This window comes from Pantoea sp. VS1, assembly GCF_002207995.1.
In the GTDB taxonomy this organism is placed as follows: Bacteria; Pseudomonadota; Gammaproteobacteria; order Enterobacterales; family Enterobacteriaceae; genus Pantoea; species Pantoea dispersa.
The window spans coordinates 1-114,262 of the sequence record NZ_NHZE01000046.1 but is presented as its reverse complement, the minus strand read 5'-3'; the positions used below and the strand labels follow the sequence as shown (position 1 = coordinate 114,262).

Annotated in this window: 104 protein-coding genes (1 of these 104 cut by a window edge); 57 read left to right on the top strand and 47 right to left on the bottom strand. The window is 57.7% G+C overall.

From position 1 onward, the window contains the following. The 4 genes in view from CBW22_RS19820 to CBW22_RS19805 are tightly spaced (at most 38 nt apart) and all read right to left on the bottom strand, a layout consistent with a single transcriptional unit that may run on beyond the window. Positions 1-1,199: the 5' portion of an MFS transporter gene (locus CBW22_RS19820; RefSeq protein WP_088517655.1), read on the bottom strand. 169 nt of this gene lie to the left of the window's left edge; the window shows 1,199 of its 1,368 coding nt (coding positions 1-1,199); the start codon lies at positions 1,197-1,199; its stop codon lies off the left edge, out of view. A gap of 38 nt (positions 1,200-1,237) precedes the next feature. After that, on the bottom strand, positions 1,238-2,170 hold the full coding sequence (locus tag CBW22_RS19815; protein WP_088517654.1) for an SMP-30/gluconolactonase/LRE family protein: 933 nt from the start codon (positions 2,168-2,170) through the stop codon (positions 1,238-1,240). Continuing rightward, on the bottom strand, positions 2,167-3,105 hold the full coding sequence (locus CBW22_RS19810) for a hydroxyacid dehydrogenase (RefSeq protein ID WP_088517653.1): 939 nt from the start codon (positions 3,103-3,105) through the stop codon (positions 2,167-2,169). The genes CBW22_RS19815 and CBW22_RS19810 overlap by 4 nt, the downstream gene beginning before the upstream one ends. Next, positions 3,105-3,797 carry a methyltransferase gene (locus tag CBW22_RS19805; protein WP_088517652.1) on the bottom strand — a complete coding sequence of 231 codons (693 nt, stop codon included), beginning with the start codon at positions 3,795-3,797 and terminating at the stop codon, positions 3,105-3,107. The genes CBW22_RS19810 and CBW22_RS19805 overlap by 1 nt, the downstream gene beginning before the upstream one ends. 170 nt (positions 3,798-3,967) lie before the next feature. On the opposite strand from CBW22_RS19805, the gene CBW22_RS19800 reads away from it, so the two are divergent. From CBW22_RS19800 to CBW22_RS19760, 9 genes are all read left to right on the top strand, one after another. Next, positions 3,968-4,681: an IclR family transcriptional regulator gene (locus tag CBW22_RS19800; protein WP_088517651.1), complete on the top strand. Its 714-nt coding sequence runs from the start codon at positions 3,968-3,970 to the stop codon at positions 4,679-4,681. 147 nt (positions 4,682-4,828) lie between these two features. Then, complete coding sequence (locus CBW22_RS19795; protein WP_021509501.1) at positions 4,829-5,254, top strand: RidA family protein; 426 nt, start codon at positions 4,829-4,831, stop codon at positions 5,252-5,254. A 13-nt stretch (positions 5,255-5,267) separates the two neighbouring features. Further along, on the top strand, positions 5,268-5,942 hold the full coding sequence (locus tag CBW22_RS19790; RefSeq protein ID WP_058758805.1) for a DUF1028 domain-containing protein: 675 nt from the start codon (positions 5,268-5,270) through the stop codon (positions 5,940-5,942). A gap of 15 nt (positions 5,943-5,957) precedes the next feature. Further along, entirely contained in the window at positions 5,958-7,109 is a 1,152-nt protein-coding gene (gene argE / locus CBW22_RS19785) for an acetylornithine deacetylase (protein ID WP_088517650.1), read from the top strand. Between the two features lie 38 nt (positions 7,110-7,147). After that, positions 7,148-8,290 (top strand): ABC transporter ATP-binding protein, encoded by a 1,143-nt coding sequence (locus CBW22_RS19780; RefSeq protein WP_021509498.1) that lies wholly within the window; start codon positions 7,148-7,150, stop codon positions 8,288-8,290. Positions 8,291-8,293: 3 nt separating this feature from the next. Next, positions 8,294-9,301 (top strand): NAD(P)H-quinone oxidoreductase, encoded by a 1,008-nt coding sequence (locus CBW22_RS19775; RefSeq protein WP_088517649.1) that lies wholly within the window; start codon positions 8,294-8,296, stop codon positions 9,299-9,301. Beyond that, on the top strand, positions 9,298-9,912 hold the full coding sequence (locus CBW22_RS19770) for a glutathione S-transferase (protein WP_088517648.1): 615 nt from the start codon (positions 9,298-9,300) through the stop codon (positions 9,910-9,912). Before CBW22_RS19775 ends, CBW22_RS19770 begins: the two co-directional genes overlap by 4 nt. A gap of 10 nt (positions 9,913-9,922) precedes the next feature. After that, positions 9,923-10,369, top strand: coding sequence for a type II 3-dehydroquinate dehydratase (locus CBW22_RS19765; protein WP_088517647.1), 447 nt, complete (start codon positions 9,923-9,925; stop codon positions 10,367-10,369). After that, positions 10,366-11,295, top strand: a complete 930-nt coding sequence (locus CBW22_RS19760) for a 2-hydroxyacid dehydrogenase (RefSeq protein ID WP_176428155.1) — start codon at positions 10,366-10,368, stop codon at positions 11,293-11,295. Before CBW22_RS19765 ends, CBW22_RS19760 begins: the two co-directional genes overlap by 4 nt. Before the next feature lie 5 nt (positions 11,296-11,300). Here CBW22_RS19760 and CBW22_RS19755 read toward each other — a convergent pair whose 3' ends face one another. Next, positions 11,301-12,263: a LysR family transcriptional regulator gene (locus CBW22_RS19755; RefSeq protein ID WP_021509493.1), complete on the bottom strand. Its 963-nt coding sequence runs from the start codon at positions 12,261-12,263 to the stop codon at positions 11,301-11,303. A gap of 364 nt (positions 12,264-12,627) precedes the next feature. On the opposite strand from CBW22_RS19755, the gene CBW22_RS19750 reads away from it, so the two are divergent. From CBW22_RS19750 to CBW22_RS19735, 4 genes are all read left to right on the top strand, one after another. Continuing rightward, the gene (locus CBW22_RS19750; protein ID WP_088517646.1) at positions 12,628-13,659 is read left to right on the top strand and encodes an ABC transporter substrate-binding protein; all 1,032 of its coding nucleotides are present in this window, start codon (positions 12,628-12,630) and stop codon (positions 13,657-13,659) included. A gap of 69 nt (positions 13,660-13,728) precedes the next feature. Beyond that, positions 13,729-14,583, top strand: coding sequence for an ABC transporter permease (locus CBW22_RS19745; protein ID WP_021509491.1), 855 nt, complete (start codon positions 13,729-13,731; stop codon positions 14,581-14,583). Position 14,584: 1 nt separating this feature from the next. Next, a complete protein-coding gene (locus tag CBW22_RS19740; protein WP_058781434.1) occupies positions 14,585-15,403 on the top strand; it encodes an ABC transporter permease in 819 nt (272 codons plus the stop codon). Between the two features lie 108 nt (positions 15,404-15,511). Continuing rightward, positions 15,512-16,762 (top strand): flavin-containing monooxygenase, encoded by a 1,251-nt coding sequence (locus tag CBW22_RS19735; RefSeq protein WP_088517645.1) that lies wholly within the window; start codon positions 15,512-15,514, stop codon positions 16,760-16,762. Positions 16,763-17,960: 1,198 nt separating this feature from the next. On the opposite strand, the gene mqo is transcribed toward CBW22_RS19735, so the two are convergent. Continuing rightward, on the bottom strand, positions 17,961-19,607 hold the full coding sequence (mqo, locus tag CBW22_RS19730) for a malate dehydrogenase (quinone) (RefSeq protein WP_088517644.1): 1,647 nt from the start codon (positions 19,605-19,607) through the stop codon (positions 17,961-17,963). 367 nt (positions 19,608-19,974) lie between these two features. On the opposite strand from mqo, the gene leuC reads away from it, so the two are divergent. Genes leuC through CBW22_RS19710 form a run of 4 tightly spaced genes read left to right on the top strand, consistent with a single transcriptional unit; the run spans position 19,975 to position 23,925 of the window. Next, positions 19,975-21,396: a 3-isopropylmalate dehydratase large subunit gene (leuC, locus tag CBW22_RS19725; protein ID WP_058770123.1), complete on the top strand. Its 1,422-nt coding sequence runs from the start codon at positions 19,975-19,977 to the stop codon at positions 21,394-21,396. A gap of 1 nt (position 21,397) precedes the next feature. Further along, a complete protein-coding gene (gene leuD / locus CBW22_RS19720; RefSeq protein ID WP_088517643.1) occupies positions 21,398-22,021 on the top strand; it encodes a 3-isopropylmalate dehydratase small subunit in 624 nt (207 codons plus the stop codon). Next, positions 22,018-22,932: an alpha/beta fold hydrolase gene (locus CBW22_RS19715; protein ID WP_088517642.1), complete on the top strand. Its 915-nt coding sequence runs from the start codon at positions 22,018-22,020 to the stop codon at positions 22,930-22,932. The genes leuD and CBW22_RS19715 overlap by 4 nt, the downstream gene beginning before the upstream one ends. 30 nt (positions 22,933-22,962) lie before the next feature. Next, positions 22,963-23,925 (top strand): LysR family transcriptional regulator, encoded by a 963-nt coding sequence (locus CBW22_RS19710; protein ID WP_088517641.1) that lies wholly within the window; start codon positions 22,963-22,965, stop codon positions 23,923-23,925. A gap of 25 nt (positions 23,926-23,950) precedes the next feature. Here the strand turns inward: CBW22_RS19710 and CBW22_RS19705 are convergent, their stop codons facing one another. The 5 genes from CBW22_RS19705 to CBW22_RS19685 all read right to left on the bottom strand — a co-directional run bounded on the left by CBW22_RS19705 (position 23,951) and on the right by CBW22_RS19685 (position 29,235). Next, positions 23,951-24,256: a DUF1471 domain-containing protein gene (locus CBW22_RS19705; protein ID WP_088517640.1), complete on the bottom strand. Its 306-nt coding sequence runs from the start codon at positions 24,254-24,256 to the stop codon at positions 23,951-23,953. Positions 24,257-24,549: 293 nt separating this feature from the next. Continuing rightward, entirely contained in the window at positions 24,550-26,418 is a 1,869-nt protein-coding gene (kup, locus tag CBW22_RS19700) for a low affinity potassium transporter Kup (protein WP_058770127.1), read from the bottom strand. Between the two features lie 708 nt (positions 26,419-27,126). Next, positions 27,127-27,927, bottom strand: coding sequence for a MetQ/NlpA family ABC transporter substrate-binding protein (locus tag CBW22_RS19695; RefSeq protein WP_021509481.1), 801 nt, complete (start codon positions 27,925-27,927; stop codon positions 27,127-27,129). A 114-nt stretch (positions 27,928-28,041) separates the two neighbouring features. Next, positions 28,042-28,845 (bottom strand): MBL fold metallo-hydrolase, encoded by an 804-nt coding sequence (locus CBW22_RS19690; protein ID WP_088517639.1) that lies wholly within the window; start codon positions 28,843-28,845, stop codon positions 28,042-28,044. 48 nt (positions 28,846-28,893) lie between these two features. Beyond that, a complete protein-coding gene (locus CBW22_RS19685) occupies positions 28,894-29,235 on the bottom strand; it encodes a gamma-glutamylcyclotransferase family protein (RefSeq protein WP_058770129.1) in 342 nt (113 codons plus the stop codon). Between the two features lie 214 nt (positions 29,236-29,449). Here CBW22_RS19685 and CBW22_RS19680 point away from each other — a divergent pair, with 214 nt between their 5' ends. Next, positions 29,450-30,469, top strand: coding sequence for an MBL fold metallo-hydrolase (locus CBW22_RS19680; RefSeq protein WP_088517638.1), 1,020 nt, complete (start codon positions 29,450-29,452; stop codon positions 30,467-30,469). Positions 30,470-30,511: 42 nt separating this feature from the next. On the opposite strand, the gene CBW22_RS19675 is transcribed toward CBW22_RS19680, so the two are convergent. Together CBW22_RS19675 and CBW22_RS19670 are read right to left on the bottom strand one after the other, a co-directional pair. Further along, complete coding sequence (locus CBW22_RS19675) at positions 30,512-31,048, bottom strand: RNA polymerase sigma factor (protein WP_088517637.1); 537 nt, start codon at positions 31,046-31,048, stop codon at positions 30,512-30,514. 5 nt (positions 31,049-31,053) lie between these two features. Next, positions 31,054-31,500, bottom strand: a complete 447-nt coding sequence (locus tag CBW22_RS19670) for a hypothetical protein (protein ID WP_088517636.1) — start codon at positions 31,498-31,500, stop codon at positions 31,054-31,056. 173 nt (positions 31,501-31,673) lie between these two features. On the opposite strand from CBW22_RS19670, the gene CBW22_RS19665 reads away from it, so the two are divergent. Next, positions 31,674-32,258 carry a TetR/AcrR family transcriptional regulator gene (locus tag CBW22_RS19665; RefSeq protein ID WP_088517635.1) on the top strand — a complete coding sequence of 195 codons (585 nt, stop codon included), beginning with the start codon at positions 31,674-31,676 and terminating at the stop codon, positions 32,256-32,258. A gap of 9 nt (positions 32,259-32,267) precedes the next feature. Here CBW22_RS19665 and CBW22_RS19660 read toward each other — a convergent pair whose 3' ends face one another. Together CBW22_RS19660 and CBW22_RS19655 are read right to left on the bottom strand one after the other, a co-directional pair. Next, positions 32,268-35,774 carry a response regulator gene (locus CBW22_RS19660; RefSeq protein WP_088517634.1) on the bottom strand — a complete coding sequence of 1,169 codons (3,507 nt, stop codon included), beginning with the start codon at positions 35,772-35,774 and terminating at the stop codon, positions 32,268-32,270. Beyond that, positions 35,774-36,397, bottom strand: a complete 624-nt coding sequence (locus CBW22_RS19655; protein ID WP_058758781.1) for a response regulator — start codon at positions 36,395-36,397, stop codon at positions 35,774-35,776. Before CBW22_RS19655 ends, CBW22_RS19660 begins: the two co-directional genes overlap by 1 nt. An 818-nt stretch (positions 36,398-37,215) precedes the next feature. On the opposite strand from CBW22_RS19655, the gene CBW22_RS19650 reads away from it, so the two are divergent. From CBW22_RS19650 to CBW22_RS19640, 3 genes are all read left to right on the top strand, one after another. Beyond that, positions 37,216-40,755 (top strand): autotransporter outer membrane beta-barrel domain-containing protein, encoded by a 3,540-nt coding sequence (locus CBW22_RS19650; RefSeq protein WP_088517633.1) that lies wholly within the window; start codon positions 37,216-37,218, stop codon positions 40,753-40,755. 290 nt (positions 40,756-41,045) lie between these two features. Continuing rightward, on the top strand, positions 41,046-44,879 hold the full coding sequence (locus CBW22_RS19645; RefSeq protein WP_088517632.1) for an autotransporter outer membrane beta-barrel domain-containing protein: 3,834 nt from the start codon (positions 41,046-41,048) through the stop codon (positions 44,877-44,879). A 73-nt stretch (positions 44,880-44,952) separates the two neighbouring features. Then, the gene (locus CBW22_RS19640; RefSeq protein WP_141097338.1) at positions 44,953-45,378 is read left to right on the top strand and encodes a thiol-disulfide oxidoreductase DCC family protein; all 426 of its coding nucleotides are present in this window, start codon (positions 44,953-44,955) and stop codon (positions 45,376-45,378) included. Here the strand turns inward: CBW22_RS19640 and arsC are convergent. The 3 genes from arsC to CBW22_RS19625 all read right to left on the bottom strand — a co-directional run bounded on the left by arsC (position 45,375) and on the right by CBW22_RS19625 (position 47,527). Beyond that, positions 45,375-45,803, bottom strand: a complete 429-nt coding sequence (arsC, locus tag CBW22_RS19635) for an arsenate reductase (glutaredoxin) (RefSeq protein ID WP_088517631.1) — start codon at positions 45,801-45,803, stop codon at positions 45,375-45,377. The genes CBW22_RS19640 and arsC overlap by 4 nt on opposite strands. Positions 45,804-45,820: 17 nt before the next feature. Then, positions 45,821-47,104 (bottom strand): arsenic transporter, encoded by a 1,284-nt coding sequence (locus CBW22_RS19630; RefSeq protein WP_088517630.1) that lies wholly within the window; start codon positions 47,102-47,104, stop codon positions 45,821-45,823. Positions 47,105-47,173: 69 nt separating this feature from the next. After that, positions 47,174-47,527 (bottom strand): metalloregulator ArsR/SmtB family transcription factor, encoded by a 354-nt coding sequence (locus CBW22_RS19625; protein ID WP_088517629.1) that lies wholly within the window; start codon positions 47,525-47,527, stop codon positions 47,174-47,176. Between the two features lie 348 nt (positions 47,528-47,875). On the opposite strand from CBW22_RS19625, the gene CBW22_RS19620 reads away from it, so the two are divergent. Then, on the top strand, positions 47,876-49,171 hold the full coding sequence (locus CBW22_RS19620) for an MFS transporter (protein WP_088517679.1): 1,296 nt from the start codon (positions 47,876-47,878) through the stop codon (positions 49,169-49,171). On the opposite strand, the gene CBW22_RS19615 is transcribed toward CBW22_RS19620, so the two are convergent. From CBW22_RS19615 to CBW22_RS19585, 7 genes are all read right to left on the bottom strand, one after another. Continuing rightward, positions 49,168-50,067 (bottom strand): LysR family transcriptional regulator, encoded by a 900-nt coding sequence (locus CBW22_RS19615; RefSeq protein ID WP_058775038.1) that lies wholly within the window; start codon positions 50,065-50,067, stop codon positions 49,168-49,170. The genes CBW22_RS19620 and CBW22_RS19615 overlap by 4 nt on opposite strands. Positions 50,068-50,209: 142 nt before the next feature. Beyond that, positions 50,210-51,325, bottom strand: coding sequence for a M20 family metallopeptidase (locus tag CBW22_RS19610; protein ID WP_088517628.1), 1,116 nt, complete (start codon positions 51,323-51,325; stop codon positions 50,210-50,212). Continuing rightward, entirely contained in the window at positions 51,325-52,080 is a 756-nt protein-coding gene (locus CBW22_RS19605; RefSeq protein ID WP_088517627.1) for a glutamine amidotransferase, read from the bottom strand. Before CBW22_RS19605 ends, CBW22_RS19610 begins: the two co-directional genes overlap by 1 nt. 14 nt (positions 52,081-52,094) lie before the next feature. After that, positions 52,095-53,174 (bottom strand): phosphotriesterase family protein, encoded by a 1,080-nt coding sequence (locus tag CBW22_RS19600; RefSeq protein WP_088517626.1) that lies wholly within the window; start codon positions 53,172-53,174, stop codon positions 52,095-52,097. Between the two features lie 3 nt (positions 53,175-53,177). Next, positions 53,178-54,179, bottom strand: a complete 1,002-nt coding sequence (locus CBW22_RS19595) for an ABC transporter permease (RefSeq protein WP_166719223.1) — start codon at positions 54,177-54,179, stop codon at positions 53,178-53,180. 18 nt (positions 54,180-54,197) lie between these two features. Continuing rightward, entirely contained in the window at positions 54,198-54,944 is a 747-nt protein-coding gene (locus CBW22_RS19590; RefSeq protein ID WP_176428156.1) for an ATP-binding cassette domain-containing protein, read from the bottom strand. Positions 54,945-55,304: 360 nt separating this feature from the next. Further along, entirely contained in the window at positions 55,305-56,342 is a 1,038-nt protein-coding gene (locus CBW22_RS19585; RefSeq protein WP_058775032.1) for a LacI family DNA-binding transcriptional regulator, read from the bottom strand. A 340-nt stretch (positions 56,343-56,682) separates the two neighbouring features. Here CBW22_RS19585 and CBW22_RS19580 point away from each other — a divergent pair, with 340 nt between their 5' ends. Beyond that, positions 56,683-57,633, top strand: a complete 951-nt coding sequence (locus tag CBW22_RS19580; RefSeq protein ID WP_088517624.1) for an ABC transporter substrate-binding protein — start codon at positions 56,683-56,685, stop codon at positions 57,631-57,633. A 35-nt stretch (positions 57,634-57,668) separates the two neighbouring features. Here the strand turns inward: CBW22_RS19580 and CBW22_RS19575 are convergent, their stop codons facing one another. Next, complete coding sequence (locus CBW22_RS19575; RefSeq protein ID WP_088517623.1) at positions 57,669-58,532, bottom strand: PfkB family carbohydrate kinase; 864 nt, start codon at positions 58,530-58,532, stop codon at positions 57,669-57,671. Between the two features lie 27 nt (positions 58,533-58,559). Between CBW22_RS19575 and CBW22_RS19570 the strand changes: the two genes are divergently transcribed. From CBW22_RS19570 to CBW22_RS19540, 7 genes are read left to right on the top strand one after another with little or no spacing between them, the layout of a single operon-like run. Continuing rightward, a complete protein-coding gene (locus tag CBW22_RS19570; RefSeq protein WP_058758763.1) occupies positions 58,560-59,405 on the top strand; it encodes a BtpA/SgcQ family protein in 846 nt (281 codons plus the stop codon). Continuing rightward, on the top strand, positions 59,405-60,061 hold the full coding sequence (locus CBW22_RS19565) for a TenA family protein (protein WP_088517622.1): 657 nt from the start codon (positions 59,405-59,407) through the stop codon (positions 60,059-60,061). Before CBW22_RS19570 ends, CBW22_RS19565 begins: the two co-directional genes overlap by 1 nt. After that, the gene (locus CBW22_RS19560; RefSeq protein WP_058770147.1) at positions 60,054-60,821 is read left to right on the top strand and encodes an ATP-binding cassette domain-containing protein; all 768 of its coding nucleotides are present in this window, start codon (positions 60,054-60,056) and stop codon (positions 60,819-60,821) included. The genes CBW22_RS19565 and CBW22_RS19560 overlap by 8 nt, the downstream gene beginning before the upstream one ends. Positions 60,822-60,845: 24 nt before the next feature. Next, entirely contained in the window at positions 60,846-61,817 is a 972-nt protein-coding gene (locus CBW22_RS19555) for an autoinducer 2 ABC transporter substrate-binding protein (protein WP_058758760.1), read from the top strand. An 11-nt stretch (positions 61,818-61,828) separates the two neighbouring features. Then, positions 61,829-62,770, top strand: coding sequence for an ABC transporter permease (locus CBW22_RS19550; protein WP_088517621.1), 942 nt, complete (start codon positions 61,829-61,831; stop codon positions 62,768-62,770). Further along, a complete protein-coding gene (locus CBW22_RS19545; RefSeq protein ID WP_088517620.1) occupies positions 62,767-63,711 on the top strand; it encodes an ABC transporter permease in 945 nt (314 codons plus the stop codon). The genes CBW22_RS19550 and CBW22_RS19545 overlap by 4 nt, the downstream gene beginning before the upstream one ends. A 3-nt stretch (positions 63,712-63,714) precedes the next feature. Further along, positions 63,715-65,049, top strand: a complete 1,335-nt coding sequence (locus tag CBW22_RS19540; protein WP_058758757.1) for a M20 family metallopeptidase — start codon at positions 63,715-63,717, stop codon at positions 65,047-65,049. A gap of 50 nt (positions 65,050-65,099) precedes the next feature. Here the strand turns inward: CBW22_RS19540 and CBW22_RS19535 are convergent, their stop codons facing one another. The 5 genes from CBW22_RS19535 to paoA form a co-directional block, all read right to left on the bottom strand. After that, positions 65,100-65,387, bottom strand: a complete 288-nt coding sequence (locus tag CBW22_RS19535) for a type II toxin-antitoxin system RelE family toxin (RefSeq protein ID WP_058770149.1) — start codon at positions 65,385-65,387, stop codon at positions 65,100-65,102. Continuing rightward, positions 65,384-65,635: a type II toxin-antitoxin system Phd/YefM family antitoxin gene (locus tag CBW22_RS19530; RefSeq protein ID WP_088517619.1), complete on the bottom strand. Its 252-nt coding sequence runs from the start codon at positions 65,633-65,635 to the stop codon at positions 65,384-65,386. The genes CBW22_RS19535 and CBW22_RS19530 overlap by 4 nt, the downstream gene beginning before the upstream one ends. Before the next feature lie 131 nt (positions 65,636-65,766). Next, positions 65,767-67,956 carry an aldehyde oxidoreductase molybdenum-binding subunit PaoC gene (gene paoC, locus CBW22_RS19525; protein WP_088517618.1) on the bottom strand — a complete coding sequence of 730 codons (2,190 nt, stop codon included), beginning with the start codon at positions 67,954-67,956 and terminating at the stop codon, positions 65,767-65,769. Further along, positions 67,953-68,909: an FAD binding domain-containing protein gene (locus CBW22_RS19520; protein WP_088517617.1), complete on the bottom strand. Its 957-nt coding sequence runs from the start codon at positions 68,907-68,909 to the stop codon at positions 67,953-67,955. Before CBW22_RS19520 ends, paoC begins: the two co-directional genes overlap by 4 nt. Continuing rightward, positions 68,906-69,526, bottom strand: a complete 621-nt coding sequence (paoA, locus tag CBW22_RS19515; RefSeq protein ID WP_088517616.1) for an aldehyde dehydrogenase iron-sulfur subunit PaoA — start codon at positions 69,524-69,526, stop codon at positions 68,906-68,908. Before paoA ends, CBW22_RS19520 begins: the two co-directional genes overlap by 4 nt. Positions 69,527-69,762: 236 nt before the next feature. Here paoA and CBW22_RS19510 point away from each other — a divergent pair, with 236 nt between their 5' ends. From CBW22_RS19510 to CBW22_RS19490, 5 genes are all read left to right on the top strand, one after another. Then, complete coding sequence (locus CBW22_RS19510; RefSeq protein ID WP_088517615.1) at positions 69,763-70,689, top strand: aminoimidazole riboside kinase; 927 nt, start codon at positions 69,763-69,765, stop codon at positions 70,687-70,689. 129 nt (positions 70,690-70,818) lie between these two features. Continuing rightward, positions 70,819-72,375 carry a carbohydrate porin gene (locus tag CBW22_RS19505; protein ID WP_441339121.1) on the top strand — a complete coding sequence of 519 codons (1,557 nt, stop codon included), beginning with the start codon at positions 70,819-70,821 and terminating at the stop codon, positions 72,373-72,375. Positions 72,376-72,439: 64 nt separating this feature from the next. Continuing rightward, the gene (locus tag CBW22_RS19500; RefSeq protein WP_088517613.1) at positions 72,440-73,810 is read left to right on the top strand and encodes a sucrose-specific PTS transporter subunit IIBC; all 1,371 of its coding nucleotides are present in this window, start codon (positions 72,440-72,442) and stop codon (positions 73,808-73,810) included. After that, entirely contained in the window at positions 73,810-75,219 is a 1,410-nt protein-coding gene (locus tag CBW22_RS19495) for a sucrose-6-phosphate hydrolase (protein WP_088517612.1), read from the top strand. Before CBW22_RS19500 ends, CBW22_RS19495 begins: the two co-directional genes overlap by 1 nt. A 29-nt stretch (positions 75,220-75,248) precedes the next feature. Then, on the top strand, positions 75,249-76,259 hold the full coding sequence (locus CBW22_RS19490) for a substrate-binding domain-containing protein (RefSeq protein WP_058758751.1): 1,011 nt from the start codon (positions 75,249-75,251) through the stop codon (positions 76,257-76,259). Positions 76,260-76,283: 24 nt separating this feature from the next. Here CBW22_RS19490 and CBW22_RS19485 read toward each other — a convergent pair whose 3' ends face one another. After that, entirely contained in the window at positions 76,284-76,988 is a 705-nt protein-coding gene (locus CBW22_RS19485) for an MgtC/SapB family protein (RefSeq protein WP_088517611.1), read from the bottom strand. A 387-nt stretch (positions 76,989-77,375) separates the two neighbouring features. Here CBW22_RS19485 and CBW22_RS19480 point away from each other — a divergent pair, with 387 nt between their 5' ends. Then, a complete protein-coding gene (locus tag CBW22_RS19480) occupies positions 77,376-78,068 on the top strand; it encodes a hypothetical protein (RefSeq protein ID WP_088517610.1) in 693 nt (230 codons plus the stop codon). 425 nt (positions 78,069-78,493) lie between these two features. On the opposite strand, the gene CBW22_RS19475 is transcribed toward CBW22_RS19480, so the two are convergent. After that, entirely contained in the window at positions 78,494-78,745 is a 252-nt protein-coding gene (locus tag CBW22_RS19475; RefSeq protein WP_441339122.1) for a hypothetical protein, read from the bottom strand. A gap of 77 nt (positions 78,746-78,822) precedes the next feature. Here CBW22_RS19475 and CBW22_RS19470 point away from each other — a divergent pair, with 77 nt between their 5' ends. Continuing rightward, positions 78,823-78,975 carry a SymE family type I addiction module toxin gene (locus CBW22_RS19470; RefSeq protein ID WP_088517608.1) on the top strand — a complete coding sequence of 51 codons (153 nt, stop codon included), beginning with the start codon at positions 78,823-78,825 and terminating at the stop codon, positions 78,973-78,975. A gap of 39 nt (positions 78,976-79,014) precedes the next feature. Here the strand turns inward: CBW22_RS19470 and CBW22_RS19465 are convergent, their stop codons facing one another. From CBW22_RS19465 to CBW22_RS19455, 3 genes are all read right to left on the bottom strand, one after another. Next, positions 79,015-79,263, bottom strand: a complete 249-nt coding sequence (locus CBW22_RS19465; protein ID WP_088517607.1) for a hypothetical protein — start codon at positions 79,261-79,263, stop codon at positions 79,015-79,017. 2 nt (positions 79,264-79,265) lie between these two features. Next, positions 79,266-79,718: a hypothetical protein gene (locus CBW22_RS26820; RefSeq protein ID WP_254919546.1), complete on the bottom strand. Its 453-nt coding sequence runs from the start codon at positions 79,716-79,718 to the stop codon at positions 79,266-79,268. A 421-nt stretch (positions 79,719-80,139) separates the two neighbouring features. Then, positions 80,140-81,216, bottom strand: coding sequence for a LacI family DNA-binding transcriptional regulator (locus CBW22_RS19455; RefSeq protein WP_088517606.1), 1,077 nt, complete (start codon positions 81,214-81,216; stop codon positions 80,140-80,142). A gap of 195 nt (positions 81,217-81,411) precedes the next feature. Here CBW22_RS19455 and CBW22_RS19450 point away from each other — a divergent pair, with 195 nt between their 5' ends. The 7 genes from CBW22_RS19450 (at position 81,412) to CBW22_RS19420 (ending at position 89,177) form a co-directional block, all read left to right on the top strand. Beyond that, complete coding sequence (locus CBW22_RS19450) at positions 81,412-82,233, top strand: ABC transporter substrate-binding protein (RefSeq protein ID WP_058759175.1); 822 nt, start codon at positions 81,412-81,414, stop codon at positions 82,231-82,233. Positions 82,234-82,306: 73 nt separating this feature from the next. Next, positions 82,307-83,113, top strand: a complete 807-nt coding sequence (locus CBW22_RS19445; RefSeq protein WP_021509434.1) for an amino acid ABC transporter permease — start codon at positions 82,307-82,309, stop codon at positions 83,111-83,113. A gap of 1 nt (position 83,114) precedes the next feature. After that, entirely contained in the window at positions 83,115-83,861 is a 747-nt protein-coding gene (locus tag CBW22_RS19440) for an amino acid ABC transporter ATP-binding protein (protein ID WP_088517605.1), read from the top strand. After that, complete coding sequence (locus CBW22_RS19435; protein WP_088517604.1) at positions 83,861-84,934, top strand: Gfo/Idh/MocA family protein; 1,074 nt, start codon at positions 83,861-83,863, stop codon at positions 84,932-84,934. Before CBW22_RS19440 ends, CBW22_RS19435 begins: the two co-directional genes overlap by 1 nt. Positions 84,935-84,967: 33 nt before the next feature. Then, on the top strand, positions 84,968-86,086 hold the full coding sequence (locus CBW22_RS19430; RefSeq protein WP_088517603.1) for an NAD(P)/FAD-dependent oxidoreductase: 1,119 nt from the start codon (positions 84,968-84,970) through the stop codon (positions 86,084-86,086). 271 nt (positions 86,087-86,357) lie between these two features. Further along, positions 86,358-87,368, top strand: a complete 1,011-nt coding sequence (locus CBW22_RS19425; RefSeq protein ID WP_088517602.1) for a GlxA family transcriptional regulator — start codon at positions 86,358-86,360, stop codon at positions 87,366-87,368. Between the two features lie 159 nt (positions 87,369-87,527). Further along, positions 87,528-89,177, top strand: a complete 1,650-nt coding sequence (locus CBW22_RS19420) for a methyl-accepting chemotaxis protein (RefSeq protein WP_088517677.1) — start codon at positions 87,528-87,530, stop codon at positions 89,175-89,177. A gap of 79 nt (positions 89,178-89,256) precedes the next feature. Here CBW22_RS19420 and alsS read toward each other — a convergent pair whose 3' ends face one another. Then, entirely contained in the window at positions 89,257-90,936 is a 1,680-nt protein-coding gene (gene alsS / locus CBW22_RS19415; RefSeq protein WP_058759171.1) for an acetolactate synthase AlsS, read from the bottom strand. A gap of 14 nt (positions 90,937-90,950) precedes the next feature. Next, complete coding sequence (gene budA / locus CBW22_RS19410) at positions 90,951-91,733, bottom strand: acetolactate decarboxylase (RefSeq protein WP_031280091.1); 783 nt, start codon at positions 91,731-91,733, stop codon at positions 90,951-90,953. 104 nt (positions 91,734-91,837) lie between these two features. Between budA and CBW22_RS19405 the strand changes: the two genes are divergently transcribed. Together CBW22_RS19405 and CBW22_RS19400 are read left to right on the top strand one after the other, a co-directional pair. Then, a complete protein-coding gene (locus tag CBW22_RS19405) occupies positions 91,838-92,719 on the top strand; it encodes a LysR family transcriptional regulator (RefSeq protein ID WP_088517601.1) in 882 nt (293 codons plus the stop codon). Positions 92,720-93,216: 497 nt separating this feature from the next. Next, entirely contained in the window at positions 93,217-94,998 is a 1,782-nt protein-coding gene (locus tag CBW22_RS19400) for a bifunctional diguanylate cyclase/phosphodiesterase (RefSeq protein ID WP_088517600.1), read from the top strand. An 8-nt stretch (positions 94,999-95,006) separates the two neighbouring features. On the opposite strand, the gene CBW22_RS19395 is transcribed toward CBW22_RS19400, so the two are convergent. Further along, a complete protein-coding gene (locus tag CBW22_RS19395) occupies positions 95,007-95,894 on the bottom strand; it encodes a LysR family transcriptional regulator (RefSeq protein WP_088517599.1) in 888 nt (295 codons plus the stop codon). Between the two features lie 96 nt (positions 95,895-95,990). Here CBW22_RS19395 and CBW22_RS19390 point away from each other — a divergent pair, with 96 nt between their 5' ends. Continuing rightward, complete coding sequence (locus CBW22_RS19390; RefSeq protein WP_088517598.1) at positions 95,991-97,049, top strand: SDR family oxidoreductase; 1,059 nt, start codon at positions 95,991-95,993, stop codon at positions 97,047-97,049. A 64-nt stretch (positions 97,050-97,113) separates the two neighbouring features. On the opposite strand, the gene CBW22_RS19385 is transcribed toward CBW22_RS19390, so the two are convergent. After that, entirely contained in the window at positions 97,114-98,142 is a 1,029-nt protein-coding gene (locus CBW22_RS19385; protein ID WP_021509410.1) for a methionine synthase, read from the bottom strand. Positions 98,143-98,169: 27 nt separating this feature from the next. Next, positions 98,170-99,153, bottom strand: coding sequence for a DUF1852 domain-containing protein (locus tag CBW22_RS19380; RefSeq protein WP_021509409.1), 984 nt, complete (start codon positions 99,151-99,153; stop codon positions 98,170-98,172). Positions 99,154-99,737: 584 nt separating this feature from the next. On the opposite strand from CBW22_RS19380, the gene CBW22_RS19375 reads away from it, so the two are divergent. From CBW22_RS19375 to hxlB, 8 genes are all read left to right on the top strand, one after another. Next, the gene (locus CBW22_RS19375) at positions 99,738-100,760 is read left to right on the top strand and encodes a tyrosine-type recombinase/integrase (RefSeq protein ID WP_088517597.1); all 1,023 of its coding nucleotides are present in this window, start codon (positions 99,738-99,740) and stop codon (positions 100,758-100,760) included. 569 nt (positions 100,761-101,329) lie between these two features. Further along, the gene (locus tag CBW22_RS19370) at positions 101,330-102,298 is read left to right on the top strand and encodes a sugar-binding transcriptional regulator (RefSeq protein WP_088517596.1); all 969 of its coding nucleotides are present in this window, start codon (positions 101,330-101,332) and stop codon (positions 102,296-102,298) included. Between the two features lie 327 nt (positions 102,299-102,625). Then, positions 102,626-103,075: a PTS galactitol transporter subunit IIA gene (gene gatA / locus CBW22_RS19365; RefSeq protein ID WP_088517595.1), complete on the top strand. Its 450-nt coding sequence runs from the start codon at positions 102,626-102,628 to the stop codon at positions 103,073-103,075. 18 nt (positions 103,076-103,093) lie between these two features. Further along, positions 103,094-103,387 carry a PTS sugar transporter subunit IIB gene (locus CBW22_RS19360; RefSeq protein WP_088517594.1) on the top strand — a complete coding sequence of 98 codons (294 nt, stop codon included), beginning with the start codon at positions 103,094-103,096 and terminating at the stop codon, positions 103,385-103,387. 27 nt (positions 103,388-103,414) lie between these two features. Further along, the gene (locus tag CBW22_RS19355) at positions 103,415-104,668 is read left to right on the top strand and encodes a PTS transporter subunit IIC (protein ID WP_088517593.1); all 1,254 of its coding nucleotides are present in this window, start codon (positions 103,415-103,417) and stop codon (positions 104,666-104,668) included. Between the two features lie 24 nt (positions 104,669-104,692). Beyond that, on the top strand, positions 104,693-105,337 hold the full coding sequence (gene rpe, locus CBW22_RS19350) for a ribulose-phosphate 3-epimerase (RefSeq protein WP_088517592.1): 645 nt from the start codon (positions 104,693-104,695) through the stop codon (positions 105,335-105,337). Positions 105,338-105,450: 113 nt separating this feature from the next. Continuing rightward, positions 105,451-106,203 carry an SDR family NAD(P)-dependent oxidoreductase gene (locus tag CBW22_RS19345; protein WP_088517591.1) on the top strand — a complete coding sequence of 251 codons (753 nt, stop codon included), beginning with the start codon at positions 105,451-105,453 and terminating at the stop codon, positions 106,201-106,203. A 14-nt stretch (positions 106,204-106,217) separates the two neighbouring features. After that, positions 106,218-106,778 (top strand): 6-phospho-3-hexuloisomerase, encoded by a 561-nt coding sequence (gene hxlB, locus CBW22_RS19340; RefSeq protein ID WP_088517590.1) that lies wholly within the window; start codon positions 106,218-106,220, stop codon positions 106,776-106,778. A 194-nt stretch (positions 106,779-106,972) separates the two neighbouring features. On the opposite strand, the gene CBW22_RS19335 is transcribed toward hxlB, so the two are convergent. From CBW22_RS19335 to CBW22_RS19315, 5 genes are all read right to left on the bottom strand, one after another. After that, positions 106,973-108,481 (bottom strand): sugar ABC transporter ATP-binding protein, encoded by a 1,509-nt coding sequence (locus tag CBW22_RS19335; protein ID WP_088517589.1) that lies wholly within the window; start codon positions 108,479-108,481, stop codon positions 106,973-106,975. A gap of 20 nt (positions 108,482-108,501) precedes the next feature. Next, on the bottom strand, positions 108,502-109,482 hold the full coding sequence (locus CBW22_RS19330) for a substrate-binding domain-containing protein (protein WP_088517588.1): 981 nt from the start codon (positions 109,480-109,482) through the stop codon (positions 108,502-108,504). Between the two features lie 30 nt (positions 109,483-109,512). After that, positions 109,513-110,547, bottom strand: a complete 1,035-nt coding sequence (locus tag CBW22_RS19325; RefSeq protein ID WP_088517587.1) for an ABC transporter permease — start codon at positions 110,545-110,547, stop codon at positions 109,513-109,515. Beyond that, positions 110,544-111,992 carry a xylulokinase gene (gene xylB / locus CBW22_RS19320; RefSeq protein ID WP_088517586.1) on the bottom strand — a complete coding sequence of 483 codons (1,449 nt, stop codon included), beginning with the start codon at positions 111,990-111,992 and terminating at the stop codon, positions 110,544-110,546. Before xylB ends, CBW22_RS19325 begins: the two co-directional genes overlap by 4 nt. Before the next feature lie 267 nt (positions 111,993-112,259). Continuing rightward, positions 112,260-112,688, bottom strand: a complete 429-nt coding sequence (locus CBW22_RS19315; RefSeq protein WP_254919544.1) for a MarR family winged helix-turn-helix transcriptional regulator — start codon at positions 112,686-112,688, stop codon at positions 112,260-112,262. 92 nt (positions 112,689-112,780) lie between these two features. Here CBW22_RS19315 and surE point away from each other — a divergent pair, with 92 nt between their 5' ends. Beyond that, positions 112,781-113,530, top strand: coding sequence for a 5'/3'-nucleotidase SurE (surE, locus tag CBW22_RS19310; RefSeq protein ID WP_088517585.1), 750 nt, complete (start codon positions 112,781-112,783; stop codon positions 113,528-113,530). A gap of 83 nt (positions 113,531-113,613) precedes the next feature. Here surE and CBW22_RS19305 read toward each other — a convergent pair. Then, on the bottom strand, positions 113,614-114,262 hold a 649-nt coding region (locus CBW22_RS19305), incomplete at its 5' end, for a zinc ribbon domain-containing protein (RefSeq protein ID WP_176428154.1).

Sequence of the window (114,262 nt, the reverse complement as noted above, 5' to 3'; positions counted from 1 at the left end):
ATCGAGACAATCATGGCTAAGCCGCCTGCTGCGGCATTGCCGGTTAAAAAGCCGGAAGGCAGCGCCCAGAACGAGGCCTGAAACGCCAGAATACCGCTGACGGTGCAGCACAGCGCCAGCATTTTGATCACCGGCGCATCGCTCAGCGCGCTGCACATCAGGGCTAAGGCGGCGATCACCAGCGCGCCGCTGATCCAGCGAATGCGGTGCGCTGATGCATTAGCGCGGCGCGCCCACAACAGCATGCTCACGGCACCGCAGACATAGGGCAGCGCGGCAAGAAAGCCGGTTGCCGTATGGCTCACGCCGAGCTGTTTGATGATCTGCGGCATCCACAGTCCCACGCCGATCGAACCCACAATGCCGCAAAAGTTAATAAACGCCAGCAGATACAGCAGCGGATTGCGCAGCGCGTCGCGCATCTGGGAACCGTGCGTTGCCGCGATTTGCTGCTGCTCATCGGCCAGCCGGCGGCTCAGCAACTGCTGTTCACGCGGCGCCAGCCAGCGCGCTTTCTCCGGCCGGTCGCTCAGCACAAACAGGCACATGATGCCGAGGAACACCGCCGGTAGGCCTTCAATCAACAGCAGCCACTGCCAGTTACGGATATGCTCATGGCCGGTGATCTGCATCAGCGCGCCGGAAATCGGTGAGCCGATGATATTGGCCACCGGAATGCCGACCAGGAACGCGGCGGTGATTTTGGCGCGCCAGCTGCCGGGGAACCAGTAGGTAAAGAACAGATAGATGCCGGGCGTAAAGCCGGCCTCTGCTACGCCGAGGCAGAAGCGCGCAACGGCAAAGCTGACGGGGCCGCTGATGAACGCGGTCGCCATCGAAATCAATCCCCAGGAAATCATGATGCGCGCGATCCAGATGCGCGCGCCCACTTTTTGCATGATCAGGTTGCTGGGAATTTCAAACAGGAAATAGCCGATAAAAAACATGCCTGCGCCGAAGCCAAACTGTTCGGCGGTGATGCCGAGATCGGCGTTCATGCCCAGCGCGGCAAAGCTGACGTTGGTGCGGTCAAGGTAGCTGACCACATAACAGATAAAGATAAACGGCAGAATGCGACGAAAGGCTTTGGCGGCCGCGTGCTCACTGTCCTGGAAATCCTGTTCGCTGAGCGTTTCATGGCGGGGTGGCACCGCAGCCGGCTGAGCCGGCGCAGGGCTGGATGTTGAGTGCAGGGTCATAGTAATCTCCGGTGCGTTCGGATGACGCAGAGTTGTAGTCAGAGAAACGAGGTATCGATGGCCGGCAATGCGCGGCCTGGCGTGTTCTGAGTGCAGGTCAGGATGCCGCCGCTGACCGATTCGGTGATAAACAATTGGTTAAGGTCGGCCCCGCCGAAGCACAGGTTGGTGGTGGAGCGACCCAGTGGACTGAGCAGAATCTCTTCCGGTTCAGCCAGATCGTTAAGACGCCAGACGCGCCCCAGGCCGGGATTGGCGATCAGCAGTTCGCCGCGCTGATTGATGGTCAGCCCGTCCGGGCCGCTGGGTCCGTGCGAGGTAAAGAACAGTCCAACTTTGCTCACCGAACCATCCGCCAGCAACGGCACGCGCCACACGCAGTTGCCGCGCGTCATCGCCACGTAGAGGATTTTCTCATCCGGCGACAGAACCAGGCCGTTCGGGCTTGGGCAGTTATCCAGCAGCAGATCCAGCCGGCCATCCGGACTGAGCCGATAGACGCGTCCGCTGGCATCGTGCAGCCCGGTCTGGCCCTGATCGGTGAAATAGAGATTGCCGCAACTGTCAGGCGTTAAATCGTTGACGCCGCGAAAGCTTTCGCTGTTACGCCGCGTCAGCCACGGCGTGATAGTGGCGCTGCTGATTGACAGCTTCATCAGGCCGTTACGGTAATCGGTGATGATCAGCGTGTCCGGATCGGTCAGCTTCATGCCGTTGGGCTCACCGTCATACTGCACCACCAGCTCCCAGTTGCCGCTCATATCAACGCGAAAGATGCGGCCATAGGGAATGTCGGTGACATACAGACAGCCGGAGGGATGCCACACCGGGCCTTCGAGAAAGGAGTCGGTAAGCTGGCCGCCGCGATTGGAGGCAGCCCAGACATTGCCGGCGTCCGGCCGGCGAAACGCTTCAGGCAGGCGCGAAAACAGCGTTAACTCGCGCACCTCCGGTACGGTGGGCACGGTCATGATACCGCCTCCTGCTCCTGCAGAACCTGTAACGCGTTGCGCGCGGCACCGGTGCCCATGCGCACGTAAGCATTGTCGCTCACGCCGCCAATGTGCGGCGTAATAATCACGTTGTTGAGCGACTGCCACAGATGCGGTGCAGTCAGCGGCTCGCTGGTGAAGCTGTCCAGTCCGGCGGCACGCAGCGTGCCGGTTTGCAGCGCGGTCGCCACCGCCTGATCGTCAATCAGTCCGCCGCGCGCGGTATTGACCAGAATAGCGCCAGGCTTAAAACGGGCGAGGGCGGCCGCGTTGATCATCTGGTGATTGCTGTCCGTCAGCGGACAGTGCAGCGACACCACATCGGCACGGCTGTACAGTTCATCCAGTGATTCTACCGCTTCACAGCCAGCCGGCAAGGTTTGCGCATAAGGATCGTAGGCCAGCACCTGCATACCGAAGGCCTGACCGATGCGCGCCACGCGGCTGCCGATGGCACCCAGACCGACCAGGCCGAGCGTGCGTCCTTCCAGCTCCAGTGATTTATGCTGGGCTTTATCCCAGTGTCCGTCGCGCATCCGGCGGTCCAGCTGCGGCACGGATTTAGCACAGGCGAGGATCAGCGCCCACGCATGCTCCGACACGGCAGCGGCATTGGCGCCCACTGCCGCGCGGACCGCAATCTGGCGTTCCGCCGCTGCCTGCTGATCGATAACGTCGATACCGCTACCGTGCTTGGAGATCACGCGCAGCGCCGGCGCGGCGTCCATGATGCGCCCGTTAATTTTGCCGTAGCGCACAATGATCGCCTGAGGGTTATGGCGCTCACACAGCGCGATCAAATCGGCTTCCTGCGGCTGGCGTCCGGCATAAATCAGCTGATAGTCCTGCAGCAGCTCGACGGCTTCAGCAGCCAGGTCGCTGCCGGTGATGAGGATCGTTTTTACGTTGCTCATTACAGAGATTCTCCTTCTGCTAACATACCCGCCGCGCGCAGGGCACCTTCCAGCCAGCCCGGACGCAAATCGCCCTGCTTAATACCCGCGATGCGGTGCGTTTCGGCGTCCAGCTTCTTCGCCGCCAGGGCAATGATGCGTTCCACATCCTGTTTAGCGATCACCACCACGCCATCGGCATCGCCGACCACCAGGTCGCCCGGCTCAATCGACGCACCGGCCACCGACACCGGATGGTTCACGCGTCCGGGAATACTTTTGGTGGGGCCGCTCGGGTTGAGGCCGGCAGCAAACACCGGATAGCTGCCCTGCGCGAGGGCGTCAGCATCACGCACCGCGCCATCAATGATGATGCCGGCGATGCCGGACGCTTCGGCCTGGGTTGCCATGATTTCACCCAGCAGCGCGCAACTGATGTCGCCTTTGCCGTCTACCACCAGCACATCACCCGGCTGGGCGATAGCCAGCGCTGCGTGAATTGCCAGGTTATCGCCCGGACGCACTTCCACCGTGATGGCCGGCCCGGCGACTTTCATCTGCGGCGACAGCGGCTTAACGCGGCCATGCAGGGTGCCGCGACGACCGGCGACATCGGCCAGAATCGCGGCCTGAAATGCGGCGGCCTGGCTGACGGACAGGGCGCTGACGCGCTCGATGTTGCGGTTGATCAGGTTATTTGCAGACACAGACATAATTCACCTCGTGGTTTGTTTTACCTGGTACAACAATGTTGTACAATATAAAACAACTATATCGACGATCTGACGCCGCATGCCAGTGTTACGAAGGTGTTTGTGATGTAAACACGATGTGACTCACAGTTTTCAGGTACACTCAGGACGGCACAAATCAGGAGGAAAAAATGGGAAATGAAGGCGTTAATGCGGTGGAGAAGGCGTTGTCGCTGCTGGATTGTTTTAAGCCGGGCGAAGAGAGCCTGTCGCTGACTGCGCTGTCGCAGCTTTCCGGCTATCACAAAACCACTGTCTATCGTCTGATGAACTCGCTGGAAAGGATGGGCTATGTGGTGCGCAGTGACAGCGGTGTCTACACGCTCGGCCCGCGTCTGTTATACCTCGGCAAGCTTTATGAGCAATCATTCCATCTGGCCAGAGTGGTGCAGCCGGAATTGCAGGCGCTGGCAACGGCGACCAACGAGAGCGCCAGCTGGTACGTACTGGATAACGGCCAGCGTCTGTGCCTGTTTCGTGCTGAATCGTCTGATGGCCTGCGTCATACGCGCCTGCCGGGGACGATTTTTCCGCTCGATAACTCAGCCATCAGTAAGGTGCTGCGTTTCTGGGGCATGAATGAAAATCTCTTCGATGCGCTGCCGTCGCTGCCGATATTCAGTTCGGGCGCGCGCGATCCGCACATCGCGGCTTTTGCCGTACCGGTATTCGCCGAAAATGACCGGCTAACCGCTGCGCTGGCGCTGACCGGCCCGGTTTCGCGTCTGACGCTGAATCGCAAAGATGAAGAGTTAGGCGTGTTGATGCGCGAAGCGGCTGCACGCCTGTCAGCCAAACTGGGCGCGCGCAAAGCATTTTGTGATGCGGTTTATGCGGCTAAGTAAGGCTGCGCATTAATCACTCACCGGCGGGCCAGCAGGCCTGCCGCACTCCTTCGGATTTTTCAAAGCAACACCTCAGTTAATGCTGTTTTCCCTGCTGCGCTAAGCCCGGTATACCTTGCGGAAACCAATTAAACGCTGGCAGGCATCATGAGCACCCATACCCGCATCCGCAAATTCAACACCAAAGATACCTATCCTAATCAGTCGCTGGACAACGACCTGTGTCAGGCCGTGCGCGCTGGCAACACCGTTTACGTGCGTGGCCAGATTGGCACCGACTTCGAAGGCAACCTGGTGGGGCTGGGCGATCCGGCAGCGCAGGCCGAGCAGGCGATGAAAAACGTGAAGCAACTGCTCGAAGAAGCGGGCAGCGACCTGTCGCACATCGTGAAAACCACCACCTACATCATCGACCCGCGCTATCGCGAGCCGGTGTATCAGGTGGTGGGCAAGTGGCTGAAAGGCGTGTTTCCCATCTCCACCGGTCTGGTGATCTCGGGACTGGGCCAGCCGCAGTGGCTGATGGAGATCGACGTGATTGCGGTGATCCCCGACGACTGGCAGCCGCAATAAGGAGCGCCGCATCATGACGTTATCGATTGTTGGACGCTGTGCGAAAACCGGCCAGCTGGGCATTGCGGTCAGCTCGTCGAGTATTGCGGTCGGCGCACGCTGTCCGTGGCTGCGCGCCGGCGTCGGCGCGGTCTCCACACAGAACATCACGCTGCCGGCGCTGGGCCCGCGCATTCTTGATCGGCTGAGTCAGGGCGAGACGGCGCAGCAGGCGCTGCAGAGCGGCCTTGCCAGCGATGACTTTTTTGATTATCGCCAGCTTACGGTGCTGGCGGCCGACGGCAGCAGTGCCTGCTTCAGCGGAACGCACACGCTGGGGGTGAATCACGCGCTGTGCGGCAGCGACTGCGTAGCGGCCGGTAATTTGCTGGCGAATCCCGAGGTGATTGCGGCGATGGTCAGCGCGTTTACGCAGCAGCCGGGCGAACTGGCCGCACGGTTAATCGCGGCCATGCAGGCCGGGATGGCCGCCGGAGGCGAAGCCGGGCCGGTTCATTCGGCGGCGCTGGCAGTGGTGGGCGAACCGTCGTGGCCGCTGGTTGATCTGCGCGTTGACTGGACGGAGGGCGATCCCATCGCAGAACTTCATCAGCTGTGGCTGGCCTATCAGCCGCAGATGCAGGATTACCTGACGCGCGCGCTCAATCCCACGCTGGCACCCCGTTACGGCGTGCCGGGTGATGAATAAGCGTGAGGAGACGCGATGCTGACCAGCCGTAACCTGCTCGAACACCTGGTGGCTTTCGACACCACCAGCCGCGAATCCAATCTCGCGCTGATCGATTTCTGCTGGCGCTACCTCAGCGGGCTGGGCGTGACCTGTGAACTGATGCACAACGCAGAACGCAGCAAGGCCAATCTCTATGCGCGGCTCGGGCCAGCCGGCAGCGGCGGGGTGATGCTATCGGGCCACAGCGATGTGGTGCCGGTTGATGGCCAGACGTGGACGGTGCCGCCGTTTGCGCTCACCGAACGCGACGGCAAGCTGTACGGACGCGGCACGGCAGACATGAAAGGTTTCCTCGCCTGCATGCTGGCTGCGGTGCCGCATTTTCTCGCCCAGCCGCTGCGTCAGCCGCTGCATCTGGCTATCTCCTATGACGAAGAGGTGGGCTGCCTCGGCGTGCGCTCGCTGGTGGATTCGCTGGCGCAGCGCAGCGATCGACCGGCGATCTGCCTGATTGGCGAGCCGACAGAACTGCGTCCGGTGCTGGGCCACAAAGGCAAGCTGGCAATGCGCTGCGAAGTGCAGGGCGCGGCCTGCCACTCGGCGTACGCGCCGCAGGGCGTCAATGCGATTGAATACGCCGCGAAGCTGATCCAGCGCTTAACCGTCATCGGTGAACGTCTGGCGGCGCCGGAACGACAGGATGCGCGCTTCGATCCGCCATTTAGCACCGTGCAAACCGGGGTGATCCACGGCGGACGCGCGCTGAATATCGTGCCTGACGCCTGCAGTTTTGATTTCGAAGTGCGCACGCTGCCGCAGGAGGATGCGCAGCAGGTGGCAGAGGAGCTGGTGGCGTATGCGCAGCAGACGCTGGAACCGCAGATGCGCGCGGTGCAGCCCGCCAGCGCCATCCGCTTCTCGCCGCTTAGCGCCTATCCAGGGCTGGATACCGCCGCGCACAGTGCCGCGGCACAGCTGATTGCCCGGCTAAGCGGCAGCGACAGCTTCAGCACCGTGGCGTTTGGCACTGAAGGCGGACTGTTTGCCGCCGCCGGCATCCCCTGCGTGGTGTGCGGTCCCGGCAGTATGGAGCAGGGCCATAAGCCCGACGAATTTATCACCCTCGCACAGCTGGACGCCTGTGACAGCCTGTTACGCCGGCTGGCGACCTGGATGTGCGAATGAACCCGCGACGAGCCACCCCGTCCGAATCCGGAGATTGTATGGTCAGTGCAGAAGTAACCCCGTTTCCGCAGCCGCTGTCATCGGCGCCGCATAAGGCCAACGTGGCGGTGCAGCTGGATGGCGTCCTGAAGCGCTTTGGTGATGCCATCGCGCTGCATAAAATTTCTCTCACCATCCACGAAGGTGAGTTTATTACGCTGCTCGGCCCGTCCGGCTGCGGCAAAACCACGCTGCTGAACCTGATGGCCGGCTTTGCCGAAGCCGACGGCGGTGAGATTTTTATCGATGGCGAACTGGTGACAGAAATCCCGCCCTATCAGCGCGAGATCGGCATCGTGTTTCAGAACTACGCGCTGTTTCCGCACATGACGGTGGAGAAAAACGTCGGCTACGGCTTGCGTATGCGCGGCGTGCCGAAAGCGGAAATCGCCGAGCGGGTCGGGCAGGCGCTGGCGCTGGTGAAGCTGGCGGGGTACGGCCAGCGCAAGCCGCGTGAACTGTCCGGCGGGCAGCAGCAGCGCGTGGCGCTGGCACGCGCGCTGGTGATTCGCCCGAAAGTGTTGCTGCTGGATGAGCCGTTCTCCGCGCTGGACAAAAATTTGCGGTTATCCATGCAGGTCGAGCTGAAAGCGATTCAGCGCAAACTCGGCGTGACCACGGTCTTCGTCACCCACGATCAGGGCGAAGCGCTGAGCATGAGCGACCGCGTGGTAGTGATGTCGGCCGGTCACGTGCGCCAGATTGGGCCGCCGGATGAGATCTATCGCCGCCCGCAGGATCCGTTTGTCGCCAGCTTCGTTGGTGACGTGAACATTCTGCCGGGCCGCTACGCCGGACGTGACACCAGCGCGCTGCTGGAGCTGGGCGGTAACACGCTGCGCCTGCCGGCCAAACGGGTGCAGGCCAGCGTCGGCGACCGGCTCGATGTGTATGTGCGTCCGGAAAATGTGCAGCTGGCGCCGCTCGGTCCGCAGGCGCTGCTCAGCGCCACGGTGCTGACGCACGTGTTTCAGGGCGATCACGTTGACGTGCACCTCGACATTCCGGCGCTCGGCAGTGCCTCACTGTTTGCCCGGCAGTCCGGACTGGAGGCGCTGACGCGCTGGCCGGTCGGCAGCGTGGTGGGGCTGACTTTTGATGACGAGGGCGTTTGCGCCTTCGCCAGCGACGCACAGGGTTAACGCATGGCAACGGAAACCATGACGGCGATCATCGCCGCGCAGCCGGGTGGTGCAGAGGTGCTGACTGCGGTGCAGCGCCCGGTGCCGCAGCCGGGACCGGGCGAAGTGCTGCTGCGCGTGGTCAGCGCAGGGGTTAACCGGCCCGATATTCTGCAGCGCAACGGCATGCCACCGCCGCCAGGCTGCAGCGATATTCTCGGGCTGGAAGCAGCGGGCGTCATCATTGCGCTCGGCGCAGGCGTCAGCGAACTGCAGCCGGGCATGGCGGTGATGGCGCTGCTGAGCGGCGGCGGTTATGCACAATACTGCGTGGCGCGCGCCGACCTGTGCCTGCCGGTGCCGGATACGCTGCCGCTCAGCCACGCGGCGGGTTTTCCCGAAGCCGCGTTTACCGTCTGGCACAACCTGTTTGAGCTGGGGCGTCTGAGGCCGGGCGACTGCGTGCTGATTCACGGCGCGGCCAGTGGCGTGGGCACGCTGGCGATCCAGTGCGCCCAGGCTTGTGGCGCGCGGGTGATTGCCACCGCCGGCGGTGCGGAAAAAATTGCCGCGCTGCAGCAGCTGGGCGTGTGGCGCGCCATCGATCGCCATAGCGAAGATTTTGTGGCGGTGATCCAGACGCTGACCCGGGAACGCGGTGTGGATGTGGTGCTGGATAACGTCGGCGGCGACTACATTGCGCGCAACCTCAGCGTGCTGGCAGCGGGCGGGCGGCACGTCAGCCTCGCCTTTATGCAGCGGGCCACGGTGGAGATCGATTTACAATTAATCATGCGTAAAGGCTTAAGCCTGACCTCTTCCACGCTGCGACCGAAAAGCGCGGCGGAAAAAGCGCGTCTGGCGCAGTGCGTGCGCGCCCATCTGCTGCCTTTACTGGCCGCCGGGCGCATCACGCCGCAGGTGCACCAGCGATTGCCGCTGACGGCCGCCGCGCAGGCGCACCGCATCCTCGAAGCCAATGCCAATATCGGCAAAGTGCTGCTGCTGCCAGATGCGGAGGCTATGCCATGATGGAACTCTATTACGCCTCTACCTCGCCTTACGTGCGAAAAGTGATGGTGTGCGCCCAGCTGCTGGGTCTGGCACCGGAGATCACCCTGCTGGCGTCGGCGGCGCACCCCATCGAGCGCGATGCGCGCATTGCCGCGTTTAATCCGCTGGCCAAAGTGCCGGCGCTGCGCACCGAACAGGGACTATGTTTATACGACAGCCGGGTGATCTGCGAATACCTTAACCACCGCGCCGCGGGCCAGCTGCTGCCGGCAGACGGCGAGGCGCGCTGGCTGTGCCTCACGCGCCAGGCGCTGGGTGATGGACTGCTGGACGCCGCGCTGCTGGCGCGCTACGAAACCAGCGCCCGCCCGCTGGAAAAGCAGTGGTCAGCGTGGCGCGATGCGCAGCTGACCAAAGTGGCGGCTGCGCTGGCGGCCATTGAGCAGCAGGCGGAGGCGTTCAGCCGCACGCCCGACGATCTCGGGTTGATCGCCATCGGCTGCGGATTGGGCTACCTCGACTTCCGTTTTGCTGAACTCAACTGGCGCGCCACGCATCCGCAGAGCGCCGCCTGGTTTGCCCTCTTTGACGCGCATCCGGCGATGGCCGCGACGCGCCCGCACCTTTAATGGAGCCGCAATGTCTCAGATTTTCTTTCTCAATGGGCCCAATGCCAATCTGTACGGCATGGATCGCCACGGTACCTACGGCAGCGACAGTTTCGCCAGCATCGGCGAGCGCTGTCAGCGGCGCGCCGACGCGCACGGCCTCAGGCTACAGTTTCGTCAGAGCAACCATGAAGGCGTGCTGGTGGACTGGATTCAGGAAGCGCGCCAGCAGGCAAACGGGCTGATCATCAATGCCGCCGGGTTGTCGTATCGCTCGGTGCCGATTCTGGATGCGCTGCTGATGTTCGATGGCCCGATCATCGAAGCGCACATGAGCAATATCTGGCAGCGCGAGCCGTTTCGTCATCAGTCGCTGGTGTCGAAAGCCGCCACCGGCGTGATCGCCGGGCTGGGCGCGCTGGGTTATGAACTGGCTATCGATGCGCTGGCGACGCTGCTACAGGAGCCCAGCGCATGACGACGCTGGTGTTTTATAGTGAGTTCGACAGCTTCGAGGCGTGGTCGGCGCTGCTGGCACCGCAGTTACCGGATGTCGCTATCTGCCGTGCCGATCAGGTCGAGGATGCCGATAGCGTGCAGTTTGCGCTGGCGTGGAAGCCGCCGCGCGGTTTTTTTGCCCCGTATCGCCAGCTGAAACTGCTGGTGAATCTGGGCGCGGGCGTCGACTCGCTGGTAGGGCGCGACGACCTGCCTGACATTCCGATCGTCCGGCTATCGGACCCGGATATGGCGCGCATGATGGCCGGTTACGTGCTGTTTGCCGTGCTGCGTTACGCGCGTGACATACCGGCATTTGAGCGCGCGCAGCGTGAACATCGCTGGCACTATCTGCATCCGCGCGAGCCGGCGTCGATTCGCGTGGGCGTGTTGGGGCTGGGCGAACTGGGTGCGTATGCGGCGCGCGAACTGGCGCGTCAGGGCTTTGACGTGCGCGGCTGGTCGCGGTCGCCCAAAGCGCTGGACGGCATTCACTGCGTCAGCGGTATGCAGGCGCTGGATGCGTTTCTGGCCAGCAGCGACATTCTGGTGGTGATGCTGCCGCTCACGCCGGAAACCCACGGATTGCTGGATGCGCAGCGTCTGGCGCGGTTGCCGCCGGGCTGCGCGCTGATCAACGTGTCGCGCGGCGCGATTGTCGATCAGCCCGCGCTGACCGCGGCGCTGCAGAGCGGACAGATCGCCCACGCCACATTAGACGTGTTCGATCGTGAGCCGCTGCCGCCCGACGATGCGCTGTGGAGCATGGAAAATGTGCTGATCACCCCGCATCTGGCGTCGGTAGCGATCCCGGCCAGCGCCGCGCGTCAGGTCGCTGATAACATCCAGCGGGTGATGCGCGGCGAGCCGGTGCTCAACCAGGTGTTTCCCGCGCGGGGTTACTGAGCGCGTCAGGCGACGCGCACCACCTGCGGGTCGAAGTAGCTTGGCGCGGCCATGCCGGGAATGTATTGATCGGAGATGAACATGCGGCAGCGTTCGGCGAAGGCGTTGACCACCATCGACTGCTGCACGTGGGCCACCGTGGCGTATCCCAGCAACATCGGCCGGTTCACGCCGGCAAGGCGCACGCGGATCACCCGTTTGCCATCCTGCGACAGATTGGCTTTGGGCCGCACATTGGCGATGCCAAATCCCACGCCGTTGGCCACCATCGCGCGTACCACTTCCATATTGCCGGAGCGCATCACAATGTTGGGCGTGACGCCCGCTTCGCTAAACAGGCTGAGAAAATATTCGCGGCTCCACGGCATATCCAGCAGCACCATCGGCACCGTAGCGAGATCCTGGATGGTCACCGCAGACTGACTGGCAAACGGGTGATGTTCGCCGACCATCACATACGGCGGCAGCTGCGCCAGCGACTGAAACGCGATGTCGCTGGCCGGCACCAGATCGTAGGTCAGCGCGATATCGATATCGGCGGCGCGCAGCTGTTTCAGCAGCTGTTCATGATTGCCCTCCACCAGCGTGATGCGCACGCCGGGGAAGGCACGGCCAAAGCCAAACACCAGCTCCGGCGTCAGCATCGGGGCCAGCGTGTCGAGACAGCCGACGCGCAGCGGGCCGCGCACGTTATTCAGCGACTCTGAGGCGATGGTATACAGATTCGACATCTGTTCCAGAATCAGCTTCGCCTCTTTTAATACCTGATGGCCAATGGCGGTGAGCGACACGCCCTGCGCGTGGTGGCGCACAAACAGCTGCACCCCCAGCTCGGATTCGATGTGGGTAATGGCGGCCGAGATCGACGGTGACGACACGTGAATACGTTCGGATGCGCCAATAATGCTGCCGGCTTCGCCGGACGCGACGAAGTATTCCAGCTGGCGCTGGGTGATGCGACTGAGCATGCAGATTCTCCTGGTGTCGCCAGCGCGATCTTGTCGCGCCGGCTTTTCTATTTACCCCTGTTTCCATGCATTTATCATGCCGGACAGCGAATAGCAGCATAATCCCCTGCCTGACCCTTCACGCCCATTCGCTTCTGCCTCACTAAGGCTTAAGAAAATCCGTTGCAAAGCAGCGACTTTTTTAGCGTCAGAAATTCCGATGCAACGGCGAGGAAAAGGCTGTTTTACCGCAGCAGCGGCCAGCGGCAGAATCGCTGTGACACCTGCTTTTCACTTTCGCACTGTTTTGGCGCAGCGCGCCGTGGCGAATCAACGGTGGTTCAGAGCAGCGATAACAGCCTTTTCATTCACTGGGGACAAAAATATGTTGCGTAAGATGTGTGCCTTAACGTTGTTAACCACGGGAATTCTGAGCGCAGGGAATGCCATGGCCGCCGACAAGCTGATTGTCAGCACCTGGGGCGGCAGCTTTAAAGATCTGATCGATCAAACCATCGCTAAAGAGTTCACCAAAGAGACCGGCGTCGAAGTGCAGTTCGTCACCGGCGGCACCATCGATCGCCTCAACAAAGCCAAACTGGCGGGCGGTTCGCCGGAAACTGACGTGACCTTCACCACTGCGCACGTCGGCTATCTGTATGCCAACAGCGGATTGTTCGAGAAGCTCGACATGAGCAAAATCCCTAACGCGGTCAACCTGGTGCAGCAGGCCAAAGTCAGCCCGTATCATCTTGGCGTCTGGGGCTACGTCTACACCATTGGCTACCGTCCGGATCTGGTGCCGAAAGGGGAAACCTTCACCAGCTGGAACGACCTGTGGAAGCCGGAGCTGAAAGGCACGCTGGCGCTGCCCGACTGGGATCCGAGCCACATCATCGCCGTGGCCGCCAAACTCTCCGGCAGCGATGCGGCGCACTGGCAGCAGGGCCAGGTGAAGCTGAAAGCGCTGATTCCTAACATCAAATCGTTCTACACCGATGATGCCAACAGCCAGCAGCTGATCTCCACCGGAGAAACGCCGGTGCAGGTGATGCTGTCGATGAACGCCTACAGCATGATTGCGGAAGGGGTCAACATTAAGCTGGCGATACCGAAAGAGGGCGCGATCCTCGGCGTGGATACCGTCGGCATCAATAAAGGCAGCAAACATGCTGATCTGGCGTACAGGTTCATCAACATCGCGCTGAAACCGGAAATTCAGCAGCAGGTGGCGAAGATCTATCGCGGTAGCCCGACGGTGACCAACGCGCATATCGATCCGGAGCTGGCGAAGCTGCCAGGCATGCTGACTACGCCGGCGCAGTGGAATGCCACCATCAATACCGATCCCCAACTGCGTGCGGAGAAAACTGCCGAGTGGCGTCAGTGGTTCTCTGAAAACATCATGTCTCACTGATTGTCCTGGTGCTGCGGCGGGGCGGGTGCGTCGCCGTAGCCGGTAACACCTATGCAGGCAGTAACGTCCATGACGAAAAAACCGACATTTTTACCCTGGTTCATTCTTCCCGCCACGCTGACCGCGATGGGGCTGGTCGTCGCGATGTTTGCGGTGATGCAGTTCAGCGTGCGTGCGTACATTCCCGGCTCGCTGGATGTCGGCGGCTTTACGCTGGCCAATTTCAGTGGCCTGTTCAAACGCATCTACGGCGACGCGTTTCTCAATACTGTGCTGCTCAGCGCTAAAACGGCTTTATTTGGTTTGCTGATGAGTTACCCGCTGGCCTATGCGCTGGTGCGTACCCGCACTGCGTGGATCAAATCCACCATTCTGATTATCGCGATTACCCCGCTGTTTCTGGGGGAAGTGGTGCGCACCTATTCGTGGATTATCGTGCTGGGTAACAGCGGCTTTCTCAATAGCCTGCTGCTGGCGCTGGGGATCATCAGCCAGCCGATCCAGTTTATGTTTACCCAGACCGGTGTGGTGGTCGCGCTGGTGCATGTCACCATGCCGATCATGGTGCTGATGCTGGCGACGGCGCTGTCACACATCAATCCGGACTACGAAAAAGCCGCCACCAGCCTTGGTGCCGGGCCGGTACGCGCGCTGCTGACGGTGACCATTCCGCTGTCGATTCCCGGCATCATCGCCAGCCTGACCACCGCGTTTGCCTGGACCTTCAGCGCTTTCGCGACGCCCCAACTGATTGGCGGCGGACGCGTCAGTACCGTGGCTACGCTGGTGTATCAGTTGGGTTTCTCCTCGATGAACTTCCCGTTTGCCGCAGCGCTGAGCATTGCTGGCCTGCTGCTGACCATTCTGCTGCTGCTGGCGCTGAAGCGCATGACGCGCTTCCTGCACGCCATGGGAGGGCACTGATATGACCCGTTCTCACAACGACAAACTGATCGCGCTGCTGGGTAAACTGCTGGTGATCGCCATTCTGACGTTTGTCATGTTGCCCACCGTCGTGGTGTTTATCTCGTCGTTCAGCAGCACCTCCGTGCTGTTCTTCCCGCCGAAAGGCTGGTCGCTGCGCTGGTTTGAGCGGGCGCTGAGCTACGACGATTTTCGTCACGGCTTCTGGTCCGGACTGATTGTCACAGCATGGGCGTCGACGCTGGCGGTGATCATCGGTGCCACGCTGGCAATTGCCATTGAGCGCTATCGCTTTCCCTGCAAACAGGTGCTGGAGAGTATTCTGCTGTCGCCGCTGTTTATTCCGCATTTCACCATTGGCCTCGGCCTGCTGATGCTGGTGTCGCAGCTCAATCTGGGACGCGGCTACGCGCTGGTGATTTTCTGCCACGTGGTATTAGTGCTGCCGTTCGTGCTGCGCAGCGTCTATGTATCGCTGAAAAATCTCGAGCAGCGGATAGAACTGGCGGCGGCCAGCCTCGGCGCATCGCCGCTGCGCGTGGTATGGACCATTACCGTGCCGCTGATTCTGCCGGGCCTGTTTGGTGGCTGGCTGTTCGCCGCGATTCTCTCATTCAATGAATTTACCGCCTCGCTGTTTATTACCACCCAGGCGACGCAGACGCTGCCGGTGGCGATGTACAACTACGTGCGTGAATTTGCCGACCCGACGCTGGCGGCGCTGTCAGTTATTTATATTGTGGTGACCGCCGCGATGTTAATAATCGCCAATAAATTTTTCGGGCTGGGAAAAATATTAAACGTTGAGGCCGGGCATTAATTTCGCTGTGCCATTAAGCCACCGTTAAACATGACAACCTGGTGTTAATCGCCAGCGGCGCAATATTTGCGCCGCGCTGGTGGCATGCCAACTATTCGGGGATGACCTATGTCAGTAGAAAAAATCAATACCGTGATCGTCGGAGCGGGCCAGGCGGGTATCGCCATGAGCGAACATCTGGCGCAGATGCAGATCCCGCACGTGGTGCTGGAGCGCAGCCGCATTGCCGAGCGCTGGCGCTCCGAACGCTGGGACTCGCTGGTGGCTAACGGCCCGGCGTGGCACGACCGCTTTCCTTCGCTGAAGTTTGATAATATTTCACCGGAGGCGTTTCCGCCGAAAGAGCGTATGGCGCAATATTTCGAGGATTACGCAAAGATGCTCAACGCGCCAGTGCGTACCGGAGTTGAAGTACAGCAGGTGACGCGGCTGCCCGGACGCAGCGGCTTCCGGGTGGTGACGTCGGTGGGAGAATTCGACGCGGACAATGTGGTGGCTGCCACCGGCCCGTTTCAGAAGCCCGCGTTCCCGGCCATCGTGCCTGAAGGCGCGGTGCCGCAGCAGATCCACTCATCGGCTTACAAGAATCCGCAGCAGCTGGCGCCCGGTGCGGTGCTGGTGGTCGGTGCGGGTGCGTCCGGCACCCAGATTGCCGAGGAGCTGCGTCAGGCCGGCCGCGAGGTGTTTCTGTCGGTCGGTGAGCACTACCGCCCGCCACGCGCCTATCGCGACCGTGATTACTGCTGGTGGCTTGGCGCGCTGGGGCTGTGGGACGAAGTGAAAATCAAGCCGAAGAAACAGCACGTGGCCTTTGCCGTGAGCGGCTATGAAGGCGGTAAAACCGTGGATTTCCGCCGGCTGGCCCATATGGGCATTACGCTGGTCGGCATCACCGAGCGCTGGGATAACGGCGTGCTGCGCTTTGCGCCGGGGCTGGCAGAGAATATCGCCGAAGGTGACAGAGCCTATTTCGAGGTGCTGCGTGATGCGGATGCGTACATTGAGCGCAACGGGCTGGATTTACCGGCCGAGCCGCAGGCGTGGGAACTGTTGCCGGATCCGGACTGCCTGTTAAATCCGCTGATGCAGCTGGACGTGCAGGCGGCGGGCATCAGCACCATTATCTGGGCTACCGGGTTTAAATTTGATTTCAGCTGGCTGCAGGTGGAAGCGTTTGATGAACAGGGCCTGCCATTCCACAAGCGCGGTATTTCTGCCGAGCGCGGTATTTATTTCCTTGGCCTGCCCAATCTGGTCAACCGGGCGTCGTCGTTTATTTACGGCGTGTGGCACGATGCGAAATATATTGCCGACCACATCGCGCTGCAAAATGCCTATTCGGATTACGTGAAGTCGTAATTATTTTTCCAGGTGCGCATGAATGCGCACCCTACGGAAAATTCACAACGCCCGCGCGTACTGTTGTCTTGCAACCTTTGAATTAGCACGATAAATCGTGCCGCTACACCAGGTGCGGCTGGAAGGTGCAGTAATCATAGCGCGCACAAACCGTAGCGGCACAATTGATTGCGCATTGAGCAGCAGCGCAGCGGACAACTAGCACGATAAATCGTGCCGCTACACCAGGTGCGGCTGGAAGGTGCAGTAATCATAGCGCGCACAAACCGTAGCGGCGCAATTTATTGCGCATCGGGCAGCAGCATGGCGGACAACCAGCACGATAAATCGTGCCGCTACACCAGGTGCGGCTGGCAGGTGCAGTAATCACAGCGCGCACAAACCGTAGCGGCGCAATTCATTGCGCATCGGGTAGCAGCGCGGCGGACAACCAGCACGATAAATCGTGCCGCTACACCAGGTGCGGTTGGAAGACGCAGTAATCACAACGCGCACAAACCGTAGCGGCGCAATTTATTGCGCATCGGGCAGCAGCGTGGTGGGCAAATAGCACGATAAATCGTGCCGCTACACCAGGTGCGGTTGGAAGAAGCAGTAATCACAACGCGCACAAACCGTAGCGGCGCAATTTATTGCACATCGGGCAGCAGCGCGGCGGACAAATAGCACGATAAATCGTGCCGCTACACCAGGTGCGGCTGGAAGGTGCAGTAATCACAGCGCGCACAAACCGTAGCGGCGCAATTTATTGCGCATCGGGCAGCAGCGCAGCGGACAACCAGCACGATAAATCGTGCCGCTACACCAGGTGCGGCTGGAAGGTGCAGTAATCACAACGCGCACAAACCGTAGCGGCGCAATTTATTGCGCATCGGGCAGCAGCGCAGCGGACAACCAGCACGATAAATCGTGCCGCTACACCAGGTGCGGTTGCAAGATGTAGAAATCACAACGCGCACAAACCGTAGCGGCGCAATTTATTGCGCATCGGGCAGCAGCGCGGCGGACAAATAGCACGATAAATCGTGCCGCTACACCAGGTGCGGTTGGAAGGTGCAGTAATCACAGCGCGCACAAACCGTAGCGGCGCAATTTATTGCGCAACCTGACATAGCAATCAGCAGATTCCAGACAAAAAAATGCCGGTGGGCGATTACTCGCGCACCGGCATCGGTTCGATTGACTCAGCGATGGCGTATTACAGCGCCATATCCTGCTTCGCGGACTCTTCGCGCGGTTTGGCCTGCGCAGGTGCCGACTGCTGATCGTCCATGTTAATCACTGGCGGTTTGGTCAGCTGCAGCACGGATGCGGTGTTATCCCATACCTGCTGGGTCAGCGCGGTGTTGCCGTTCAGCTTCTGGCCGAAGCTTGGCACGATAGCGCGGATCTTCTGCTGCCACTCCGGTGACGCGAACTGCTGCGGGAACAGCTTCTGCATCACGTTCAGGGTGATCGGTGCCGCGGTAGATGCACCCGGTGAAGCACCCAGCAGGGCCGCCACGGTTTTCTGCTGATCGGTCACGATTTCGGTACCCAGCTTCAGCACGCCGCCTTTCTCAGCATCTTTCTTGATGATCTGCACACGCTGGCCGGCCTGAATCAGCTTCCAGTCCTCTTTACGCGCGTTCGGGTAGTACTCTTTCAGCGCGGCAAAACGGTCGTCATCGTTCAGCATCACCTGACCAATCAGGTATTTCACCAGGTCAAAGTTATCGATGCCCACGTGCGTCATCGGCATGAAGTTGCTGGTGGTGGTGGCGCTCAGCAGATCGAACAGCGAACCGTTCTTCAGGTATTTGGTCGAGAACGTGGCGAACGGTCCAAACAGTACCATTTTTTTACCGTCGAGGTTACGGGCATCGATGTGCGGTACTGACATTGGCGGTGCGCCTACGGAAGCCTGACCATACACTTTCTGCAGGTGACGGCTGGTGATTTCCGGGTTTTCGGTCATCAGGAACGAACCGCCCACCGGGAAACCGCCGTAGTTATCGGCTTCAGGAATACCGGTTTTCTGCAGCAGCTTGATCGCCGCACCGCCCGCGCCGATGAATACGTATTTCGCATCCACTTCACGGTTTGCGCCGCTCTTCACGTCTTTGATGGTGACGTGCCAGGAGTTGTCGCTGTTGCGTTTGAAATCGGTGACTTCAGAGGAGGTTTCCAGCTTGAAGTTCTGATCTTTCTGCAGGCTGCCGATCAGCTGACGGGTAATTTCACCGTAGTTCACATCGGTACCCACCGGCGTCCAGGTAGCGGCCACTTTCTGATTCGGATCGCGACCTTCCATCACCAGCGGTGCCCACTGCTCGATCTGCTTGTGATCGGTAGAGAACTTCATGCCCTGGAACAGGGTGGTTTTCTGCAGCGCCGCATAGCGTTTGGTCAGGTATTCGACATTTTTGTCGCCCCAGACAAAGCTCATGTGCGGGGTGGAGTTGATGAACGAACGCGGATCGTGCAGCACGCCGCGCTGTACCTGGCTGGTCAGGAACTGGCGGGTAATCATGAACGATTCATTGATTTCCAGCGCTTTGCTCACATCGATGGAACCGTCTGCACGCTCTGGCGTGTAGTTCAGCTCCATGTTGGCAGAGTGGCCAGTACCGGCGTTATTCCAGCCGTTAGAGGATTCCAGCGCGACGCCGTCGAGACGCTCAACCATCAGTTGTTTCCAGCCCGGTTGCAGCTCCTGCAGCCAGGTACCGAGCGAGGCGCTCATGATACCGCCGCCAATCAGCAGCACGTCGGTTTTTTCTGGTGCGTTCTCAGCGTGAACCGCTGATGAGACAAGCAGTGCCGTCAGCGAAAGCGCGGACACAAGTTTTTTGGTCTGAGTCATGCCAGTCCTGTTTATTCTTTGCAGATGAACGTTAAAAATTCGGTTGGCAAATTAAAAGATTGTTACGAAAAGATTAACTTGTTTTTAGTTAATTAACTATTGATGGCAATAAATTAACTTTCATAAAAGCGGGATGGCGAAATAAACGGCAGGAATACAGCAGCAGTGCGGGAAAAAGCAACAATATATCCGCTAACGGAGCGCGGTTATTATTTATAACCACGGGCAAGACTTAGGTCAAATTAAATCCGCCGGCGCGATGACAAATCATGCACTATCACTGCACGGAGCGTGTTGATGATCTGACGCCGAATGGGTTTACCCTAAGGTCTCTGATGACTTGTTTAACTTTCGCGTGGACATGAGCATGGCGGGCAAAACCCTGTATGAAAAGCTGATTGAACAGCATGTGGTACGTCACCTGGACGATGAGGGGCACGTGCTGCTCTACATCGACCGGTCAATCCTCAATGAATATACCAGCCCGCAGGCGTTTAGCGGTCTGCGCGACCGGTCGCGGCGCGTGCGCCATCCGGCCACCATTCTACTCAACGTTGACCACGTGAACCCGACGCGGCCAGTGCGCGATGCGGCGATGACCGACGCAGGCGGTCAGCTGCAGGTCGATTACTTCCGCAAAAATGCGGAGCACTTTGGCATCGAACTGTTTGACGTGCTCGATCCGCGACAGGGCATTGAACATGTGGTGGCGCACGAGCAGGGGCTGGTGATGCCGGGGATGGTGATTGCCGCCGGCGACAGCCATACCACCACTTACGGGGCGTTTGGCGCGCTGGGCTTCGGCATCGGCACCTCGGAAATCGAGCACCTGCTGGCGACACAGACATTGATTTATCGCACGCTGAAAACCATGCGCGTTGAAGTCACCGGCGAGCTGCCGTTTGGCTGCGCCGCCAAAGACATCGTGCTGGCGTTGATCGAACAGATTGGCGCATCCGGCGCTACGGGGTATGCGATTGAGTTTACCGGCAGCGCGATTGATGCGCTGAGCATGGAAGGGCGTATGACGCTGTGTAACATGGCGGTAGAAGCCGGTGCGCGCGGAGCGATTATCGCGCCGGATGACAAGGTCTACGCGTATATTGCCGGCAAACCGCAAATGCCGGTGGGCGAGCTGTGGCAGCAGGCGCTGGCCGAGTGGCGCACGTTGCGCAGCGATGATGATGCGGTATTTGACCGGCAACTGACCATTGATTGCAGCGATCTGGAACCGAAGGTCACCTGGGGCATCAGCCCGGATCAGGCCTGCGCCATCAGCGGCCACGTGCCTAATCCGGCTGACGAACCCGATCTGGTGAAACAGCAGGCAATGAAAAATGCGTTGCACTACATGGGGCTGCAAGCCGGCACGCCGCTGGCCGACATTGCCATCACCCACGCGTTTATCGGCTCCTGCACCAATGGGCGCATTGAAGATTTGCGCGCTGCGGCAGCGGTGATTGGTACCCGCAAAATCGCGCCGCACGTGCGCGGCATCATCGTGCCGGGCTCAACCCAGGTACGGCAGCAGGCGGAGGCGGAAGGGCTGGCTGCCATTTTTATCGACGCCGGCTTCGAGTGGCGTCAGTCGGGCTGTTCGATGTGTCTGGCGATGAACGAAGATGTGCTGGCACCGGGCGATCGCTGCGCATCGGGCACCAATCGTAACTTTGCCGGCCGTCAGGGCGCGGGCGCGCGTACTCACTTAATGAGTCCGGCGATGGTTGCCGCCGCTGCGCTGGCGGGCCATCTGGTTGATGTTCGTCACTATCTGCAATCCGGGGTTTAATATGCAAGCTTTCACTACCATCCCCGGCAAGCTGGCACCGCTGCCGGCTGCTAACATCGATACCGATGTGATTATGCCCAAGCAGTTTCTCAAAGGCATTGACCGGCAGGGGCTGGACCGCGGCGTGTTCTTTGACCTGCGCTTTCTGGCCGACGGTGCACCAAACCCTGATTTCATCCTCAATCAGCCGGGCTGGCAGAACGCGACGTTTTTGCTAGTCGGCGCCAATTTTGGCTGCGGCTCCAGCCGCGAACATGCAGTGTGGGGGCTGAATCAGCTGGGCATCCGCGCGATTATCGGCACCAGCTTCGCCGGCATTTTTGACGACAACTGCCAGCGTAACGGCGTGCTGACGCTGAGCCTGAGCGAGGCGGATTACCAGCGTCTGAGCGTGGTGGCCGCCGATGCGCAGCGCAACACCATCAGCGTGTCGCTGGAGCAGCAAACCATTCAGTTCGCGGATGAAGTGATTCACTTTACGCTCAGTGCCCTGAAGCGCGAGATGCTGATCGGTGGCGGCAGCGCGGTGGACTGGACGCTGCAATATGAAGCGGATATCAGCCAGTTTGAAGCGCAGCACTTTGCGCAGCGTCCGTGGCTGCAGCGCACCAGGGAGCAACCATGAGTAAGATTATCGATCGCGGCCCGTCGCCGATTATCGCCGGTTTTACCCTGCAGGATGTGACGCTGGATAATGGCGTTACGCTGCGCGTGGCCAGCGGCGGCAAGGGCTCGCCTTTACTGATGCTGCACGGCCATCCGCAAAATCATCTGGCCTGGCGTAAAATCGCACCACAGCTGGCGCAGCATTATCAGGTGATCCTGCCGGATTTGCGCGGCTACGGTGACAGCGACAAGCCCGCCAGTGATGCTGAACATCTGCCGTATGCCAAACGCAGCATGGCGCAGGATATCAGCCAGCTGATCGACGCGCTCGGCCTGCAGCGCGTGGCGTTTGTCGGCCACGATCGCGGCGGGCGCGTCGGGCACCGGCTGGCGCTCGATCATCCGGAGAAAGTCAGCTGCTGCGTGTTTGTCGATATCGCACCGACTGCCACCATGTACGCGCTGACCGATCAGGCGTTCGCCACGCGCTATTTCTGGTGGTTCTTCCTGATTCAGCCGCATCCGCTGCCGGAAACCATGATTGGTCACGATCCGGCGTTCTTTTTGCGTAAACACATTGATGGCCAGCTGAAAACGCCGGGAGCGACCGAAGCGGCGATATTCGAAGATTATCTGCGCTGCTATCGGGATCCGGCGATGATCCACGCGGTATGTGAAGATTATCGCGCCGCCGCCAGCATCGATTTGCAACACGATGCCGCTGACAGCAACCGGCGCATTGCCTGCCCGCTGTTACTGCTGTGGGGCGAAAAGGGCACGGTCGGTCAGCTGTATGATGTGGTGCACACCTGGCAGGACAAGGCGCTGCAGGTGCAGGGCGAGGCGTTACCGTGCGGCCATTCACCGCAGGAAGAGGTGCCAGAGCGGTTTCTGCACTCGCTTCAGCGCTTCCTGGGATCTGTGTTATAACCACGTGGCGTTCACTCACCATGTGCTGTTATGAAAATACTGCTTGCCGGAAAAAGTTATCAGAAGCCGTTACAGGGTTGGCCGTCGATTGAAGACCTGTACGTGTTTATCAGCGTGGCGCGGCATGACGGTTTCGGCCGCGCGGCGATTGAGCTGGGTCAGTCACCGTCTTACATCAGTAAACGCATCGCCATTCTGGAAAAACAGCTGGAGACGCGGCTGTTTTTCCGCACTAACCGCGTGATGCGCCTGACGCCGGAAGGTGAAAAAGCGCTCGAGGGCGCGCTGCAGGTAGTGCAGGAAATGGATGGCTTTCTCAATAATTTCCGTCAGTGGCGCGGCGAGCTGACCGGGGAAATTACCGTCGGCTGCTCGTTTGGTTTCGGTCAGGACTTTTTATCGGATGCGGTTTCGGCATTTATTCACCAGCATCCGTCGCTGAATATTAAACTGATGCTAAGCGATCGGGCATTCGACCTGCTACAGAGCGGCACGGATGTGGAAATCTGCGTTGGCGACGATCTCAATCCTTCCTATATTGCCCGCCGGCTGATTGCCAACCGGCGCATTTTATGTGCCGCGCCGGCGTATTTATCCCGCGCCGGTATGCCAGCCTCGCTGGATGCGTTAATTCATCACAGCTGTCTGATCATTAATGAACGCGATAATTCATTTGGAAACTGGGCATTGACCAATGGCGAGCAGCAGGTATTGTGTCGCCTGAACAGCCATTACTCTTCCAATAGCGGCAAGGTGATTCTGCACTGGGCGTTGCAGGGGCATGGTATTGCGCTGCGTTCAGCGTGGGATGTGGCGCCGTATCTGGCGACGGGCGAGCTGGTGGCGGTATTACCGCAGTGGTATCAGGAAGCCAATATCTGGGCGGTGTATACGCAACGCGCCGCAGAATCGCAGCGTATTAAAGTTTTTCTCGATTTTCTCGCCGCCTATTTTAATGAAAAAAGCCTGCCGGAAATGACGGGCAGGCCATAAACAGAAAAACGTGTTAATCCCAGCATCAGCCGTAATCCACCTTGTCATTGATGTGATACAGCGTGGCAGTGGCGGCCATCACGTGCTGGCCGTCGTGGCCCGGCTCATGTGATTCAACGTCGGTGATGTGATAACCGACGGCGCCGGCCGCCTGGGCTTTTTTCACAATGGCGTCTGTTAACTCTTCCATTGACGTGGCCCAGCTTACTGAGGTCACACCCGCCGGATGGATTGAGGATAATTCGCGGTGCGTCAAATCGGCGCGAATTAAAACCGGTTTAACATTTTGCGGCGTAAAAATGGAAATCACATCGTTAATTAACGCTTTCATGGTCTTACTCCTCAAAAATAACAACAGAGCCGGAAGTGAATTAACCGATCCTGAGATCGTTGTTTATTGGTTTATACATTCCGGCAAAGCGCACGGTGAATCATCATGCCGGTAGGGTTAATAAACACCTTTTGAGGTTATGCGTTTTAGCTTTAATTGCTAATCAGATGTTAAGAAAAGTTCCGCCACAACTCCGGTAATGTTTCGCTAATATTTTTTCATCTGCTTACATTTGCCATTAAAAAGTCAGTGCGTCATGTTCGGGCAAATCCGGCCATCCGTGGCCCTGCGGCTTAAAATTCGCGCTGGCCGCCCAGTTCGATCACCCGATTGGGCGGAATATGAAATTGCTCATGGGCGCGCAGCGCGTTGCGCTGGCAGAAGTGAAAAATCCCGCCGCGCACCCGCGCCAGACCGCGGCGTTTTTTCATCACCAGCGTATCGTGCGCGGTAAAAAATGACGCTTCATTTACCGTGCAGCCAAAACCTTCCAGTCCGCACAGATGCAGAATCTCGGCCATCGACGGCACTTCACGCCAGCCGTAGGCAGCAGTGACCTGCCAGAACGACGGCGACAATTGCGTAATGCTGATGCGCTGCTGGTTATAGACGCGCGGCGTGTCAGTGGTGCGGATATGCAACAGCACCACGCGGCGGTGCAGCACGCGGTTGTGCTTGAGGTTGTGCAACAGCGCCTGGGGAATTTCAAACTCCTTGCGCGCGAGGAAGATGGCGGTGCCCTCGACGCGGTTCGGCGGATTGCTCTCCAGCGATTTCACCAGCGCCAGCAAACCATCCTGATCGTTATTTAAGCGGCGAATCAGACGGTTACGCTCGCTGCTCCAGATCAGCATCAATCCCATCATGGTCAGCGCCAGCAGCACCGGCACCCAGCCGCCGGACAGCAGCTTCATCAGGTTGGCGATGAACAGCGGCACGTCGACCACCAGCATACACAGCAGGAACAATAGCGCCAGCGGCAGCGGCCAGCGCCAGTTACGCAGCGCCACCACGCCCGCCAGACAGGCAGTGATCACCATGGTGCCGGTCACTACGATGCCGTACGCCGAGGACAACGCCGACGACTGACGGAAAGCCAGCACAATCAGCATCACGGCGGTGAACAGCAGCCAGTTAACCACCGGAATGTAAATCTGCCCGGACTCGGTATGCGAAGTAAAAATGATGCGCATCGGCGGTAAAAAGCCCTGGCGAATGGCCTGATGCGTCAGGGTATAGACGCCGGAAATCACCGCCTGCGCCGCGATGACCGTGGCCAGCGTTGACAGCACAATCAGCGGAATCTGCGCCCAGCCGGGAGCGAGATTAAAGAACGGATTGTTCAGCGCCTGCGCATCGGCGATCACCAGCGCGCCCTGGCCGAAGTAATTCAGTATCAGCGCCGGCATGGCGATCACCAGCCAGGCGAGACGAATCGGCGCTTTGCCCAGGTGGCCCATATCCGCATACAGCGCTTCCGCGCCGGTCACCGCCAGCACCACCATGCCCATTGCCGCGAGCGAGAGCGCTTTGTGGCTGAGCAGGAAGGTCAGCGCATAGGACGGACTGAGCGCGTGCAGCACTTCCGGGTTGAGCAGAATACCGCGTATACCAAGTGCGCCGATGGCCACAAACCAGACAAACATCACCGGGCCAAACACCCGGCTGACCTTTTCCGTGCCGTGTTTCTGGATAATGAACAGCAGCGCGAGAATGGTGAGCGCCAGCGGCACCACATATTTCTCCAGCCCGGGCGAGACCACCTGAATTCCTTCGATGGCCGACAGCACCGAGATGGCTGGGGTGATCACGCCATCCCCATAGAAAAATGCGCCGCCAATCAGACCGGCCAGCACGATGATATGACCGGCTTTGCGGCCAACGTTGCGGCGTGCCAGCGACATCAGGGTGAGTATGCCGCCTTCGCCGTCGTGGTCGGCGCGCATCACGAAGCAGACATATTTCAGCGTGACGATGAGCGTCAGCGCCCAAAAGATCAGCGACAGAAAGCCCATCACCGCCAGCGCCGACGGCGCGCCGTCCGGCAAAATCGACAGACACTCTTTCAGGGTATACAGCGGGCTGGTACCGATATCACCAAACACGATGCCGGCGGCGGCCAGCATGCCAGCAGGCAGAGACTGTTTCTCTGATTGACTCATACATTTCCTGTTTTTTCAGGGAGAAAGGGCGAGCGCCATCAACCGCACTGGCGTGTCGCAATCACCCACTTTTATGCTGGCGAAGATAGCGTTTCAGCGGCGTAATCGGTAGGGGTTGGCGTTTTTTTGTACGCGATTTTTATACCAATCGGCCAAATTTTTACGCGATTTTTACACCGCTGCGCCTTTTTCAACCTGAAGTGTAGACGATTTAGACAGCAGCAGAAGCGGGCTGGCTGGCAGAAATGGGATGGGGGAGTGCAGGTAGCGAGATGATTAAAAATGCAGGAAATAGCGATGCTAAGACTTTGTACCAAAAATTATATCCGTACCCTCCGACCGCACAATATGTAGCGGCGCCATTTATCGCGCTAAGTTGAACATTTCACAGTTGCCGGAATGCGCAATGAATTGCGCCGCTACGATCCGTACGGCATTATATTTCGGCACCACTATCCTGCACACATTGTAGCGGCGCGATTTATCGCGCTGAGTGAAACACCGCACAACTGCCCGAATGCGCAATAAATTGCGCCGCTACGATCCGTGCGGCATTGTATTTCGGCACCACCATCCTGCACACATTGTAGCGGCGCGATTTATCGCGCTGAGTGAAACACCGCACAACTGCCCGAATGCGCAATAAATTGCGCCGTTACGATGGGTGCGGTAATCCTGTTCCTGCCTGCATTAACAGGCAGGTAATCCTTACCAACCCTTAATAATATCGCCTTTATAAATCTCGTTGGCTTTATCCAGCACCGGCTGGGACTGGAACGCTTCTTTCAGCTTCTGCACGTTCGGGCTGTCTTTATTATCTTCGCGCGCCACAATCGCATTAACGTATGGCGACGCTTTGCCTTCCATAAACATCCCGTCACGCGAGGCGGATAAATTCACCAGCGCGGCAAAGTTATTATTAATGATCGACAGATAAACCTGCGGATCGTCCAGCGTGCGCGCCAGCTGCGGCGTATCCACTTCCACAATCTTCAGCTTTTTCGGGTTATCGGTAATATCCAGCGTGGTCGGCAGCAGACCGGCTTCGGGTTTCACCTTCAGCAGGCCCTGCGCCTGCAACAGCAGCAGGCTACGCCCCAGAGTGGTCGCTTCGTTAGACACGGTCACGGTAGCGCCATCCGGCAGATCCTGCAGTGATTTAATCTTGCGTGAATAACCGGCAATCGGGAACACGAAGGTATTGGTTACGACGGCAAATTTATATCCGCGCTCTTTGGACTGCATCTCCAGATAAGGCAGGCTCTGGAACGCGTTGGCGTCCACATCTTTATTGAACAGCGCTTCGTTCGGCTGCACGTAATCGTTAAACGCCACTACATCAACATCGAGCTGATATTTATCGTGTGCCACCTGCTTCACGGTCTGCCACAGCGCCTCATCCGGTCCGGTATTGATCGCCACTTTGATTTTGTTGTCGTTGTGGTTGTCACAGGCGCTGAGCAGGGTGACAGAGGCCGCCAGCAGGGCGGTAAGCCATGTTTTTTTCATTGTTTGCAGGTTTCCTTATGTTTGCAGGAAACCGACTATAGTATACGTCCAGACGTCTGTACATCCGTGCGCGGTGCGATCGCCTGGTATTTATCCAGCGCGCCTGTGTAAGCGTTACGGCTGTGGATGCTGCAGACAGGCCAGATAGCGGCGGCCCGACTGCTGCACCGCCTCATCGGCACGCGCGAGAATTTCGCGGCCGGCAAACGCGCCGTACAGGCGCGTAAACTTCACGCCCTGCAACCGCTGCAGCATGGCTGTCACCGTGGCGCCGGCCAGCGGTAACATATTGGGATAGCTCCACATAAAAGAAACCGCACTGGCACCGGGCGTTACCTGCAAAATATCGCCGCTCAGCAGCACGCCATCGTCGTGCGCCCAGTGCAGCACCGTGCCGCCGGCAAAGTGGCCACCCAGACGTAACAGCCGCACGCCCGGCAGCAGATCACAGCTGTCGCCGTGCCAGAGCTGCAGACGAGGCGATGCGCGCATGATCCACTCGCTGTCGCTGGCGTGCAGATACACCGGCGCGTCGAACGCGTCAGCCCAGTCCTGCATGGTGCTGTAATAGTGGGGATGGGAGATGGCGATGGCGTGCAGGCCGCCGAGCGCACGCAGCAGCGTGACGGTGGCGTCATCCAGATGCGCGATGCAATCCCACAGGATATTGCCGTGCGGCGTTTGCAGCACAAAGGCGCGCTGGTTGATGGCAAAATCCGGTACGGTTTGCAGGCTGAGCAGCCCGGGCGCCAGCTGTTGCCACTGGTTTTGATGCGAGGCGCGCAGCGCAGACTGATCGATCCACTGCTGCCCGCCGGGCGGCACAAACTGGCGTTCATCCTGACAAATGCGACACTGCGTAAGGGCAGGTTGCTGCTGCTGATAAGACGTGCCGCAGGCGGTACAAATGGTGATCATGGCTTCTCCTCACAGTCCGGTGAGGATCAGTTTAGGCAAGGTACGAGGTTAGCGCGCGACGTCCTGCTGTGGCTGCAGCTGATAAATCCACGCCGTTCGCTGCTGGCCGTCGGTCGTGGTGACCTCAACCGGCACCCGGTCGTAGCCATCTTCAAACTCATCCAGCATCGGCCAGTGCAGCGCCAGCCGGTCCGAGATGAACAGATAACCCGGCACGCGCGCGCCGTGCTCATCCAGTACGATGCCGGGAAAATCGGCGGCCGCGCCCCAACCGTTGGCATAGTAAGTGCCGGCGACCGTCCCTGCCAGCCACTCACCGCCGATGTTTTCCAGGATATGCGCATTGCACTGGCCCGGCTGCAGCGTGCCGTAAACGAAAAGCGTGTTCATTTTCCCTCGTAAAATCATGCAAAAGCGCTACTTTACCTGCCTGCTGCCGCCCTGTCATCCGCCAGAGGAGGGCCACACCGGCAGCGAAATTCTGCGTTACCGGTTGTGCGATGGCTCGTAATGTGAGGACGCGCGCGGCATAAAACGGTTAACGTAGCCGCAGATGTTTACCGCTGCTGCCAGCCAGCTTTCTCTTTTTCGAGGTATCCGCGCTATGTTGAAGGGTTCCAGCCTCTGCCGGGGTGCAATCAGGGAGTATCCGCACTCCGCTCAGTTTGATGGCAAAAAGTTTCGCAACGTCCAGCCGCGTCAGTCGCTGAGCTTTGGCGACTACCGCAAAATGCTGTGGGATTTCCTGTTCAATAAACCGAAAGATACCCAGCCGCCGGCCGCGCTGCCGGTGCAGCCCATCACGGCCACCGCGCTGGCACAGGCCGCGCCCAACAGCGTCTTTCGCCTCGGCCACTCTTCGCTGTTGCTGAAGCTCAATGGCCAGTTCTGGCTGACCGATCCGGTGTTCGCCGAGCGCGCGTCACCCTTTAAGCGACTGGGACCAAAGCGCTTTCAGCCAGCGCCGATTTCCGTGGCCGATCTGCCGCCGATCGAAGGCATTATTTTGTCGCACGACCATTACGATCATCTTGATTACCACACCATCATGCAGCTGAAAGATCGGGTGAAGCACTTTCTCACGCCGCTCGGCGTCGGCGATTTGCTGATTAAGTGGGGCGTTGCGCCGGAGAAAGTCATCCAGCTCGACTGGTGGCAGTCGCGGGATATCGGCGGCATCCATTTTGTCGCGACGCCGTCGCAGCACTTTTCCGGACGCGGCCTGTTCGACAGCAACAAACGGTTGTGGTGTTCGTGGACGCTGATTTCTGATCAGTTCCGCCTGTTTTTTGGCGGTGACTCCGGTTACTCCGACGGTTTCAAAGCGATTGGCCGGAAATACGGTCCGTTTGATGCGGCGTTTCTGGAAAACGGCGCTTACGATGCGCGCTGGGCCGACATTCATATGCTGCCGCAGGACACGCTGCGCGCATTTCAGGACCTCAACGCACGCTGGCTGTTTCCGATTCACAACGCGGCTTTTGATTTAGCTTTTCACCGCTGGGACGATCCGTTTACCCAAATCGTCCAGCTGGCGGCGGAGCATCAGGTTGCACTGTGTCTGCCGATGCTGGGCGAGGGCATTGATCTGTTACAGCCGCAGCCCACCGCGGCCTGGTGGTAAAGCACGCAACCCGATGACCGTTTGGCTATCGGGTCGCGTAGGTCAGGCCGTGAGTTCGTCGTACAGGCTGCGCAGCCGGGTGCGCAGAAACAGAACCGCTTTATGTTTGCGCGACAGCAGCGCCTGCACGCTGTCGCCGCTTTCGGCGGCCAGATCCTGATAGCTGAAGCCGAGCAGCTCGGTCTTTTCAAATACCTCGCGCTGCGCAGCAGGCAGTTCCGCGAGCGCATCGTCCAGTTCTTCCCACAGCAGCGTCTTCAGATACTCATCCTCCGGCGTCTGCGCCACGCCAAACAGCGTTTCGGCAATTTCATCCTCGGGAAAATCTTCGTCTCCGGCGGCGTTAAATAGCGAGAGTTCGCGTTTTTTCCGCGATCGATCGGTAATCTCGTTGCGCGCGGCGCGAAACAGCCAGGCGCTGACGTTCTCCACCGGCTGTTCCACCTGCAGCAGTTTCCAGCTGATCTCCTGCAGGATATCTTCGGCCTCATCGTGCCGCTCGCTGCGGCCGCGAATAAAGGCGCTGAGCTTAGTGCGGCAGGCGCTGAGGGCCGCCAGCAGCCGCGAGTCCTGCGCCATGCCGTTTACTCTGCATCCGGGGATTTGGTGGTCGCATCGTCCGCGGGCGGGCGCGGATCGTCACACTGGCTGCGGCGATCGTGCCAGTCACAGCGTCCGCCATGATGACCACGGCCGCCAAACCGCTCGCGCCGCTGCTGCATAAAGGCTTCACGCTGCTCCGGCGTCATCTGCATCCAGCGTTCATGCATGCGGCGACGCGCCATGCCAAACATACCGGGATGGAAGCCCAGCCCGCCGAACAGGATGCGACACAGCACCAGCAGCCCCAGCGCCTGCCAGAAGCCAATACTTTTTACGCCGGTCAGTTCCGGCAGCAGCGCATTCCACAGCGACATCACCAGCAGGCCAAGGGCAGCAAACAGCACCACGCCGAGCAGCAGCGGTTTCGCCATGCGGTGATGACCAAAGCGGTGACTACGTGAATGCTGATGCCTGTCAAAATCTCTCATTGGGGTTCCTCATTACGGTAATAAACAGGGTTGGTGATGAGGTAGACGAATCAGCGACGAAAATATTGCTGAAAAAATGAAAAAAGTGCGCGCTGCGCGTCAGGCCGCTGGCTTGACTTCTTCCCTGCCTGCCAGTAGGTTGACCGATCTCTGTTGTTCTACCGGATTGCGTTATGACTGCCCGTTCCTCTAAAGCCCGCGAAATCATGGCCTGCACCCGCCAGTTGCTCACTGCCGGCGGCTATAAAAGCTTTAGCTATGCCGATATTGCCGCCCAGGTGGATATCCGCAAGGCCAGCATTCACCACCATTTTCCCGGCAAAGCCGATTTGGTGAAAGCGGTGGTGGAGGAATATCGTGCTGAGGCGCAGGCGGGCATGCAGGCGATGGATGAACAGATCAACGATCCGCTGAACGAAGTGAAGGCCTACGTCGATTACTGGGCGCACTGCATTAAAGAGGGAACTTCGCCTTTCTGCATCTGCGCGATGCTGGCGGCGGAAATGCCCACGCTGCCGCCGGATGTCGCCACGGAAGTCAGCGGACACTTCAGCGATCTCTCCGGCTGGTTAGCGCGCCAGCTGAGCAAAGGCGCCGCCAGCGGCGTTTTCCAGCTCAGCGACAGCGCTGAAAACGAAGCCAAAACGCTGATGGCCAGCGTGCACGGTGCGATGCTGGCGGCGCGGGCATTTAATAATGCCGGGATGTTTGAGCAGATTACTCATCCGCTGCTGCATAAGCTGATCAAAAATGCCTGACGGCGCGCATCAGAGCGTGCCGGCCTGGACGGGTGTGGTTTGCTGACGCAACGAGGCTTCCATCCTGTCTACCAGCGTTAGCGCTTCCCGTAAATGCAGCATGATAATTTCCCTGTCTTCCTGCATTTCCGCCAGCTCTTCCAGCATTTCGCACTGCTCCGTCAGCTGACGGATGCCGGTGACGCGCAGCGATCCGGTGATGCGATGAAACAGGCTGGCGGCAGTCGCGAGATCGCCGCTTTGCACCACGTCAATCGCCTGCGTCAGATCGGTGCGTGCTTCATTAATCACGATGTCGAGAAAATCCGCGATCGCGCCGGGGCTGTTGGGCATATATTTCTCGATTTCGGCGATATCCACCCAGTCAGAAAAATCATCACCGACCAACAGCGCGCTGGCGCTGTGAATCTGGCTAAGAATCGTGGTTAACTGCGCCAGCTTAACCGGCCGGAACACGCATTCGTTCATGCCCGCTTCGAGGCAGCGCTGACGCTCGGACTGCTGCGCGTTGGCGGTAATGCCGATGATGTAGGTGCTCTTGTCTTCCCGGCGGATGTTGCGCGTCATATCCAGACCGTTCATCACCGGCATATTGCAATCGGTAATGATCACATCCGGCTTCTGCTGCCGCCACTGCGCCAGGCCTTCTTCACCGTTGTTCGCTTCGCGGAAACTATGACCTAACAGCGTCAGCTGACGCGAAATCAGCAGGCGGTTGGCCGGATGATCGTCAATGATCAGCACATTTAGCGCGACCTGCGGCGCAGCGGGCAACGGTTCTGCGACCGGAGACGGCAGCGGGGTAGCGATATCACGCACGCTGACCGGCACGGCGACGTTCAGTACGGTGCCGACGCCGGGTTCGCTCTCCAGTTCGATGCTGCCGCCCATCAGGCGGGTGATCTCCTGGCAGATAAACAGGCCCAGCCCGGTGCCAGCGTTATCCGACAGGCCCGCCTGTTCGAACGGGCGGAACAGCGCATTTTGCGCCGCTTTATCGATGCCGCGTCCGGTATCGGCTACCTGAATCCGCAGCTCGGTATGACTTTCCAGCGGCGTCAGACCCACCGTCACCTTCACTTCACCCTGATCGGTGAACTTGACGGCGTTACCGACCAGGTTAGACAGCACCTGGCGTACGCGGCTGGCATCGCAAAACAGATCGTCATCGCCGACCGGCAGCATCAGGTTCAGGTTGATGCCTTTTTGCCGCGCCAGGCCGTCGAAGGCACAGATCACCGGACGCACCAGCGCATGCAGGCTGACCCACTGCGGCTGCAGCGTCATGCGGCCGGACTCAATTTTCGCCATATCGAGAATGTCGCCGACGATATCCATCAGGCTGACCGCCGCTTCGTGCGCCACGCGGATCAGTTCGGTATCGGCGCGGCCTTCCTGCGTCTGCAGTTCCAGCAGGCCAATCACCGCGCTGAGCGGCGTGCGAATTTCATGGCTCATGGTGGCGAGGAAGTCGCTTTTGCTCTGGCTGGCCAGCTCGGTGGCTTCGCGCGCCAGCGAAAGATCTTCCAGCAATTGCAGGTAGTCGGTGACGTCCTGCCAGCCGCAAATCAGCCCGCCGCTGCCGACTTCATCGCCGGTGTACGAGGTCATCCAGTGACGGATATGGCGCTTCTGCCGCCCGTCATCAATAACAAATTCTGCTTCTTCAGGAATGTCGCCGGGCTGGATGTTTTTGTCGATCTGCTGCCACACGTGATACAGCGGATGTCGACAGTCATACAGCGAATAGCCCAGATGGGTTTGCTCTTCCGGGGTGAAAAACTGGGTAAACGCCGGATTGGTGTGCACGATCATCCCATCCAGCGAGGCCACATAAAACGGCCGCGGCGGACCATTGATCAGGCGATCGCGCAGCTGAATTTCCTGGCGCAGCAGCGCTTTGGTGCGGCGCGTCCGTTTGACCTGCCGCATCAGCAGCACCGCCCAGACAAAGGTGACGGCGATGATAGTGGCTGCGCCCAGCGCGCCGACATAAAACTCTTTACGGTACAGCTTCCAGGTGTCGAAATGCGCGGCGGGCGTGGCCTGCCAGTGGGTTAATACATCGGTCATCATGCCGGCCGGAATGGCGGCCAGCGCTTTGTTCATGATGTCCTGCAGCTCCGGCTCGCTGCGGCTGACGCCAAAGGCGATAGCCGCTTCCAGCGCCGGTTTCAGCTCAGTTAAGCGCAGTTTGCCGGGATACAGACCTTCAGAGAGATAGCGCGCGCCCACCAGCGTATTAATGGTGGCGTCGGTTTGCCCATCCGCCACCCACTGCATCGCCAGGCTGGGATTGCCAACATAATTGACTGACACATCAGGATATTTTTTCAGAAACCAGTGGGAGGCATCCTGCTCGCGTACAAGCGCGGCGCGTTTTGGCGGTGCATCCTGCGCGGCCGTGTTGGTCACCAGCACTTCCGGCGTGAACATAAATGGTGTGGTCATCAAAAAGTCGCGGCTGCGCTGCTGGCTCCAGATCAGCGGTGCGGCAATCGTGACATCGCCGCGTTTCATCCGCGCGGTCAGATCGCGACTGTCGCTGATCTCAACAAAGTTGAAGCTTAGCCCGGTGCGCATTTCAATCAGGTTGAGCAACTCCGGCACAATGCCGGTGATTTCGCCCTGCGCGTTTTTGATAAAGAACGGTGCCACCAGGTCTGTGACCGCCATGTTGATTTGGCTGTGCGTCTGTAGCCAGGCCTGCTCGGTGGGCGTCAGCGCCAGCGGCGTGGTGACAAAGCGCGTGATATTAGCGATATCCCAGCGTGCGGCGATGATCTCACCGGCCGCGTGGCGCTGCAGGGCGTCAAACGCAATGCGCATCGCCCGTGCCAGCACGTGTTCTTTACTGTTGACCACAAAGCGATACGGCGAACTGAGATCGGGCAGAATGTGATCGATGGTTAGCGTATTCAGATAGTTGCGTTCAATCAGGTAATAGGCTTCCACCGCCGGCACATCGGCATAGGGCAGCGTGCCCATCGCGACCTGCGGCAGCTGGCTGTAGGGAGAGGTTATCGCCGGACCGGGTAAAAACTCCTGACCAGCCAGCGGGTTACTGCTGCTGCGCACCACCCGAACCGGACTGGCTTTCAGTGCGGTTACGCTGATGGTGTCGTTAACATGCGCCGGCACCGCCTCACCGGCCGGCACAAATATCATATCCAGCTCTTCGCGCGCCAGCGCGGCAAAGGCTTCGGGCGCGGTGTCGTAATGTTTGACGCGAAAACTGATACCCAGGCTGTGCAGCGCAGCGTAAGCCGCATCGGGAATGTAGCCAAACACTCTGCCCTCAGGATTGGTGCGCAGCATCGGTGGCCGATCCGGCCCATAGATGCCAATCACGCTGTCGCGCTTTTGCCCCAGCCAGTGCCAGTCGCTGTCATTGAGCATCGGCGCGGGCATCGCCGGCAAATCGTTAGGCTGATAGTTAAGCTGCTGCACCGCCGCGCGCAGTGGGGCGACCAGCAGCAGCGCGCAGCACAGCGCGCACAGGAAAAAAAGTCGCATCAGTTAATCTGGTTCCGGCGGGTGAAATCGAGTAAATCCTTTTGATTTTTCAGCGATAACTTTTCCATCAGTCTGGCTTTATAGGTACTGACCGTTTTATTGCTGAGCTTCATGCGGTTGGCAATTTTGACAATCTCGGTGCCTTCACCGAGGTAGCGCAGCACTTCATATTCGCGATGCGACAGCAGCAGCAATTTGTCGCTGTCCTGCACCAGTTGATCGCCCTCCGCCTGGTGACTCAGGCGCAGCGGGAAAAAACCATAGCCGGACAGCACCGCGTCGACGGCGTGGGTCAGATCATTGAGGTTGTTTTTTTTGCTGATAAAGCCATTGGCACCGGCTTTTTTACTCTCGTAAGCGTAAAATTCCGCGTTTTTTCCGCTCATCACAATCACCGGGATTAATGATCCGGCGGTGCGTAGGTTTTTAACCGCTTCAATACCACCAATGCCGGGCAGATCAATATCAATAATTGCCGCATCGGCACCTTTCTCTTTGACCAGACTAAATATATTGTCGCCGTCGCCAGCCTCTGCTGAAACACGATGTCCGGCATTTTCCAGCACCAGTCGTATCGCCACGCGCACAATAGGATGATCATCCACAATAACAAAGTTAGCCATACGCACTGCCTTTCTCTTAATTAATCTGAACACGCTCGTTCAAAAGCACACTTATATAACGGCATCTTAATCAACTCAAGACCATTCTGTTTGCAGGCATTTATTTTTAAATGTAGTCCATATCTTACAGCTGGCTTCTGATTGTCTTATTTACAACGTTTCAATTTGCACTGCGACTTTTCTGCATAGCACAAAGATTATTCACAAGAGATAAACGACGTCAGTTACCCGAACTTAAGCGCTAAAGATTAAATGTTTGTCAATCTGTCCTGGTTTAAGCATTAAATGTCGGCTGCGTATTTATTTATTTTATTTCAATGGCTTGTGTCTTGCCATCTGATGGATGGGTGTTATGGGTTGGTTAAAATTTTCGCTAACAAGTAAATAGTGTGATTAAAAGCTTCGCTGTTTTTATTGCATTTAGGTTGCGTCGCGTGCGTATTAAATTCTGATCGATTTAATAAACGTAAAATTAACTGCCCAGCATTGTGTCTTGCGCGGGAAGAATTTGTGCTTATTCTCTCTTGGCCAGATTTTTGCTGATGCATTGTTTTTAACTCATTTAAATTTATCGGTTTAGTGAACTGTAGTCCTTAGCCTACGGCGTGTCGCAGTGTTTTTATTTAATCCCCAAAGGAAGTTTTGAGACAGGTCTTAGAACAGATAACGCCGGCCTCAGCGTTAGAATTCAGCCAAATCCGGTTGTTTTAATCATTTCTCAGCGCGATGCGACAGAAAAATAACCTGTTGCAGTGCGGCTGTTTTACCCGTTAGGTCATTCCGCTGGTGGAACGACATAACCTGAATCAGGAAAAAACATGAACAAAAATTATCGTGTTATCTGGAATTATGCCCAGCAATGTTATGTCGTGGCCTCGGAACTGGCGCGCGGTAAAGTGAAATCATCGCGTTCAGGAAAAACGGCAAATAAAGCTTCATTCATCAGCGGCGCGCTCGGTTCAGCGCTGCTGCTGGCCGCTTCACCGGCGGCGCTGGCGGCAAACGGTGCCACCGCAACCGGCCCGGAAGAAACCCTGAATCTGAGCAACCAGACGCTGCAGGCGACGGGCAAAGATCATCATGGGCTGCTGGTTGAGAACGGAGCAAAGGCCAGTGCCACGGATGTCACAGTGCTGACCGATGGCACTGACGGCTACGGTGTTTTCTCCACTCTTGCATCCTCTGTCACTGAGATGACACGGGGCAGCGTGCAAACCACCGGCACCGGCGGCTACGGCGTGGTCGCCAGCCTGACCGGTACATTGAAACTTGATAGCACCCGCGTGGAAACGACCGGAAAGACCGCCTACGGCGCCTATGCCTCTTCGGCCGGGATCATTAACAGCCTGAACGCAGACTATGTTACAAACGGCGACGGTGCCTACGGTGTCTATTCCCGCGGTACCGGCTCGCTCATCGATTTAACCGGCGGCAGCGTCACCACCAGTGGTACTAAGACTTATGGTCTGGTGGCGGGCTCAGGCGGCAAGCTTATTGCCAGCGATGTGACCGTGATTACCCAGGGTAACGATTCATCGGGTGTTTTTAGCAACCTGACCAGCACAGAGGTCACTCTGGAAGGTGGAACAGTGACAACCAGCGGCACCAAAGCCTATGGCCTGGCGGCAGCTTCCGGCGGTAAGCTCAGCGCCAGCGGCGTGCAGGTGTCCACCAGCGGTAACCAGTCGAATGGCGTGACCGCCAACAATGCCGGTACGGAAGTGAAACTGGATAACAGTACGTTCGAAACCATCGGCGCAAGTGCTTTTGGTCTGTATGCCGGCAGCGCTTCAACCTTAAATGCCAGCAACGTACAGGTCAGTACCCGTGGCGACCAGTCTTATGGTGTTTACGCTGACAGTGCCGGCACGGAGTTGACGCTGGCAGACAGCATGATGACAACTTCTGGATACAATGCTTATGGTGCATATGCCGCGAGCGGTGCAAAGCTGAACGTTTCAGGAACAAAATTAAGTACCACAGGTGATTATGCCAACGGGGTTTATGTCACTGATGAAGGCTCACTTTTGCAGATTGAAGGCAGCACGATTGCAACCAGTGGCTATGGGGCAAATGGCCTGAAGGCGGACGGAAAATCAACGCTTAATGCCAGCAATACCGTGATTGAGCTTACGGGCAATGGAATGGGCATATACGCAACGGGAGAAGGGACAGTTCTTAATCTGTCCGACAGCCAAATCGTAATGGGGCAGAATGCCGGAAACGCAGTTTATGCCGCATCTGACAGCACAATCAGCCTTAAAAATGTCGGGATTTTCAACGACGCCAGAAACTCAGCACTGGCAGCGGGGTTTGGCGGTACGTTAAGGAGCGATAATGTCAGTGTGGATGCGCGCAGCAGCGGTTACGGTATCGAATTGCAGGATGGCGGCACATTTAATGGTAATAAAATTACCATTGAAAAAAGCGGCACGGATGCTGAAGGGTTTAACGCGGCCATCAACGTGCTGAATTTATATTCTCCGGATATACGAAATACGCTTTCCCTGAGCGATTCCGATATGAATGTATCCGGCGAAAACGCCACCGGCATTGTCTCCAAACGGCAGGCCACGCTGGCGGATATTAAACTGGCGAATACCGCCATCACCGCGACCGACGGCACCGCCGTCAACGTGCTGACCGGCACCGACATGAACATCGACGCCGACAACTCGCTGCTGAGCGGCAGCACGCTGCTGAAAACCGGCTACAGCACCACCGAAGGTGCGACCGCCGGCTCGGTGGTCCTGAACGGCAGCAACCACTCGCTGTTCATCGGTGACGTGGACATCGACCGCAGCCAGACGCATGACAGCCAGATCAACCTGAGCGGCAGCTCGGTGTGGACCGGCGCGTCCAGCGGCCTGCAGACGCTGACGCTCAGCGACAACAGCCAGTGGAACATCATGGACAACAGCAGCGTCGATGCGCTGACCGCAAACAACAGCGTGATCAACGTGGCGCACAACACCGCGAACTTCACGGTGCTGACCGTCAACGGCAACTATACGGCGGATAACGCCACGCTGGTAATGAACGCGGCGCTGGGCGGCGACACCTCGGCCACCGACCGGCTGCACGTGCTGGGCGACGTCAGTGGCAACACCGAAGTGGCGGTGAACAACGCCGGCGGCAGCGGCGCGCAGACTATTCAGGGTCTGCAGCTGATTCAGGTGGACGGCGCGGTCAACGGCGACTTCCGCAAGAAGGGCCGCATCGTGGCCGGCGCCTACGATTATGACCTGGTAAAAGGCAGCGGCGCTGACAGCCACAACTGGTATCTGGTGAGCGACAAAAACGGCAGCGAAACCGATCCGGTTAACACCGATCCGCTGACTCCGCCGGGCGAAGGCACCGGCGGTGACATCATCGCGCCGCCGGCGGAGTTGCACAACATGATCGTGCGTCCGGAAGCGGCGAACTACAGCGCCAACCTCGCGGCGGCCAACACCCTGTTCGCCACCAGCATGGACGACCGCCCGGGCGTCACGCAGTACACGGACGCGAACGGCCAGCAGCAGCATACCCGCCTGTGGCTGCGCAACAGCGGCGGCCACAACCACCAGAAAGACAGCAGCGGCCAGTTGAAAACCGACACCAACCGCTACGCGCTGCAGCTGGGCGGCGACCTGGCGACCGGCACGCTGACCGGCAGCGACAGCCTGCGCCTCGGCGCGATGGCCGGCTACGGCAACGCGCAGAGCAAATCGCGCTCGGCGGTGAGCGGCTACCAGTCGCGCGGCCAGGTACACGGCTACAATCTGGGCATTTACGGTACCTGGCAGCAGAACGCGGCGGCGCGCAGCGGTGCGTTTATCGACAGCACGCTGAGCTACAGCTGGTTCGACAACAGCATCAAGGGCGAGGACATCGGCGAGGAGTCCTACAGGTCGAAGGGTATCCTGGCGTCGCTTGCGGGCGGCTACAGCGCTGAAGTGGCAAAAATCACCGAATCGACCGGCTTCTGGCTGCGCCCGCAGGCAATGCTGAACTGGCAGGGCGTGAAGGGTGATGACCTGACGGAAAGTAACGGCACCCGCGTGCGCGGCACCGGTGAAAATAACCTGCAGAGCCACGTCGGCGTGCGCGCCTCGCTGCGCTCCGCGCTGGACCAGGGCCGCAGCGTGGAGCCGTACGTGGAGGCCAGTTGGGTGCACAACACCCGCGCGCTGGGCACCTCGATGAACGGCGTTACCATCCATCAGGCCGGCACGCGCAACGCCGGTGAGCTGAAGCTGGGCGTGGACGCCACGCTCAATGCGAACGTTAACCTGTGGGGCGGCGTGGCGCAGCAGCTGAGCAGCCACAGCTACAGCGATACCAGCGCCATTGCCGGCGTGAAAGTCAGCTTCTGATGACAGACGGCTCCCGCAACGGGGGCCGTTTTTTTAACCCCGCCATTTACCCTCGCCCTCAGCAGTCTTCTTCTGCAGCCAGGTTTTCTTCGCTGCATTGCACGATTTATTGATCCTGAACATAGCGCGACAGCTTACTTTTTGTAGTCCGGCGACTACAGCCGCCTGCCGGTGCTCTCATGTTCACCCCCTGACGATTTTGCGAAGATTTTTTCATCGGCCACTTCAGGCTGAACGGCAGAAAGAGAGTTAAGCCGCAAGATTTTGATTGAATCCGGGTCAGGAAAATTATGAACAAAAGTTATCGCGTTATCTGGAATTATGCCCTGCAATGTTATGTCGTCACCTCTGAACTGGCGCGCGGCAAAGTCAAATCATCCTGTTCAGGTAAAGCGGCGGGTAAATCACGGCTGGTCAGCGGTGCGCTGGGTTCGGCTCTGCTGCTGGCGGGGTCACCGATGGCACTGGCCTCTGAACATGGCGCACTGGTAAACGGCCCGGAGGATAAGCTGGAACTGAGCAACCAGACGCTGCAGGCAACCGGTAACGATCACTATGGGCTGCTGGTGCAGAACGGCGGACAGGCCAGCGCCACAGATGTCACCGTGCTCAACGCTGGCAATAATGGCTACGGTGTTTTCTCCACCCTTGCGTCCTCAGCGACTGAGATGACGCGCGGCAGCGTGCAAACCACCGGCACCGGCGGCTACGGCGTGGTCGCCAGCCGGACCGGCACCTTAAAACTCGATGGCACCCGCGTGGAAACCACCGGACAGGCCGCCTACGGCGCCTATGCCTCTTCGGCCGGGATTATTAACAGCCTGAACGCAGACTATCTTACGCGCGGCGACAGTGCCCACGGTGCTTATTCCCGTGCCACCGGCTCGCTCATCGATTTAACCGGCGGCAGCGTCACCACCGGCGGTGCGAAAGCCTACGGTCTGTTCGCCGGCTCCGGCGGCCAACTTAATGCCAGCGATGTGCAGGTGAGCACCAGCGGCGATCAGTCTTATGCGGTGATGGTCACAGACAAAGGCAGTGAACTGACGATGACGGGCGGCAAAGTGACCACGACCGGCACCAGAGCCTACGGTCTGGCCGCGGGTACCGGCAGCAGACTCAGCGCCAGCGGCGTGCAGGTCAGCACCAGCGGTAACCAGTCGAATGGCGTGACCGCCAACAATGCCAGTACGGAAGTGAACCTGGAGAACAGTGCGTTCGAAACCACCGGCGGAAATGCTTTTGGTCTGTATGCCGGCAGCGCTTCAACCTTAAATGCCAGCAACGTACAGGTCAGCACCCGTGGCGACCAGTCTTATGGCGTCATGGTCACTGAAAAGGGCAGTAAACTGACGATGACAGGCGGAACCGTTACCACCGCCGGCAGCAAAGCCTCCGGCCTGGCGGCGGGATCCGGCGGCAAACTCAGCGCCAGCGGCGTGCAGGTGACCACCAGCGGTACGGAGTCCAATGGCGTGACTGCAAATAACGTGGGCACGGAAGTCACGCTGACGGACGGAACGTACTCCACCAGCGGTGAAAGTGCGCATGGTATCTATGCCGGCAGCACCGCAACATTGAATGCCAGTGGGGTGCAGGTTGTTACCGGCGGCGTTAAGTCTTATGGCGTTTACGCTGACAGTGCCGGCACGGAGTTGACGCTGGCAGACAGTACGCTGACAACTACCGGGAGAAACGCTTATGGCGCATATGCCGCGAGCGGCGCGAAGCTGAACGTTTCAGGAACAAAATTAAGTACTTCAGGTGATTATTCTGATGGGGGTTATGTCAGTGGTGAAGGCTCTCTTCTGAATGTGAATGACAGTACGGTTGCAATCAGTGGCAACGGAGCAAATGGCCTGAAGGCGGATGGAAAATCAACGCTGAATGCCACAAACACCGCGATTGAAATTACTGGTGATGGAATAGGCACTTACGCGTCGGGAGAAGGGACGGTATTTAATCTGTCCGACAGCCAAATCGTAATGGGGCAGAATGCCGGAAACGCAGTGCTTGCCGTATATAGCGGAACGGCCAGTCTCGAAAATGTCGGGATTATCACTGATGCCAGTAATTCGGCACTGGCAGCGGGAATGGGCGGTACGTTAAATAGCAAAAATGTTTCCGTGCAGGCGCACAGCGGCGGTTACGGCATTGAAGTCCAGGACGGCAGCACATTTAAGGGTAATAACGTTACCATTGAAAAAAGCGGCACAGATTCTCAAGGGTTTAACGCGGCCATCAACGTGCTGAATTTATATTATCCGGATGCACATAATACGCTTTCCCTCAGCGATTCCGATATTAATGTATCCGGCGAAAACGCCACTGGCATTGTCTCCAAACGACAGACAACGCTGGCGGATATTAAACTGGCGAATACCGCCATCACCGCCACCGACGGCACCGCCGTCAACGTGCTGACCGGCACCGACATGCACATCGACGCCGACAACTCGCTGCTGAGCGGCGGCACGCTGCTGAAAACCGGCTACAGCACCACCGAAGGTTCAACCGCCGGCTCGGTAGTACTGAACGGCAGCAACCACTCGCTGTTCGAAGGTAACGTGGACATCGACCGCAGCCAGACGCAGGACAGCCAGATCAACCTGAGCGGCAGCTCGGCATGGACCGGCGCGTCATCCGGCCTGAATACGCTGACGCTGAATGACAACAGCCAGTGGAACATCATCGGCGACAGCAGCGTCGATACGCTGAGCGCCAGCAACAGCACGCTGAACTTCACCCATGACGGCGCCGGCTTCAGCACCCTGACGGTCAACGGCAACTACAGCGGCGACAACAGCACGCTGATAATGAACGCGGCGCTGGGCGACGACAACTCCGCCAGCGATAAGCTGCACATCCTCGGCGACAGCAGCGGCAGCACCGACGTGGTGGTCAACAACGCCGGCGGCAGCGGCGCGCAGACCATTCAGGGCATGCAGCTGATTCAGGTGGACGGCGCCAGCAACGGCGAGTTCCGCCAGAAAGGGCGTATCGTCGCCGGTGCCTATGACTACAGCCTGGTGAAGGGCGCGGATCAGCACGGCTGGTATCTGATGAGCGATAAAAACAGCAGCGACCCCGATCCGGTGGTGACGCCGGGCGAGGGCGAAGGCGGCCAGATCGTCGAGCCGCCGGTGGATCAGCACAACATGATCGTGCGTCCTGAAGCGGCCAGCTACAGCGCCAACCTCGCGGCGGCCAACACGCTGTTTACCACCAGCATGGATGACCGTCCGGCGGAAACCTTCTACACCGACGCCAGCGGCCAGCAGCAGAGCACGCGCCTGTGGCTGCACAACAGCGCCGGCCACAGCCGGGTGAAAGACAGCAGCGGCCAGCTGAAGTCAGACACCAACCGCTACGCCATCCAGCTGGGCGGCGACGTGGCGGGCGGCACGCTGACCGGCAGCGACAGCCTGCGCCTCGGCGCGATGGCCGGATATGGTAACGCGCAGAGCAAGTCGCGCTCGGCGGTGAGCGGCTATCAGTCGCGCGGCCAGGTGAACGGCTACAGCCTGGGCGTGTACGGCAGCTGGCTGCAGAACGCGGCAGAGCAGAGCGGCGCGTTTGTTGACAGCTCACTGAGCTACGGCTGGTTTAACAACAGCGTGAAGGGCGATGACATCGGCCAGCAGTCGTACAAGTCGAAAGGCATCAGCGCGTCGCTGGCCGGCGGCTACCGCGCAGAAGTGGCGACGCTGAGCGACAGCACCAGCCTGTGGCTGCGTCCGCAGGCGCAGCTGAACTGGCAGGGCGTGAAGGCGGACGACGTGAAGGAGCAGAACGGCAGCCGCGTGCAGGCCACCGGCCAGGACAACTTGCAGAGCCGCCTGGGTGTGCGCGCCTCGCTGCGCACGCTGCTCGACCCGCAGGCGCAGAGCGCCATCGAGCCGTACGCTGAGGCGAACTGGCTGCACAACAGCAGGGCGTTCGGCACCGCGCTGAACGGCGTGAACATCCAGCAGGCGGGCACGCGTAACGCCGCCGAGGTGAAGCTGGGCGTGGACGCGCGGCTGAACGCGAACGTCAATCTGTGGGGCGGCGTGGCGCAGCAGCTGGGCAACCACAGCTACAGCGACACCAGCGCGGTGGCGGGCGTGAAAGTCAGCTTCTGATAAGTGACATATAATAGAACCGGTGGGGCGTGTCGCCTCACCGGTTTTTTTGTATCTGCAATGCGGAGGTCAGGTGTCATCATCCGTGCAACCCGAGTCCGGCCAGCCGATCATCCTTTATGATGGACAATGCAAGCTGTGTAATGCCTGGGTGATTTTTCTGCTGCGCCACCGCTTGCCGCGCGATTATCACTTTGCGGCGATCCAGAGCGAACGCGGCAAACAGCTGCTGCAGCACGCTGGATTACCGCACGATAACATCCGCACCATCGTGTTACTTCGCGATGGGCAGCACTGGCTGCGCGCGCAGGCCATCTGTCGCATTATGCACTCGCTGCCCTGGCCGTGGCGCGCCTGCGGCGTTCTGCGTTATCTGCCGGACGGGCTCACTAACCTGATCTACAACCTGATTGCCCGCAATCGCTATCGCCTGTTTGGCCGTTATGACCAGGTGCACGCGATTGAAGCAGATTATCCGGGACGATTTCTGACCGACTAAAGACTGACGCGCCGGCCCTGCGCATCAATCACCACCTCACCATCCTCTTTAGTAAACGGACCGCGCTGCGCATCGGGCAGGATATCCAGCACCTGCTCAGAAGGACGGCACAGACGCGTTCCCAGTGGCGTCACCACAATCGGGCGGTTGATGAGAATCGGCTGCGCCAGCATGGCATCCAGCAGTTGCTCATCGCTCAGCGTTTCACGTGCGGACCCCAGCGCCTGCCAGGCGTCGGTGTTTTGGCGCACCAGGGCGCGCAGGCCAATCCCCATGGCGTCGATCAATTGCTGCAACGTTTCACGCGTGGGCGGCGTAACCAGATAAAGCACAATGGTGGGCTCGACGTCGCTGTTGCGAATCAATGCCAGCGTATTGCGCGAGGTACCGCAGTCCGGGTTGTGATAGATAGTAATGTTAGTCATTGTCAGTCTCTTAACGGTCAAAGGGAAAGGCGCAGCGCCAGCGCTGCCAGCGTCACGGCCAGCACCGGTAACGTCAGAGTGATGCCGACGCGAAAATAGTAGCCCCAGCTGATGCGGATATTTTTTTGCGCCAGCACGTGCAGCCACAGCAGCGTTGCCAGACTGCCAATCGGGGTGATTTTCGGGCCCAGATCGCAGCCGATAATGTTGGCGTAAATCATCGCCTCGCGCACCACGCCGTGCGCCGTGCTGGCATCAATCGCCAGGGCGCCCACCAGCACCGTCGGCATATTGTTCATGATGGAGGAGAGCAGGGCGCTGAAGAAGCCCGTGGCAAACGTTGCGCCCCACAGGCCGGTTGCAGAAAAACTATTCAGCAAGCCGGTAAGCCAGACGGTCAGCCCGGCGTTGCGCAAACCATACACCACCAGGTACATGCCGAGCGAAAACACCACAATCTGCCACGGCGCGCTGCGCAGCACTTTACGCGTATCAATCACCTGACCCCGCCGCGCCACCAGCCACAGCATCAGTGCGCCTGCGGCGGCCACGGCACTTACCGGTACGCCCAGCGGCTCAAGGGCAAAAAAGCCGACCAGCAACAAGAGCAGCACCAGCCATCCCGCGCGGAAAGTAGCGCGATCCCGAATTGCCGCCGCGGGCGACGTCAGCCGGGCGCGATCATAGCTGAGCGGTAGCTCTTTGCGGAAAAACAGATGCAGCATCAGCAATGTCGCCAGCACCGCCGCCAGCGTGACCGGCACCATCACGGCGGCGTAATCGCCAAAGCCGAGCCGGAAATAGTCGGCCGAGACGATGTTAACCAGATTGGACACTACCAGCGGCAGGCTGGCGGTATCGGCGATAAACCCGGCCGCCATGACAAACGCCAGCGTGGCCCCCCGGCTGAAACCCAGCGCCAGCAGCATCGCGATCACGATAGGCGTCAGAATCAGCGCGGCTCCGTCATTGGCAAACAGCGCGGCGACTGCGGCACCCAGCAGGATAATAAAGGAGAACAATTTTTTACCGCTGCCACCGCCCCAGCGCGCCACGTGCAGTGCCGCCCAGGCAAAAAAGCCGGCCTCATCAAGCAGCAGGCTGATGATGATCACCGCGATAAAGGTGGCGGTAGCGTTCCAGACAATCTGCCACACCGCCGGGATATCGCCGGGATGCACCACGCCCGTCAGCAGCGCCAGAAGCGCGCCGGCGCTGGCGCTCCAGCCAATGCCCAGCCCGCGCGGTTGCCAGATCACCAGCAGTAAAGTAATGGCGAAAATAGTCCCTGCCAATAGCATGTTTCCTCCGGAAAGTCAGGTTGTGTTCGTTTCATATATGGTAAATCGAATATGTATGGGTAAAATTTTTTACAGACACACCGCCCGGCCATCGGTGGTCAGCTGGTCGCGCTGCACCGGCAGCAGCAGGGCATGGATCGCATCGCGCTGACATTGCCATGCCTGTTCGATCACCGTCGCCGCCCACACCGGCATATGCGGCGAAAGGCGATAGTAGATCCACTTGCCGTCACGACGATCGCTCAGCAAACCGCTAGTACGTAGCAGTGCCAGATGGCGGGAAATCTTCGGCTGCGGCAGTTGCAGGATGGCAGACAGCTCGCACACGCACAGCTCCTGACGTTCTTTCAGCAGCAGCACCAGCGTCAGACGCGTCTCATCGGAAAGGTTTTTAAACAGCTGCAGTGGCGTTAGCGGCGACATAATACCTCCTGGATGGAAAGCCGACAGTGTCCTGCGGCGACGTGATGAAGTCAACTACATATGCGAAAAAAGAGATGTGTTAATTCTGTGATGCGCCAGCCTCACGGTGGGCGGCTTGAAGCCGGTCACAAATCTGTATTGTAGTGCCCGCGGGCCTGAGCGGAGTAAAAATGGGGCTGGCTTTGTTAACTCATTGTTAATATTGGGGGCGGCCCGTTGCCGGCAGCGATTGATGCGTCAGACGCATCAAGCCATGCGTTTATTGCGCTTATTAACCTTAACGTTCTGATCCAGTCTTCCGAAGCAGGCGCGATTGATAACAGCGCCAGGGACAAACTGGAGATACTTATGCATTCCTCTGCCTTACCGATGACCACCCGAGCCCGGGTTGGCGCTATTTTCCGCGTCACCTCCGGCAACTTCCTCGAACAGTTTGATTTCTTTCTGTTCGGTTTCTATGCCACCTATATCGCGCACGCCTTTTTCCCCGCCAGCAGCGAATTCGCGTCGCTGATGATGACCTTTGCGGTGTTCGGTGCCGGCTTCCTGATGCGGCCGATTGGCGCGATTGTGCTGGGCGCTTATATCGATAAGGTTGGCCGGCGCAAAGGGCTGATCGTCACGCTGTCGATCATGGCGGCGGGCACCTTCCTGATCGTGCTGATTCCGTCGTACCAGTCGATTGGCCTGTGGGCGCCGCTGCTGGTGCTGATTGGTCGTTTGCTGCAGGGCTTCTCGGCCGGGGCAGAACTGGGTGGCGTGTCGGTTTATCTGGCAGAGATTGCCACGCCGGGGCGCAAAGGTTTCTACACCAGCTGGCAATCCGGCAGTCAGCAGGTTGCCATTATGGTCGCTGCCGCAATGGGCTTCGCGCTCAATGCCGCGCTGGAGCAGAGCGCCATCAGCGCCTGGGGCTGGCGTATTCCGTTCCTGTTTGGCTGCCTGATCGTGCCGTTTATCTTTATTCTGCGCCGCCGTCTGGAGGAGACGCAGGAGTTCAGCGCGCGCCGTCATCATCTGGATATGCGTCAGGTATTTAGCACGTTGTTGCAGAACTGGCCGGTGGTGATTGCCGGGATGCTGATGGTGGCGATGACCACCACCGCGTTCTACCTCATTACCGTCTATGCCCCTACCTTCGGCAAAAAAGTGCTGATGCTGAGCGCCTCGGACAGCCTGCTGGTGACGCTGCTGGTGGCGATCTCCAACTTTATCTGGCTGCCAATTGGCGGTGCGCTGTCGGACCGCTTTGGGCGTAAACCGGTGCTGCTGGCGATGACGCTGCTGGCGCTGGCGACCGCCTATCCGGCACTGACGCTGCTGGCGCAGACGCCGACCTTCAGCATGATGCTGAGCGTGCTGCTGTGGCTGTCGTTTATTTACGGCCTGTATAACGGTGCGATGATCCCGGCGCTGACTGAAGTGATGCCGGCAGAAGTGCGCGTCGCCGGTTTCTCGCTGGCCTACAGCCTGGCAACCGCGCTGTTTGGCGGCTTCACGCCGGTAGTCTCTACCGCGCTGATCGAATACACCGGCGACAAAGCGTCACCGGGTTACTGGATGAGCTTCGCGGCGATTTGCGCGCTGCTGGCGACGCTGTACCTGTATCGCCGCCGCGCGCTGACGTTGCAAACCGCGCGTTAAGCGTGCTGAGACTGTTCGATAATCAGCTTTTCCAGCTCCGCAGCGACGTAAGATTGCATACGTCCGCTGCGGCGAATTAGTCCCACCGAACGGGTGACCTGCGGATCGGTCAGCGCCAGCTGGCGCAGCAGCGGATGCCCGTTCGCCGGCATCGACATCGCGGGCACGGCAGCAATGCCGATGCCCGCTTCTACCATCCCCAGCAGCGTCGTGACATGGCGCGTTTCGCAGATACTTTGCCGGGCGGGCGTAAGATGCGCCAGCGCACTGTCCAGCAGATTGCGGTTACCGGACACCTTATCCAGCGCCACATAATCCTGCGCAAAATACTCCTGCCAGCTGAGCTGCTGGCGCGTCGCCAGCGGATGATCGTGGCGACAGGCGGCGACGTAAACATCTTCCACCAGCGGCGTGAAGGTAAGCTCCGGCGGTAAATTGCGCGCAAAACAGATACCGAAATCGGCCTGTCCGCTGCTCACCGCATCCATCACGTTGCCGACGCTGCTATCAATCAGCTTGATGCGCACGCGCGGGTAACGCGCCTGAAAGCGGCGGATCACCTCCGGCATAAAATAGTACGCGCCCGAGGGCACGGTAGCGACGGTGATCAGGCCGGTGCGATCCTGGCTGGCGCGCTCGACGTCGGCCAGCATTGATTCGACATTATCCAGCAGCTGCTCCGAGCGCTGAGCAAAGTTCTGGCCATACAGCGTTAGCGTGACGCGCCGCGTAGTGCGGTCAAACAGCCGGGTGCCGAGCGCCGCTTCCAGCTTCTCAATTCTGCGGCTGAGCGCTGACTGCGACAGGCAGATTGACTCCGCCGCCAGACGAAAGTTGCCGTACTCCACCAGCGCGCGGAAGGCGTAGAGATCGTTGAGGTCAAAATTGACGGGCATAACCGCGACTATCCTGCGTAATAACGCCAGCACACTGCGCCGCTGACGTTAAAAAGTTGTTATAGCCGACGAGTGTAACAGGCTGCTGGACGTTTCCGGCGCCGCAGAGGGAAAAAATCCGTTTTTAGCGCATCAGCGGCACTCAGCGCATCCAGTCAGCGATGAGCTGCCCGTAAATCTGCTCTGCCTCGCTCAGACGGCTCACCAGGCAGTATTCATCAGTCTGGTGCGCCTGCGTCGGCTCACCGGGACCGAGAATGATGCAGGGCGGATCGCCGAGCGCCGGCAGCAGCAGCGAGGCATCGGTAAAATAGGGCACGATGCGCGCTTCCGCAGGTTGCTGCGTCACGGCTTCGCAGGCACGGTACACCGACTGAATCCACTGGTGCCGCTCAGGGCTTAGCACCGCCGGCAGATCGACCAGCGTGCTGATGTGCACGCTGTCACCGAGAAAGGTCGCCAGCTGCTGGCGAATCACCGCGTGTTGCAGGTTGGGCGCGCTGCGGATATCCACATCAAACGCGGCGCGGTCCGGCACCGAGTTGATGTTGAGGCCGCCCTCAATGCGGCCGACGTTCAGCGTCGGCTGTTTCATTAGCGGATGTGGCGCGCCCGGTGAAAAGTGACGAATTTTACCCAGCGCATCAGCCGCCAGGTAGATGGCGTTGATACCCAGCTCCGGCATGGCTCCGTGCGCGGTTTTGCCACGCGTTTCGCAGCGCAGCCACAGCGCGCCTTTGTGGCCGATCACCGGCTGGTTGGCGGTCGGCTCGCCCACGATCAGCGCGCCGACTTCAGGCAACTGCCCGGCCGCGATCAGCGCCTGGGCACCGTGGCAGCCGGTCTCTTCACCGCCGGTCAGCAGCAGCACCACGCCGCACCCGGCGGCAATCGCCGCTTTGTGCTGCACGCAGGCCAGCACAAACGCCGCTACCGCCGCTTTCATATCGCTGGCACCGCGGCCGTACAGCCGGTCGCCATCAATGTCGTGACCAAACGGATCAAACTGCCACGGCTGATTGCCCAGCGGCACGGTGTCCAGATGGCCGGTAAAGGCCAGCGGTTTGCCCGGCATCTGGCCCGGCAGGAGGGCGATCAGGTTGGCGCGCTGCTCACCAAACCCCGTCAGTTCTACCACGAAGCCCTGCTCCTGCAGCCACGCGGCGAGGAATTGCACACAGGCGAGCTCATGGCCCGGTGGATTGATGGTGTCAAAGCTCAGCAACTGCTGTGCCAGAGGCAGTGATCGCGCTGGCATCAGTCACGCTCCGTCAGCCAGTCGAGACAGTTGACCCACAGCTGGCGATAGCCCGGCCAGCGGCTGAACTCTTCCGGCAGCCAGTGGGCTGACATGTCACTGGTCCACACCAGCGAGCGGCCTTGCTGATATTCGCGCACCGCCAGCAGCGGATGGCCGGTGCCCGCCACGGTGGCCAGCAGCGTGCCTTCCGGCTGCATCTCCACTTCGTTGTAACCGAGCAGCCACGGCCAGTCGCCGGGAAGATCGGCAACTACTTTATGTGACGTTGTCACCTCGGCGTAACTGCCTTCCGGCGTTTCGATACGGTCGTCCCAGGCCAGACAGCGCACCGGCAGCACTTTCTCCACCAGCGTATTGCGATAGCGTGCGCCGCCGTTAATCCCCTGAAAACTGTAATAGCCGCCTACCATCATTAATGCGCCACCCGCGGCAACATAGTCGTGAATCAGCGCCAGGCGATTGGGCGTGCGCCGGCTTTTCAGCCAGGTGTCCGGATGCAGCAGCAGGGTATTGGCACCGATATCGGACAGAATAATCACGTCCCAGCGCTGCAAATCCTTCAGCGTCTGCGGAAAATCAGTGGCGGCGGCGTGAGCCGGCATATGCGTGACGGCATAGGTGCTATCCTGCAGCGCAGCGAGAAAATCCGCCGCACCGCTGTGCCAGGTGGCGGTAGCAAACTGATCAAAGCCTTTTACGTGCATTGCGGTACTGGTCCAGGATTCACCGACCAGCAAGACGTTCTTTTGCATGCCAACTTCTCCGTTTATCCGCCAAACACCCGTTGCGGATTAGTGATCATCAGGGTTTCGAGTTGTTCGCCGCTGACGCCATGACGTTTCAGGCGCGGCACAAAATGTTTGAGGATGTAGCCATAGCCGTGACCGCCGTAGCGCGTCAGCATGGTTTTCAGGAACACGTCCTGCGACAGCAAAATCTGCGGCAGATAACCGTCGTCGATCAGTGCGCAAATGGCGCGCGCATTCTCCTCATCGGACGGAGACTGCGCCGATTCATCGGCGTAGTAGTAGCTCATGCCGATCATGTCGTATTCGAGGAACACGCCGCGATCTGCCAGCTCGCGCTGGTAGGTTTTGTCGGCAAAGCTGGGGTTCATGTGACACAGCACGGTGTGGCGCAGATCGGCACCTTCCTGCGCCAGAATATCCAGCACCTTATGGCCGAGCCGCTCCCAGCCCGGCAGATGCACCTGAATCGGTACGCCGGTGGCCGCGCTGGCGCGTCCGGCGGCACGCAGCGATTTCTCTTCATCAGGCGTGAAGCGGCTGGAGATGCCGATTTCACCGATCAGCCCGGCCAGGACCTCCGGCTTCTCCGGCAGTCCGCCGAGGTCATAAATCAGCTTGTCGGTCAGCTGTTCCACGCTGATGGTTTTTACCCACTCCGGATGCGACGGCTCCAGATACAGGCCGGTGCCCATCACAATATTCAGGCCGGTGAGACGGGCGATGCGCTGCAGCGCTTGACCATCGCGGCCGATGCCGATATTGGTCGGATCGATCACCGTTTCGCCGCCCAGCGCGCGGTATTTCATCAGCTCGTCAATTGCGGTGTCGACGTCAAACAGCTGGCAGTTGTCGCGACTCATCAGCGGGTTGAGCGACAGCTCGCCGAGGTTCTCGATGCGCACCGGCATTTCAGCAATGTGACGGTCGCTACAGCAGCAGGGCGGCACCCATTTACCGGAGGCATCCAGTAAAATGTGCTCGTGCATCAGCGTGACGCCCATCTCCGCCACCGGCAGCGGACCGAGTACCGTCATCACCTGACCGCTGCTGACGCCGAGCGGCAACGGATCCGCATGGCGAAAAATTGATCCTTTCATGGGCTATCCTTTGGCGGGCGCGCGGCTCGGGTTGAGAATGCGGGTGTTAAGCCAGATGGCGAGCAGAATGATGGTGCCGGTGGCGATCTGGGTATAAAACGGCGAGATATGCGATAAAATCAGGCCATTCTGGATAATGGCAATCGACAGCGCGCCGAGCAGCGTACCGATCACGGTTCCAAAGCCGCCAAACAGGCTGGTGCTGCCCAGCACCACCGCCGCAATCACCTGCAGTTCAAAACCTTCGCCCTGGTTAGAGGAGCCGCTGCCGAGGCGCGCGGTGATGATCATGCCAGCCAGCGCCGCCGCCATGCCGCTGAGAATGTACACTTTCATGGTCACCGCTTTAGTATTGATACCGCTGCGGCGTGCACCTTCCGCGTTGGCACCGATAGCGGTGACGTAGCGGCCAAAACGCAGGTGATTAAGCACAATGTGACCGGCCAGCAGCACCACGATGCCGATCAGTGCCGGCATGGGAATCCCCAGCACCCAGGCGCGACCCATAAAGGTGAACAGGCTGTCAGCCGGCACCGGGATCGAATAGCCCTGCGTCACCAGCAGCGCGATGCCGCGCACCACTGCCAGCGTGGCCAGCGTGACGATAAATGCCGGTATCCCTTCCCAGGCGATAAAGAAGCCGTTGATGGCGCCCACCAGCGCACCGAGCAGCAGTCCGCCCAGCAGCACTACCGGCCACGGCAAGCCCCAGTTATTGAGCGCAATGGCCGACAGCGCGCCCACCAGCGCCAGCGTCGAGCCGACCGATAAATCGATGCCGCCGGTAGTAATCACCAGCGTCATCGCGGTGGCGACGATCAGAAGCGGCGCGCTTTGCCGGATGATATTCAGCCAGTTGGTACTGGTAAGAAAGTTGCTGGTGATCAGCGAAAACACCACGCAGCAAAAGACAAAAAACAGCGCGATGCTCACCACACCCGAATGGTTATGCAACAAGCGGCGCGGCAGAGAGTGCTGGATCATGCGTGAACTGCCTAAATTCATGATGCTCATCCTGTTACCTCAGTGTGCTGCCGCGGACTGCGCGGTAAATTTCTCACCCACGATCAGGTTGACGATATCGCTCAGGCTGGTGTCCGCCACGCGGCGATCGGCGACGTTAGTGCCCTCGTACATCACCATGATGCGATCGCACACCAGGAACAGATCCTGCAGCCGATGGGTGATGAGGATCACGCTGACGCCGCGCGCCGACACGCGGCGAATCAGTTCCAGCACCGCTTCGACTTCCGCTACCGCCAGCGCGGCAGTGGGTTCATCCATAATCAGCACTTTGGGATCGAACGCGGCGGCACGGGCGATTGCAATCGCCTGGCGCTGCCCGCCGGAGAGGTTACGCACCAGCAGACGGGTATCGGGAATCGAGATGCCCAGACCTTTCAGCATCTCACGCGCCTGCGCATGCATTGTGACCTGATCGAGAAACGGCACGCCGAGGATGCGTCTGGTCGGTTCGCGGCCCATGAACAGGTTACCGGCCACGTCGACCGTGTCGCACAGCGACAGATCCTGATACACCATTTCGATATGGCAACGGCGCGAATCCGCCGGATTGCTGAAGTGCTGCTGTTCACCATCAATGCGGATCGCGCCGCTGGTAGGGATCACCGCGCCGGACAGCACTTTGGTCAGCGTCGATTTGCCGGCGCCGTTGTCGCCCACCAGACCGAGCACTTCCCCGGGGGCCAGTTGCAGATTGACGCCGCGCAGAGAACGAATTGAGCCGTAGGTTTTGGTGATGTTAATCATCTCCACCCGGGCCGGAAGAGCTTGTAATTGCTGCATTGGATCACTCCCATCAACGCCTGTGGGAAATGTTTAGCCGGTCGCGAAAAAGAGGCTATCTGACACGATTTACAATCTAGTAAACCGGTTTACCTGTCAGATAAACCCTTAATTCACAGCAACAGGGTAAACGCTACAATGATATTTACTCGCCAGGTATGACATTGCAGCATCCATGCCAGCCTGCATAACAGGCACTACACTCGCAGCTAACTTGTTGTAATACATCGTATGTTATGTAATCAGCAAGTAAACCGGTTTACTCACTATACTGCTAACGGAAAAAATCGCTCACTTTTTGCGCCATGATTGTGCAGTTTTGCCTCATTTTGGGACATCGCTAACAAATCCCACCGAATCGCGACCAATCCATTCAACCGGTAAACGTGTTTCCATCGGGATGCTGCTGTCGTTGTTGAGCAGGCGCAGCATGATGCTCACCGCCGTGTGGCCCAGCTGGCGCGCTGGCTGGCGGATGGTGGAGATGCGCGGCTGGGTCAGATCGCTGTAGTTGGCGTCATCGAAGCCGACCAGCGATAGCGCCGCCGGTGCCTGCAGGCCGATGGCGCGCAGACCGTCGAGCAGTCCCAGCACCAGATAGTCACTGGCGGCGAACACGGCGCTAGGGCGCGGCGTGCAGCGGAACAGGTGCTGCAACGCCTGCTGACCAAATTCGCGTTCGTAGTTACCATACATCACCCATTGCGGCGGTACGGTTAAACCGGCCTGCTGCATCGCGGTGCAAAAGCCAAGATAGCGTTCGCGCACGCTCATCAGCTGCTCCGGGCCGCCGATAAACGCAATTTGCGTGTGCCCGGCGGCGATTAGCTGCTCAGTGGCCATGCGGCCACCCTGCACGTTATCCGCAAAGACCTTCGGCACGTTACTGCCGGGAATGTCTTCATCCAGCAGCACCACATGGCGCTGGCGCTGGATCTCGTCGCGCAGCAGGCCGTTGTCCGGCCGGTTGGTGGTGAACAGCAGGCCATCCACCTGGCGCGTATCCAGCCAGCGGATAAACTGCGCCTCTTTGTCCGGGTTGTTGCGCGTGATGCACAGCACCAGACTGTAACCGTGTGCCGACGCCGCTTCTTCGGCGGCATCCGCCAGTTCGGCAAAAAACGGGTTAGTGATATCCGGCAGCACCAGGCCCAGGGTTTCGCTGCCGCCTTTGCTTAAACGCCGCGCAAGAGAATTACCGCGATAGTCCAGCGTGCGGATCGCGCTTTCAATGCGGTCAACGGTGTCCTGCGGCAGCACAATGCTGTGATTCAGATAGCGTGACACCGTGGCTTTTGACAGGCCAGCCAGCTTTGCCACGTCAGATAACAACACGCGTTTTGTACTCATCCATTTCGCCATGTTTGCCGGGGTGGCTTATCTGTAACACAGTTAAGCGCGACTAATACAGCGCTTTCCCGATTGCGTCGCTGGAGAAATAAACACTTGACAAAAAAATTCGTCGGGCGAATTGTATAAAGCGTTTACCGCAGTACCGGGATTAACTTCCCAACCCGACATTGTTTTTTTCACGCCGCACTCCCAGTGGATGGGATGCCGAAAAAGACGACGCCGGCGGCATCAAAACACGGCATTATCGCCGTGCTCAGAATCATTGAACTGATATTTACCTGCCAAAATAAACGCTCAGCGGTACATCGCTGAGAAGCGCTGGTTATTATTATTCCCGACGAGGAACTCAATGATGTCATCTTTCAGCGGAAAACTGCGTTCACTGTTCATTGCGAGTAGTTTACTCGCCGCAGGTTCATTATGCGTTCAGGCTCACGCCGCACCCACTTATGCGTTAGTCCAGATTAATCAGCAGGCGCTGTTTTTCAATCTGATGAATCAGGGCGCGCAGGAAGCAGCCAAAGCCAGCGGTAAACAGCTGGTGATTTATAACGCCAACGATAATCCCGTGGCGCAAAACGATGCGATTGAAAACTATATTCAGCAGGGAGTGAAAGGCATTCTGGTGGATGCAATCGATGTCAACGGTATTATGCCAGCGATAAAAGAAGCCGCAGCGGCGAATATTCCGGTGATTGCGATTGATGCCGTATTGCCTGCCGGTCCGCAGGCAGCGCAGGTGGGCGTAGATAACCTCGAAGGTGGAAAAATCCTCGGTAAATACTTTGTCGATTATGTTGCGAAAGAGATGGGCGGCAAAGCGCGACTGGGAATTGTCGGCGCGCTCAATTCTGCCATCCAAAACCAGCGCCAGAAAGGCTTTGAAGAGACGATTAAAAGCAACAGCCAGATAACGGTCGCCGATGTGGTCGATGGCCAGAATATTCAGGACAACGCCATGACCGCTGCCGAAAACCTGATTACCGGCAACCCGGATCTCACCGCGATCTATGCCACCGGCGAGCCGGCGCTGCTGGGTGCCATTGCCGCAGTAGAAAACCAGGGGCGGCAGAAGGACATCAAAGTATTCGGCTGGGATCTGACGGCAAAAGCCATCAGCGGCATTGACGGTGGCTACGTTACCGCCGTGCTGCAGCAGGATCCGAAGAAAATGGGTGAAGAAGCGCTGAAAGCGCTGAATAGCCTGACGGCCGGCAAAACCGTGAGCAAAACCATTCTGGTTCCGGCCACGGTGGTGACCAAAGCCAACGTCGATAGCTACCGTTCGCTGTTTAAGTAACCGCCAGGCGCAGACGCGAACGTCTGCGCCCGAGCTTAGCGCTGCGCCAGAATACGTTGTAATTCATCAGCATCGGGAAACGCGTTCAGCGTGCCGGTGCGACTGACGGTGATCGCCGCCGCCGCGCTGGCATGCTGCAGCGCCAGCAGGTCGGGCGCGACGCCGCGCAGCAGAGCAGACGCCAGCAGCACGGCGAGGAAGGTGTCACCGGCGCCGGTGGTATCGACGGCCGCGACGTTGATCGCCGGGCAGAATACGCGCTGATTGCCGCGTATCAGCAGCGCACCGGCAGCACCCTGGGTAATCACCAGCGTGTTAACGCCGGCGGGTTGCAGCAGATCGGCTTCCGGTTGATTGACCACCGCGATGTCAATCAGTGGCCAGAGATCGGCGAAGTCCGGATTGACCGGTGAAGGATTAAATACCGTGGTTAAGCCGTGCGCTTTTGCCCAGCTAAATAACCGGCGGGTTTTATCCGCAGAAAAATTGCCCTGCTGCAGCAGAATATCGCCGGCAGCGGCATCGGCTAAGTAAGCCAGGATAATATCGGCTGCCAGCGCGTCGGCCGCGGCGGTGGTAGTAATAATGGCATTATCGCCATCGCTGCTATTAAAAATAATTGAGGTGTCACTGTGAGCAGACAAAAACTGAGGCGGCAGTAGGGTTAATTTCTCGTGCCGGATGCGTTCGCGGATCCACTGGCCGTTAATATCATCGCCGGTGGCGCTAATTAAGCGCGTATCGATGCCGCAACGCGAAAGTATGATTGCCTGATTGGCGCCTTTGCCACCGATATCCTGCGCAATTTTTTTGCCATGAATTGAGGCGCCTTTTTCAGGGAGTTGATCGATGGACCAGGTTTCATCCACCACAATATTGCCTGCAACATAGACACGCATAGTTTTCTCGTTAATAAGGTGAAAGAGATGGCTTCTATATCAGCAGAAAAAAGTAACGCGATACAAGATATTTTTTCACGCAGTAAAGCGGTGATTGGTGTTATTCACTGTGATGCTTTTCCCGGCTCGCCGAAATATCGCGGCAAGCCGGTGAGTGAAATTATCGATTGTGCCCTGCGCGACGCGGATAATTATCTGGCCGGCGGCGTGCACGGTTTAATCGTTGAGAATCATGGCGATATTCCCTTTGCCAAGCCCGACGATATTGGTCCGGAAACAGCGGCATTTATGGCGGTGATCACCGATAAAATTCGCGAGCGTTTTGCTGCACCGCTGGGTATTAACGTGCTGGCCAATGCGGCAATCCCGGCGATTGCCACGGCATTAGCCGGCGGGGCGGATTTTGTGCGCGTTAACCAGTGGGCCAATGCCTATATCGCCAATGAAGGTTTTATCGAAGGGGCAGCCGCTAAAGCGCTGCGCTATCGCAATCAGCTGCGGGCCGATCACATCCGCGTATTTGCCGATAGCCATGTTAAACACGGCAGCCACGCGATTGTCGCCGACCGCTCGATTCAGGAGCTGACGCGTGACGTTGACTTCTTCGAAGCCGATGCGGTGATCGCCACCGGCCAGCGCACCGGCGACAGCGCCACGCTGAGTGAGATCGACGAAATCCGCGCCGCAACTGCCTTGCCGCTGCTGGTGGGCTCAGGCGTGACGCCGGACAACGTCTGTCAGATCCTTGGCCGCACGCAGGGGGTGATTGTCGCCAGCACGCTGAAAGTTGATGGCGTGTGGTGGAACCCGGTAGAACTGGCGCGCGTGAAGCACTTCATGGCGGTGGCGCAGGCTGCGCTGGAGGAGGCGTGATGGAAAGCTTCAGCGATCGGCTGCTGACGCAGCATCAGGCGCTATGGCAGGCGATGCAGCAGCACCGCTTTGTCGTCGACATTGAGCACGATCGGCTGCCGGACAGCGTGTTTAATCGTTATCTGGTGTTTGAGGGTAACTTCGTCGCCACCGCCATCGCTATTTTTGCGCTGGCGGTGAGCAAGGCGCCCGGCATTCGTCAGCAGCGCTGGCTGATTGGCGTGCTCAATGCGCTGGTGGATACGCAAATCGCCTGGTTTGAGGCGGTGCTGGCGCGGCGCGGCATTCAGTCAGCGGATTATCCGGACGATCTGCCCGGTGTCAGCGCATTCCGCGATGGCATGCTGAAAGTCGCGCAGCAGGGCAGCTATGCGGAAATCATCACCCTGATGTTCGGTGCCGAGTGGATGTATTACCACTGGTGCCTGCGCGTCAGCGCGCAATCGCAGCAGGACGCTGACATGCGCCGCTGGGTAGAGATGCATGCCGAAGACGAGTTCCATCAGCAGGCGCAGTGGCTGAAAACCGAACTGGACCAGTGCGCACTGACGCTCAGCGCGGCGCAACAGGCGCAGCTGTCGCAACTTTACGCCCGCGTACTGCAGTGGGAGATCGATTTCCACAGCGCGGCTTACCCGGAGAGCGCCCATGACTAGCTGTTTCATCGAAGCGCGCAACATTGGCAAACGCTTCGGCGCGTTAACGGCGCTTAGCCAGGTCAATCTGTCGATCCATCGTGGTGAAGTGCTGGCTCTGCTGGGTGACAACGGCGCGGGCAAATCGACCTTTACCAAAGTGTTATCCGGCGCGTACAGCGCCAGCGACGGCGAGCTGTGGGTAGACGGCAGGGCGGTGAAATTCACCTCGCCGCGCCAGGCCGCCGAGCACGGTATTGCCACCATCTATCAGGAGCTGGCGCTGGCAGAGAATCTGTCGATTGCCGAGAACGTGTTTCTTGGCCGCGAGCTGAAGCGCCGCGTGCTCGGCATTCCTTTTCTGCGCCGCCGCGCGATGCGCGAAACGGTGGATCGACTGCTGACCGAACTCGATGCGCACATTTCCGATGCCGAAGCGGCGGTCGGCAGTCTGTCCGGCGGTCAGCGCCAGGCGGTGGCGATCTGCCGCGCACTCAATCTCAACGCGCAGCTGGTGATCATGGATGAACCCACCGCCGCGCTGGCGGTCGCGGAGACGCAGAAAGTCCTGCAGCTGACGCGCCGCCTGGCGGAACGCGGCTGCGCCGTGGTGCTGATCAGCCACAACATCAGCGATGTGTTTGCCGTGGCCGATCGCATGGTGGTGTTTCGTCGCGGCCGCAAAATCGCCGAGCGCCGTCACGCGGACACCACGCCAGACGAAATCGTTGCACTCATTACCGGTGCGCATCCTGATGCGCGCATTTTCGAAAACACCTAAGCACTCACACCAGGGGAAATCATCATGCATCGCATTGCTACTGCTGTTTGTTCGCTGTCGTTGCTGGTATCGGGTTACGCCTTCGCGGCACAAAAGGTGGCCTTCGTGCCGCAAATCATCGGTATTCCCTATTTTCAGGCGATGGAGGCGGGCGGCAAGCGCGCCGCGCACGATCTCGGCGTGGAGTTTGTCTATAGCGGTCCGGTAGATACCAACCCGATGGATCAGCTGCAGATCGTGCAGAACCTGATTGCGCAGAAGGTCAATGCGATTGGTATCAGCGTGCTGGATGCCTCCAGTATTGCGCCGGTGATGGCGCAGGCGCAGGCGAGTAATGTGCATCTGTTCACCAGCGACAGCGATGCGCCCGACAGCGGGCGGCCGGTCTATGTGGCGCAGGCCACCGATGAGGGCCTGGGCGATACGGTGATCGATGAGATGGTCAAACGCGTCGGCGAGCGCGGCAAAATTGGCATCGTCTCCGGCGAAGCCACCGCGTCCAACCTCAACAGCTGGATTGGCTTTATGCAGCAGCGGGTGAAAAGCAAATACCCGCACATTACGCTGCTCAAACCCCAGTACGCCGGCGGCTCCGCCAGCCGCGCGGCGCAAATCACCACCGATTTGATGTCCGCTAACCCCGATCTGAAAGGGGTGATTGCCATGGCCTCCACGACCTGTCCGGGCGTGGCGCAGGCCATCGAAACCGCTGGCAAAAACGGCAAGGTGATCGGCAGCGGTTTCTGCAGCCCGAATACCGCGCGCGCCTACCTGAAAAGCGGGGCGTTTGGCTACACCGTGCTGTGGGACCCGGAAAAGCTTGGCTATCTGACGGTGTGGGCGGGCAAACAGCTGATCGACGGGAAAGCGTTTGCTGCCGAAAATCACGTTCCCGGCTTCGCTCAACCGGTGACCTTTGACAGCAAAACCGGTGTGCTGCTGCTCGGCAAGCCGGCGGTGTTCACCAAAGATAACGTCGACCAGTTCAAATTCTGACGAGGCCTGTGATGCATATGACTTCGCGGGAAATCGTCCTGCTGGCGATCGCCGTGCTGGCTGGCGCCTGCTTTACGTGGTTTTCACCGTGGTTTGCCACCGCTGACAACCTGCTGACCATTCTGCGCAACAGCAGCGAACTGCTATTGATCGCGCTGGGTATGACGCTGGTGATCGCCATGGGCGGCGTCGATGTGTCGGTGGGCGTAGTGATGGGCGTGGCCGCGTGGGGCGTCGGACAACTGCTGATGCTGCAATCCCCACTGCTGGCGGCGCTGGCCGGACCGCTTATTGGCCTGCTGGCAGGGCTGATCACCGCGCTGGTGGTGGTGATTGGCCGCATTCCGGCAATTGTTGGCACGCTGGGGCTGTTCGGCGTCTGGCGCACGGCGCTGTTTGTGCTGCTGGGCGGGCAGTGGCTTTCCGGTCTGCCGGGCGATCTGACGCATGCGCTGATGCGGCCGCTGCTGGGATTGCCGCTGATGGCCTGGCTGATTATCGCGGCCTGGGCGCTGGTATGGCTGGCGCTGCGCCATACGCCGTACGGGTTATGGCTGCTAGCCGCCGGTAACTCCGAAGAAAAAGCGCGGCTGGCGGGCATTCCGGTAACTCAGGTGCGTGTCGTGACCTTTGCCCTCAGCGGCGTGCTGTGCGGCCTGGCCGCCACCTGCTACATCGCCACCTATCGTAACGTGGAGATGACCGTCGGCGGCACGCTGGCACTGGAGGCGATTGCCGCGGTGGTGCTGGGCGGCACACGCATTACCGGCGGCTCCTGCAGTCTGCTCGGCACGCTGCTCGGCGTGCTGCTGTTGCGCATTCTGCAAAATGGCCTGCTGCTGATTGGCGTGCCCTCGCTGTGGCAAACCGTGGTCACCGGGGCGGTGCTGTTGCTGGTGCTGAGCAGTGAAGCAGCCAGTGGGCGGCTGTTATCGCTAAGGAGGCTGGCATGAAACTGTGGCGCAAAGCCCCCGACCTGACGCTGCTGCTGGCGCTGTGGCTGTTGCTGCTGGGCGCCATCGCGATTGTGCTGCCGCAGATGCTGGCGGCATGGTCGCTGACCTCCATCCTGCAGTTTGCCACGCTGCTGTCGCTGGTGGCGCTCGGGCAGTCGCTGGTGGTGATGACAGGCGGCGGCGGCATTGATTTGTCGGTTGGCGGTAACGTTTCGCTCTCGGCGGTCATCGGCATGCTGGCACTCAATCAGGGCATTGCGCCCGGCTGGCTGCCGCTGATTTGCCTGCTGAGCGGCAGCCTGGCCGGCGCGCTGAACGGCCTGCTGGTGGCGCGCTTACGCCTCTGGCCGCTGATCGTTACGCTGGGCAGTTTTTATCTGTTTTCCGGCCTGGCGCTCGCATTAACCGGTGGCGCGGCGCTGGCCGGCGTGCCGCCGCTGCTGACGCAGTGGGGCCGGGCGGCCATGCTGTCCGTTCCGTTGCCTTTCTTAACCTGTGTCATCCCGGCGTTTCTGCTGGCGTGGCTGATCCTCAGCAATAGCGCGTGGGGCAAATGGATCTACGCCTGCGGCTTCAACGAGCACGCCACGCGGCTGGTGGGCATTCCGGTCGATCGCCTGCGGCTGTTGGTTTACTGCCTGAGCGGCGCGCTGGCGGGCTGCGCCGGCTTTATTTCGCTGTGCTGGCTCGGCAGCGCCCGCCCGGAAATCGGCGTCAATCTTGAGCTGGAATCGCTGACTGCCGCGCTGCTGGGTGGCGTGGCGATCTTTGGCGGGCGCGGCAGTGTCATCGGCGTTCTCGCCGCCGCGCTGATGCTGGTCACCCTCAAAACCTGCATGTTGCAGCTGGGGCTGAACAGCGTGTGGCAACTGGGCGTGGTGGGCATGCTGTTAATCATGGTGTTAATGGCACAACGACTTTTTATCTATCGGAGATAACACATGAGTCTGACTGAAAAAATTAGCGCGCACGTCGATGCCAGCGCGCAGCGTATCGCGCAGACATTATGCGACCTGCTGGCGTTTCCCTCGGTGGTAAAGGTCGATCCGCGCGAGGCCGGGCCAGGCGAGCGCGACTGCCAGCGCTATCTGCAGCAGCGGCTGATGGCGCTGGGCATGGACACCGATTTGTGGGATCCGGATGGCCCGGCGCTGTACCAGAAGTATCAGGGCCGCCCGGGCGCCAATAAAGGCCGCACCTTCGAAGGCCGTCCCAATCTGGGCGGCACCCTGAGCGGATCCGGTGGCGGCAGGTCGCTGATGCTTACCGGCCATATTGACGTGGTACCACCGGGTCCAGCTGAGCACTGGCACAGCGATCCTTTTGTGCCGGAGATCCGCAACGAGGCGGTGTATGGTCGCGGCGCGGTCGATATGAAAGGTGGCGTAGCCTGCATGCTGATGGCGGTGGAGCTGCTGCAGGATCTCAACGTGCAGCTGGCCGGCGACGTGGTGTTCACCACGGTAGTGGATGAAGAGATCGGCGGCATGGGCTCGCTGGCAATGGTGGATCGCGGCTTCAAAGCCGATGCCGGTATCATGACGGAGCCCACTGCCAACCGCATCGCGCCGATTTGCCACGGCATTTTGTGGGCGCGCATCATTCTGGATGGCATCGGCGGTCATGCGGAATTAACGCCGAACAGCTGGGACAGCAGCGGTCCGGTTGATGCCGTGATGTTGTGCCGCCAGATGCTGGACGGGCTTGATGTGCTGAACCGCCGCTGGCAGACGCAGCCCGACAAAAACCATCCACTCATGGATCTGCCCAACCAGATTATCGTGACGCAGCTGAAAGTGGGCGAGCACCCGGCGTCGATTGCCGGCCGCGCCGAGATCGTCATCGACGTGCAATATCTGCCGGCAGAAAAGGATGAGATGGGGCTGGGCGGTAAGGTAAAACAGGAGATTGAGGCGCACGTGGCGAAGGTGTGTGCGCTGGATCCTTACCTGGCAAAGCATCCGGCGCGCGTGGAGTGGATACTGGACGCCGACTGCGCCGAGATCCCGGCCGATCATCCTTTTGTCAGCGCTTTTCAGCAGGGCGTGAGTGACGCGGCACTGAGCCCGCAGCTGGCCGGCTTTGGTGCCCACAGCGACATTGGCCTGCCCAGCACGCTGGGCCAGACGCCGACGGTCAACTTTGGTCCCGGCGATCCGGCGCTGTCGCATCAGCCTAACGAACATGTGCCGATTGCCGATCTGGTGGCCTGTACCAAAGCCATTGCGCTGACGCTGGTGCACTGGTGCGGGCTGGCGAAGGAAGCGGGGCGCTGAGAGCATTAACCACCGCAGTGACGCTGGCCGCAGAGGGCCGGCGTCACGCGTTAGCGCATTCTGTCACTGGCAAGATGATAAACGTCGCTGCGCTCGCGTTTACCCACCGCGACCACGGCGATGATCAACTGGTCATCAATCACCTGATAAACCAGGCGAAACCCGGAAGCCCTGAGTTTAATTTTGTAGCAGTCTTTAATGCCACGCAATTTGGCTGAGGGGATATGAGGATTTTCACAACATTTTTTGAGCTTTTTGGCAAACTGCTGCTGAATGGCTTTATCCAGCTTATGCCACTCCTTCAGGGCTTCTTCCCTGAACTTAACTGTCCATGTCACAGAAAGCTGTCCAAATCCACGTCAATCAGCGGCTGCTGGTGGCGTTCAGTTACCTTTTTAACCAGTTCCTGATCGTCCAGCGCTTCCAGCATTTGCTCGTAAAGTTGTGCGGGAACACAATAAAAGGCGGGCTGATTACGATTGAGAATCGCCACCGGCAAGCCTTCTCCCGCATTGACGGTCGCCATAGGATTCTTTTTTAATTCACTGACGCTGGCGCTCATATCGCTGAGAATGATGTTTGGCATACGTCTCTCCAGACTGGTTAACAGGTCTCAATATTATCAGATTGATGACCTGTTAACCAGTCCTGACGGCTTAGCCACTTACGCTTTTCCACCCTCCGCCAGCCAGCATGCCCTGGCGGAGGGGACCTGCATCACGGCTGATCGGGCAGCGCGGCGAGTAACTTATCCAGCGTCACCGGATAGTCTCTCACTCGTACGCCGGTGGCATTGTAGACCGCATTAACCAGCGCAGCACCGACGCCACACAGCCCCAGTTCACCGACGCCTTTGGCTTTCATCGGCGAAGAGACCGGATCGGTGTCATCGAGGAAAATCACCTCCTGCTCAGGCACATCGGCGTGTACCGGCACTTCATAGCCTGCCATGTCGTGATTGACGAAGTAGCCGAGCCGGGTGTCCACTGCCAGCTCCTCCATCAGCGCGGCGCCGAGGCCCATGGTCATCGCGCCGATCACCTGACTGCGCGCGGTTTTGGGGTTAAGGATGCGCCCCGCAGCACACACCGCCAGCATACGCCGCACGCGCACTTCACCGGTGGCACTGTCGACCGCCACTTCAACAAAATGGCCGGCAAAAGTGGATTGCTGGAAGGTTTTGTCCAGATCGCCGAATTCCATGGTCTCTTCCGCCATCAGCGGACCCGCCGCAGTGAGCGGCAGGCGCTGCCCGCTGGCGTGAACGTGCCCATCGGCAAACTCTGCGCTTTCTGCATCCAGACCCAACTGAGCGGCAACCTTCTCGCGTAGCCGGACGCAGGCCGCATACACTCCGGCCGTGGAGGTGTTGGCTCCCCACTGGCCACCCGAACCCGCCGAGACAGGAAACGCCGAATCGCCGAGCCGCACGCTGACCTGCTCAATTGGCACGCCCATCATCTCGGCTGCCGTCTGGGCGATGATGGTATAGCTGCCGGTGCCGATATCGGTCATGTCGGTTTCGACGGTAATTGTGCCTTGCGCATCCAGCTGCACGCGCGCGGCAGAGGGCGCCAGCAGGTTGTTACGAAAACCGGCTGCCACGCCCATGCCCACCAGCCAGCGCCCCTCGCGCCGTTGCCCGGGTTTAGCACAGCGCTCCGCCCAGCCAAATTTGCTGGCGCCGGTGCGCAGGCATTGCACCAGCTGGCGGCGTGAAAAGAAGCGCTCCGGATGCAGCGGATGGACCTGTGTATCATTGATGATGCGAAACTCAACCGGGTCGATACCGGCGATGGCAGCCATTTCATCCATGGCAATCTCCAGCGCCATCAGACCGGGCGCTTCACCCGGCGCACGCATCGCGTTGCCCTCGGGCAGATCGAGTTCGGCGAGGCGCAACCCGGTAAGCCGATTGGCGGCGGCGTAGAGTAATTCAGTCTGCTGCACCGCAGTTTCCGGCGTTCCGCCCGGCAGATTACCGGACCAGCTTTCATGGGCAATGGCGGTGAGATGGCCATGCGCATCGGTAGCTAATCGGATGCGCTGCCGCGTTGCTGGCCGGTGCGTGGTGTTGTTGGGAATCATCGGGCGCGGCACCATCACTTTCACCGCGCGTCCCACGGCGCGCGCACCCAGAGCCGCCAGCAGCGCATCGCTTCGTAAAAAAAGTTTGCTGCCGAAGCCACCGCCGACGTAAGGAGAGAGCACACGCACCTTTTCCATCGGCATGTCGAGCGTGTGCGCCAGGTCGGTGTGGCACCAGTTAATCATCTGATTCGAGGTCCAGACCGTCAGGTGATCGTCCTGCCACAGCGCCATGGAAGCATGAGGCTCCATCGCCATATGGCTTTGATCGGGCGTGGTGTAGGTGGCGTCCAGCGTAAAGGCTGCGCTGTGCAGGGCAGCATCGACGTCGCCCAATGTTTTATCCGGCTCACCTTCGGGTGACGTTGTCACCTCTGGCTGGGCCGCTGCGAGATCGTAAGCCCCCGTTTCAGCCTGGCAGTTAACCTTAACCAGCTGCGCGGCTGCACGTGCCTGCTCAAAGGTCTCCGCCACCACCAGCGCCACGGCCTGGTGATAGTGTTCGATTTTATTATTCGCCAGCAGCGTCGCGGTATTGCGCTCTGCCTTGTTGAGCTTGCCGGCGGTTGCTCCGGTGACGATGCCGAGCACGCCCGGTGCCTGCGCCGCGGCGTGGGTGTCAATCGAGAGAATATTGCCTTTGGCAATTGGCGCGCCGACCACATAACCGTAGGCTGCATCCGGCGCTTCAGCGTGCCATTCATAGGCGTAATGCGCCGAGCCGGTGGTTTTTAACGGCCCGTCGATGCGTGCCAGCGGTTGGCCGACGACGCGCTGCTGGTCGATAGGATTGGCGGTTGCTGGTGTGTCAAATTTCATGCGTTGCTCCTCGCTTCCGCGATCGCTGAGGCGAGCGTGCGCTGCGCCAGCAACAATTTGTATCGGTTGGCTTCAGTGGGACGTGCATCAGCAAACAGCACATCGCAGACCGCCTGCGCCCCGTGAGGAAGTTCAGCATCCGCCGCCGTGCTGCGCCACGGCTGATGGGCCACGCCGCCGACGGCCACCCGGCCGCCACCCTCAGGCAGGATAACCGCTGCTACTGAGACCAGCGCAAAGGCGTAAGAAGCGCGATCGCGCACCTTACGGTAAATGTGCGTGCCACCCAGCGGTGCAGGCAGGGTAACCGCGACGATCAGCTCACCCGGCTGCAGCACGGTTTCGATGTGCGGCGTGTCGCCCGGTGCGCAGTAGAATTCAGCGATGGGAATAGCGCGCTGGCTGCCATCAGGGCTGACGGTTTCAATCACCGCATCCAGCAGTCGCATCGCCACCGCCATATCGCTGGGATGGGTGGCAATACAGGCTTCGCTGACACCCACTACCGCATTCTGGCGGCTGAATCCTTCGCGTGCGGCACAGCCCGTACCGGGCTGACGCTTATTGCAGGGTTGATTAACATCGTAAAAATAGGGACAGCGCGTGCGCTGCAGCAGGTTGCCGGCGGTGGTGGCCTGATTGCGCAGCTGGCCAGAAGCGCCTGCCACCAGCGCGCGCGTCAGCACGGCATAGTCGCGCCGGATGCGCGCATCTGCCGCCAGATCGGTGTTGCGCACCAGCGCACCAATACGTAAGCCGCCCCCGGCGGTGGGTTCAATGCTGTCCAGCGCCAGTCCGTTAACATCAATCAGGTGCGACGGGGTTTCAATTTCCAGCTTCATCAAATCGAGCAGATTGGTACCGCCGGCGATAAAGCGTGCGCCCGGATGCTGCATCGCGCTGCTGGCGGCCTGTGCAGGCGTCGCAGCCCGTTCAAAGGTAAAGGCTCTCATGCTTTCTGGCCTCCGGCGTACTCTTCAATGGCGGCAAGAATGTTGGCATAGGCGCCGCAGCGGCAGATGTTGCCGCTCATGCGCTCACGAATCTCTTCATCGCTCAGCGCTGGCGCGGCGGTCAGATCGCCCGTGACATGGCTGGGAATGCCCGCCGCAATTTCCTGCAGCACCGCCAGCGAGGAGCAGATTTGCCCCGGCGTGCAGTAGCCGCACTGATAGCCGTCGTGGCGGATAAAGGCGGACTGCAGCGGATGCAAATCTTCGGGCGTGCCGACGCCTTCAATGGTGGTCACTTCGGCATCCTGCTGCATCACCGCGAGAGTGAGGCAGGCGTTGATGCGCCGGCCATTGACCAGCACGGTACAGGCGCCGCACTGACCGTGATCGCAGCCTTTTTTGGTGCCGGTCAGGTGTAAATTTTCGCGCAGCGCGTCCAGCAGCGTGGTACGTGTATCCACGTTAAGCTGCTGAGGTTCGCCGTTCACCTGCAGCGTGACCGGCACCGTGACGGGGGCCGGCGCGGCGGAACCGGCACCGGCTGTCAGCCGGGCTCGCTCTGTCTCTTCCTGCTGCGGTGAATACCGCTGCGTCTTCTCATCACGTGGGTTGCTCATGCCTTTGCCTCCGGACAAGTGGCGAAATGAAATCTCAATGACACCGATTTTTATAAGGTTTTGGAAAACTTTAAGCATAGACGTCAATACGCAGACGACCATGCGGCAGGGCAAAACCGATCCCAGCAACGGACAAGTCTGAAGCCTGTCGGAGTGTTCACGGTGACAAATACCCGCATTCATGATTAATATGCCTGCTTTGCTAAACCGTTTTAGCGATCAAGTGAGACTGAATCATGATGAAACGTATCTGGTGTCTGGGTGATGCCGTAGTGGATTTGCTGCCTGATGACGCAGGCCGTTTGTTGCAGTGTCCCGGTGGCGCACCCGCTAACGTGGCAGTGGGTATCGCCCGGCTGGCGGGTAACAGCGGATTTATCGGACGGGTAGGCGACGATCCTTTTGGCCAGTTTTTGTGTCAGATCCTGGCGCAGGAAAAGGTGGATGTTTCCCACATGCGCAAAGATGCGCAGCAGCGTACCTCCACGGTGGTCGTGGCCCTGGATGAGCAGGGCGAGCGTACCTTCACCTTCATGGTGCGCCCCAGCGCCGACTTATTTCTCACGCCAGACGATTTACCGCGGTTTCAGTGTGGCGAGTGGCTGCACTGCTGTTCGATTGCGTTACTCGCCGAGCCGTCGCGCACGGCGGCGTTAACCGCCATGCAGCGCGTGCGCGAGGCAGGTGGTTTTGTCAGCTTCGATCCGAATATCCGTCTTGATTTGTGGTCCGATGCGGCGGAGTTGCTGCAATGCCTCAGTGCGGCCCTGCAACGGGCGGATGTGGTGAAGCTCTCCGTGGAAGAACTGGCCTTTATGACGGACACCACCGACATTGACAGCGGCATCGCGCAACTGACGCAGCGCTTCTCTCTTAAATTGTTGTTAGTCACACAGGGCAGCGCTGGCGTGCGTGCTTATTTTAATGGCCGGCAAACTCACTATTCCGCGCGCGCGGTGATCAGCGTGGATACCACCGGTGCCGGCGATGCCTTCGTGGCGGGACTGCTGTGGGAACTGGCGCAGCGGGGTCTGCCGGCGGATGAAGCGCAGCTGGCGGCCTGCCTGCGCACGGCGCAGGTATGCGGGGCGCTGGCCACTACCGCCAAAGGCGCGATGACCGCGTTACCCAACTATCAACAGCTACAGCAGCACAGTATCTGACCCCGCCGTTTTCCCTGTTTTGCGATGTATCTCACATCCACTAAATCGGTTTAGCAAAATCCATTGCGCTTTAAAAAATGGCACCGCTATGATGCGGTGCCTAAACCGGTTTAGCAAAAAATACATCTGATGATAGCCTTGCCTCAGGGATGCAAAACAGTGAAAAAAAGCATAATCGCTATAACCCTTAGTACCGTATTAGGCTCAGGCCCAGCCTGGGCGGCAGACGACATGAGCAGTATTGAAGCGCGTCTGGCGGCGATGGAAAAACGGCTGGCCGCAGCTGAACAGCGTGCCAGCGTGGCGGAGCAGCGCGCGCAGGCGGCGGAACAGCAGGTGCATAAGCTGGCTGCGGTGCAGCAGCAGAACCCGACGCCGGTTGCCGTGGCACAGACCGAACCGCAGGCCGCTCAGCCTGTTGCGCCCGCCGCCAGCAGCGAGTCAGAGGGCTTTGAGTTTCATGGCTACGCACGCTCCGGCCTGTTGATGAACAGTTCCGCTGCGAAAACTCAGGGCGGGCCCACCGTCACGCCAGCCGGTGAGACCGGCGGTCACGTCGGGCGGCTCGGCAATGAGCCGGATACCTACGTTGAACTTAACCTCGAACATAAACAAACGCTGACCAACGGTGCCACCACGCGCTTCAAGGCGATGCTGGCCGACGGACAGCGCACCTACAACGACTGGACTGCCGCCAGCAGCGATCTCAACCTGCGTCAGGCGTTTGTCGAACTGGGGCAGCTACCGACCTTCACCGGTGCGTTCAAAGACTCCACGGTGTGGGCCGGTAAGCGTTTCGACCGCGATAACTTCGACATCCACTGGATCGATTCCGATGTGGTGTTTCTCGCCGGAACCGGGGCCGGTATTTACGACATGAAGTGGGGCGATGACGCCCGCAGCAACCTGTCGATTTATGGCCGCACCTTCGGGGACATCGAAAATAACGACAACACCGCGCAAAACTACATTCTGTCGCTGAATAACTTTGTCGGGCCGCTGCAGCTGATGGTGAGCGGCATGCGCGCGAAAGATAACGATCAGCGCACCGATATTGACGGCAACCGCGTGAAAAGTGATGCCGCCAGTGACGGTGTGCACGCCCTGGTCGGATTGCACAACGACAGCTTCTACGGCCTGGGTGAAGGTTCAGCGAAAACCGCGCTGCTGTACGGTCATGGCCTCGGCGCAGAGGTGAAAAGCATTGGTTCCGACGGCGCGCTGTTGCCGCAGGCGAATACCTGGCGGCTCGCCAGCTACGGCATGACGCCGCTGGGTGATGGCTGGCACATCGCGCCGGCGCTGCTGGCGCAGAGCAGCAAAGACCGCTACGTCAAAGGCGACAGCTATGAGTGGGCCACCGTGAACCTGCGCCTGATTCAGGAATTCACGCAGAACTTTGAGATGCAGTATGAAGGCTCATATCAGTACATGGATCTGCGGCCTGAAGGCTATAACAATCGCCAGGCCGTTAGCGGCAACTTCTACAAGCTCACCGTCGCCCCCACGCTCAAAGCCAGCGACGTTGGCGAATTCCTCAAGCGTCCGGAAATCCGCCTGTTCGCCAGCTGGATGGACTGGGATCATCGTCTGGATAACTACGCCAGCGATGACGCCTTTGGCAGCACCGGCTTTAAGTCCGGTGGCGAGTGGAACTTTGGCGTGCAAATGGAAACCTGGTTCTGATGAAACGGCCCGCGTGCGGGCCGCTTAGCGCATGATGGCATAACAACCAAAAACAGAGGTTACTATGGATTTTGTTACTCTTTCCCGGTCGCTGCTGCCGCTGCTGGGAGGTCGGGAAAATATCGCCAGTGCGGCGCACTGTGCCACACGTTTGCGCCTGGTGCTGGTGGATGACGCCAAAGCCGACACCGCCGCGATTGGCAAGCTGGAGGGCGTGAAGGGCTGTTTTCGCAATGCCGGACAGCTGCAGGTGATTTTTGGTACCGGCGTGGTGAATAAAGTGTATGCCGCGTTTATCCGCGAAGCTGGCATCAGTGAAACCAGCAAGTCGGAAGCGGCGGATATCGCCGCGCGCAAGCTCAACCCGTTTCAGCGCATTGCGCGTCTGCTGTCGAACATTTTTGTACCGATCATCCCGGCGATTGTAGCCTCTGGCCTGCTGATGGGGCTGCTCGGCATGGTTAAAACCTACGGCTGGGTTAACCCCGACAACGCGCTGTATATCATGCTGGATATGTGCAGCTCAGCGGCCTTTATCATCCTGCCGATCCTGATTGGCTTCACCGCGGCGCGTGAGTTTGGCGGTAACCCGTTCCTCGGCGCCACGCTCGGCGGCATCCTGACCCATCCGGCGCTCACCAACGCCTGGGGCGTGGCGGCCGGCTTCCATACCATGAACTTTTTCGGTATCGAAGTGGCGATGATCGGCTACCAGGGCACGGTGTTTCCGGTGCTGCTGGCGGTGTGGTTTATGAGCGTGCTGGAGAAGCAGCTGCGCCGGGTGATTCCGGACGCGCTGGATCTGATCCTGACGCCGTTCCTGACGGTAATTATCGCCGGCTTCGTTGCGCTGCTGGTGATTGGTCCGGCAGGACGGATGCTGGGCGACGGTATCTCATTCGTCCTCAGCACGCTGATTGCCCATGCCGGCTGGCTGGCCGGACTGGTGTTTGGCGGGCTTTACTCTGTTATCGTGATCACCGGCGTGCACCACAGCTTCCATGCGATTGAAGCCGGGCTGCTGGGCAATCCGGCAATTGGCGTCAACTTCCTGCTGCCGATTTGGGCGATGTCTAACGTGGCGCAGGGCGGTGCCTGTCTGGCGGTATGGTTCAAAACCAAAGATGTGAAAATCAAAGCCATTTCGCTGCCGTCAGGCTTTTCAGCGCTGCTGGGTATTACCGAGGCGGCGATTTTCGGTATCAACCTGCGCTTTATGAAACCCTTTATCGCCGGCCTGATTGGCGGCGCGCTGGGCGGTGCCTGGGTAGTGTCGGTGCATGTGTATATGACGGCTGTCGGTTTGACCGGTCTGCCGGGCATGGCGATTGTGCAGGCCAGCTCGTTGCTTAATTATGCCATTGGCATGGTGATCGCGTTCAGCAGCGCATTTATGATCTCTTATCTGCTCAAATACAAAACGGACGCGGAATAATGGCGGCTTCTACATTGTTACCCGATATTTTACAGGCGGTGATGCGCGGTCAGCCGCGCGCGCTGAGCGACCCGCATTATCCGGGCTGGCATCTGGCGCCCGTCACCGGATTGCTTAACGATCCGAACGGCTTTATCCACTTCGCCGGGCGTTACCATCTGTTCTATCAGTGGAATGCACTGGGCTGCCAGCATCAGCATAAATGCTGGGGCCACTGGAGTTCAGCCGATTTGCTGCACTGGCAGCATGAACCCATAGCGCTAATGCCGGATGAGGAGTATGACCGCAGCGGCTGCTATTCGGGCAGCGCCGTTGATGATAATGGCGCGCTGACGTTGATTTATACCGGCAATGTGAAGTTTGCCGATGGCGCGCGCACCGCCTGGCAGTGTCTGGCGGTGCAGAATGCGCAGGGCGGCTTTGACAAACTCGGGCCGGTGATCGCGCTGCCCGACGGCTATACCGGACACGTGCGCGACCCGAAAGTGTGGCGGCATGGCGAGCACTGGTTCATGGTGCTGGGTGCGCAGGATCAACAAAAGCAGGGCAAAGTGTTGCTGCTGCGCTCGGCGGACCTGCGGCAGTGGCACAATCTGGGCGAGATTGCCGGCAGCGGCCTGAACGGGCTGACGGCAGCCAGTTATATGTGGGAATGCCCGGACATGTTTACCCTCGGCGATACCACCTTCCTGATTTGCTGCCCGCAGGGGCTTGCCCGGGAACAGCACCGTTTTCTCAATGCGCATCCCAGCGCGTGGCTGTCCGGCGATCTTGATTACGCTAACGCCCGCTTTAGCCATGGCGAATTGCATGAGCTTGACGCCGGTTTCGAGTTTTACGCGCCGCAAACCACGCTAACCGCCGACGGACGCCGGCTGCTGGTGGGCTGGATGGGCGTGCCGGATGGCGAGGAGATGCTGCAGCCTACGGTGGCCAATGGCTGGATCCATCAGATGACCTGCGTGCGCGAACTGGGCACGCGTGATGGCCGGCTGTTCCAGCGTCCGGTTACTGAACTGCAGGCGCTGCGCAGCGCTGAACAGCACTATCAGGGCCCGGCAGATGATGCGCCGGTCATTGATGCGCAGCGGCTGGAGTTACTGCTGAGCGGGCAGGGCGACATCACCCTGGATTTTGCCGACCAGCTACGGCTGGAGTGGCGCGGCGACGGGCTGCGGCTCGCGCGGCGCAGTCTGGCAAACGGCGAGTGGCAGTTCCGTTACTGGCGCGGCGCGGTGAGTCAGCTCCAGTTACTGTGCGATCACTCCAGCGTCGAGATTTTCATTAATGAAGGGGAAGGGGTGATGAGCAGCCGCTACTTCCCGGCGCATCCGGCGCAATTAACCCTGACCGGACACGCAGAAGTGACGGCGCGCTACTGGTCGTTGCGGCCGTGCATGGTAGAATAAGTCATTGTTTCCTTAACCGATGCACTGACGTGAGAAAAACCAAACGCGTTACCATAGCGGATATCGCCGCGCTGGCGGGGGTGTCCAAAGCCACCGCCAGCCTGGTGCTGAATGGCCGTGGCAAAGAGTTGCGCGTGGCGAAAGAGACGCGCGAACGGGTATTAACGCTGGCGCGCGAACATCACTATCAGGCCAGTATCCACGCGCGCTCGCTGCGCGATAATCGCAGCCATACGCTGGGTTTAGTGGTGCCGGAGATCACCAACCATGGTTTTGCCGTGTTCTCGCACGCGCTGGAAAATCTGTGTCGTGAGGCGGGGTTACAGCTGCTGATCTCCTGCACTGACGAGAACGCCGGGCAGGAGCGGGTGGTGGTGGATAATCTGGTGGCGCGTCAGGTGGATGGGCTGATTGTGGCGTCCAGCATGTTAAGCGACAGTGACTACGTCAAACTGAGCGATCAACTGCCGATTGTGCTGTTTGACCGCTACGTTAATGATACGCAGCTTCCGCTGGTGATGACCGATTCGGTCACGCCGACTGCTGAGCTGGTGGAACGGCTGGCGCGTGCCAATCCGGATGAGATTTATTTCCTCGGCGGTCAGCCGCGTCTGTCACCCACCAAAGACCGTCTGGCCGGTTTTATGCAGGGTCTTGAGCGGGCAGGTGTGACGCCACGGCCGGAGTGGATCATTCACGGCAACTATCACCCGAGCAGCGGTTATGAAATGTTTGCCGCACTGTGCGCCCGGCTGGGGCGTCCGCCTAAAGCGATTTTTACCGCCGCCTGCGGTCTGCTGGAAGGGGTATTGCGCTACATGAGCCAGCATCACCTGCTGCACAGCGACATCCGCGTGGCCAGCTTTGACGATCACTATCTGTATGACTCACTGACACTGCCGATCGATACCGTTGAACAGGATGTGCCGCGCCTGGCGCAGGAGTGTTTTACGCTGCTCACTACCATGATTAACGGCGATGACCCCATCAGCCAGCATACCGTGCTGCCGGCAACGCTGCGGCTGCGCTTTGGCAGATAGCGCAGCCGCATTGCGTTTGATGAATTAATCGGTTTCTGGCTCACACACCTGCCATCTGACCGAGCTGACGCCTTTTTCCAGGCTGATGCGGCTGACCAGATTTTCCAGCTGATCGGTCAGGCTGGGTTTACCCAGCACCTCCGCATTCACCGCCATGCGGTGTGAGGGTTCCAGATCCTCACTGTGCAGGGATTGCAGCCGCAGACCGCTGCCGCCAAGGCTATGCAGCATCAGGCTGCGCACCTGTACCTCATCGGCCGCCAGACAGATGATCTGCACTTTGTAATACTGGCTGACGTCTTCCGCAGTAATGATGCTCTGCCGATTGATGCCCTGTGCCAGCTCGCGCAGCAGGATGTTGGCGCACAGAATAACCACGCAACCGATGCCTGCCTCCAGCAACAAGCCCATGCTGCAAAGAACGCCAATCGCCGCGGTACACCACAGCGTGGCGGCGGTGTTAAGGCCGCGCACATTCAGGCCATCGCGCATGATGACGCCACCGCCAAGAAAGCCGATGCCGGAAACCACATAGGCGGCGACGCGCGAGGCATCTGCGGCAATTCCCGGTACGCTTTGCGTCATCAGCACAAACAAACAGGCACCGGTGCTAACCAGCGCATTGGTGCGCAGCCCGGTCAGGCGCTGGCGCAGCTGGCGCTCGCTGCCAATCAGCGCGCCCAGAACCAGCGCGACCGTGACGCGCAATAAAAAGATTTTCCAGTCCATGTCAGACCTCACTCCATCACCGCCGGGCAATGGATATGCAGAGTTATAAGAATGGATTACAGCGGGGCCAGACAGAACGCAGGAAAAAGGGGGAGGGAAATCCACCGTCTTAACGCAGGGCTAAGACAGCGATGAGGCTATCTCAGCATCGGCACCGATTGTAATCGTGTGGGACAGGTGTCCAATTGTGTATCCTCATCAGTAAAAATTTCGCCGGCATTGTAAACGCTTTGATCCGTCAGAGCGAAGACAAATCGCGCATCGTTTAAGCGGGGTTGAATAGGCATGAGATAATCACGCGTTTGCACCACAATCAGGCTGGAGTATCTGCTAAAAAACGTTTCATAATTAATTATCAGCGCTCATCCAAATACCCTAAGGTCTGACATGCAACCAATCAGTCTGCAAACCCGGTACCGTTCTGCAAACGAGAACACCATTGCGCTGTGGGCGAAAAATGCAGGCATCGGGAACATCCGTGAAGAGAATTACTACGATCCGGTAAAGCTGGCGCTTGCCGCAGGGATAAAGCCGTCAGTTTCCTTACCGGTGTTACGTCTGCTTGATGAATTGCAACGACTCACACAGGCTGATCCGCTTGCCGATACCTTGCCAGTGCAAGGTCTTCATTTTACTTTTTTGCCTCTGACTTTGCCGCTTTACAACATCAATGAGCCTTTACCAGCGAAAGTGGCGCAACTGACCACGATCTGGCAGGAATTTGCTGCGAAAAAAATCGTTATCCGGGATCTGCGCTTAGTGGCGTTGCCCAGTCAGTTATTGCTTGCGGGTATACCTGATACGCCTGCGATTGCCATGCGCCAGTCATTATGCGACAAGGTTCTGGATTCAGACTGGGAAAATGAATTGCTGATGCGGCATGGCAACAGCCCGTTGCCGGCACCATTCTGGCACAGCACGCTACTGCGCTACAGCGCTGACTTTTTACCCGCAGTTTTGCGTCGATTCTTTTATGAACGTCAGGACATCAATTTTGGTGCGGTGGCGGGAGATCTGATACTGGCGAAGACTAACTACAACTGGACGAAGTGTTATCCGTTATTGCCGGCGAGGATTTGAAGAATGATGAGTGCGCCATAACTGGCAGCCATTAAACTAATGGAGCTGTGTGTGGATACTATTGATTTACCTTTCGGGCTAAAGTGCGCATAATCATGATTATGTTAAATAAGATATCTGATCACGTATATCAATCCTTCAGTTTCGCCCTTCACGCCTCTTAACAGGCCCACAACGCATTCCACCACGGCTACACTATGTGAAAACTTATCCCACCGGTCCGTTTGATGGACACCACGGCGTTATCCTGGTGCGCATCAATGCGCACCCTACAGCTGACTGCCCGTTTAGCACCTGTTTGCTGTGCTGATGTCGAGAAACTCCTCAAATGGTGATTATCCAAAAAACATATGTTGTCTGTTGCCGAAGGAGATTAGGACAGAAAATCCCGCCAGCTATGGGCCTGAAAGTAAAAATTATAGAAACTAATTCAGGTGAGCTTCGATTCGCTTACACAAAAACTCATAGAAGTTATTCGCATAATGCAGTGAATTCCCTGAGGGTAGCTTCTGAAATATTGGACACTCTTCATCTTTAAGTTGCGAGTAGTCAAAATAGAATTTTTCACCAAAATCAGTTTCACTTACAACGAGTTGTTTTTCTTTTGCCTTGCCATTTTTCACATCAGTTAAATTCTGATAAACAATATCTCCACCACAGACATCCTTAAAATTTATGCCATAGATACTATATATTTCCTCGCCACCAATTTCGCCGCCAACATACTCCTTTAAAAAACCTTAGACGTTATACCGTGGGATATATCCGCGACCACCTGAAGCATCAGCCGTCACCGTCCATCACCCTGCGCGGCCACTGGATGGCTGAGCTGGGATTTGATACCGGGCAGAAGGTCGAGGTGATCACCACACCGGGGCAGATGATCATCTGGCTGGCGGCTGAGTGATAATGTAAAAATCCCGGCTCGATGGCCGGGATTTATTAGCTATTCATCCAGTGATTTTAACCAGTCTATAAAATCATCTGTCCCATAGAGGTAGTCACGGTCTGTCGAAGGAATATCTACTGCACCTAAACATTCCAGAGTTTTCCAAACAATTTGGTCTGTCACTCTGATTTCCTCATCATCTATGATTGAAAAAGCCCATTCAGATACCTGTGAACGACTTACAACACCTGCATTAAGCTGCTGTATTACTTCCTTAAGCATTTCCCTGTTTGGAAGAATATTCATAATTATCTCCACCCTTGGTAGTTACCATCAGCATCAAAAATATGATGATTTTTTTCATCAGTAACAGGCTTAGGCGCAACACTTCTCACATTGCCTGAATGATCCAACGTCTCATACCATGTTCGGGTTTGCCCAGTTGCTGGATCCCACTCCCGTACTAATCTAGCTCCTACCATTTCGCCTTGAGTTTTAGCCGGTGTTGTATTTCCGTAAAATCTAAAGCGCACATCTTCTAACGGTTTGGTACCACCTGTGCCCCACAAATCTGCTACTGCTTTATAGGCAGGATCGCTCTGTACGCGCGCATTAAACTCATCTTTCGAGAGGTTTGCGTATTCAGGATGTTCTTTAAGCAGGCGGTCAGAGGTTTCTTTTTCCGCCGCATCCATTTTGTAGGCTTTTAAGTCGCCGACAACACTTCCAGCCAGCTCTTGCACGCCCTTCGCAAAAACCATCTGGTTGGTAACTTTCTCCTTGTCGAAAATGTCGTGTGCTGCGCTAACTCAAATCAAAAGAGAATCGCTTTATAACTGCTGGCAAGCGCTGAAATTTATCCGGGGTTATTACAACCATCTCATTAATCATAGCGCTGGATTTAAAACTTACCCACTCTGACAAATTAATGAAACGAGGGTATCTGCTTGATTACGCCTATGCAGGGTTATCCAGGTGCGCATGAATTTACACCCTACGAGATATCGCACAACTGAATGTGTTACCGGTGTGCATGAATGCGCACCCTGCGAGGCATCGCACAATTTACTGTTTCTCTGAGGCGTATGAAGAAACAAAACCGCGCCGTTTTCTGTAGGGGCGCCATTCATGGCGACCAAAAAAGCAGGGAGAAATTCCACAAACCCTCCGCCGCACATTGTATCACCGGGCCGACGGATTTTCCCCCACTGAGCCGCGCACCACCATCCAGCTGTCAAACGCGGGTAAGACGCCGGCGGATTGCTGGCGGATGTGGCAAATCAACCGGCGCGCGGCTTCGCGACCCATTTCATACACCGGCTGGGCGACCACGGTCAGCGGCGGTGACATCAGCTCGGTCCAGGGAAAATCGTCGTACATCACAAAGGAGATATCTTCGGGTACGCGCAGGCCGCGTTTGGCCAGACCGCGCAGGATGCCCATCGCAATCAGGTTATCGGAGGCAATCAGCGCGCTGGGCGGTTCGGCGAGCGCCAGCAGTTCAGTCAGGATCTGCTCAATGATGGCTTCGCTGAGTGCATTAAGCCGAATCAGCGCTGGATCCAGTTCCTTACCTGCGGCCCGGTAGGCATCAATCATTCCGCTAACACGTTGCGCCACCGGCGTTGGGCCCAGCGTGATTGCCGGCGAATACGGTGCAGCGCTGCGCATGCTGGAGAGATAAGCAATACGCTGATGTCCGGCCGCCAGTAACAGCTCCGTCGCCTGTTTGGCCACTGCGACAAAGTTTGCCTGGATGGTCTCCACTTCCATCCCCTGCACTGCCCGGTCGAACATCATTAATGAACGCCCTTCTGCCAGCACCTGGCGAAGATGTTCGTTATCCTCAAACAATGAGCTGCACGGCGCGACGATGATGCCATCGACGCGCTTATCCAGCATCACGCGCACGGCTTCCCGTTCCTCGTCCAGCGTTTCATCGCTGTTACTCAGCAGCAGGTGAAAGCCCGCCTGGCGCGCGACGTCGGCCATGCCGCGCAGCGCGAGGCCAAAGTGCGGGTTTTCAATGTCGCCGACAATCACCCCGATGGTATTGGAGCGGCCGGTGTTCATGCTGCGCGCCAGCTCGTTCGGTCGGTATCCTAGCGCTTCAGCAGCCTGATTCACCCGCATCTGCACGTCTTCACTGACGGAACCATACCCGCCCAGCGCGCGTGCCGCCTGAGCTTTTGAAACATTGGCGGCGCGGGCGACGTCGGCAACGGTCGGACCGCGTGAACGAGCATTTTCATTGGTCATAATTATTTCGAATCACAAGTTGATAACAACATAATTGACGCTGCTGATAGCGTGTGCTTAATATCAGTATATCCGAATGAGACCGGTCTCACAACCAGAGCCGGTTTCATTTTGCCCCGCGTTGAGACCGGTCTCAATAACAATAAACCGGCTCGGCGAACTCTGAAGTTTCACCTGCACAGACGGAAGAGCCTTATGACATCGCACAAACGTTTCAATCACCTGACCGCCGCCCTGTTCGGCACGGCAATGCTGGTTTCCGCCAGCTGGAGCGCCCATGCCGCCAGCGACAGTAATCCCTGGGGTTTGATCGAACCCGGTCATCTCCGCGTTGCCAGCCTTGGCGACGCGAAGCCCTACACCTTCACCGATAAAAACGGCAACTTCACCGGCTTTGACGTCGAATTCTTCAAAAATGTGGCGCATCGCATGGGCATCGATCAGGTGGATTTTATCGGTCAGGACTTCTCCGCCATTCTGCCGGCAGTGGCAAATGGCCAGTATGATGCCGGCGTCGCCGCGATTGGCATCACCCCGCTGCGCGAAAAAACCGTCGATTTCTCCACCGGCTATCTTGCGGGCTATCTGACGGTGCTGACTCGCAGCGATTCCGGGGTGAAAAACGTAGAAACCCTGGCGCATAAACGGCTCGGAGTGATTCAGGGCACGCTGCAGGAGAACTATGCGCTGCAGCACTTCAAACAGACCGATCTGGTGCGTTTCCCCGATAACAACGCAGCGGTGTCCGCGCTGAATAACGGCACGCTGGATGCTATGTTCCTCGACTACGAAGCCGCCAAAGATTATGCCACCCGCTTTAAGCTGGTCACGGCGGCGAACATCCCTTCATTTGACGCGCCTGCGGGTGTCGCCATCGCCAAAGGCAAGCCCGAGTTCAAAGCAGCGCTGGATAAAGCCATCAAAGCGGCGATGCAGGATGGGACCTGGAAACAGCTGTACCAGAAGTGGTTCCCGGGTTCGCCAATGCCGCAACAGTATCTGCCCGGCGGCCAATAACCCTGCGCATCGTTATGCGTGAGACTGCATCCGGTGACGGCGCATGTCCGTCACCCGCAACCGAGAATCGGCTATGGATCTGATCACTATTCTTTCCCGTACGTTTTTTGATATTCCATCGATGATGGACGTCCTGCCACAGCTGCTGGCAACCGGACTGGTCAACACCATCATTATCTCCGTGGCGGCCACCGTGCTGGGCACGTTATTCGGCCTGATACTGGCGCTGATGGGCATCTCGCCTTCGCGCTGGCTGCGCGTGCCCGCGCGGCTGTATACCGATCTGTTTCGCGGCCTGCCTTCCATCCTCACCATTCTGTTGATTGGTCAGGGCCTGGCGCGTTTCAGCTATCAGTTGTTTGGCCCGACGCCGTATCCGCTCGGCATTTTTGCCCTGAGCCTGATTGCCAGCGCTTACATGGGCGAGATTTTCCGCTCCGGTATTCAGAGCGTGGAACAGGGGCAGATGGAAGCCTGCCGGGCGCTGGGAATGAGCTATGGCCGGGCGATGCGCCTGGTAATCATTCCGCAGGGCATCCGCCGCGTGTTGCCTGCGATAGTCAATCAGTTCATCGCCATCATCAAAGACTCGTCGCTGGTTTATCTGCTGGGCCTGATGACCGGTCAGCGTGAGCTGTTCCGCGTCGGCCAGGATGCCGCCGTGCTGAGCGGCAACCTGTCACCCCTGATGCTGGCCGGGCTGTTCTATCTGGTGATCACCGTGCCGCTCACCCACGCCGTGAACTATATCGACGTCCGCTACCGTACCGGACGTCGCCGCGCCACCGCGCCACAAAGCGGCCTGAAGGAGCTCGATGAAGTGCAGCAAAAGCGCAACGTGGTCCCGGCGGTCTCCCTTACCAGCGAGCGAGGACACTAATATGGCCATGCCATCTGCATTTCACGGCGCCAGCCTCGAGCTGCGCAATCTGACTCTGGCGTACGGCCCGATTGAGGTGCTGCGTAATGTGTCGCTGAGCATCGAACCGGGCACCACCACCTGCATCATCGGTCCCTCGGGATCGGGAAAATCCACCTTACTGCGCGGTATCAATCGCCTGCATGAGCCGAAGAACGGCGATGTCTTACTGGCCGGGCGTTCTGTCCTGAAGGACAAGCCTGATGCGCTGCGGCTGAGAATTGGCATGGTGTTTCAGCATTTCAACCTGTTTCCCGATCACAGCGCGCTGGAAAACGTGGCGCTGGCACCGTGGAAAGTAAAAGGCCGTCCGAAAGCCGAAGCGCTGGAGATTGCCCGTCAGCGGCTGGCCGAAGTGGGCCTTGCTCAGCGAGCGGGTCACCGTCCGCGCGATCTCTCCGGTGGCCAGCAGCAGCGCGTGGCAATAGCGCGCGCGCTGGCAATGGAGCCGGAAGTGATGCTGTTCGATGAAGCCACCTCGGCACTCGATCCTGAGCTGGTGAAAGGCGTTCTGACGCTAATGGCCGATTTGTGCCAGCGCGGCATGACCATGGTAGTCGTGACCCATGAGATGGGCTTCGCCCGGCGCGTGGCCGACCAGGTGGTGTTTATGGATGAAGGCGAAATCGTAGAAGCCGGCACGCCGGAACAAATCTTTGACCGTCCGCAATCCGCGCGTCTGCAGCGTTTTCTGTCGGAGGTACTGTAATGACACATCTTCAGGTTAGCGGCCCAATCCGCACGGCGCTGGTAGGTTTTGGCGTCGCCGGCAGCGTGTTTCATGCACCGCTGCTTGCCCATAACGCCGACTATCGTCTCGACGTTATCGTCACTGGCGATGCCCAACGCGTAGCGACCGCGCAGCAACGCTATCCCCTGGCGCGCGTGCTGCCGGACTGGCCAGCGCTGCTCAAGGCCATTGATGGCGGCGAGATCGGCATCGATCTCATCGTGCTGGCCACGCCGCCGGCGCAACACGCGGAGCAGGCTGTGCAGGCCAGCCAACGCGCGATCCATCTGGTGGTGGATAAACCGTTCGCACCAGACGTGCAGGCGGCAGAAATGATGATCGCCGCCGCGCAGCAGGCCAATACCTTGCTCACCGTGTTTCATAACCGGCGCTGGGACGGCGACTTTCTGACGTTGCAGCGCCTGGTGCACCAGGAAGCCTTCGGCACCGTAAGAAGTTTTGAGTCGCGTTTCGAGTGGTGGCGACCGCAGGGATTCGGCAACTGGCGTGACAGCGTCACGCTGGCGCAGGGCGGTGGTTTATTGCTGGACCTCGGCAGCCATCTGATTGATCAGGCCATCCAGCTCTTTGGCCCGGTCGCCCACGCCACGGCAGAACTGGCGCGCCATTCCGGCCCGCAATCGGACAGCGACGAGGACTGTTTTGTCTCATTGCTGCACCACAACGGCGTGCGCTCGCGGCTGTGGATGAATGGCCAGGCGGCACTGAATGCGCCGCGCTTTCACCTGCTGGGCAGTAAAGGCGCCTTCACCCACTGGGGGCTGGACAATCAGGAGCCGCAGCTGGCGGCTGGCATGTCACCCGGCGACAGCCAGTACGGCGTGACGCCGGCAGAAAACTCTGCCCGGACCGGCACGGTCGGGGCAACCACAACGGTGCCGATTGAACGTGGTCACTACCCCGCTTTCTATCAGCTGTTAGCCCACGCGCTGTTACATGGCGGGCCGCCGCCGGTTGATGCGCGTGAAGCGCTCGGCGTTTTACAGCTTATTGAGCAACTCCATCGGCAGCATCGCGTACGTATTGCCTGAAGGGCGAACATTTTTTAACAGAAGGAATGAATGATGTCTGACAAAACCGTGGCAAAAACCGTCATCGTGCTGGGTGGCGGCATCCTCGGCGTCTCAGCCGCCTGGCAGCTGGCGCAGGCGGGCGCGCAGGTCACACTGGTGACGGAGGCGGCACTCTGCTCCGGCGCCACCGGCCGATCCCTCTCCTGGCTCAACTCCGCGGGCGAGCGTTCGCAGCCTTATCATGCGCTGCGCATGGCGGGCATTGACCGCTATCGCACGCTGTTTGCCCGCCATCCGCAGCTCGACTGGCTGCGCTTCGACGGCGCGATTTACTGGGCCGCAGACGATGACGCGGGCACCAAAGCGCGTCATCACTATGAAAAAGCGCAGGGCTACGACTCAAAGCTGATCAATCGCGCCACGGTCGGTGATGTCGATGCACAGGTGAATGCGGCCAGCCTGAGTCAGGTGGCGATTGCCAACCCCGGTGAAGGCTGGGTCAGCCTGCCGCATCTGGTTGAGCATCTGGTTCAGGCATTGCGCGCGCTGGGCGGAGAGATCATTGAGCACGCCGGTAAAGCCAGCGTGATCACCAAAGACGGCCGTGCCAGCGGCATTCGCAGCGAAAAACGCGGTGAGCTGCTGGCCGATCGCGTACTGGTAGCGTGTGGCCCGTGGACGCCGGAAGTGGTTGCCCCGCTCGGCGTGCACATCCCCAACGGTTCTCCGGTCTCTATGCTGGTAACCAGCCAGCCCGGCGATCACCGGCTGCAGGTGGTAATGAATACGCCGCGCGCGGCGGTCCGGCCTAATCCCGGCAACACCATTGCCGTCGATCATGACTGGTATGAAGAGCACATCGTCGCGCAGGCCGACGGGCAGTACAGCATTGATACCGCAGTCATTAACCAGCTGATGGCGGAAGCGGGTAACCTGATCGCTGACGGCGCGCCGCTGAAAGCCAGCAGCTGGAAAATCGGTCTCAAGCCGATTCCTGGCGATGGCGAACCGGTGGTCGGTGAGCTGCAGAAGGTTCCCGGCTGTTTTGTTGTCTTCACCCATTCCGGCGCCACGCTGGCGTTGATCCTCGGTGAGATACTGACGCAGGAGATACTCACCGGCGTTAAACACCCGATGCTGGCGACCTTCCGCCCGGAAAGATTCAGCTAACGTCAGCACCAGCGCCACGATGATGGTGGCGCTGGCTACACGCCCTGTTGTCTGTCACACACCTCTCGTTTGCCCGATCCGATCGCTTCATCCACGCGCCCTTTCCGCTTCCCTGCTGGTCTGATATCCGCGTATTGCCGGTTTCTTTTCCGATGACAACCGCCAGGGCCAGATAAACTAAGAGTCCGCTATTGAGGCCACAAAGCTTCAGCGGCGGAAAATGTCACATTTTTCACGCAAATCACGACAATCTGAACACAGGAAACCCCTTATGCGTATCGCCATACTCGCCCTGGAAGGCAGCGTACTGTCCGCCGTTGCCGGAATGACCGACCTTTTCTGGATAACCAACAAAGCGATTGCCTCTTCCCCCGTGCACGCCGCACGCTTTCCCGATAAAGCTTTTGAAACGCTGATTGTCAGCGCCAACGGTGACCCGGTGTGGGATACGGAAGGCCGTCTGATTCACATCGACAGCTCGTTTCAGGGGGCCGGTGCGGTTGATGTGGTGATTGCGCCCGGCATGTTGCTGGGGCCCGACCTGCAACCGATCAACCTCGACGGTATCCGTCAGGCTGCTGGCTGGTTTAACAAACTCTATCAGCAGGGTGTCTGGGTGGCAGCTGCGGGCACCGGTGGCGTGATCCTCGGCGAGGCGGGTTTGCTGAATGACCGTTCCTTTACCACCACCTGGTGGGTCAGCCATATGCTGCAGGCGCGCTATCCGCAGGCGCGACTGGCGAAAGGCAAAACGCTGGAGGAAGACGATCGCGTCATTACCAGCGGCGGCTGTTTTTCGTGGATATCGCTGGCCCTGTATATCATTGAAAAAAGCGCCGGCAAGGCGGTGGCGGATCTCACCCGGGAGATGTCGCTGGCCGATAACCCTGTGCTGCACACCCACCTTCCCGGCTCGCCGGGTACGGTGAAAAGCAGCACGCCGTTTCTGGTGCGGGCGCAGGAGATCATCCGCCTGGAAAATCCCGCCATCAATGCCGCGCAACTGGCAGCCGCACTGAACGTTACCGGGCGCACCCTGCAGCGCAGAATGAAAGCCCTGTCGCAGGAGACGCCAAAAGAGTTTATTACCCGCATCCGCATTGAACTGGCCTGTACCATTCTGGCCAGCACCGACGTCAGCGTGCGTCAGACCGCCTTGCAGTGCGGTTACAGCGAAGATACCGCCTTTCGTAAAGCTTTCCATCAGGTGATGGCGATGACGCCGGCCCAGTATCGTGAGTGGATAGCACACCGTAAGGCGCAGGTAATTAGCGCAAAATAATACGTCACGCATTTTGAAAGTTATTTAATTACTTCAAAAATTAATGATCCTGAAAAGTTAATTTATTCATAATTTTTGAAATAACCTTTTGTGAGGTCCTGCCGATGTACGGTGGGTTGTCGCTTTATTCCTTTTAACTTTTTACCAGGTAACAATATGATGAATATTACTCAAAGACTTACCCTGGCTTTCATTTTACTCTCAGCTTCACTGGTGGTGACGGGCATTATTTCTGTGCGACTGTTAGGCGGTTTTCAGGAGCGCTTTGAATATGTTCAGGTCAATGCGATTCCCTCTATTCGCGATTTATCCGAGCTGATCGATCGCAGCAATAAACTCTCTCTGTCGCTGTATAAGCATCAAAGCCAGACTGACAATGCGCGTATGCCGCCGGTCGAGAAAGAGATCGCTCAGCGCCTGGCCGACATTAAAACGCTGGCTGAATATTATTTAGCCAATGATATCTCCAGCGACGAAGATAAGCAGATGACCATTAAAGGCCTGGCGACGCTGCGCGTGGTTGAATCGCGGTTACCGGCGTTTCTGGCTGCTTCGCATGCTCATCAGGATGACGTCACGCTCGGCATGCTGGAAGCCGAAAGCGGTATTGGCGGCGCCATCAGCCAGTTAAAAAATGATTATCGCCAGCAGATGGCGCTTAATTTGTCGCTGGGTGACGGCTTGCGTGTGGTCAACCAGGAGATCTATCACCGCACATTCTGGGGATTGAGTGCCGGCGTCGCGGTGACACTGCTGTTACTGGGTACGCTCACCGCGTTAACTCTGGTGCGCATTCGTCAGAGCCTGAAAGCGATTGGTCAGGTGATGGATCACGTTGGCAGCAGCCTTGATCTGAGCGTCACCGCCGATGACAGCAAAAAAGACGAAGTCGGCAATATGGCCCGTGCTTTTAACCAGCTGCTTGACCGGGTTGGCAGCGCGCTGGCGCAGGTCAGTACCGCTTCTCACGCCGTCAGTTCGGCGTCGGCACAAATCGCCGCCGGCAACGAAGATCTCTCCTCGCGGACGGAACAGCAGGCCGCCTCGCTGGAACAGACGGCGGCCAGTATGGCGGAACTGAGCGAAACCGTGCGTCAGACGGCCGACAATACCCGGCAGGCTAATCGTCTGGCCGGTAACGCGACAGAACTTTCAGACGCCAGCGCGGTGTCGCTGGGCAATATGCTCAACACCATGGCGGAGATCCGCTCCAGTTCGAAAAAAATCACCGAAATTGTCACGCTGATCGAAGGCATTGCCTTCCAGACCAATATTCTGGCACTGAATGCTGCCGTCGAAGCGGCGCGCGCCGGCGAACACGGAAAGGGCTTTGCGGTGGTCGCGGGTGAAGTGCGCAATCTCTCGCAGCGTTCAACCCAGGCGGCCAGGGAGATCAAACAGCTTATTGATACCTCCTACAGCCTGGTGGAATCGGGTGCGGTACAGGCCGAAGCGGTGGAAGAGAACATGACAGGACTGAAATCCGCGTTCCGTCAGGTGAATGACCTGGTAAGCGAAATTGCTGCCGCAGCCGAAGAGCAAAACACCGGCATCTCGCAGGTGCACCTGGCGATTAATCAGATGGATGATGTCACGCAGCAGAATGCGGCGCTGGTAGAAGAGGCCTCTGCCGCATCGGCGTCATTGCAGGATCAGGCGCAAACCCTGTCCGGCCTGGTGAATCAGTTTTCACTGGCCGGGTCCGCGCGACCTGCTGAGCGCCCGAAAACGGTCTCCGCGCTGAAACGTCCGGCTGCTGTACCCGTGGCCGCCGGGCACGGCATGGACGCGGACTGGCAGAGCTTTTAACCCCATCTGCTAAATAGCGCATTAATCCGGACCGCCGTGACGTTGACGGCCGGTCCGGACTGGCTCAGGTGACAGCCGATCAAAGCAGCTGGCTGAGGTGCAGCTGCCCCATCAGCAACGGGTTATCGCTGTAATCTACCGGGATGGCCACCACGGCCGGTCCTTCCACCTCCATCGCCCGCCGCAACGTGGGTTCCAGTTCAGCGGCGCTGTTCACCGAAAATCCAGCGGCACCAAACGCCTGCGCGTAAGCTTTGAAATCCACCGGCCCGAAGTTCACACCGGAGACGCGCTGGTATTTCTTCTCTTCCTGAATCGCCACCATGTTATAGCCATTGTCGACCCAGATGATGTGCAGAATATTGGCCTTTAACCTGACGGCGGTTTCCAGCTCCATGCTGGATTGCAGAAAGCCGCCGTCGCCCGACACCGAAACCACTTTACGGGATGGATCGACCAGCCAGGCGCCAATCGCCCACGGCAGCGCCACGCCCATGGTTTGCTGCCCGTTGGAAATCATGATTTGCCGTGCCCGGAAGCTGTAGAGGTAACGGGCAATCCAGATATGAAAACTGCCCATGTCGACCGTCAGACTGACGTCACTGTTAATGATGTCCTGCATCGCCCGGACGATACGCAGCGGATGCAGGGCGAACTGATCGAGGCTGGCACCCTGCATCGCCAGCAGCTGACGCTGTTGCTGCCGATCCTGCAGAATGGTGGCGGCAGCGTCGCTGAGCTGCAGCGGCGACGCGATTTGCGCGGCGATTTTGCGCACTGTCCCGGCGATATCACCCACCAGCTCAGCGTCGGGTTGATAGTGGTTATCGGTCTCGGCGGGCAGCACGTCGATGTGCACCAGCAAGGCATTGCTGCTGTTCCACATGGCCGGTTCATACTCGACCGGGCTGTAACCAATGGTGATAATCAAATCCGCCTGCTGGAGCAGGCGGTCACCGGCCTGATTGTTAAACAGGCCAACCCGCCCGGCAAAGCGTGAGAAGTGCTCCTGCCGCACTGCGCCCGCCGCCTGATAGGTGCTGGTCACCGGAATACGGCTTTTGCTCAGCAGTTCATGAATCGCCGCGCTGTTCTCCGGCTGGCTGGCCATCAGGCCCAGCAGAATCACCGGATTTTTCGCCCGCGCAATCTCGCGGCTTACGGCATTCACCAGCGCGTCGGGCGCAGCGCCCAGCGTGATGTGTCCTGAACGCTGTAACAGGCTGCCTGACACCGGCTGGTCAACAATGTCCTGCGGCAGACTGAGGAACGATGCGCCGCCGCGCCCGTTTTCGGCATGGCGAAACGCGTTCGATACGCACTCCGCGAGCGCCGAGGCATCAGTGACTTCTACGGCAAATTTGGTCACCGGGCGAAACATCGCCACCGTATCCATGCTTTGATGCACCTGTTTGGCACTGTCGGAGCGCTTAACCGCCCCGCCGATCGCCACCACCGGATCGCCTTCGCTGGTGGCGGTAGCCATACCGGTCACCAGGTTTGAGCAGCCAGGCCCGGAAGTCACCAGCGCTACGCCGGCGTGGCCGGTCAGGCGGCCCATTGCCGCAGCCATAAACGCCGCGTTAGCCTCATGACGCACCGGAATCAGCTGAATGGAAGAGTCCACCAGCGAATCAAACACCTTGTCGATTTTGGCGCCGGGAATGCCAAAAATATGGTTTACGCCCTGCGCTTCCAGCTGAGCGACAACCAGGTCTGCACCACTGTTCCACAGCGTCTGGGTTTTAAGCTGTTTCATGATCACCTCTGCGATTAACTTTCGACGGAACGGATCGCGGCATCCAGATCCTGAGGATTAAGATCGGCCTGTAAAAACTCGCGATCCTGCGGCAGGTCGACCACCAGCTTGCTGATGGCACCAAACGTCAGCGTGCCCTGCTCCAGCACATAATCGAGGATATGCCCGCCGCCCTGACGATCGTCGGTAATAAAGTGCTCGTGATAGCCGGCGACGTTAATCCCCTGCATATATTGCGGCGTGCGGAATCCAATCAGCTCACCGTCACGCTGGCGAAAATCAAAGGTGGGCTGATTGCCCAGCACTTCCGGCATCGAGCGATACGGGCGGCACTGGCAGGGCACGGTGCGCGTCTGTACCGAGGCAAATCGACCGCTCAAACGCAGCGCGCAGAAATGGTTATCGGAGGTGATGATGCGATCAATCACCTGATGGACGTCATCGCGCGTGGCGGTATGCGCAAAGCGGTGCTGATGTTCCGGTTTAAAGAAGGTCATCACGGCGAACGGGGTTTGTTGTTCAGGCCGTGCCGGGCTGGCGCTGCCATCGGCGCGCAGCTGATAAACCTGCCGGTCAAATGCCACCAGTTCTCCATCAAGCTGATTGAACGTGCCGAGGCCAAAATCGCCCTTCTGTAACAGCTGCGCGACGGTGGTAGAACCGTCATAGACGCCGTTGAGCAACGCACTCATCAGGGAGGTCTGATAGATAACCTTTTCTGGTGATTGCTGTCCCAGTTGAGTGACGGATGCCTTTAGCTGATCTTCGCATGAACAATCAGATACAAAGTTACACATTTGCTGCCTCACAATCAGATAGTTAAGCCGTGTTAATATCATGGTGGGCTATATAGCTCACAGAATCCAATAGTGAAAACTGCCAACTTCGAGACGTTTTTGATATGGAACTTCGCCACCTGCGTTATTTCGTTGCCGTTGCTGAAACGCAGCACTTTACCCGCGCCGCCGAGTTGCTGGGCATGTCGCAGCCACCGCTCAGCCAGCAAATCCAGCGGCTGGAGCACGAGATCGGCACGCCGTTGCTGAAGCGCCTGACGCGCGGCGTGGAACTGACCGATGCGGGCCGCGCGTTTCTGCCCGATGCAATAGCGATTGTGCAGCTGGCCGATATGGCGCTGGAAAAAGCGCGCGGCGTGGCGCGCGGCATGAGCGGCCAGATGTCACTGGGTTTTGCCAGCTCGGTGGCGTTTGGCGCGCCGGTGTTTGATCTGATTCGCGCCTTCAAAACGCGCTACCCGGCGATGGAGCTCATCACCCGGGAAGAGAACATGGCGCTGCTGATGCAGGACTTAGGGGAAGGTTTGCTGGATGCGGCGTTCATTCGTCTGCCGTGTGAGAGCAGTAAGGCGTTTAACCTGAAAGTGATCGCTACCGAGGAGATGAAAGTGGCGCTGCCGGCCAGCCATGTGCTCAGCCAGCAGCAAAGTGTTGCGCTAACGCAGCTGGCCGAAGAATCACTGATTATTTTCCCGCGCGAGGTGGCGCCCAGCCTGTACGAATTAATCGTCAGTGCCTGTCTGCGCGCCGGCTTTGATGCAACCCGCTTTCAGCAGGCTCCGCAGATTACCTCCTCGCTCGGCATGGTGGGCGCAGGCTGCGGGATTGCGCTGGTGCCGGCTTCGCTGTGCTGCGTCAACAATCCACAGCTGGTATTTCGTGACATTGAAAACAATACGCTGTTCACCGACATTGCCTTTGCCTGGCGGCGTAATCATCCAGCCAAAACGGTGTTACACCTGCTGAGTTTGCTTAACGGGGAATAATTTGATGGGGAAATCTGATGTCTGTGGTGACAGAGCGGACTGAACAATACGCTTATATAACATTAGCCGGGATAATAAATATACCGGCAGGTGCGTTTTTATCAGGATAATAATACGCAGCGATACTATTATTTTGCTCATCAATCACTAAAAATCAGCATTATTACCCGACTCATCCCTGCCAGAAATTAATAACGTCTTCATTGGCAATGTCTAATACCTGCACCTTCTACTTAATTAGAGTTAGCAGTAAGGACGCGTAACCTGTTATCTATCAGACTGATAAAAATATTACGATAAATTATCAGAATCGTCGCTGCTTAAAAATTTCGTTAAAGAAAATAAAAATGACAGATGCCGGTGTTAAGCCTACCATGAGAAAGACCATTATAATATTTACGCTTATTAACCACGCCAGCGGCAGGGTGTTGCAGGCCGCATACTGTACTTTTTGCTGTTAAATTTCGCACCGGAACCAGGCCGGCGCGGAGGAAATTATGCTGATGAATTTCAACGGTGACGATGATCGCCGCGCACGGGCATTGAAGGCGCTGCGCAGTCGCGACGAAAGCCGTGACGACGTATTGCAAAACTTTGTCCGGCTGACCAGTCAGGCACTGGGTATTCCAGGTAGCTTTGTCTCCGTTCTGGATGATGAACATCAGCATATCTGCGCCGCCCACAATTTTGCGCTGGAGCACTCGTCCCGCGAGGACTCGCTGTGCCGCCACGCCGTGGACAGTGACGGCGCGGTAGTTATCTCCGACACCCTGCTGGATGCGCGTTTTGCCCGCCATCCGCTGATCATCGGTGCCCCTTTTATCCGCTTTTACGCCGGTGTGCCGCTCAGACATCGCGATGGCTATGTGCTGGGCACGCTGTGCGTCACGGACGTGGCGCCACACCCGTTCAGCGCTGATCAGGTGAAGGTATTACAGCTGCTGGCCGATCTGGTGATGTCCTTCCTCGAAGCGTGGCACTGCGCCGGCTTCACCGATCCGGTCACGGCACTGCCTAACCGCCAGCGCCTGATTCGCGACCTGCAGCGGCTGGCCTCCATCGGGGACCGGACGCCGCAGCGGCTGATCCTGATCGACTGCATTGATATGCCGCGCGCCTACGAGCTGGCGCGCTCCATGGGCATGGGGCCGGTGGAAAGCCTGCTGAAGCACGTCACCACGTTACTGCCTTTGCGCCTGCAGCCCGGTGCGGACGACATCATTTATACCGTCGCCACCGGGCGTTTTGCGATTCTCACCATGGATAACAGCCCGCTGACCGCCGCATCGGTGGCGGAAAACCTGGCAGGGATCAGCGCGGATTTGGACGCGGGCATCTCTGTCGCCCTCACCTGCTTTACCGGCGAGGTCATTTTCATTCCAGCAGAACTTCGCGCGCAGGAAGTGCTGCGCCGGGCGGTGAGTGCGCTGCATGAGGCGATCGGCAACCGGGTGCCCGCCATGAGTTTCAGCCTGGTAGCCGATCAGCGCCGCACTCAGGACTTTCTGTTGATGAACGATCTGGCTGCGGCACTGCAACAGGATCAGGGCCTGTGGCTGGCGTTCCAGCCGAAGATCTGCCTGAACAGTGGCCGGCCCGTTGGCCTGGAGGCACTGGTGCGCTGGCGGCATCCGCAGCGCGGCGAACTCGCTCCCGATCTGTTTATCCCGCTGGCGGAACAGACCGAGCTGCTCAGTGCCTTAACCAGCTGGGTGACCGATAAGGCGATCGCCAGGTTAAAACGCCTGCAGCACAGCCCTCTCCAGCTGCCGGTGACTATCAATATCAGCAGCCGCGACTTCTCTGATCCCGGCTTTGCCGATGCGCTGGAAATGAAAATGCTGCAGGCCCGCCTGCCAACCTCGCTGCTGGGCATTGAATGTCTGGAGACCGAGCAGATTATTGACAGCCCCGCTGCGTTACACGGGCTGGAGATGCTGAAGCTGCGTGGGTTTGGCATCTCGCTGGATGACTTTGGCACCGGCTACAGCAATATCGGCTATCTGCGACGGATGCCGCTTGATGTGATCAAGCTTGATCGCGCGCTGATTAGCGAAATCGCCTCAGATACCGCGTCGCGGATTATCGCGCGCAGCATCATTACCATGCTGAAACAGCTGGATTACACCGTACTGGCTGAAGGCGTAGAGAATGTCGACACCGTTGCCGCGCTGGCGGAGTACGGCTGCGATCAGGCGCAGGGTTACTTCTATGCGCGCCCGCTGCCGGAAAGCGAGCTGGATGCGTGGCTGACGCGCCAGCTCGCGGCACAAAGCTGAGGTGTGGTTCAGTGTACGCCGGGGAGCGTCCGCAGCACGCTTTCGACCAGCTGAGTAACCCGCCGCGCGCGTTGCGAAATAAAGCGACCGTCGGGATAGATGGCGTAAAGGTAGCGATCCGGTAATCGCCAGCCGGGCAGCACCCGGCAAAGCGTGCCACAACGTACCGCATCCTCTGCCAAAGGTGCCTGCATGCCGCCAGCGCCAATCCCGCTCAGCAGCGCCTGCAATAACCCTTCACTGCTGTTCGCCCGAAACACCGTCTCAACCGCAATATCCACGCTACCGGTTTCTCCGATCAGCCTGAGCGGTGCCGTGTGCGCAATACCGCGATAGCGCACGTGCGGTAAATGCTGTAGATCTCCCGGTGAGTGGATGACCGGAAAATCCGGCGCGGCATAGAGTGGTATTTCAATCCGGGCCAGCCTGCGTGCTGCCAGCGCATCCGGCGGATCATTGCTGATGCGAAAAGCCACATCCACTCCCTCTCTGACCAGATCGGACACCCGGTCATCCAGCGCCAGGCTGAGCTGTAAACCCGGTGTCTGTTTTTGCAGACCGAGCAAATGGGGCAAAAAAATGCGCCCCAGACCGCTGGGTAATTGCACGTTGAGGCTACCCTGCAGCTGCTGCGCCGCCGGCCGCAACTGTTGCTCCACCTCCCCCATTGCATTCACCAACGGCTGCATGGCCTGGCGGTAATATTCGCCCTGTTCAGTCAGCGACATGGTGCGCGTAGTGCGGTGTAACAACACGCTGCCCAGCTCGTGCTCCAGCGCAGCAATCTGCTGGCTGACGGCGGATTGTTTTATGCCTAATTGTCGCGCTGCCGCAGAAAACGAGCCGGCTTCGGCTACACGTAAAAACGTGTGGATGGCGGTGAGTTTGTTGTGCATTTTTCCGCTTCTCTGATAAGTGTCATCGGCCTTCAGGGGATAGGCGAGGTAAAACAAATTTATAACACTTGGTCATCACTGGACAGGAGATGAGCAATGTCAGAAAAGCACCCATCCAAAGTCGCACTGGTGGCTGGCGCCAGCGGTATCGTTGGCAGTCAGCTGGTTAACACGCTGTTGCAGCATCAATGGCAAGTGATCGGCCTGTCGCGCCACCGCGCAGCGCCCGGCGCAGCGATTCCGTTTGTGCAGGTTGATCTGCTGGATGAACAGGACAGCGCGCGGGCTTTGCAATCGCTGAATCAGGTTACTCACCTGTTTTACAGCGCGTGGATTGATGCAGCGAACTGGCAGGAGATGGTGGCCCCTAATGTGACCATGCTGCGTCACCTTGTCAGCAATCTTGAAACAGCGGCACCGCTGGAAACGGTCAGCCTGATGCAGGGTTATAAGGTTTACGGCGCGCATCTCGGGCCGTTCAAAACCCCGGCGCGGGAAAGCGACCCGCCGGTCGCCGGAGCGGAATTTAATGCAGCGCAGCAGGCGTGGCTGAGCGAGTTTCAGCGCGGCAAGGCATGGAGCTGGCAGGCGCTACGACCGGGCGTGGTCGGCAGCACGGTTAGCGGCAATGCGATGAATCTTGCTTTGAGCATTGCCCTGTACGCGTCAATCTGTAAACAGCATGCGCTGCCGCTGCGTTTCCCCGGTTGCGAACGCAGCTGGCACAGCATTGTCGATTACACCGATGCCACGCTGCTGGCAGAGGCCACCCTGTGGGCCGCCACTGCGCCCGCTGCCAGAAACCAGGTATTTAATGTGAACAATGGCGATCTGTGGCGCTGGTGTGAACTCTGGCCACGGATTGCGGACTGGTTTGGACTGGTGTGCGCCCCGCCGGTCAGACTCTCTTTTCGCCAGCTGTTTAGCGATTATCGCGTCAGCTGGCAGGCGATGGCGCAGCAACACCAGCTGGTACAGCCGGATATCGCCAGGCTGGCGGATGGTCAGTTTGCTGATTTTGTTTTTAGCTGGGATTACGACATGTTCGGAGATGGCAGTAAATTACGCCGCGCGGGCTTTCAGCATGGTCGGGCAACGGACGAGATGTTTATGAGTTTGTTCCGGCAATTCCGTCAGGACGGTGTGATTCCCTGAGCGCAACGCTGGCGGAGGTGTGATGATACGGCGGCCAGCGACCGCCGTATTTATTGCTGGTGCATTAGCCCTGCAGTTCTTTGCGCACAATCTCTGCGCCGGCACTTAATGCCTGCAGCTTGCCGTAAGCCACATGACGCGACAGTGGCGTCATGCCACAGTTGGTGCTTGGATAGAGTTTATCGGCATCTACAAACTGCAGCGCTTTACGCAGCGTGGCAGCCACTTCTTCCGGTGTTTCGATGGTGTTGGTGGCGACATCAATCGCGCCAACCATGACTTTTTTACCACGAATCAGTTCAATCAAATCCATCGGAACGCGTGAGTTCTGACACTCCAGCGAAACGATATCGATACCGGAACTCTGCAGTTTAGGGAAGATTTCCTCATACTGGCGCCACTCGGTACCCAGCGTTTTCTTCCAGTCGGTATTGGCTTTGATGCCGTAGCCGTAGCAAATATGCACCGCGGTCTCACATTTAAGCCCTTCGATGGCGCGTTCTAAGGCGGCAATGCCCCAGTCATTCACCTCGTCGAAAAAGACGTTAAAGGCGGGTTCGTCAAACTGAATAATATCAACGCCAGCGGCTTCTAATTCGCGCGCTTCCTGGTTGAGAATTTTAGCGAATTCCCAGGCCAGCTTTTCACGGCTTTTATAGTGATCGTCATACAGCGTGTCGATCATGGTCATCGGGCCAGGCAACGCCCATTTAATTGGACGCTGCGTCAGCTGACGCAGGTATTTGGCATCATCGACAAAGACCGGTTTCTGCCGGCTCACTTCGCCCACCACGCCGGGTACGCTGGCATCATAGCGATTACGGATGCGCACCGTTTTACGGTTTTCAAAGTCAACGCCGTTAAGGTGTTCGATAAAGGTGGTGACGAAGTGCTGGCGCGTTTGCTCGCCGTCGCTGACGATATCAATACCGGCCTGCTGCTGGTCGTCCAGACATAAACGCAGTGCGTCCTGCTTGCCCTGAATCAGCTCATCGCCCTGCAATTTCCACGGCGACCATAATGTTTCTGGCTGCGCCAGCCAGGAAGGTTTTGGTAAGCTGCCAGCCGTTGACGTCGGTAATAATGTTTTCATTAATCAATAACCTTATTTATTCGTTAATCAAAGAGCGAAATGATCAGACCACTGTTTCAGAATGCTGTGGTAAGGCTTAATAAACTGCTCTTCGGTAAATTTACCCTGCTCAATCGCCAGGCGGGTACGCTCTTCGCGATCGTAAACAATTTTGGTCAGCGAGTGATCCTGATGATACAGGTCTGGCTGATATTCAATGCCCGCCGGTGAGTTCGCATTGTAAATCTCCGGGCGGTAAATCTTCTGGAAGGTTTCCATGGTACTGATGGTGCTGATCAGCTCCAGGTTACTGTAATCACTGAGCAAATCACCAGCGAAGTAGAAGGCGAACGGCGCCACGCTGTTGGCCGGCATGAAATAGCGCGCCCTAAGTCCCATTTTGGCGAAATAGAGATCGGTCAATGAAGATTCATTTTGCTGATACTCAATGCCCAGCACCGGATGCTGGTTACCGGTACGACGGTAAATATTTTTGCTGGAGACGCTGAGGCAAATGACCGGCGCTTTGCGGAAGTTGGCTTTATACGTCTCTGAGTTGACAAAATGGCGGAAAATATTGCCGTGCAGCACGCCGAAGTCATCCGGAATACTGAAACCGGAACGGCCTTTATTATGCTCGGACAGCAGAACGCTGAAATCATAATCACGCACGTATGAAGAGAAGTTGTTGCCGGTGATGCCTTCAATGCGCTCACTGGTTTTTTTATCAACAATATTGGTCTTCAGGATCTCAATCGCCGGAAAGCTTTTGCCCTCGCCGCCTGCACCCAGATTCATCTCTACAGAAATGATATCCAGTTCAACCGCATAGCGATCGCCTTTCGGGTTGTCCCAGTTCGCCAGCGAATTGAAACGGTTGTTCATCATGATCAGCGCGTTGCGCAGATTCTCTTCACGATTGCTGCCGCGCGCCAGGTTGGCAAAATTGGTGGTAATGCGCGTATCTTTGGAGGGATTGTAATTCTCATCGAAGCGCGTGCTTTTTATACTAAAGGTAAAATCATTTTTCATCGCGAGCGGGCATCCTGATTTCTGCTTGCAACCTGACGCTGTTATCTCCTTTACTGGAGTTCTCAAAACGTTTACAGGTTTGCAAATTCAGCAGTGGTCATATTGTCGAAAATATTTAACATGACCTTAGTTATGCCAGAGTCCCTGCGTGAGGAAAAGTGATTAAATTTCAAAGCAAGATGAGCTAACTTCATGTTGCCTGCACCAGGCTCGCGCTGAGGGTAAGTAAGCAAAGGTTGGGCAAAAAACCTGCAAAATCAGGCGCTAATCTGAACCATTGAGCTGGCAACCCTTACCCTGTCAGCTGACGGCGCGATTGTCAGGTGAAAAAACTTCACCATCACCGTTTTCCATCCCCTTACCGCTGTCCATCCAGATTTTCAGCGGTTAGAATACCTGACTTCATATAATTGGCATTATATGACGCTGGGATCCTCCCGAGGGTCCGGGTATGATGATGATCCGGCCTGCTCGGGGCCAGAACGAACAAAAATGCGGCAGCGCTGCATGAATTCTGCAGGGGTAAGCCCCTGCTTTCTTCTCAGAATTCACGTAGCGACGCCAGGTGGATAATCGGCGGAAACATGACACATACGGCACTCCTGCCGGGCCTGAACGGCCCGGAGGACGGCGACATCACCGGGCGGCTGCGCGAGTTCGTCAGCGATCGGGAAGCCTTCTCGGACAACACGTGGCAGCAGCTGCTCAGCGTAATGCGCATTGCCGGCCGCTGGGCGGCAGAGCACGGCCGGGCGCTGCTGCCGATGGCGCCGTCCGATCTGCGCGATTACCTGCTGTGGCTGCAGGCGTCCGGACGCGCCTCTTCCACCATCAGCACGCACGCCGCGCTCATTTCAATGTTACACCGTAACGCCGGTCTGATTCCGCCCAATGCATCGCCACAGGTATTCCGGGCGGTCAAAAAGATTAACCGCACCGCTGTCATCGCTGGCGAGCGTGCCGGTCAGGCCATTCCCTTCCGGCTTCACAACCTGCTCTCGCTCGATGCGAGCTGGTCAATCTCCGATCGCCTGCAGCAGAGGCGCGACCTGGCGTTTTTGCACGTGGCCTACTCCACCCTGCTGCGTATCAGCGAGCTTGGCCGCCTGCGGGTGCGTGACATCTCGCGCGCGGCAGACGGCCGGGTTATCCTGGATGTGGCGTGGACCAAAACCATTGTGATGACCGGGGGGCTTATCAAGGCCCTGGGCGACCTCTCCTCGCAGCGCCTTACGGAATGGCTGACGCTTTCGGGGCTGGCCGGCGAACCTGACGCCTTCATCTTCGGTCCGGTTCACCGCTCGAACCGGGCAGTCGCTGCGACTGAAAAGCCGCTTTCCGCCCGGGCACTGGAGGATATCTTTGCCCGCGCCTGGCTGGATGCCGGCGACGCCGGCAGTGTGCGGCCAAACAAGAACCGCTACCGCGCCTGGTCAGGTCACAGTGCGCGGGTCGGCGCCGCCATCGATATGGCCACGAAAAAATACAGTACCGCGCAGATCATGCAGGAAGGAACCTGGAAAAAACCGGAAACGGTGATGCGTTATATCCGCCACGTTGACGCGCATGCAGGGGCAATGATCGATCTGATGAAGCAGTTCGACTGATTTCCGGCAGCAGATGCCGTGAGTGACTATTGCTGAGTCTCAAAATGCAGACAAGGTAGAAAGCGAAAACCCCAACAGGGGAGCGTTTTGCGTGAAACTGTGCTCTCTGCAGCAATAATGTGGCTGGTTATTAGCGCCTGCGCCTTTCTTTGGTATGAACCTCTTCCTCTACATGGTAAGCCATCGCATCAAGTATGAATCCCCCCTAACCCGTCGGGCCAGCGGAAAGTTGTATATTTTCATGCCGTTGTTAAGAAATACGTCGCACGTTATTGTCCCGGTATGCATCCGGATCTCGCGGATGAGGCTGCGTGCTGTCAGCTGGCATGTCCGACGAACGCTGATATCCAGCTGGTTCAGGTCCTTTGCCGGTGTGCAGTCACACACCTGTCAGGAGTGCTGTAATCTCAGCTTGGCGTTAAATAAAAGTGTTTGATATCACATATTTGTCAGTTAAAGCCGATATCTTCATATCAAAAGAGCAAGTTAAATAGTACTCTTTTGAGATATTTTGCAGGGAATCAGTTTTCTGAAACTGGTGTTGTCTCTGATTAAAGATGGAATGTGCGATGTCGAAACGCAGAAAGAACAGCCGCTGGTCGGCTTACGATCCCCGTTATATCTATTCTCTTGTGGTCAGACGTTATTTTGTTGAGATGAAGACGAAAACTGAAATCGCCGAGGAACTTGAGATTTCACGCTTCAAGGCTGCGCGTCTAATCGATGAAGCGATTGAACAAGAATATGTGAAATTTCTTTTTCCTAAACAACAGATGCTGGATGAAGAGATCGCCTTTAATTTGTGTGAAAAATACGGGCTGGAAAAGGCGGTCGTGCTCTCTGTTTCAGAATCGTGGGACAGCCAGGAGCAGCTCAACGACAAACTTGGCGGTATCACAGCTAACTACCTCAGCGATAATCTGACTGAAGGAATGAAGGTGGGTATCGCCTGGGGGCGCGTGCTATCCAGTACGGTCAGCCATTTGAACAGCCTGCCCCCACTTGACGTGGTGCAATTGTCCGGCGTACATCCCGGCATTGAGTTTAGCCAGGGGCCGATTGACCTCATTCATCGTTTATCTGCCATTTCCCAGGGCAAAGCCCACCCTATGTATGTCCCGATGTGGGTAGACGATGAAAGTCTGGCTGAAAAACTGGCCAGCGATCCTGCGGTGGTGGATACTCAACAATTCTATTCGCAGCTCGATGTGGTGATCACCGGTATTGGTGCGTGGAAAACCGGATCATCCAGCCTGTGCGATATCTTCCCGGAGTCCTGGCAGACACCGCTGTTCGAGGACGACATTGCGGCGGATGTGTGTATTACGCTGGTGAATAGTAAGGGTGAGATTCTTGATAGCCCTATGAATCGTCTGGGCTTTGGGATCTCCACGGAGCAGTTGCGGAAGACAAAAACCGTGATTGGTGTTGCCGGTGGCGAGCAAAAATATGAAGGTATCGTTGCATCGCTGAAATCCGGTCTGCTGGATGTGCTGATCACCGACTTCGACACAGCGGTTAAGCTCGTTAACGGCTGATATTTCTACTCATTTCAGGGGCGCGAATGCGCCCTCTCTTCCTGTTCAGCTCATAATTTAAACTCGACCTGCTGTGTCATCCATACAATCTAAATCTGTATTTTAATTATTTGCATTTAAATCAATTGCTTAATCTTTAGGTCAGGATACAGCCACTGCTGGTTTTGCTCATATGAGCAAAAATTAGATTGCTCTAATGATATTTTATGTGATCGAGCTAAAACTTTTGCACGCTGCTCATTTGCAGGAAAAATTGCTGTGATATATATGCTCATATGATTTTATGTTTTGCTCACCTGAGCAAAAAAATGAATTGAGGAGAAGTTGGTGAGTACAGTAACGATCAATGTTGCGGATGGTGCGGCGTTCCAGAATTACGATGACGTGCTTCAGCACATCCATGAAAAACTCAGTGCTGAAGGAATTGTGAAAGCAACCTACCTGGGAGCTCTGCGTGAGCGTGAAGCCCTGTACCCCACCGGGATCCAGCTTGAGGGTTATGCTGTGGCTATCCCGCATTGTGATGCGGATCATGCCAATAGACCGTCCATTTATATCATTCGCTTGCCGCAGCCGGTGCTGGTTAATCAGGCAGACGGTGATGAACAATTGCCGGTAAGTCTGGTGATTAATCTAGTAGTGACCGATCCGGCTAATCAGTTGCAGTTGCTGAAAGCCTTATTCAACAATCTACAAAGCGAAGCGTTCTACCATAATTTACTTGAGCTTCCTTCTGAAGAAGCCAAATCGCTGTTTATTTCAACCATCCTGCCATAAGCGTACCGGAGCATAATGATGATTAATATTCTTGTAGCCTGCGGAAGCGGCGTTGCCACTTCAACTCTTGCCGCTGATGAAGTGAAGTCGGTGTGTGCTGAATATGGCATCACCTCTTACAAAGTCAACAAATGCAGCATGTCAGAATTGCCCTCTGAATTGCAGCATGCCGATGTAGTACTCACTACTAATAACTATAAAGGAGAAATCGGAAAACCTCATATGAGCGTAGCGGGTTTTATCACCGGAATTAATGAAGGTGCGTTACGTAAAAAACTGGGGGATTTATTAACTGAGCTTTCAAAAAACTAATAATAAAAAATAACTGGGGATGACAAGATGGACATGTTAAAACACATAATGCTGACGATAACAAGCATGGGGGCGACTGCCATCCTACCACTTGTCATCTTCATATTAGGCCTAGTTTTCCGCATGAAAATCGGTGCGGCGATTAAATCCGGTATTATGGTCGGTATCGGATTTATCGGTCTTGGCTTAGTGGTTAATCTGCTCAGCACCTCATTAGCACCTGCAATTGCCTATTACTCGAAAATGGGCAGCGGATTTACCGTGGCCGACATTGGCTGGCCAGCGGTAGGGGCCGCTGCGTGGGTTGCACCTTTTGCGGCCCTTGTGGTGCCTGTCGGTATTATCCTTAACCTGCTGTTGGTGCGGCTGAAATTAACCAAAACGCTGAACGTAGATATCTGGAACTACATGCATTTCCTGGTGCCTGGCGCACTGGCTTATTTCATCTTTGACAGCTTCTGGATTGGTTTCGGTGTTGCCGTAGCCCTGAGTGTGATTGCCCTCTTTATTGGCGATTTGATTGCACCTCGCTGGCAAAAATATTACGGTCTGGAAGGTACCACCTGTACCACCATGATCCATATCGGCTGGACGTTACCTTTTGCCTGGCTGGTGAATAAAGTGATTGATGTGATTCCCGGTCTAAACAAACTCGATGTCGATTTAGAGAGTGTGCAGAAACGTCTCGGTGTATTCGGTGAGCCGGCCATCATTGGTGTTATTGTGGGTTGCTTGCTGGGATTACTGACGAAACAACCGGTAACAACCATTGTCCCAATGGCAATGGGAGTGGCGGCGGTCATGGTTCTGCTGCCTAAAGTGGTAGGCGTATTAATGGAAGGTCTCTCACCGATTGGCAAAAGTGCCAAAGAGATCATGCAGCGCCAGATGGGTAAAGATGCAGAACTGAATATTGGTATGGACTGCGCACTGGCGTTGGGTGACCCTGCAACCGTAACGGTCACCGTGATTACCATCCCGCTGACTATGCTGTTTGCCTTGATATTGCCGGGCGTGATGATCTTCCCGATTGGTGTGTTGATGTCAATTATTTACATGAGCACCATGACCGTGATGGCCAGCAACGGCAACGTTATCCGTTCGATTATCTCAACCTTACTGTTCACGATTGTCGTGATGTATTTAGGTGGTTACGTCGCACCCGGCGCAACGCAATTCCTACACGGGGCGGGCGTAGGCTTGCAGGGCCAAGGTACTGACTTTGTTTTAACCGGGCCCTGTGAAGTATTGACGTATTGGTTGAGCACAGTATTCCATTAATTTAAATAATGAGGTTTGCTTACCATGGCACAAATATTACCTTCAATATTCGGAGCGAACATTCTACGTCTGCAAGATGAAATTCGTTTCTTAGAGGAAGAAAATACCGAAATACTCCATGTTGATTTAATGGATGGAACCTATGTGAGCAATATTGCATTTGGTCCCAATCAAATTTCAGCCATGAAAAAAGCCAGCAAGATGATATTCGATGTGCATATGATGCTGGCTAACCCGGAACGCCATATTGACGATGTCATCAATACTGGTGCAGAAATGATTTCCGTACATTATGAATCCACGCCACATGTGCACTTCATTTTGCAGAAAATCAAAAAGGCCGGGCGTAAGGCTGGTGTGGTGATCAACCCCGGCACACCAGAAAGTGTGCTGGAATATTTATTAGATGATATTGATTACATACTGATTATGACCATCAATCCGGGGCAGCCCGGACAGATATTCATTGAGAAGAGTCTGGAGAAAATCAGAAACACCAGAAATATGATTGCGGATCGAAATATTCAGATTGAAGTTGATGGCGGAGTTAATCTGGACATCGCGAAAAAAGTTCAGGAAGCTGGTGCGGACTTAATTGTGGTTGGCGGTGCCTTATTTAATGACAACCCTAAAACAAGCTATCAGGCACTAAAAGCCGCCATGAATTAATTCCAGCCCTTTCGTTAATGGCGTGCTCAATAATGAGTGCGCCAGCAAGTTACACATCTACGATGCGGGAAGTTACCCTTCTCCATTCGTACGAAAATCAGGAGAAAAAGCTCATGAGTCAATTTGAAGGCAAAGTGGCATTAATTACCGGTGGCGCACACGGCATTGGTAGAGGTATCGCGAAACAATTCGCTGAACGCGGTGCGCATACAGTGATTATTGATTACAACGAAGCAAACGGCATTAAGACTGCGCAAGAACTGACTTTTGGCAGTGTAAAGTCACTCTTCGTGAAAACCGATGTTTCTGATCCTCAGGCGCTGGTTGACGCACGTAACAAAGTTTTCGAAACCTTTGGGCGCATTGATATTCTGGTATTAAACGCTGGTGTTGCCTTTGCGAATAAAGTCAAAGACATCAGCTTTGAAGAGTGGAATAAAACAATTTCCATCAATCTCACGGGTCTGTTTACCACGGTCAAAGCGTTTTATGCAGACTTCCTGACGAATCAGGGATCTATCGTCTATATCTCTTCTGGCTCTGCTTTATCGGGCACGGGCGGTGGCGTCAGTTATCCAGCCAGTAAAGCAGGTGGTGAGGGGTTAATCCGTGGTTTGGCAAAAGAGCTGGGACCTAAAGGCGTGAACGTGAATGCGATTGCCCCACGTTTGATCGATACCGGTGAAATGATGCGCGTGAACTACCCCACTCAGGCCGATTTAGATGCGGTGTTGGAAAAGATCCCTGTGCGTCGTCTGGGGACCATTGAGGATGTGGCCAACCTGGCGGTATTCCTCGCTGATAAATCTAACTCCTATATTCAGGGGCAAACCATCCTTATGGACGGCGGCCGTACCATTGCATGACGGGAAAGACGAAAATGGGTGTTCAGGAAAATACCATCAGTATTCTCAGAGAGTTAGAGCAAAATGCGCTGAAGATTGATAACAGCCAGGCACTGAAGCTCATCGCTCAAATCCGTCAGGCCCGGCACATCTTTCTGCAGGGCGCGGGCCGTAGCGGCATAGCCATCCGTGCTTTCGCCAATCGTCTGTTGCACCTGGGTTTCTCGGTGAGTGTAGTGGGTGAGATATCTTCACCGCATACCGAACCGGGCGATCTGCTGATTATTGGTTCCGGCAGCGGCGAAACCGGCAGCCTTAAAAGTCTGGCGCAAAAAGCTGTGGAAAGCGGCGTTGAGGTGGCGCTGGTGACCATGAAGAAAGAGTCAACAATTGGCAAGCTCGCCAGGTGCGTGCTGGTGCTGCCAGGCACGGTTAAGACGGAAAACGATCGTAATCTGGGTCAGTTTTCACAGCCGATGGGTTCGGCTTTTGAGCAGTTGTGCTTCATCACTTATGACGCACTGGTGCTGGAGTTGATGAATCAGTTGGGTGAAACCAGCGAAAGCATGTTCAAACGCCACGCCGACTTTGAGTAACATACACGAGCGCTTCCCGGGAGGCGCTCTCTTCCTTCGATATCCCATCCGTATTACCCTTACCCCCATCCTTTTTGATGCTATAGCCAGCCCAGCGATGGGGAATATCAGCCTTACGTCTTGCAGCAACACTGATTAATAAAAAGGGGGCTATTTTCATACGAAATAGCCCCTAAAAACATTCAAGTACTCAGTTAAATCGCCGTTTCAGCATGCTCCCATGCCGCTTTACGCAGATCGGCGGGGTTTAGATCTCGCGCAGGGATCACCACGCCATCGCAGGTTCCGTGCCGGAATACCGTGACGTTATCTGCGACATCCAGCAGTTCTTCTTCTTCGCTGGACACCACAATCACGCAGCAGCCTTTATCCGCTAGCTGATGAATAATGCGGTAAATATCCGCTTTTGCGCCAATATCGACCCCTTTGGTGGGTTCATCCAGTAATACCAGGCTGGCATGCTGCGCGACGACCCGTGCGAGCAGCACCTTTTGTTGGTTGCCCCCCGAGAGGGATTTAATCGGGCCATTAAGGGCTCCCAGTGTGTTCATCTTACTCAGCAATTCTGCCGCTGCCTGGCGAGCGGCACGGTGGCTGACAAAAATCCCCGTACGAAATTTTTTCAGCACGGGCAAAGTGGCATTGGCATAGCTGGTCATCAGCGGAATGAAACCGTCTTTTTTTCGCTCTTCCGTCAGATAAGCAATGCCCTGCTCGATAGCTTTTGCAGGGGATACCGGATGGTAATCCTTGTAAGCCAGTTTGATCGTGCCGCCGGTGACTGTTTCAAGTCCGAAAAGGGTTTGGCACAGACGGGTGCGGCCTGCACCTGCCAGACCATAAATGCCCAGAATTTCTCCTCGATAGGCTTCAAGGTTGACCCCTTTCAGCCGATCGGTCTGCAGATCGGTGACCGATAACCAGGGTTTTCCCAACACACCCCGGATGATACTTCGGCTGTTGGATGCCGCCTGATAGGCACCGGCATCGCCGACAATCGCATCAATGATGGCGCTTTTATTCAGCGTTTGTTTGCCTTCATTGTAAATCACGCGCCCGCCACACATGACGGTGGCTTCATCGCATACCCCAAGCACTTCATCCAGTTTATGCGACACCAACACCACGCCGATCTGCTTTTCCCGCGCGATGCGCTGTACAGCCAGTAACAGCGCCTCCGCTTGCGCGCCTTCCAGCGCGGTAGTGGGTTCATCAAGGAACAGGAAACGAGCTTCGCGGTCAAGGTTAGACACCACTTCCAGCATCTGCTTGTCAGGGTGCGACAGGTTATTGACTTTTTCGGTGGCGCTAAACGTCAGATGATACTCCTGCAGCACTTTCTCCGTGTGCGCAATCATACTGGCATCATCCATAAAACCGTTGCTTTTGCGCCGTTCGCGCCCAAGGAACAGGTTTTGCCAGACGCTCATGCCAGGAATCAGGCGCAGTTCCTGATAAACACAGGCAATACCACTGCTTAGTGCATCACGTGGCGAAGCGAGTTGCACTGGCACTTCACCAATCAGCAGCGTGCCGCTGTCGGGTTTATCAACGCCAGCCAGTATTTTCAGCAGTGTCGATTTGCCTGCACCGTTATGGCCAAACAGCCCATGGATCTCTCCTGGCCTGACGCTGAAATCCACACCGTGCAACACCTGCACACCTGAAAAACCAATTTTTATCTGCTTCGCCACATAGTTCATTCATTAGCCCTCTGCTTCCCTCAGTACGCTGAACCGATCACTGATGCCGCGTTCTCTTTGTTGACCAGCAGCGGTGGATTATTGATCATGGCGGGCACCTGCTCGCCATTCAGGCTCTTTTTAGCATTTTGCACCAGCAGTTGTGCCAGCTTAACCGGCTCCTGAATGGCGCCGGCTTTCATGACACTGTTGTTTTGCACGGCTTTCACGCCCTCTTTATCGACAAAGGCATAAAGCTTCACTTTGTCACTGACACCCAACTGCTGGATAGCGGCCAGGGATCCCAACGCAGCAGGTTCGGTGTCGGAATAGACCACATTAATTTCCGGTCGGCCTTGCAGCATTTCGGTCGTCACCTTTAACGAGGTGGTCTCTTCCACTTTGCCGTTCACCAGTGCAACGAATTTGATGTTCTTGTTGCTGGCCAGGGCCTCTTTAAAACCGTCATCGCGCGCATTGGCGGCAATGGAGGTCGGTTCACCGACAATGCCTACCGTGGCTGAACCGTTTTCACCGATATCTTTCAGCAGTTGCTGACCAATCAGCTTGCCGCCTTCGCGCTGATCGGTCTGAACCCCCTGCACAAGCGTGACGTTCTGCTGCTTCATCCCATCGGTATCGGGCAGAATATTGATGGCAAACGCCGGGATTTTGGCTTGATTGAGCTGGCTGATGATCGAGACGCACGGGCCAGAGGAGACGCAGTTGACCGCCACGGCATCGACCTTCTGCTCGATAAAGTTCTGTACCTGCGACAGTTGCTTGGCGTCGTCATTATCGGCGATAGAGATTTTGATGTTCATGCCCTGCGCGGCAGCGTTTTCTTCAAAACTTTTTTTCATCGCGACGTAATAGGGATTGGTCAAGTTCGGCAGCGTCACGCCCAGCGTTTTTTGGGGGGTGCCCACGGTCCCTTCTGGGACATCACGGTTACAGCCCACCAGTGTAAGGGACAGCGCGACGACCACCGCACCAGCGGTGAGTGTTGTACGGAGTGGCATTATTATCTCCTGAAGAGGTGTAGGTCAGGGTTAAGAAATGGGTGTTGTTGTTTTTCGTGATTTGCGGACTTTGAGCCAAGGGATCACGATTTTTTTCGAGGTGCGCAAGGTATCAAAAGTCACGCCAAACAAGATGATCAGACCAATGACCAGTGGCTGCCAGTAAGCACTGACGTTCAATACGTTCATCAGATTTGAGATGGCGGCTATCAGCATCGCACCAATCATTGCACCTATGATACTGCCGGTGCCGCCAAACAGGCTGACGCCCCCCACCACGGCGCCCGCAATGGAGAAGAACAGTTCATCACCGCGTCCGGCAGTGGGATAGCCCGTCATCAGACGCGAGCCGTAAATCAGACCGCCGCAGGCGGCGCAGAGTCCGGAGATCGCATACACCAGTAAGGTAATGCGGGGGATGCTGATGCCCGATAAACGTGCGGCATCAGCGTTTCCACCCACCGCATAAATATGCGTACCAGTAATGGTGCGGCGCAGGAAAATCACCGCGATAACAATCGCCAGCAGAAGCGCAATCACAGGGAATGGAATGCCCAGCGGCTTAGACTGCCCGATCAGGCTGTAGCCGATTTGCGTCACTCGTATTGATTCCGCACCGGTGATGATCTGCGGGATGGAGGCTGCCACGCCCATCATGGCAAAGGTCACAATAAATGGCGGGACGCCGGTGCGCTCAATGATCAGGCCATTAATGAGTCCACTGAACGCACCTATAGCAAGAACCATCGGCACCGCCAGTTGCCAGGGAATACCAAATTTCTCCATCAGTAGTGCAGCGACGACACAAGTCATCGCCACGATAGAACCGCAAGAGAGATCGATCCCCCCGGTCAGCAAGACAAACGATTGCCCCAGACAGAGAAAGCCGATCACTGCACCATTAAGCAGCAAAACCATCATATTGGAAACGGTAAGGAAGTTAGGCGTGGCGATAAACCCGCCCAGCATAACCAGCATGAAGACAACGGCGATACCTGCTTCAGCCGGCACTTTCAGTGGCTGCTTAGGAGGCTTTATTTTGGCGGGGGTGCTCATGGAACTCATTGCAGTTCTCCTGATAATGCCTGGGAATAGGTTACGTAGGCGTCCAGCACATGGCGCGCGTCTTGCTGAGGTTCAGCCACGGATACAAAGGGGATGCTCCAGCGCTCCGCCATTGCGGCGTTGGTGCATCCCAGCACCGCTGCAGCAGCCTGAATAGCTGCCCCAGCAGCCGCGGTTTCGCCTACGGGCGAGATCCAGACGGTTTTGCCGGTGAGATCGGCCAGAATCTGGCGGTAGGCGCGTGACTTCGCACCTCCCCCGGTAATCACGATGCGGCCATCGTCTTTAAAACCCTGTTGTTTGAGGATTAACCTGCCCGCCAGTAAACCGCACAGCACGCCTTCAACCGCGGCACGTGCCATGTCATCTGGCGTGGTGGTGGTGCGCAGTCCACGCAGGTGTCCGGTGGCATTCGGCAGATTGGGTGTGCGCTCGCCGTCCAGCCAGGGAACCAGTTGCAGGCCGTTGGCACCCGGCGGTGAACGCAGAGCGAAATTATCAAATTCATCGGTGGTGACACGCAGCAGTTTGCGAAACGCATCAGTGACTTTGGCGGCGTTAAGGGTGGTGATCATTGGGATAAATTGATCGGCGGCATCGGCATAGCCGTTGATCATCCCGCTGCTGTCAACGATGCCTGTGCTCGATATGCCGTACAGCGTCCCGCTGGTGCCAATCGAGATACCGGTGTCACCCGCTTTCAGGTTCATCCCCAATGCGGCGGACATATTATCACCGGTGCCGACCCCGACAATCGCCCCCGCCAACCCTTCCAGTTCAGGGATCAGCTTCAACACGCCTGCCGGCTGATGAGAAGGAATAATGGCCGGCCAGAGGGAGACCCAATCGATGCGATCATTAACTATTTCCGCGAGTTGAGGCTCCCAGCTGTTGGTGAAGGGATTGAAGTAACCGGTACCGGAAGCACCACCGCGCTCGCAGACAAAGCTGCCACTCAGGCGATAGACCAGATAATCAAACGGCAGCATGACGCGGCGGCATTGCTCCAGCACTCCGGGATGATGCTGTTGCGTCCATGCCAGCTTGGAAATCGTCATGGCAGGTCCCGGCACGGAACCGGTGAGACGCGCCCATTCCTGCGGCGCGATTTGCGCGCATAACGCGTGTGCCTGGGGGGCGGACTCGGTGTCATTCCACAGTTTTGCCGGGCGCAATGGGCGATCATGCTTATCCAGCATCACCAGACCGTGTCCCTGTCCGCCTACCGCTAAACCGGCGATACGTGGCCACCACGATTTAAGTTCAGTAAGTGCGCCCACCAACGCCTCCCACCAAGCCTCGGGATCCTGCTCACTGCAGGGTGGCGTCGTCGGTGGATGCAGTGTGCGTGCATGCGCCACCACTTCGCCGTTTTCCAGACTGCGCAGCATGACAGTACAAGACTGGGTGGATGAGTCTATACCGGCAACAAGGTCCCGCTTCATTGAATACCCCTAAGACGTACTTCTTAATGGTTGAGACAATACTGCTGATCGACGTGATGTGAGTCGGGTAAAACCCGTCTTACATTTTGCTCACATGATCATTTTATTTGCTCATTTGTTAGGTTAAGAAAATACCCACGGCAAATCTATCGTCAATTGCCGATTTTTAGGAACGTAACCAATGTCTCACTTTTGTGGTAGATCGCCATGCCGGACGGAACAGCATTTTCATCTATGTGGGCGTGAGGCTTGTAGGTTAATACACCTCTATTTGATCGCCGCCAGACGCGCTGCAATTTCTCCTGCTTTAAACAGAATGTCTTGCTCATCAGGCGTGAGTTGATGATGCATCGCTTCAGATAACCACTTATCGCGCACGCGGCGATTGTATGCCAGTGCGGCTTTGCCCGCTGGTAATAATGTGATGCGCACTTTTCTGCGATCCTTTTTGTCAGGCAAGCGCTGAATGAAGTGCTCATCCTCCATTACGCGCAGCAGCGTCGCGAGATTGGAACTCTGCATTTGTTCAGCGCCTGCAAGTTCAGAGGGGGTGACTCCATCACCCAAACGATCAATGGCGCTGAGAATCAGCATTTTCGCCCAGGACTGGGGAGTATTGCGGGATTCCTGCCGGAGTCGCCGTGACAGGCTGGTGAGTTGATTACGCAGGATACTGACATCGCGAGTAGACATCATGTCATTTACCTATATAAATATAGCTATTATTATCCTGTAATTTACCTTAATCCTCAGCGTATGAGGAGTCGTTATCTATATAAGGATGGAAAATGACAAATCCAGCGTACTTGTGTGACCGAATTCTTCTGACCAATGATGATGGTATTGACGCGCCAGGGCTCGCAGTGCTGGGAAACATCGCCGAAACTCTGGCAAGAGAAGTGTGGGGGGTCGCACCGGTGCACGATCAAAGTGGCACTTCACATGCGATAAGTCTGCATCAGCCTCTTCGCGTGGTGCAGCGTCATGCCCGACGCTACGCAGTCACTGGCACACCTGGTGATTGTGTAGCAATGGCCCTTGGCCATCTGATGCGTGATAACCAGCCGGATTTGATCCTATCTGGCGTTAATCGCGGTGCCAACCTGGGCATCGAGACGGTGTTCTCGGGAACTGTCGGCGCGGCAATGACAGGCATGTTGATGGGGGTTCCCTCATTCGCAATGAGTCAGGCCTTTACTGACCGGGCGCATATCCCCTGGCAGGTTGCAGCAGACAGCGCAAGTGATGTCATTCGTCATCTTTATCTCCATCACCGCACCACAAAAGCCTGCCTGAACATTAATTTCCCAGTGCAGCGCAGTGCAGATCATCCCCTGTTTACGTTTACGCGTCAGGGTAAAGGCTACCTCAAGGGGATTAGCGTGACCGCAATGCAAGATCCGCGCGCGCTTGACTACTATTGGCTGTCATTAAGCCGGCATCAGGAAGAGGATTATCCCGATGCGGAATCCACAGTACTGCGTGAGGGCGGGATAACAGTGACGCCTTTACAATTTGAACGGACGGCGAAGAAGTAAGGGAGAGTGTTCCCGAACAAAGCCGGGAACAGTGATGCCCACCGGGATAAATAATTGCGCATTACTGAACTCCTGAGCCGCAGTTACATATATACCTCTTTATCTTCAAGATAAGCCATAGCATCAAGAATGGATGACCAGCCAACCAGGCGGGTCAGCGGATAGTTATATATTTTCATGCCGTTATGCAGAAATACGTCGCACGTTTTTGCCCCGGTATGCATCCTGATCTCCGGGATGAGGCTGCGTGCCGTCAGCTGGCACATCCGGCGATCGCTGATATCAAGCAGGTTCAGGTTCGTTGCTGTAGCGCAGTCTTTCATCTGTCGGACGCCGGCCATCTCTCCCTCCAGCCTTCTTATCTCCCCGGAAAGGCTCTTTGCCCGCTCACAGAGTTCAGTCACGTCCGGCGCGACTTCAATCGCCCTGATGATGTTGTGCAGACTTCCGGTCAGCTGCAGATGCCTCGCCGTCAGCGGCCGCAGCGTATCTTCAGCTGAAACGCGTCCGCTCGTGGCGGATGCCTCCTGCACCAGACCACTTATCAGATAACGATCGGTCAGGTCCCGGCGTATCGTGACGGCTTCACAGCGGTTCTGCCGGCGCATTGAACATACGTAGTAGCCATAGCCCTTTACCGAGATTCCGGTCAGGATGACCGCATGACCGCAGAGGCCGCACCGCATCAGCCCGCGGAAAATATTGATGAGGTAAGGGTTAAAATTACCATCC

What these genes read in the sequence shown, in the direction of transcription:
- CBW22_RS19385 (WP_021509410.1), bottom strand. Translation starts at nt 98,142, where the DNA reads ATGAAAACATTATTACCGACGTCAACGGCTGGCAGCTTACCAAAACCT.
- CBW22_RS19650 (WP_088517633.1), top strand. Translation starts at nt 37,216, where the DNA reads ATGAACAAAAATTATCGTGTTATCTGGAATTATGCCCAGCAATGTTAT.
- CBW22_RS19540 (WP_058758757.1), top strand. Translation starts at nt 63,715, where the DNA reads ATGAGTCTGACTGAAAAAATTAGCGCGCACGTCGATGCCAGCGCGCAG.
- CBW22_RS19575 (WP_088517623.1), bottom strand. Translation starts at nt 58,532, where the DNA reads ATGCGTGTCTATGTTGCAGGCAATATTGTGGTGGATGAAACCTGGTCC.
- CBW22_RS19585 (WP_058775032.1), bottom strand. Translation starts at nt 56,342, where the DNA reads ATGGCGAAATGGATGAGTACAAAACGCGTGTTGTTATCTGACGTGGCA.
- leuC (WP_058770123.1), top strand. Translation starts at nt 19,975, where the DNA reads ATGGCGGGCAAAACCCTGTATGAAAAGCTGATTGAACAGCATGTGGTA.
- CBW22_RS19710 (WP_088517641.1), top strand. Translation starts at nt 22,963, where the DNA reads ATGAAAATACTGCTTGCCGGAAAAAGTTATCAGAAGCCGTTACAGGGT.
- CBW22_RS19370 (WP_088517596.1), top strand. Translation starts at nt 101,330, where the DNA reads ATGTCGAAACGCAGAAAGAACAGCCGCTGGTCGGCTTACGATCCCCGT.
- CBW22_RS19810 (WP_088517653.1), bottom strand. Translation starts at nt 3,105, where the DNA reads ATGAGCAACGTAAAAACGATCCTCATCACCGGCAGCGACCTGGCTGCT.
- CBW22_RS19600 (WP_088517626.1), bottom strand. Translation starts at nt 53,174, where the DNA reads ATGAAAGGATCAATTTTTCGCCATGCGGATCCGTTGCCGCTCGGCGTC.
- arsC (WP_088517631.1), bottom strand. Translation starts at nt 45,803, where the DNA reads ATGACTAACATTACTATCTATCACAACCCGGACTGCGGTACCTCGCGC.
- CBW22_RS19770 (WP_088517648.1), top strand. Translation starts at nt 9,298, where the DNA reads ATGATGGAACTCTATTACGCCTCTACCTCGCCTTACGTGCGAAAAGTG.
- CBW22_RS19345 (WP_088517591.1), top strand. Translation starts at nt 105,451, where the DNA reads ATGAGTCAATTTGAAGGCAAAGTGGCATTAATTACCGGTGGCGCACAC.
- CBW22_RS19715 (WP_088517642.1), top strand. Translation starts at nt 22,018, where the DNA reads ATGAGTAAGATTATCGATCGCGGCCCGTCGCCGATTATCGCCGGTTTT.
- argE (WP_088517650.1), top strand. Translation starts at nt 5,958, where the DNA reads ATGCTGACCAGCCGTAACCTGCTCGAACACCTGGTGGCTTTCGACACC.
- CBW22_RS19435 (WP_088517604.1), top strand. Translation starts at nt 83,861, where the DNA reads ATGACACATCTTCAGGTTAGCGGCCCAATCCGCACGGCGCTGGTAGGT.
- kup (WP_058770127.1), bottom strand. Translation starts at nt 26,418, where the DNA reads ATGAGTCAATCAGAGAAACAGTCTCTGCCTGCTGGCATGCTGGCCGCC.
- hxlB (WP_088517590.1), top strand. Translation starts at nt 106,218, where the DNA reads ATGGGTGTTCAGGAAAATACCATCAGTATTCTCAGAGAGTTAGAGCAA.
- CBW22_RS19655 (WP_058758781.1), bottom strand. Translation starts at nt 36,397, where the DNA reads ATGGCTAACTTTGTTATTGTGGATGATCATCCTATTGTGCGCGTGGCG.
- CBW22_RS19690 (WP_088517639.1), bottom strand. Translation starts at nt 28,845, where the DNA reads ATGATCACCATTTGTACCGCCTGCGGCACGTCTTATCAGCAGCAGCAA.
- CBW22_RS19315 (WP_254919544.1), bottom strand. Translation starts at nt 112,688, where the DNA reads ATGATGTCTACTCGCGATGTCAGTATCCTGCGTAATCAACTCACCAGC.
- CBW22_RS19760 (WP_176428155.1), top strand. Translation starts at nt 10,366, where the DNA reads ATGACGACGCTGGTGTTTTATAGTGAGTTCGACAGCTTCGAGGCGTGG.
- CBW22_RS19695 (WP_021509481.1), bottom strand. Translation starts at nt 27,927, where the DNA reads ATGAAAAAAACATGGCTTACCGCCCTGCTGGCGGCCTCTGTCACCCTG.
- CBW22_RS19550 (WP_088517621.1), top strand. Translation starts at nt 61,829, where the DNA reads ATGCATATGACTTCGCGGGAAATCGTCCTGCTGGCGATCGCCGTGCTG.
- CBW22_RS19505 (WP_441339121.1), top strand. Translation starts at nt 70,819, where the DNA reads ATGATAGCCTTGCCTCAGGGATGCAAAACAGTGAAAAAAAGCATAATC.
- alsS (WP_058759171.1), bottom strand. Translation starts at nt 90,936, where the DNA reads ATGAAACAGCTTAAAACCCAGACGCTGTGGAACAGTGGTGCAGACCTG.
- CBW22_RS19735 (WP_088517645.1), top strand. Translation starts at nt 15,512, where the DNA reads ATGTCAGTAGAAAAAATCAATACCGTGATCGTCGGAGCGGGCCAGGCG.
- xylB (WP_088517586.1), bottom strand. Translation starts at nt 111,992, where the DNA reads ATGAAGCGGGACCTTGTTGCCGGTATAGACTCATCCACCCAGTCTTGT.
- CBW22_RS19755 (WP_021509493.1), bottom strand. Translation starts at nt 12,263, where the DNA reads ATGCTCAGTCGCATCACCCAGCGCCAGCTGGAATACTTCGTCGCGTCC.
- CBW22_RS19630 (WP_088517630.1), bottom strand. Translation starts at nt 47,104, where the DNA reads ATGCTATTGGCAGGGACTATTTTCGCCATTACTTTACTGCTGGTGATC.
- leuD (WP_088517643.1), top strand. Translation starts at nt 21,398, where the DNA reads ATGCAAGCTTTCACTACCATCCCCGGCAAGCTGGCACCGCTGCCGGCT.
- CBW22_RS19590 (WP_176428156.1), bottom strand. Translation starts at nt 54,944, where the DNA reads ATGATTAACATCACCAAAACCTACGGCTCAATTCGTTCTCTGCGCGGC.
- CBW22_RS19495 (WP_088517612.1), top strand. Translation starts at nt 73,810, where the DNA reads ATGGCGGCTTCTACATTGTTACCCGATATTTTACAGGCGGTGATGCGC.
- CBW22_RS26820 (WP_254919546.1), bottom strand. Translation starts at nt 79,718, where the DNA reads ATGGTTTTTGCGAAGGGCGTGCAAGAGCTGGCTGGAAGTGTTGTCGGC.
- CBW22_RS19740 (WP_058781434.1), top strand. Translation starts at nt 14,585, where the DNA reads ATGACCCGTTCTCACAACGACAAACTGATCGCGCTGCTGGGTAAACTG.
- CBW22_RS19625 (WP_088517629.1), bottom strand. Translation starts at nt 47,527, where the DNA reads ATGTCGCCGCTAACGCCACTGCAGCTGTTTAAAAACCTTTCCGATGAG.
- CBW22_RS19405 (WP_088517601.1), top strand. Translation starts at nt 91,838, where the DNA reads ATGGAACTTCGCCACCTGCGTTATTTCGTTGCCGTTGCTGAAACGCAG.
- CBW22_RS19360 (WP_088517594.1), top strand. Translation starts at nt 103,094, where the DNA reads ATGATTAATATTCTTGTAGCCTGCGGAAGCGGCGTTGCCACTTCAACT.
- surE (WP_088517585.1), top strand. Translation starts at nt 112,781, where the DNA reads ATGACAAATCCAGCGTACTTGTGTGACCGAATTCTTCTGACCAATGAT.
- CBW22_RS19375 (WP_088517597.1), top strand. Translation starts at nt 99,738, where the DNA reads ATGACACATACGGCACTCCTGCCGGGCCTGAACGGCCCGGAGGACGGC.
- mqo (WP_088517644.1), bottom strand. Translation starts at nt 19,607, where the DNA reads ATGACTCAGACCAAAAAACTTGTGTCCGCGCTTTCGCTGACGGCACTG.
- CBW22_RS19745 (WP_021509491.1), top strand. Translation starts at nt 13,729, where the DNA reads ATGACGAAAAAACCGACATTTTTACCCTGGTTCATTCTTCCCGCCACG.
- CBW22_RS19465 (WP_088517607.1), bottom strand. Translation starts at nt 79,263, where the DNA reads ATGAATATTCTTCCAAACAGGGAAATGCTTAAGGAAGTAATACAGCAG.
- CBW22_RS19705 (WP_088517640.1), bottom strand. Translation starts at nt 24,256, where the DNA reads ATGAAAGCGTTAATTAACGATGTGATTTCCATTTTTACGCCGCAAAAT.
- CBW22_RS19390 (WP_088517598.1), top strand. Translation starts at nt 95,991, where the DNA reads ATGTCAGAAAAGCACCCATCCAAAGTCGCACTGGTGGCTGGCGCCAGC.
- CBW22_RS19570 (WP_058758763.1), top strand. Translation starts at nt 58,560, where the DNA reads ATGGCTTCTATATCAGCAGAAAAAAGTAACGCGATACAAGATATTTTT.
- CBW22_RS19325 (WP_088517587.1), bottom strand. Translation starts at nt 110,547, where the DNA reads ATGAGTTCCATGAGCACCCCCGCCAAAATAAAGCCTCCTAAGCAGCCA.
- CBW22_RS19665 (WP_088517635.1), top strand. Translation starts at nt 31,674, where the DNA reads ATGACTGCCCGTTCCTCTAAAGCCCGCGAAATCATGGCCTGCACCCGC.
- CBW22_RS19680 (WP_088517638.1), top strand. Translation starts at nt 29,450, where the DNA reads ATGTTGAAGGGTTCCAGCCTCTGCCGGGGTGCAATCAGGGAGTATCCG.
- CBW22_RS19795 (WP_021509501.1), top strand. Translation starts at nt 4,829, where the DNA reads ATGAGCACCCATACCCGCATCCGCAAATTCAACACCAAAGATACCTAT.
- CBW22_RS19330 (WP_088517588.1), bottom strand. Translation starts at nt 109,482, where the DNA reads ATGCCACTCCGTACAACACTCACCGCTGGTGCGGTGGTCGTCGCGCTG.
- CBW22_RS19660 (WP_088517634.1), bottom strand. Translation starts at nt 35,774, where the DNA reads ATGCGACTTTTTTTCCTGTGCGCGCTGTGCTGCGCGCTGCTGCTGGTC.
- CBW22_RS19675 (WP_088517637.1), bottom strand. Translation starts at nt 31,048, where the DNA reads ATGGCGCAGGACTCGCGGCTGCTGGCGGCCCTCAGCGCCTGCCGCACT.
- CBW22_RS19645 (WP_088517632.1), top strand. Translation starts at nt 41,046, where the DNA reads ATGAACAAAAGTTATCGCGTTATCTGGAATTATGCCCTGCAATGTTAT.
- CBW22_RS19430 (WP_088517603.1), top strand. Translation starts at nt 84,968, where the DNA reads ATGTCTGACAAAACCGTGGCAAAAACCGTCATCGTGCTGGGTGGCGGC.
- CBW22_RS19355 (WP_088517593.1), top strand. Translation starts at nt 103,415, where the DNA reads ATGGACATGTTAAAACACATAATGCTGACGATAACAAGCATGGGGGCG.
- CBW22_RS19440 (WP_088517605.1), top strand. Translation starts at nt 83,115, where the DNA reads ATGGCCATGCCATCTGCATTTCACGGCGCCAGCCTCGAGCTGCGCAAT.
- CBW22_RS19485 (WP_088517611.1), bottom strand. Translation starts at nt 76,988, where the DNA reads ATGGACTGGAAAATCTTTTTATTGCGCGTCACGGTCGCGCTGGTTCTG.
- paoC (WP_088517618.1), bottom strand. Translation starts at nt 67,956, where the DNA reads ATGAAATTTGACACACCAGCAACCGCCAATCCTATCGACCAGCAGCGC.
- CBW22_RS19805 (WP_088517652.1), bottom strand. Translation starts at nt 3,797, where the DNA reads ATGTCTGTGTCTGCAAATAACCTGATCAACCGCAACATCGAGCGCGTC.
- CBW22_RS19510 (WP_088517615.1), top strand. Translation starts at nt 69,763, where the DNA reads ATGATGAAACGTATCTGGTGTCTGGGTGATGCCGTAGTGGATTTGCTG.
- CBW22_RS19620 (WP_088517679.1), top strand. Translation starts at nt 47,876, where the DNA reads ATGCATTCCTCTGCCTTACCGATGACCACCCGAGCCCGGGTTGGCGCT.
- CBW22_RS19425 (WP_088517602.1), top strand. Translation starts at nt 86,358, where the DNA reads ATGCGTATCGCCATACTCGCCCTGGAAGGCAGCGTACTGTCCGCCGTT.
- CBW22_RS19765 (WP_088517647.1), top strand. Translation starts at nt 9,923, where the DNA reads ATGTCTCAGATTTTCTTTCTCAATGGGCCCAATGCCAATCTGTACGGC.
- CBW22_RS19380 (WP_021509409.1), bottom strand. Translation starts at nt 99,153, where the DNA reads ATGAAAAATGATTTTACCTTTAGTATAAAAAGCACGCGCTTCGATGAG.
- CBW22_RS19580 (WP_088517624.1), top strand. Translation starts at nt 56,683, where the DNA reads ATGATGTCATCTTTCAGCGGAAAACTGCGTTCACTGTTCATTGCGAGT.
- CBW22_RS19560 (WP_058770147.1), top strand. Translation starts at nt 60,054, where the DNA reads ATGACTAGCTGTTTCATCGAAGCGCGCAACATTGGCAAACGCTTCGGC.
- CBW22_RS19595 (WP_166719223.1), bottom strand. Translation starts at nt 54,179, where the DNA reads ATGAATTTAGGCAGTTCACGCATGATCCAGCACTCTCTGCCGCGCCGC.
- CBW22_RS19445 (WP_021509434.1), top strand. Translation starts at nt 82,307, where the DNA reads ATGGATCTGATCACTATTCTTTCCCGTACGTTTTTTGATATTCCATCG.
- CBW22_RS19750 (WP_088517646.1), top strand. Translation starts at nt 12,628, where the DNA reads ATGTTGCGTAAGATGTGTGCCTTAACGTTGTTAACCACGGGAATTCTG.
- CBW22_RS19450 (WP_058759175.1), top strand. Translation starts at nt 81,412, where the DNA reads ATGACATCGCACAAACGTTTCAATCACCTGACCGCCGCCCTGTTCGGC.
- CBW22_RS19565 (WP_088517622.1), top strand. Translation starts at nt 59,405, where the DNA reads ATGGAAAGCTTCAGCGATCGGCTGCTGACGCAGCATCAGGCGCTATGG.
- CBW22_RS19605 (WP_088517627.1), bottom strand. Translation starts at nt 52,080, where the DNA reads ATGCAAAAGAACGTCTTGCTGGTCGGTGAATCCTGGACCAGTACCGCA.
- CBW22_RS19800 (WP_088517651.1), top strand. Translation starts at nt 3,968, where the DNA reads ATGGGAAATGAAGGCGTTAATGCGGTGGAGAAGGCGTTGTCGCTGCTG.
- CBW22_RS19610 (WP_088517628.1), bottom strand. Translation starts at nt 51,325, where the DNA reads ATGCCAGCGCGATCACTGCCTCTGGCACAGCAGTTGCTGAGCTTTGAC.
- CBW22_RS19520 (WP_088517617.1), bottom strand. Translation starts at nt 68,909, where the DNA reads ATGAGAGCCTTTACCTTTGAACGGGCTGCGACGCCTGCACAGGCCGCC.
- CBW22_RS19400 (WP_088517600.1), top strand. Translation starts at nt 93,217, where the DNA reads ATGCTGATGAATTTCAACGGTGACGATGATCGCCGCGCACGGGCATTG.
- paoA (WP_088517616.1), bottom strand. Translation starts at nt 69,526, where the DNA reads ATGAGCAACCCACGTGATGAGAAGACGCAGCGGTATTCACCGCAGCAG.
- CBW22_RS19500 (WP_088517613.1), top strand. Translation starts at nt 72,440, where the DNA reads ATGGATTTTGTTACTCTTTCCCGGTCGCTGCTGCCGCTGCTGGGAGGT.
- CBW22_RS19815 (WP_088517654.1), bottom strand. Translation starts at nt 2,170, where the DNA reads ATGACCGTGCCCACCGTACCGGAGGTGCGCGAGTTAACGCTGTTTTCG.
- CBW22_RS19685 (WP_058770129.1), bottom strand. Translation starts at nt 29,235, where the DNA reads ATGAACACGCTTTTCGTTTACGGCACGCTGCAGCCGGGCCAGTGCAAT.
- CBW22_RS19790 (WP_058758805.1), top strand. Translation starts at nt 5,268, where the DNA reads ATGACGTTATCGATTGTTGGACGCTGTGCGAAAACCGGCCAGCTGGGC.
- CBW22_RS19395 (WP_088517599.1), bottom strand. Translation starts at nt 95,894, where the DNA reads ATGCACAACAAACTCACCGCCATCCACACGTTTTTACGTGTAGCCGAA.
- CBW22_RS19555 (WP_058758760.1), top strand. Translation starts at nt 60,846, where the DNA reads ATGCATCGCATTGCTACTGCTGTTTGTTCGCTGTCGTTGCTGGTATCG.
- CBW22_RS19420 (WP_088517677.1), top strand. Translation starts at nt 87,528, where the DNA reads ATGAATATTACTCAAAGACTTACCCTGGCTTTCATTTTACTCTCAGCT.
- CBW22_RS19530 (WP_088517619.1), bottom strand. Translation starts at nt 65,635, where the DNA reads ATGCCAAACATCATTCTCAGCGATATGAGCGCCAGCGTCAGTGAATTA.
- CBW22_RS19775 (WP_088517649.1), top strand. Translation starts at nt 8,294, where the DNA reads ATGGCAACGGAAACCATGACGGCGATCATCGCCGCGCAGCCGGGTGGT.
- CBW22_RS19455 (WP_088517606.1), bottom strand. Translation starts at nt 81,216, where the DNA reads ATGACCAATGAAAATGCTCGTTCACGCGGTCCGACCGTTGCCGACGTC.
- rpe (WP_088517592.1), top strand. Translation starts at nt 104,693, where the DNA reads ATGGCACAAATATTACCTTCAATATTCGGAGCGAACATTCTACGTCTG.
- CBW22_RS19780 (WP_021509498.1), top strand. Translation starts at nt 7,148, where the DNA reads ATGGTCAGTGCAGAAGTAACCCCGTTTCCGCAGCCGCTGTCATCGGCG.
- CBW22_RS19335 (WP_088517589.1), bottom strand. Translation starts at nt 108,481, where the DNA reads ATGAACTATGTGGCGAAGCAGATAAAAATTGGTTTTTCAGGTGTGCAG.
- budA (WP_031280091.1), bottom strand. Translation starts at nt 91,733, where the DNA reads ATGTGTAACTTTGTATCTGATTGTTCATGCGAAGATCAGCTAAAGGCA.
- CBW22_RS19480 (WP_088517610.1), top strand. Translation starts at nt 77,376, where the DNA reads ATGCAACCAATCAGTCTGCAAACCCGGTACCGTTCTGCAAACGAGAAC.
- CBW22_RS19545 (WP_088517620.1), top strand. Translation starts at nt 62,767, where the DNA reads ATGAAACTGTGGCGCAAAGCCCCCGACCTGACGCTGCTGCTGGCGCTG.
- CBW22_RS19670 (WP_088517636.1), bottom strand. Translation starts at nt 31,500, where the DNA reads ATGAGAGATTTTGACAGGCATCAGCATTCACGTAGTCACCGCTTTGGT.
- CBW22_RS19615 (WP_058775038.1), bottom strand. Translation starts at nt 50,067, where the DNA reads ATGCCCGTCAATTTTGACCTCAACGATCTCTACGCCTTCCGCGCGCTG.